General features: G+C 71.0%; 96 protein-coding genes and 3 pseudogenes (2 of these 99 cut by a window edge). 47 read left to right on the forward strand and 52 right to left on the reverse strand.

What is annotated here, in order from left to right; all coding sequences use genetic code 11:
* Nucleotides 1-935: the 5' portion of an SCO0930 family lipoprotein gene (locus AB0D59_RS03190; RefSeq protein ID WP_362560079.1), read on the reverse strand. Its footprint begins 34 nt before the window's first position; 935 of the gene's 969 nt are visible here — the first part of the coding sequence; its start codon is at nucleotides 933-935; the stop codon falls past the left edge of the window.
* 269 nt (nucleotides 936-1204) lie between these two features.
* On the opposite strand from AB0D59_RS03190, the gene AB0D59_RS03195 reads away from it, so the two are divergent.
* The 3 genes from AB0D59_RS03195 (at nucleotide 1205) to AB0D59_RS03205 (ending at nucleotide 3628) form a co-directional block, all read left to right on the forward strand.
* Nucleotides 1205-1813 carry a hypothetical protein gene (locus tag AB0D59_RS03195; protein ID WP_362560082.1) on the forward strand — a complete coding sequence of 203 codons (609 nt, stop codon included), beginning with the start codon at nucleotides 1205-1207 and terminating at the stop codon, nucleotides 1811-1813.
* 31 nt (nucleotides 1814-1844) lie between these two features.
* Complete coding sequence (locus AB0D59_RS03200) at nucleotides 1845-2609, forward strand: DUF4239 domain-containing protein (protein WP_362560084.1); 765 nt, start codon at nucleotides 1845-1847, stop codon at nucleotides 2607-2609.
* A gap of 230 nt (nucleotides 2610-2839) precedes the next feature.
* Nucleotides 2840-3628 (forward strand): hypothetical protein, encoded by a 789-nt coding sequence (locus tag AB0D59_RS03205; RefSeq protein WP_362560087.1) that lies wholly within the window; start codon nucleotides 2840-2842, stop codon nucleotides 3626-3628.
* Nucleotides 3629-3708: 80 nt separating this feature from the next.
* On the opposite strand, the gene AB0D59_RS03210 is transcribed toward AB0D59_RS03205, so the two are convergent.
* On the reverse strand, nucleotides 3709-4653 hold the full coding sequence (locus AB0D59_RS03210; protein WP_362560090.1) for a hypothetical protein: 945 nt from the start codon (nucleotides 4651-4653) through the stop codon (nucleotides 3709-3711).
* Between the two features lie 335 nt (nucleotides 4654-4988).
* Here AB0D59_RS03210 and AB0D59_RS03215 point away from each other — a divergent pair, with 335 nt between their 5' ends.
* Nucleotides 4989-5663, forward strand: coding sequence for a class F sortase (locus AB0D59_RS03215; RefSeq protein ID WP_362560093.1), 675 nt, complete (start codon nucleotides 4989-4991; stop codon nucleotides 5661-5663).
* 55 nt (nucleotides 5664-5718) lie between these two features.
* Here the strand turns inward: AB0D59_RS03215 and AB0D59_RS03220 are convergent, their stop codons facing one another.
* Together AB0D59_RS03220 and lysX are read right to left on the reverse strand one after the other, a co-directional pair.
* Nucleotides 5719-6552 carry a polysaccharide deacetylase family protein gene (locus AB0D59_RS03220; protein ID WP_362560095.1) on the reverse strand — a complete coding sequence of 278 codons (834 nt, stop codon included), beginning with the start codon at nucleotides 6550-6552 and terminating at the stop codon, nucleotides 5719-5721.
* Nucleotides 6553-6711: 159 nt separating this feature from the next.
* Nucleotides 6712-9984, reverse strand: coding sequence for a bifunctional lysylphosphatidylglycerol synthetase/lysine--tRNA ligase LysX (gene lysX / locus AB0D59_RS03225; protein WP_362560098.1), 3273 nt, complete (start codon nucleotides 9982-9984; stop codon nucleotides 6712-6714).
* 124 nt (nucleotides 9985-10108) lie between these two features.
* Between lysX and AB0D59_RS03230 the strand changes: the two genes are divergently transcribed.
* Nucleotides 10109-10564 carry a universal stress protein gene (locus AB0D59_RS03230; RefSeq protein ID WP_362560101.1) on the forward strand — a complete coding sequence of 152 codons (456 nt, stop codon included), beginning with the start codon at nucleotides 10109-10111 and terminating at the stop codon, nucleotides 10562-10564.
* On the opposite strand, the gene AB0D59_RS03235 is transcribed toward AB0D59_RS03230, so the two are convergent.
* Entirely contained in the window at nucleotides 10500-11756 is a 1257-nt protein-coding gene (locus AB0D59_RS03235) for an MFS transporter (protein ID WP_362560104.1), read from the reverse strand. The genes AB0D59_RS03230 and AB0D59_RS03235 overlap by 65 nt on opposite strands.
* Before the next feature lie 102 nt (nucleotides 11757-11858).
* Between AB0D59_RS03235 and AB0D59_RS03240 the strand changes: the two genes are divergently transcribed.
* Together AB0D59_RS03240 and AB0D59_RS03245 are read left to right on the forward strand one after the other, a co-directional pair.
* Nucleotides 11859-12809 (forward strand): LysR family transcriptional regulator, encoded by a 951-nt coding sequence (locus AB0D59_RS03240; RefSeq protein WP_362560106.1) that lies wholly within the window; start codon nucleotides 11859-11861, stop codon nucleotides 12807-12809.
* Between the two features lie 60 nt (nucleotides 12810-12869).
* On the forward strand, nucleotides 12870-14282 hold the full coding sequence (locus AB0D59_RS03245; RefSeq protein ID WP_362560108.1) for an amino acid permease: 1413 nt from the start codon (nucleotides 12870-12872) through the stop codon (nucleotides 14280-14282).
* On the opposite strand, the gene AB0D59_RS03250 is transcribed toward AB0D59_RS03245, so the two are convergent.
* Entirely contained in the window at nucleotides 14279-15094 is an 816-nt protein-coding gene (locus tag AB0D59_RS03250; RefSeq protein ID WP_362560111.1) for an alpha/beta hydrolase, read from the reverse strand. The genes AB0D59_RS03245 and AB0D59_RS03250 overlap by 4 nt on opposite strands.
* 98 nt (nucleotides 15095-15192) lie before the next feature.
* On the opposite strand from AB0D59_RS03250, the gene AB0D59_RS03255 reads away from it, so the two are divergent.
* Nucleotides 15193-15666 (forward strand): MarR family transcriptional regulator, encoded by a 474-nt coding sequence (locus tag AB0D59_RS03255; protein WP_362560114.1) that lies wholly within the window; start codon nucleotides 15193-15195, stop codon nucleotides 15664-15666.
* Between the two features lie 6 nt (nucleotides 15667-15672).
* Here AB0D59_RS03255 and AB0D59_RS03260 read toward each other — a convergent pair whose 3' ends face one another.
* Nucleotides 15673-16836, reverse strand: coding sequence for a CapA family protein (locus tag AB0D59_RS03260; RefSeq protein ID WP_362560117.1), 1164 nt, complete (start codon nucleotides 16834-16836; stop codon nucleotides 15673-15675).
* 221 nt (nucleotides 16837-17057) lie between these two features.
* On the opposite strand from AB0D59_RS03260, the gene AB0D59_RS03265 reads away from it, so the two are divergent.
* The 3 genes from AB0D59_RS03265 to AB0D59_RS03275 all read left to right on the forward strand — a co-directional run bounded on the left by AB0D59_RS03265 (nucleotide 17058) and on the right by AB0D59_RS03275 (nucleotide 19071).
* The gene (locus tag AB0D59_RS03265) at nucleotides 17058-17606 is read left to right on the forward strand and encodes a sigma-70 family RNA polymerase sigma factor (protein WP_351703654.1); all 549 of its coding nucleotides are present in this window, start codon (nucleotides 17058-17060) and stop codon (nucleotides 17604-17606) included.
* Nucleotides 17607-17750: 144 nt separating this feature from the next.
* Complete coding sequence (locus tag AB0D59_RS03270; protein WP_362560120.1) at nucleotides 17751-18266, forward strand: hypothetical protein; 516 nt, start codon at nucleotides 17751-17753, stop codon at nucleotides 18264-18266.
* 148 nt (nucleotides 18267-18414) lie between these two features.
* On the forward strand, nucleotides 18415-19071 hold the full coding sequence (locus tag AB0D59_RS03275; protein WP_362560122.1) for a zf-HC2 domain-containing protein: 657 nt from the start codon (nucleotides 18415-18417) through the stop codon (nucleotides 19069-19071).
* A gap of 7 nt (nucleotides 19072-19078) precedes the next feature.
* On the opposite strand, the gene AB0D59_RS03280 is transcribed toward AB0D59_RS03275, so the two are convergent.
* Both AB0D59_RS03280 and AB0D59_RS03285 read right to left on the reverse strand, forming a co-directional pair.
* Nucleotides 19079-19942: a DNA-formamidopyrimidine glycosylase family protein gene (locus AB0D59_RS03280; protein WP_362560124.1), complete on the reverse strand. Its 864-nt coding sequence runs from the start codon at nucleotides 19940-19942 to the stop codon at nucleotides 19079-19081.
* A 31-nt stretch (nucleotides 19943-19973) separates the two neighbouring features.
* Nucleotides 19974-22064, reverse strand: a complete 2091-nt coding sequence (locus AB0D59_RS03285) for a SpoIIE family protein phosphatase (RefSeq protein ID WP_362560127.1) — start codon at nucleotides 22062-22064, stop codon at nucleotides 19974-19976.
* 158 nt (nucleotides 22065-22222) lie between these two features.
* On the opposite strand from AB0D59_RS03285, the gene AB0D59_RS03290 reads away from it, so the two are divergent.
* Complete coding sequence (locus tag AB0D59_RS03290) at nucleotides 22223-23644, forward strand: lipase maturation factor family protein (protein ID WP_362560130.1); 1422 nt, start codon at nucleotides 22223-22225, stop codon at nucleotides 23642-23644.
* A gap of 57 nt (nucleotides 23645-23701) precedes the next feature.
* On the opposite strand, the gene AB0D59_RS03295 is transcribed toward AB0D59_RS03290, so the two are convergent.
* The 8 genes from AB0D59_RS03295 to AB0D59_RS03330 are packed head-to-tail and all read right to left on the reverse strand — an operon-like array spanning nucleotide 23702 to nucleotide 31616.
* Entirely contained in the window at nucleotides 23702-24532 is an 831-nt protein-coding gene (locus tag AB0D59_RS03295) for an amidohydrolase family protein (RefSeq protein ID WP_362560133.1), read from the reverse strand.
* The gene (locus AB0D59_RS03300; protein ID WP_362560136.1) at nucleotides 24529-24843 is read right to left on the reverse strand and encodes an L-rhamnose mutarotase; all 315 of its coding nucleotides are present in this window, start codon (nucleotides 24841-24843) and stop codon (nucleotides 24529-24531) included. Before AB0D59_RS03300 ends, AB0D59_RS03295 begins: the two co-directional genes overlap by 4 nt.
* On the reverse strand, nucleotides 24840-25826 hold the full coding sequence (locus AB0D59_RS03305; protein ID WP_362560139.1) for an aldo/keto reductase: 987 nt from the start codon (nucleotides 25824-25826) through the stop codon (nucleotides 24840-24842). The genes AB0D59_RS03300 and AB0D59_RS03305 overlap by 4 nt, the downstream gene beginning before the upstream one ends.
* Entirely contained in the window at nucleotides 25823-26578 is a 756-nt protein-coding gene (locus tag AB0D59_RS03310) for an SDR family oxidoreductase (protein ID WP_362560142.1), read from the reverse strand. The genes AB0D59_RS03305 and AB0D59_RS03310 overlap by 4 nt, the downstream gene beginning before the upstream one ends.
* Nucleotides 26575-27948: an L-fuconate dehydratase gene (locus tag AB0D59_RS03315; RefSeq protein WP_362560145.1), complete on the reverse strand. Its 1374-nt coding sequence runs from the start codon at nucleotides 27946-27948 to the stop codon at nucleotides 26575-26577. The genes AB0D59_RS03310 and AB0D59_RS03315 overlap by 4 nt, the downstream gene beginning before the upstream one ends.
* 41 nt (nucleotides 27949-27989) lie before the next feature.
* Nucleotides 27990-29024: an ABC transporter permease gene (locus AB0D59_RS03320; protein ID WP_362560148.1), complete on the reverse strand. Its 1035-nt coding sequence runs from the start codon at nucleotides 29022-29024 to the stop codon at nucleotides 27990-27992.
* Nucleotides 29017-30549 carry a sugar ABC transporter ATP-binding protein gene (locus tag AB0D59_RS03325; RefSeq protein WP_362560150.1) on the reverse strand — a complete coding sequence of 511 codons (1533 nt, stop codon included), beginning with the start codon at nucleotides 30547-30549 and terminating at the stop codon, nucleotides 29017-29019. Before AB0D59_RS03325 ends, AB0D59_RS03320 begins: the two co-directional genes overlap by 8 nt.
* Nucleotides 30546-31616, reverse strand: coding sequence for a sugar ABC transporter substrate-binding protein (locus AB0D59_RS03330; protein WP_362560153.1), 1071 nt, complete (start codon nucleotides 31614-31616; stop codon nucleotides 30546-30548). Before AB0D59_RS03330 ends, AB0D59_RS03325 begins: the two co-directional genes overlap by 4 nt.
* A gap of 178 nt (nucleotides 31617-31794) precedes the next feature.
* On the opposite strand from AB0D59_RS03330, the gene AB0D59_RS03335 reads away from it, so the two are divergent.
* A complete protein-coding gene (locus AB0D59_RS03335; protein ID WP_362560854.1) occupies nucleotides 31795-32496 on the forward strand; it encodes a FadR/GntR family transcriptional regulator in 702 nt (233 codons plus the stop codon).
* A gap of 99 nt (nucleotides 32497-32595) precedes the next feature.
* Here the strand turns inward: AB0D59_RS03335 and AB0D59_RS03340 are convergent, their stop codons facing one another.
* The 6 genes and pseudogenes from AB0D59_RS03340 to AB0D59_RS03365 all read right to left on the reverse strand — a co-directional run bounded on the left by AB0D59_RS03340 (nucleotide 32596) and on the right by AB0D59_RS03365 (nucleotide 40327).
* Nucleotides 32596-35613 (reverse strand): glycoside hydrolase family 38 C-terminal domain-containing protein, encoded by a 3018-nt coding sequence (locus tag AB0D59_RS03340; protein ID WP_362560156.1) that lies wholly within the window; start codon nucleotides 35611-35613, stop codon nucleotides 32596-32598.
* Nucleotides 35614-35641: 28 nt separating this feature from the next.
* Nucleotides 35642-35872, reverse strand: a pseudogene (locus AB0D59_RS03345) (endo-beta-N-acetylglucosaminidase); the annotation flags it as partial.
* A gap of 128 nt (nucleotides 35873-36000) precedes the next feature.
* Entirely contained in the window at nucleotides 36001-37248 is a 1248-nt protein-coding gene (locus AB0D59_RS03350; protein WP_362560158.1) for a glycosyl hydrolase, read from the reverse strand.
* Between the two features lie 25 nt (nucleotides 37249-37273).
* Nucleotides 37274-38140, reverse strand: a complete 867-nt coding sequence (locus AB0D59_RS03355; RefSeq protein ID WP_362560161.1) for a carbohydrate ABC transporter permease — start codon at nucleotides 38138-38140, stop codon at nucleotides 37274-37276.
* On the reverse strand, nucleotides 38137-39024 hold the full coding sequence (locus AB0D59_RS03360) for a sugar ABC transporter permease (RefSeq protein WP_362560163.1): 888 nt from the start codon (nucleotides 39022-39024) through the stop codon (nucleotides 38137-38139). The genes AB0D59_RS03355 and AB0D59_RS03360 overlap by 4 nt, the downstream gene beginning before the upstream one ends.
* Nucleotides 39025-39034: 10 nt before the next feature.
* Nucleotides 39035-40327: a sugar ABC transporter substrate-binding protein gene (locus tag AB0D59_RS03365; RefSeq protein ID WP_362560166.1), complete on the reverse strand. Its 1293-nt coding sequence runs from the start codon at nucleotides 40325-40327 to the stop codon at nucleotides 39035-39037.
* Nucleotides 40328-40590: 263 nt separating this feature from the next.
* Here AB0D59_RS03365 and AB0D59_RS03370 point away from each other — a divergent pair, with 263 nt between their 5' ends.
* Entirely contained in the window at nucleotides 40591-41601 is a 1011-nt protein-coding gene (locus AB0D59_RS03370; protein ID WP_362560855.1) for a LacI family DNA-binding transcriptional regulator, read from the forward strand.
* A gap of 81 nt (nucleotides 41602-41682) precedes the next feature.
* On the opposite strand, the gene AB0D59_RS03375 is transcribed toward AB0D59_RS03370, so the two are convergent.
* Nucleotides 41683-44058, reverse strand: coding sequence for an alpha-L-fucosidase (locus AB0D59_RS03375; protein WP_362560857.1), 2376 nt, complete (start codon nucleotides 44056-44058; stop codon nucleotides 41683-41685).
* A 253-nt stretch (nucleotides 44059-44311) separates the two neighbouring features.
* Between AB0D59_RS03375 and AB0D59_RS03380 the strand changes: the two genes are divergently transcribed.
* Nucleotides 44312-45685, forward strand: coding sequence for an amidase family protein (locus AB0D59_RS03380; protein WP_362560168.1), 1374 nt, complete (start codon nucleotides 44312-44314; stop codon nucleotides 45683-45685).
* A 158-nt stretch (nucleotides 45686-45843) separates the two neighbouring features.
* On the opposite strand, the gene AB0D59_RS03385 is transcribed toward AB0D59_RS03380, so the two are convergent.
* On the reverse strand, nucleotides 45844-46434 hold the full coding sequence (locus tag AB0D59_RS03385; protein ID WP_362560171.1) for a TetR family transcriptional regulator: 591 nt from the start codon (nucleotides 46432-46434) through the stop codon (nucleotides 45844-45846).
* Nucleotides 46435-46538: 104 nt separating this feature from the next.
* On the opposite strand from AB0D59_RS03385, the gene AB0D59_RS03390 reads away from it, so the two are divergent.
* The 3 genes from AB0D59_RS03390 to AB0D59_RS03400 all read left to right on the forward strand — a co-directional run bounded on the left by AB0D59_RS03390 (nucleotide 46539) and on the right by AB0D59_RS03400 (nucleotide 49487).
* Nucleotides 46539-47522 (forward strand): aldo/keto reductase, encoded by a 984-nt coding sequence (locus AB0D59_RS03390; RefSeq protein ID WP_362560174.1) that lies wholly within the window; start codon nucleotides 46539-46541, stop codon nucleotides 47520-47522.
* A gap of 57 nt (nucleotides 47523-47579) precedes the next feature.
* A complete protein-coding gene (locus AB0D59_RS03395) occupies nucleotides 47580-48467 on the forward strand; it encodes an MBL fold metallo-hydrolase (RefSeq protein WP_362560177.1) in 888 nt (295 codons plus the stop codon).
* A gap of 63 nt (nucleotides 48468-48530) precedes the next feature.
* The gene (locus AB0D59_RS03400) at nucleotides 48531-49487 is read left to right on the forward strand and encodes an SDR family NAD(P)-dependent oxidoreductase (protein ID WP_362560180.1); all 957 of its coding nucleotides are present in this window, start codon (nucleotides 48531-48533) and stop codon (nucleotides 49485-49487) included.
* Nucleotides 49488-49493: 6 nt separating this feature from the next.
* Here the strand turns inward: AB0D59_RS03400 and AB0D59_RS03405 are convergent, their stop codons facing one another.
* Nucleotides 49494-49976: a GNAT family N-acetyltransferase gene (locus AB0D59_RS03405; protein ID WP_362560183.1), complete on the reverse strand. Its 483-nt coding sequence runs from the start codon at nucleotides 49974-49976 to the stop codon at nucleotides 49494-49496.
* Between the two features lie 54 nt (nucleotides 49977-50030).
* Entirely contained in the window at nucleotides 50031-50204 is a 174-nt protein-coding gene (locus tag AB0D59_RS03410; RefSeq protein WP_351703577.1) for a hypothetical protein, read from the reverse strand.
* A gap of 486 nt (nucleotides 50205-50690) precedes the next feature.
* On the opposite strand from AB0D59_RS03410, the gene AB0D59_RS03415 reads away from it, so the two are divergent.
* Nucleotides 50691-51068 carry a hypothetical protein gene (locus AB0D59_RS03415; protein WP_362560186.1) on the forward strand — a complete coding sequence of 126 codons (378 nt, stop codon included), beginning with the start codon at nucleotides 50691-50693 and terminating at the stop codon, nucleotides 51066-51068.
* Nucleotides 51069-51093: 25 nt separating this feature from the next.
* Nucleotides 51094-51852, forward strand: coding sequence for an SDR family oxidoreductase (locus AB0D59_RS03420; RefSeq protein WP_362560189.1), 759 nt, complete (start codon nucleotides 51094-51096; stop codon nucleotides 51850-51852).
* A 257-nt stretch (nucleotides 51853-52109) separates the two neighbouring features.
* Here the strand turns inward: AB0D59_RS03420 and AB0D59_RS03425 are convergent, their stop codons facing one another.
* The 6 genes from AB0D59_RS03425 to AB0D59_RS03450 form a co-directional block, all read right to left on the reverse strand.
* The gene (locus AB0D59_RS03425; RefSeq protein WP_362560192.1) at nucleotides 52110-53603 is read right to left on the reverse strand and encodes an SDR family NAD(P)-dependent oxidoreductase; all 1494 of its coding nucleotides are present in this window, start codon (nucleotides 53601-53603) and stop codon (nucleotides 52110-52112) included.
* 104 nt (nucleotides 53604-53707) lie between these two features.
* A complete protein-coding gene (locus AB0D59_RS03430) occupies nucleotides 53708-55033 on the reverse strand; it encodes a wax ester/triacylglycerol synthase family O-acyltransferase (protein ID WP_362560859.1) in 1326 nt (441 codons plus the stop codon).
* 164 nt (nucleotides 55034-55197) lie between these two features.
* Nucleotides 55198-57519 carry a GH92 family glycosyl hydrolase gene (locus AB0D59_RS03435; protein WP_362560195.1) on the reverse strand — a complete coding sequence of 774 codons (2322 nt, stop codon included), beginning with the start codon at nucleotides 57517-57519 and terminating at the stop codon, nucleotides 55198-55200.
* 182 nt (nucleotides 57520-57701) lie between these two features.
* Complete coding sequence (gene glgC, locus AB0D59_RS03440; protein ID WP_362560198.1) at nucleotides 57702-58922, reverse strand: glucose-1-phosphate adenylyltransferase; 1221 nt, start codon at nucleotides 58920-58922, stop codon at nucleotides 57702-57704.
* A 92-nt stretch (nucleotides 58923-59014) separates the two neighbouring features.
* Nucleotides 59015-60166, reverse strand: coding sequence for a glycogen synthase (glgA, locus tag AB0D59_RS03445; protein WP_362560861.1), 1152 nt, complete (start codon nucleotides 60164-60166; stop codon nucleotides 59015-59017).
* 38 nt (nucleotides 60167-60204) lie between these two features.
* Nucleotides 60205-60972 carry a (2Fe-2S)-binding protein gene (locus AB0D59_RS03450; protein ID WP_362560201.1) on the reverse strand — a complete coding sequence of 256 codons (768 nt, stop codon included), beginning with the start codon at nucleotides 60970-60972 and terminating at the stop codon, nucleotides 60205-60207.
* A gap of 231 nt (nucleotides 60973-61203) precedes the next feature.
* Between AB0D59_RS03450 and AB0D59_RS03455 the strand changes: the two genes are divergently transcribed.
* Complete coding sequence (locus AB0D59_RS03455; protein ID WP_362560204.1) at nucleotides 61204-62604, forward strand: DMT family transporter; 1401 nt, start codon at nucleotides 61204-61206, stop codon at nucleotides 62602-62604.
* On the opposite strand, the gene AB0D59_RS03460 is transcribed toward AB0D59_RS03455, so the two are convergent.
* On the reverse strand, nucleotides 62594-63814 hold the full coding sequence (locus tag AB0D59_RS03460) for a transglycosylase family protein (RefSeq protein WP_362560207.1): 1221 nt from the start codon (nucleotides 63812-63814) through the stop codon (nucleotides 62594-62596). The two genes, AB0D59_RS03455 and AB0D59_RS03460, sit on opposite strands and share 11 nt — an antisense overlap.
* Nucleotides 63815-64167: 353 nt before the next feature.
* Between AB0D59_RS03460 and gndA the strand changes: the two genes are divergently transcribed.
* Nucleotides 64168-65607 carry an NADP-dependent phosphogluconate dehydrogenase gene (gene gndA, locus AB0D59_RS03465; RefSeq protein ID WP_362560210.1) on the forward strand — a complete coding sequence of 480 codons (1440 nt, stop codon included), beginning with the start codon at nucleotides 64168-64170 and terminating at the stop codon, nucleotides 65605-65607.
* Nucleotides 65608-66187: 580 nt separating this feature from the next.
* Here the strand turns inward: gndA and AB0D59_RS03470 are convergent.
* The 4 genes from AB0D59_RS03470 to AB0D59_RS03485 all read right to left on the reverse strand — a co-directional run bounded on the left by AB0D59_RS03470 (nucleotide 66188) and on the right by AB0D59_RS03485 (nucleotide 68777).
* Complete coding sequence (locus tag AB0D59_RS03470; RefSeq protein ID WP_362560213.1) at nucleotides 66188-66820, reverse strand: aspartate/glutamate racemase family protein; 633 nt, start codon at nucleotides 66818-66820, stop codon at nucleotides 66188-66190.
* Nucleotides 66821-66830: 10 nt separating this feature from the next.
* Nucleotides 66831-67175, reverse strand: coding sequence for a GNAT family N-acetyltransferase (locus AB0D59_RS03475; RefSeq protein WP_351744313.1), 345 nt, complete (start codon nucleotides 67173-67175; stop codon nucleotides 66831-66833).
* Nucleotides 67176-67196: 21 nt separating this feature from the next.
* The gene (gene panD, locus AB0D59_RS03480; RefSeq protein ID WP_351489859.1) at nucleotides 67197-67616 is read right to left on the reverse strand and encodes an aspartate 1-decarboxylase; all 420 of its coding nucleotides are present in this window, start codon (nucleotides 67614-67616) and stop codon (nucleotides 67197-67199) included.
* A 591-nt stretch (nucleotides 67617-68207) separates the two neighbouring features.
* A complete protein-coding gene (locus tag AB0D59_RS03485) occupies nucleotides 68208-68777 on the reverse strand; it encodes a TetR family transcriptional regulator (RefSeq protein ID WP_362560217.1) in 570 nt (189 codons plus the stop codon).
* A gap of 292 nt (nucleotides 68778-69069) precedes the next feature.
* Here AB0D59_RS03485 and AB0D59_RS03490 point away from each other — a divergent pair, with 292 nt between their 5' ends.
* The 3 genes from AB0D59_RS03490 to AB0D59_RS03500 all read left to right on the forward strand — a co-directional run bounded on the left by AB0D59_RS03490 (nucleotide 69070) and on the right by AB0D59_RS03500 (nucleotide 72887).
* Nucleotides 69070-70440: a carboxypeptidase regulatory-like domain-containing protein gene (locus tag AB0D59_RS03490; protein WP_362560220.1), complete on the forward strand. Its 1371-nt coding sequence runs from the start codon at nucleotides 69070-69072 to the stop codon at nucleotides 70438-70440.
* Between the two features lie 267 nt (nucleotides 70441-70707).
* Nucleotides 70708-72216: a CoA-acylating methylmalonate-semialdehyde dehydrogenase gene (locus tag AB0D59_RS03495; protein ID WP_362560223.1), complete on the forward strand. Its 1509-nt coding sequence runs from the start codon at nucleotides 70708-70710 to the stop codon at nucleotides 72214-72216.
* Between the two features lie 71 nt (nucleotides 72217-72287).
* Nucleotides 72288-72887, forward strand: a complete 600-nt coding sequence (locus AB0D59_RS03500) for an ABC transporter substrate-binding protein (protein WP_362560226.1) — start codon at nucleotides 72288-72290, stop codon at nucleotides 72885-72887.
* A 236-nt stretch (nucleotides 72888-73123) separates the two neighbouring features.
* Here the strand turns inward: AB0D59_RS03500 and AB0D59_RS03505 are convergent, their stop codons facing one another.
* Nucleotides 73124-73492: a MarR family winged helix-turn-helix transcriptional regulator gene (locus tag AB0D59_RS03505; RefSeq protein WP_362560229.1), complete on the reverse strand. Its 369-nt coding sequence runs from the start codon at nucleotides 73490-73492 to the stop codon at nucleotides 73124-73126.
* Between the two features lie 381 nt (nucleotides 73493-73873).
* Between AB0D59_RS03505 and AB0D59_RS03510 the strand changes: the two genes are divergently transcribed.
* The 4 genes from AB0D59_RS03510 to AB0D59_RS03525 all read left to right on the forward strand — a co-directional run bounded on the left by AB0D59_RS03510 (nucleotide 73874) and on the right by AB0D59_RS03525 (nucleotide 77404).
* Nucleotides 73874-76678 (forward strand): multifunctional oxoglutarate decarboxylase/oxoglutarate dehydrogenase thiamine pyrophosphate-binding subunit/dihydrolipoyllysine-residue succinyltransferase subunit, encoded by a 2805-nt coding sequence (locus AB0D59_RS03510; protein ID WP_362560232.1) that lies wholly within the window; start codon nucleotides 73874-73876, stop codon nucleotides 76676-76678.
* Between the two features lie 79 nt (nucleotides 76679-76757).
* Nucleotides 76758-76913, forward strand: a complete 156-nt coding sequence (locus AB0D59_RS03515) for a hypothetical protein (protein ID WP_362560235.1) — start codon at nucleotides 76758-76760, stop codon at nucleotides 76911-76913.
* A complete protein-coding gene (locus AB0D59_RS03520; protein WP_362560238.1) occupies nucleotides 76904-76999 on the forward strand; it encodes a 1-deoxy-D-xylulose-5-phosphate synthase N-terminal domain-containing protein in 96 nt (31 codons plus the stop codon). The genes AB0D59_RS03515 and AB0D59_RS03520 overlap by 10 nt, the downstream gene beginning before the upstream one ends.
* A gap of 225 nt (nucleotides 77000-77224) precedes the next feature.
* Nucleotides 77225-77404, forward strand: coding sequence for a hypothetical protein (locus AB0D59_RS03525; RefSeq protein ID WP_362560241.1), 180 nt, complete (start codon nucleotides 77225-77227; stop codon nucleotides 77402-77404).
* 36 nt (nucleotides 77405-77440) lie between these two features.
* Here AB0D59_RS03525 and AB0D59_RS03530 read toward each other — a convergent pair whose 3' ends face one another.
* Nucleotides 77441-78520 carry a TDT family transporter gene (locus tag AB0D59_RS03530; protein ID WP_362560244.1) on the reverse strand — a complete coding sequence of 360 codons (1080 nt, stop codon included), beginning with the start codon at nucleotides 78518-78520 and terminating at the stop codon, nucleotides 77441-77443.
* 539 nt (nucleotides 78521-79059) lie between these two features.
* Here AB0D59_RS03530 and AB0D59_RS03535 point away from each other — a divergent pair.
* On the forward strand, nucleotides 79060-80064 hold the full coding sequence (locus AB0D59_RS03535) for a DJ-1/PfpI family protein (RefSeq protein ID WP_362560246.1): 1005 nt from the start codon (nucleotides 79060-79062) through the stop codon (nucleotides 80062-80064).
* Between the two features lie 72 nt (nucleotides 80065-80136).
* On the opposite strand, the gene AB0D59_RS03540 is transcribed toward AB0D59_RS03535, so the two are convergent.
* Nucleotides 80137-80541: a nuclear transport factor 2 family protein gene (locus AB0D59_RS03540; protein ID WP_362560248.1), complete on the reverse strand. Its 405-nt coding sequence runs from the start codon at nucleotides 80539-80541 to the stop codon at nucleotides 80137-80139.
* A gap of 127 nt (nucleotides 80542-80668) precedes the next feature.
* Between AB0D59_RS03540 and AB0D59_RS03545 the strand changes: the two genes are divergently transcribed.
* The 6 genes and pseudogenes from AB0D59_RS03545 (at nucleotide 80669) to AB0D59_RS03570 (ending at nucleotide 86164) form a co-directional block, all read left to right on the forward strand.
* Nucleotides 80669-80971 (forward strand): hypothetical protein, encoded by a 303-nt coding sequence (locus tag AB0D59_RS03545; RefSeq protein WP_362560250.1) that lies wholly within the window; start codon nucleotides 80669-80671, stop codon nucleotides 80969-80971.
* Nucleotides 80972-81058: 87 nt separating this feature from the next.
* A complete protein-coding gene (locus tag AB0D59_RS03550) occupies nucleotides 81059-81529 on the forward strand; it encodes a hypothetical protein (RefSeq protein ID WP_362560253.1) in 471 nt (156 codons plus the stop codon).
* Nucleotides 81483-82211: a DNA-3-methyladenine glycosylase gene (locus AB0D59_RS03555; protein ID WP_362560256.1), complete on the forward strand. Its 729-nt coding sequence runs from the start codon at nucleotides 81483-81485 to the stop codon at nucleotides 82209-82211. Before AB0D59_RS03550 ends, AB0D59_RS03555 begins: the two co-directional genes overlap by 47 nt.
* Before the next feature lie 317 nt (nucleotides 82212-82528).
* Nucleotides 82529-83564 (forward strand): annotated as a pseudogene (locus AB0D59_RS03560) (site-specific integrase).
* On the forward strand, nucleotides 83561-83899 hold the full coding sequence (locus tag AB0D59_RS03565) for a helix-turn-helix transcriptional regulator (RefSeq protein WP_362560258.1): 339 nt from the start codon (nucleotides 83561-83563) through the stop codon (nucleotides 83897-83899). Before AB0D59_RS03560 ends, AB0D59_RS03565 begins: the two are co-directional and overlap by 4 nt.
* A 255-nt stretch (nucleotides 83900-84154) precedes the next feature.
* A complete protein-coding gene (locus AB0D59_RS03570; RefSeq protein ID WP_362560261.1) occupies nucleotides 84155-86164 on the forward strand; it encodes a hypothetical protein in 2010 nt (669 codons plus the stop codon).
* 346 nt (nucleotides 86165-86510) lie between these two features.
* Here AB0D59_RS03570 and AB0D59_RS03575 read toward each other — a convergent pair whose 3' ends face one another.
* Nucleotides 86511-87368, reverse strand: coding sequence for a helix-turn-helix transcriptional regulator (locus AB0D59_RS03575; RefSeq protein WP_362560264.1), 858 nt, complete (start codon nucleotides 87366-87368; stop codon nucleotides 86511-86513).
* A gap of 165 nt (nucleotides 87369-87533) precedes the next feature.
* On the opposite strand from AB0D59_RS03575, the gene AB0D59_RS03580 reads away from it, so the two are divergent.
* From AB0D59_RS03580 to AB0D59_RS03595, 4 genes and pseudogenes are all read left to right on the forward strand, one after another.
* The gene (locus AB0D59_RS03580; RefSeq protein WP_362560267.1) at nucleotides 87534-88553 is read left to right on the forward strand and encodes an aldo/keto reductase; all 1020 of its coding nucleotides are present in this window, start codon (nucleotides 87534-87536) and stop codon (nucleotides 88551-88553) included.
* Between the two features lie 20 nt (nucleotides 88554-88573).
* A pseudogene (locus AB0D59_RS03585) lies at nucleotides 88574-89298 on the forward strand (IS3 family transposase); the annotation flags it as partial.
* Nucleotides 89299-89396: 98 nt separating this feature from the next.
* Complete coding sequence (locus tag AB0D59_RS03590) at nucleotides 89397-89825, forward strand: DUF6884 domain-containing protein (RefSeq protein ID WP_362560862.1); 429 nt, start codon at nucleotides 89397-89399, stop codon at nucleotides 89823-89825.
* Between the two features lie 862 nt (nucleotides 89826-90687).
* Complete coding sequence (locus AB0D59_RS03595; protein ID WP_362560270.1) at nucleotides 90688-91908, forward strand: metallophosphoesterase; 1221 nt, start codon at nucleotides 90688-90690, stop codon at nucleotides 91906-91908.
* A gap of 63 nt (nucleotides 91909-91971) precedes the next feature.
* On the opposite strand, the gene AB0D59_RS03600 is transcribed toward AB0D59_RS03595, so the two are convergent.
* On the reverse strand, nucleotides 91972-92406 hold the full coding sequence (locus AB0D59_RS03600; RefSeq protein WP_362560273.1) for a VOC family protein: 435 nt from the start codon (nucleotides 92404-92406) through the stop codon (nucleotides 91972-91974).
* A gap of 472 nt (nucleotides 92407-92878) precedes the next feature.
* Between AB0D59_RS03600 and AB0D59_RS03605 the strand changes: the two genes are divergently transcribed.
* On the forward strand, nucleotides 92879-93391 hold the full coding sequence (locus AB0D59_RS03605) for a MarR family transcriptional regulator (protein ID WP_362560275.1): 513 nt from the start codon (nucleotides 92879-92881) through the stop codon (nucleotides 93389-93391).
* Between the two features lie 485 nt (nucleotides 93392-93876).
* Here AB0D59_RS03605 and AB0D59_RS03610 read toward each other — a convergent pair whose 3' ends face one another.
* On the reverse strand, nucleotides 93877-95052 hold the full coding sequence (locus tag AB0D59_RS03610; protein ID WP_362560278.1) for a PP2C family protein-serine/threonine phosphatase: 1176 nt from the start codon (nucleotides 95050-95052) through the stop codon (nucleotides 93877-93879).
* Nucleotides 95053-95254: 202 nt separating this feature from the next.
* Between AB0D59_RS03610 and AB0D59_RS03615 the strand changes: the two genes are divergently transcribed.
* Nucleotides 95255-95689: a MarR family transcriptional regulator gene (locus AB0D59_RS03615; RefSeq protein WP_362560281.1), complete on the forward strand. Its 435-nt coding sequence runs from the start codon at nucleotides 95255-95257 to the stop codon at nucleotides 95687-95689.
* Between the two features lie 335 nt (nucleotides 95690-96024).
* Nucleotides 96025-96384, forward strand: coding sequence for an STAS domain-containing protein (locus tag AB0D59_RS03620; protein WP_362560284.1), 360 nt, complete (start codon nucleotides 96025-96027; stop codon nucleotides 96382-96384).
* A gap of 42 nt (nucleotides 96385-96426) precedes the next feature.
* Here the strand turns inward: AB0D59_RS03620 and AB0D59_RS03625 are convergent, their stop codons facing one another.
* From AB0D59_RS03625 to AB0D59_RS03645, 5 genes are all read right to left on the reverse strand, one after another.
* Nucleotides 96427-96600 (reverse strand): hypothetical protein, encoded by a 174-nt coding sequence (locus tag AB0D59_RS03625; protein WP_362560287.1) that lies wholly within the window; start codon nucleotides 96598-96600, stop codon nucleotides 96427-96429.
* A 39-nt stretch (nucleotides 96601-96639) separates the two neighbouring features.
* The gene (locus tag AB0D59_RS03630) at nucleotides 96640-96996 is read right to left on the reverse strand and encodes a PRC-barrel domain-containing protein (RefSeq protein WP_362560290.1); all 357 of its coding nucleotides are present in this window, start codon (nucleotides 96994-96996) and stop codon (nucleotides 96640-96642) included.
* 168 nt (nucleotides 96997-97164) lie between these two features.
* Nucleotides 97165-99681 carry a SpoIIE family protein phosphatase gene (locus tag AB0D59_RS03635; protein ID WP_362560293.1) on the reverse strand — a complete coding sequence of 839 codons (2517 nt, stop codon included), beginning with the start codon at nucleotides 99679-99681 and terminating at the stop codon, nucleotides 97165-97167.
* A 77-nt stretch (nucleotides 99682-99758) separates the two neighbouring features.
* Complete coding sequence (locus tag AB0D59_RS03640; RefSeq protein WP_362560296.1) at nucleotides 99759-104033, reverse strand: HAMP domain-containing protein; 4275 nt, start codon at nucleotides 104031-104033, stop codon at nucleotides 99759-99761.
* A gap of 607 nt (nucleotides 104034-104640) precedes the next feature.
* Entirely contained in the window at nucleotides 104641-105006 is a 366-nt protein-coding gene (locus tag AB0D59_RS03645; protein ID WP_362560299.1) for an STAS domain-containing protein, read from the reverse strand.
* Nucleotides 105007-105152: 146 nt separating this feature from the next.
* On the opposite strand from AB0D59_RS03645, the gene AB0D59_RS03650 reads away from it, so the two are divergent.
* The 4 genes from AB0D59_RS03650 (at nucleotide 105153) to AB0D59_RS03665 (ending at nucleotide 109346) form a co-directional block, all read left to right on the forward strand.
* Nucleotides 105153-105623 carry an ATP-binding protein gene (locus tag AB0D59_RS03650; protein ID WP_362560302.1) on the forward strand — a complete coding sequence of 157 codons (471 nt, stop codon included), beginning with the start codon at nucleotides 105153-105155 and terminating at the stop codon, nucleotides 105621-105623.
* 186 nt (nucleotides 105624-105809) lie between these two features.
* Entirely contained in the window at nucleotides 105810-107000 is a 1191-nt protein-coding gene (locus AB0D59_RS03655) for a glycoside hydrolase family 3 N-terminal domain-containing protein (RefSeq protein ID WP_362560305.1), read from the forward strand.
* Between the two features lie 85 nt (nucleotides 107001-107085).
* On the forward strand, nucleotides 107086-107562 hold the full coding sequence (locus tag AB0D59_RS03660) for a MarR family transcriptional regulator (RefSeq protein ID WP_362560307.1): 477 nt from the start codon (nucleotides 107086-107088) through the stop codon (nucleotides 107560-107562).
* 23 nt (nucleotides 107563-107585) lie between these two features.
* Nucleotides 107586-109346 (forward strand): MFS transporter, encoded by a 1761-nt coding sequence (locus AB0D59_RS03665; RefSeq protein ID WP_362560865.1) that lies wholly within the window; start codon nucleotides 107586-107588, stop codon nucleotides 109344-109346.
* 62 nt (nucleotides 109347-109408) lie between these two features.
* Here the strand turns inward: AB0D59_RS03665 and AB0D59_RS03670 are convergent, their stop codons facing one another.
* The 3 genes from AB0D59_RS03670 to AB0D59_RS03680 all read right to left on the reverse strand — a co-directional run.
* Nucleotides 109409-111595 carry an RICIN domain-containing protein gene (locus AB0D59_RS03670; protein ID WP_362560310.1) on the reverse strand — a complete coding sequence of 729 codons (2187 nt, stop codon included), beginning with the start codon at nucleotides 111593-111595 and terminating at the stop codon, nucleotides 109409-109411.
* A 20-nt stretch (nucleotides 111596-111615) separates the two neighbouring features.
* Nucleotides 111616-112986, reverse strand: a complete 1371-nt coding sequence (locus AB0D59_RS03675; protein ID WP_362560312.1) for a lectin — start codon at nucleotides 112984-112986, stop codon at nucleotides 111616-111618.
* A gap of 194 nt (nucleotides 112987-113180) precedes the next feature.
* Nucleotides 113181-114547: the 3' portion of an ABC transporter ATP-binding protein gene (locus AB0D59_RS03680; RefSeq protein WP_362560867.1), read on the reverse strand. 499 nt of this gene lie beyond the right edge of the window; the window shows 1367 of its 1866 coding nt (coding positions 500-1866); its start codon lies off the right edge, out of view; the stop codon is at nucleotides 113181-113183.

A 114547-nucleotide genomic window follows, 5' to 3' on the forward strand; every position in this document is an offset into this window, starting at 1 on the left:
GAGACGGCGTACCAAGTGCCGCCGACGCCCTGACCGTTGGTGTCCCCGGCCTTCGAGTCGCCGGAGAACGTGTAGATCGGCCAGCAGTTGACCGTCATCTGCTTCTGGCCGTTGTCGGGCCGGGTGAAGCCCATCAGGCCCTTCTTCTGGATGCCCTTGGTGTCGTTGGTGGCGACCTCGGCGACGGCCGGCCACTTCGCCAGGCAGTCACCGGTGCAGTTCGAGACGGACTTGGGCCATGCCTTGTCCTTGATGAAGCGGTAGACCGTCCTGCCGTTCTTGTCGACGACGATGTCACCGAGCTTGGCGTCCTTGCGGACGGACAGGCCGGGCAGGTCGGCCAGGGTGGCCTTCTTGCCGTCGGGGGCCAGCGCGAACCACTTACCGCCCACGCCCTGGCCGTTCACGTCACCGGCGTTGACGTCCTTGGCATAGCGGTACACCGGCCAGCCGCCGACGGTCAGCTGCTTGGTGCCGTCGGAGCGGGTGACCTCGCCGAGCAGCGCCTTGTCGATGCCCTCGCCGGCCGAGGCGTCGTCGGCGGGCACCGGAGGCCAGGTGGTGGCGCAGTCGCCGTCACAGTTCGACTTGGGAGGGTTGGCGGTGTCCGCGTCGAAACGGTAAAGAGTGAGGCCGCTGCCGTCGGTCAGCACATTGCCCAGATCGGGGTTGCTGGCGACGGTCAGTTTGCCCGCGGGCTGGACCGTGGCCGGGGAACTGGATGCCTGACTGCCGTCCGCGCCGTAACCGTTGCCGGCACCGGTGGAGGGGCTGGTCACACTGCCCACGCTGCCGACACCGGCCGGGGCCGTGGCACCGACGTTCTGGGCCGCCGAGGACGGAGTGGTCACATTGTCCTGACCGCATCCCGTCGTCAAGACAAGCACGCCTGCGGCCGTGGCCACCAGAGAGGCGCTCCTCCAGGAGGTCTTCATCTTCAACTCCCCATACATCGCCTGGATATTGCAGCGCCTGTGCGCCGCCGCACGACACCAGGTACGGACGCCGGGGGCCGAAGTGTTCAACGGCCGCACAAATTTCTTTCCGGACACCGTGCCCCCGGGGCCCCTCCCGCACGGACGTACGCTTCGAGCCAACCGACGGGCCGTGTGATTCAAACCGGTTTACGCCACCTGTCCCCCGTTCGGGCCAATCCCTCCGCACTCCGGCGTACGACGGCACTCGACGCCTCATGATCTCGGTCGTGCATGCACCCGAAGCGACCCGACTCGCGCCCGTCCCGAGGGTGTTGGCTCTGCTGACACTCACCTGGACCCTGGTGGGCTGCCCGGTCGGCACGGCGTCGGCCGACGCCTGCGCCTACGCCTCGACGGGCCCCGACGGCACTCACGCGGTGGCCGTCGCCGGCGGCTCCTGGCCCACTCCGCCCTGCCCGCCTCCCACACCGCCGCCCTGCCCCACGCCGACACCCACGCCCACCCCCACCCCGACGCCCACACCGCCCCCGAAACCGACTCCCGCACCCAAGCCCACCCCCACGCCGAAACCCACCCCGAAGCCGCCGCGCCCCACCCCGCCGGCCCCGGCGCCACCGCCGCCGCCCCGGCGGGCGCCGGCCCCGAAGCCCGCGCCCACCCCGCCACCGGCTCCCCAGCCCAAGCCGAGGCCGACGCCCACTCCGACCCCGTCGCCGAAGCCCACCCCGCGGCCCTCACCGACCCCGGTGACCTATCCGCCGTACCGCATCCAGTCCACCGGGACGACGGCCCCGAACCGTACCTCTCCGGTCACCTACGTCCTGCTCATCGCCGTACCCGCCATCGTCGCCATCGCCGCGTTCCGCGCGCGCTGACGGCCGGCCCGCTGATTTCTGGAGGCTTCCGTTGCCGGATTGGCTTGTTCTCGTCCTCGCGATGCTCGCGGCCTGTGCCGTGGTGGTCATCATCACCCTCGTACGGCACAAGAGGGCGGCGGAGGACGAGGATCCCTCCGAGACGCCGGACGTCATCGAGTACATGACCATGTGGATCGGCGTCATCTACGCCATCGTCCTCGGTCTGGCGGTGGCCGGGGTGTGGGAAGCCCGCAGCGCCGCCCAGGACCATGTGCAGGCGGAGGCGCAGGCGCTGCACGAGATCTATGAACGGGTACGGGTCTATCCGCCCGACGCCCGCGACCGGATCCGCGCGGACGCCGAGGCCTACGCCCAGCAGGTCGTCGGCAAGGAGTGGAAGGAGATGGCCGACCACGGCCGTCTCACCCCGCGCGGTGCGGATCTGCTCGCGAAGATCCGTCAGGACGTCACCGACTACCAGCCGAAGACCGACTTCCAGGCGCAGGCCTACCAGCCGCTGGTGGACCAGGTGGCCGCTCTCGACCAGTCGCGCAGCGCCCGGGCCGACTCGACCGGGGCGACCATGCCGAACGTGGTGTGGTTCGGGCTGCTGACCGGGGCCGCGGTCACCATCGGCATGGTCTTCGCGCTGCAGATCAGGCGCACCCCACGCGAACTGATCCTGGCCGGGCTGTTCTCCGCGACCATCGCCTTCATGCTGTTCCTGATCTGGGACTTCGACGAACCGTACAGTCGCGGCATCACAGCGACGGCCCAGCCCTTCCTGAACCTCTTCCCGCACATCAGGGGTTAGGGGTCCCGGACCGCCGGGGGCCATCCGTGGGGACATCCCGCCGCGCCACGCCGCGGGTGTCCCCCGGGTGCCGTATCCGCATCCCCCGGTCGGCCCAGCCGCGTCCCCCGTTCGCACTACTGCGTTCGCGCGCGTGTGCGGATGTTCCTAGCGTTCCGATCATCGAGGCGCATTTCCGGCACGAGCGGAACAGGTCCGCGGACAGCTCCTCGGGGACCGGAGGAACGACCATGCACGCGATACGCCTCGCTTCGGCCGCACTGCTCGGCATCGGCGCCCTCGTCCTCGGCGCTCCGGCCGCCCTCACGGACGACCAGGCCGACGGGGGCCGTGACAGCGGCGAGCGTGCCTCCTTCGGCGTCCACGTCACGCCGTCCACCGTCTCGGCCGGCGGCCGGATCACCCTGCGACTGAACCGCGACGACGGCTGCCGGGGTGCCGCGACGGTCAGCTCGGACGTGTTCGACACGGTCCGGATCCCGGAGGGACGGGACTCGGTGGCGGCGACGGTCCACCGGGACGCGAGTTCACAGGCCTCGTACCGGGTGACGTTCGACTGTGACGGGGCCAAGGGGTCGACCGAACTCAGCATCGCGGGCAGCCAGTCGGAAGAGAGTCGCGCGGCCGGCCGGTCCGAGGGGCGCGCCGACGGCCAGACCGAGGGCCGCACCGACGGCCGGGCCGACGGCCAGACCGAGGGCCGCACCGACGGACGCACCGACGAGCACGCCGATGACCAGTTCGACGACCGCACCGACCAGCGCGCGGACGGCCGTACCGATGGCGGTGTCGACGGCGGTGTCGACGGGCAGTCGGACAGCCCTACCGGCGGCCGTGAGGAACTCGACCCGCAGCCGGTCCCGCCCGATCGCGGTGTGCGGGCCGGTGCGGGCGGCAGCGTCGGCGGGTTCGATCCGAAGGAGATCGGTCTCGGCGCCGCGCTCGTCCTGGGCTCGGTCGGCACGGCGTACGGCATCGCGCGCCGGCGGTCCGGCGAGGGCGGCGAGGGCGGTGCCTGACCACCTCCCGCCCGCCGTCCGACCGTGCGGCTCTTCGCCCCGGTCCTGCGCGGGGCCGGGGCGAAGACGGCCCGCACGGGTCAGAGCCGCTTCTCGTGCCGACGGCGCAGCCAGAACCCGCAGCCTGCGAGCACGGCCGCGCCCACCAGCCCACCGCCGATCGCCATGTCGGCCGGGGTGGCCCCGCTGGAGACGCTGCCGCCGAGGCCGCCCCTGACCCCGCCGAGCACGAAGAACGCGGACGGCCGGGTCAGGGTCCGCCCGTCGCAGCGGACCGTCAGGTCGTACGGGCCGGGGCGGGCGTCCCGCTCGATGGTGGCGACACCGCGCGCCATGTCGCCGCCGAACGGGAACAGCGAGGTCGTCCGGAAGGCGCGGGAGCTCATGGAGCCCCTGCGGCAGCCGTTGACGGTGACGGTGAGGCGGGCGCCGCTCGTGAGCGCCCTGGGCTGGGCGAGGATGTTGCGCACCCCGAAGCCCCGGCCGCCGAATCCGTCGCCGAACCCGTCACCGCCAATGCCGCCGCCGAATCCGTCGTCACCGTTCCCGCCGCCGAACCCGTCGTCACCACGCCCACCGCCGAACCCGTCGTCACCGCGCCCACCGCCGAACCCGTCGTCACCGCGGCCGCCGAAGCCGTCCCCACCCCGCCCGCCGAAGCCGTCCCCGCCTCGACCGCCGAAGCCGTCCCCACCCCGGCCGTCTCCGCCCCTGCCGTCCCCGCCCCTGCCGTCCCGGCCCCGGCCGAAGCCGCCTACGCCGAACCCGCCGACGCCGTATCCGGGAACGGCGACCCCGGGTACCGCCGCGATGCCGGGGGCGACCCCGACGCCGGGCGCGACACCGACACCGGTTCCGGGGGCGACACCGGTTCCGGGGGCGACGCCCACCCCACCGACGACCGGGGCTTGGGTGTTGGCCGGGCCGCCGCCGTTGCCCATGCCGTCCGCGACGGCCATGGGGGCGGCGGCTCCGAGCACGGCGACCACCGTGCACGCTGCCGCGAGGGCACGTGAGTTTCGCATCTCTTCCTCCGCGGAAGGCGCCCCGGGAACCGTCCCCGGTAGATCGGCGAGAAAGCACCTCCCGAATAGACCCTCAGATGCCTTGAACACGCCCGCATTTCGAGAATGGTCCGTCCTGGTGAGGGGACACGCCGAGCGAAAAGCACACAATCGGATATTGCCGCAGGTCACGGACCGTCAGAAAAATCCTGGTAACGGCAACTCGGATGGCGCACCGGAATGGGCGCGGGCCACCCGTTCGCCCGTTGCCCCGTCGCCGCTCGCGCGCGCGGGACTTAGCGTTTTCCCATGCGCGATACGGACATCGCGGCGGCCGCGTCGAGAGGGGATGGCGAATGTCTGCGTCCGAACTTTCCGAGCTGGCCGAAGAGGAGGAGCGGCGACGGAAGCGTGCCCCCTGGGGCGTGATAGCGCTGGTTCTGCTGACCGGTCTGGCCCTCATCCGCAATGGTTCGGGGGAGTTCGACGTCGGTCCGCCGCAGCCGGCCTCGGCCGCCGCCCCGGACAGCCGTAGCACGGTCCCGGACACCTTCGCCACCGCGCCCGCCTCGCTGCCGTACTCGGCGGCGGACCGGATCAGGATCCCCGCGATCCGGGTCGACGCGCGTGTGATGCCGGTGGGTCTGGACGCGGACGGCTGGGTCGCGGCACCGCCGCCGGACGACCCGAATCTGGCCGGCTGGTTCACCGGGGGCGTCTCGCCCGGCGAAAAGGGCACGTCCGTGATCGTCGGCCATGTCGACAACACGAAGGGCCCGGCGGTGTTCTACGGTCTCGGTTCCCTGAAGAAGGGAAACCGGATCGAGATCGAGCGCACCGACGGAAGGACCGCGGTGTTCGACATCTACGGCATCGAGGTCTTCGCGAAGGCTGATTTCCCCGGCGACCGGGTCTACGGTTCCAAGGGCACGCCGGAGTTGCGGGTCATCACCTGCGGCGGCGGCTTCTCGAAGCAGAACGGTTACGACGGCAACGTGGTGGTCTTCGCCCGCCTGGTCCAGGCCCGCTGAGGCGGACCCGGCCGGGCGGGCCAAGGCCGGTTCACGACAGCGGGCCGGAGCCGGTTCAGGTCCGGCGGCGCGGCACGGTCAGGTGGTAGCCGTTGTCCAGGAGATTGGGCAGGTACTCGCGCAGGGCCTTGACGCTCTGCGAGCGGTCGCCCCCGGCGTCGTGGGAGAGGACCACGACGCCGGGGGCGGCGCCCTTCTCGATCGTGTCGACGATGGTGCGGGTGCCCGGGGTCGTCCAGTCGGTGCTGTCGACGGTCCAGGCCATGGGCTCCATGCCCATCTCGGCGCCGAGTTGGAAGGCCGCGCGGTTCCACGCGCCGTAGGGGGCGCGGAACCACTGGGGGCGTTCGCCGTAGGTGTCCTCGATGGCGTCACTGGTGCTCTCCATCTCGTCGCGGATCTCACGGCGCTTCATGGTGGTCAGCAGCGGATGCGTCCAGGTGTGGTTGCCCACCACATGGCCCTCGGCTGCCATGCGCGCCACCAGCTCCCGGTTCTCCACGATGCACTCCCCGCACAGGAAGAACATCGCGCGCACGTCGTACTTGGCGAGGGTGTCCAGGATGTGCGGGGTGTAGGCCGGGTTGGGTCCGTCGTCGAAGGTGAGCATCATGCGCCGGCCGCTGCCGGAGATCCGCATGATGGGTTGCTTGCGGACCTTGAGCTTGCGCGGCTCGGTGGGCGGCGGCCCGTATCCGGTGAGCGGCTGGAGCCGGAAGGCGGAGGACTTGGGCGCCTGACGGACCGGCGGTCCGGCGGCCGGGGCGACGGTGCCCGCGGCCTCCTCGCCGTCGCTCGCCAGCACGATGCCCGCGGTGCCCGTGGCGCCCAGAGCGGCGGCGCCGGCGAGCAGCAGCCGGCGTCGGGTGAACAACTGATCCTTCTGCATGACTCATCAGTCGCCCGGCCGGGCTGGGGCGCACCACTTAGACACCGGTGCGGCGGCGCGAAAACACCCGCACGGACCAGCGCGGGAAGGTTTCGGAAAGAAATGGTCAAGTACCCCGGACCGGCGGCGTGTCCGGGAGCCGGGGAGGCCTCGGCGGCCTCAGCGGCGACGGACCAGCGGGAAGGGCAGCGTCTCGCGGATCGTCAGGCCGGTGAGGAACATGACCAGCCGGTCGACGCCGATGCCGAGTCCGCCGGTGGGCGGCATCGCGTATTCGAGGGCGTCCAGGAAGTCCTCGTCGAGCTCCATCGCCTCGGGGTCCCCGCCGGCGGCGAGCAGCGACTGGGCGGTCAGCCGGCGGCGCTGTTCGACGGGGTCGGTCAGTTCGGAGTAGGCGGTGCCGAGTTCGGTGCCGAAGGCGACCAGGTCCCAGCGTTCGGCAAGACGCGGGTCGGTGCGGTGCCGCCGGGTGAGCGGGGAGACCTCGGTCGGGAAGTCCTTGTAGAAGGTGGGCAGCTGGGTCCGGCCCTCCACCAGCCGCTCGTACATCTCCAGGACGACGTCCGCGGGCCCGTCGTCGGCGGTGTACGGCACCCCGGTCCGGTCGCAGTGCCGGTGCAGCCGCAGCAGTTCGGTGCCGGGGCCGATCTCCTCCCCGAGCGCCTCGGAGATCGCCCCGTACACGGACCTGACCGGCCAGGCGCCCGAGATGTCGTACTCCCGCCCGTCCTTGCGGGCCACCGGGGAGCCGAAGGCGGCCGTCGCGGTGCCCTGGATCAGTTCACGGGCGAGGTCGAGCATCACGTCGTAGTCGGCGTACGCCTGGTAGGCCTCCAGCATGGTGAACTCGGGGTTGTGCTTGTAGGAGACGCCCTCGTTGCGGAAGGTGCGGCCGAGTTCGAAGACCTTCTCCATCCCGCCGACGCACAGCCGTTTCAGATACAGCTCCGGGGCGATGCGCAGGGACAGGTCGAGGTCGTAGGCGTTGATGTGGGTGGTGAAGGGGCGGGCGTTGGCGCCGCCGTGGGTCTGCTGGAGCATCGGGGTCTCGACCTCCAGGTAGCCGCGGTCGAGGAGGCCTTGGCGCAGCGCCTGTACGGCGATGGAGCGTTCGCGCACGACGGCGCGGGCGGCGGGGCTGGTGGCGAGGTCGAGGTAGCGGCGGCGGACCTTGGCCTCGGGGTCGGCCAGGCCCCGGTACTTGTCGGGCAGGGGCCGCAGGCACTTGGCGGTGAGCTGCCAGTCGGTGACGAAGACGGTGGGCTCGCCCGTGTCGCTGAGGCCGGCCCGGCCGGTGGCGGTGATCTGGTCGCCGATGTCGGTGTCGGCGGTGAAGCGGGCCAGGGCGGGTCCCGACCCGTCCCGGGTGAGGGCGAGTTGGCGATCACCGGACCAGTCGCGCAGCGTCACGAAGACGATGCCGCCGAAGTCCCGGACCAGCATGATCCGCCCGGCCACGGTGACCGTCTCGCCCTCGCGGATGTCGGCGAGGGCACGGGTGGGCCGTACGGTCGCCACCGGGTAGGGGTCGACGCCCGCCGCGCGCAGCCGGTCCAGCTTGCCGCGCCGGACGCGGAACTGGTCCGGCAGGCCTGGCTCGGGGGCGCCGGACCCGGCCTCGTCCCCTCCGTCGAGACCGGGCACCGGCGAAGACCGCTGCGCCTCGACGGGTCGCGGTCCGGTCTTCGGGTGCCCCTTTCCCCAGAGTTTGCGCAAGGAAGGTACGGAGACGAAGCCTTCGGCGATTCCGGAGGCGAGGCCGATACGGGCGAGGGAGCCGGCCTCGCCGTAGCACAGGAAGCGCGGGTACCACTCGGGGCGGTACTTGGCGTTGGAGCGGTACAGGGCTTCCAACTGCCACCAGCGGGAGAAGAACAGCAGCAGCCGGCGCCACAGCCGCAGCACCGGTCCGGCGCCGATGCGGGCGCCCTCCTCGAAGACCGAGCGGAAGACGGCGAAGTTCAACGAGACTCGACGGACGCCCAGTTTGGGGGCGGCCGCGCACAGGTCGGCGACCATGAACTCCATGACCCCGTTGGGGGCGGCGCGGTCACGGCGCATCAGGTCGAGGGAGACGCCGTCGCCGCCCCAGGGCACGAAGGAGAGCAGGGCGAGCAGCCGGCCGTCCTCGGCGAGGGCCTCGACGAGCAGGCAGTCGCCGTCGGCGGGGTCGCCGAGCCGGTCCAGGGCCATGGAGAAGCCGCGCTCGGTCTCGGTGTCGCGCCAGGCGTCGGCCTTGTCGACGACCTCCTCCATCTCCGCCTCGGTGAGGGTGGCGTGCCGCCGGACGCGGGTGGTGGCGCCGGAGCGCCGGACCCGGTTGACGGCCTGCCGGGCGACCCGCATCTCGCGGCCGCCGAGGTCGAAGCCGGCGACGTGCAGGATCGCCTCGTCGCCGAGTTGCAGGGCGCCGAGGCCGGCGCGGACGTAGGCCTTGGCGCCGCCCTCGGAGGCGCCCATCACCGCGGGCACCCAGGCGTGCCGGCGGGCCACGTCCAGCCAGGCGGCGACGGCGTGCGGCCAGGCCTCCGGGTCGCCGACGGGGTCGCCGCTGGCCAGGCAGACGCCGGCCTCGACGCGGTAGGTGACGGCGGCCTTGCCGCTGGGCGAGAAGACCACGGCCTTGTCGCGCCGGGTGGCGAAGTAGCCGAGGGAGTCCCGGTCGCCGTAGGCCTTGAGGAGGGCGCGGATGCGGGTCTCCTCGTCGCCGTGCAGGGCGGCTTCCAGGCGCTGTGAACGGAACAGGGTGGCGGCGGCGTTGAGCAGGGCGAGGGCGCCGAGGAGGCCGAGCAGGAAGGCGACGAAGCGGGGCGGGTGGCCGCCGTAGCTGCCGCCGTCGACCAGGCCGCCGCAGACCCGGTCGGCCGCCCAGGCCAGGTGCTGGCCGTGCGGGAGCGAGCCGGGGAAGAGCGAGACCAGGCCCCAGCCGGCCAGGATCGCCACGAGCAGGCCGACGAGGAGGACGGCGAGGGCGCGGCGTACGGCGGCGCGGCGGGAGGCGGCGTAGAACTCCCGCCTCGCCACGATCAGCAGGGCCAGGGCGAGTCCGCACACCAGCAGTGAGCTGAAGGAGTACCAGTCGAAGCCGAAGGCGACCGTCAGGATGTCCGCCAGCACCAGGAGGCCGAGGTAGATCACCACCAGCCACCAGGCGACCTTCTTGCGGGCGGCGGTGGCGCCACCGAGCAGGAACAGGAAGACGGCGTAGGCCAGGTTGGGGCTGACGGGCACCACGACGGCGTTGAGGAAGTGCACGACCGGGCGGAGCAGTGCGCGCAGCGGGGCGATGAAGGAGAGCAGGGCGCACACCAGGGCGAGGGCGCCGAAGAAGGTCCCGAAGGCCTCGGGCACCCAGGTGAGCCGCCCGCCGCCGCGCGGACGCGGGGGCCCCGCGGTCTCCTTCCCCGGGGCGGGCTGTACGGCGGCGCTCATGCTCCGACTGTAGGAAGGGCCCGCCCGCCTCGCCCGTCGAACGGCGTGCGGCCAACTGGGCATCGCTTGCCCCGTGAGGGGGCCCGGCAGCCATGGGACCTGCGATTTCCGATAGCCTCGGGGCGTGGCGGAACAACACCAGTTCGAGCGGGGCACGGACGGCCCCAAGGTCATCGTGGTCGGTGTGGACGGCTCGGACTCCTCGTGGCGCGCGGCCTCCTACGCCGGTGGTCTGGCCCGGCGGCAGCACGCGCTGCTCGCCGTCGTGTACGTGCAGCCGATCCTGGCGGCCGGGGCGGCGCTCGGGGCGCCGGTGGCGGAGACGACCGACGAGATCGCGGAGGACCTGGTCGCCCAGGTCAGGGACGCGGCCGAGCGGCTCAAGGGGATATTCGAGGTGCGCTGGGAGTTCCACACCTTCCGCGGCGACGCCTACAGCGGACTGGTGAAGGCGGCGGACGAACTGAAGGCGGACGCGGTCGTGGTGGGCGCCTCCGAGCAGGCGGGCCACCGGTTCATCGGCTCGGTGGCGATCCGTCTGGTGAAGGCGGGACGGTGGCCGGTGACGGTGGTGCCGTAGCCGCCTTCCGAGGCTCCCTGAGGAGCAGGACCGGGGTCGCGAGGAGCAGCACCCCGGCCACGGCGATCGCGGTGCGGGGGCCGGTGAGGCTCGCCAGCAGGCCCCAGAGCGCGGTGAGCGCCGCGGTGGTGGCCTTGCCGGTGATCGACCAGGCGGACAGGGTGCGGGCGACCCGGTCGTTCGGGGTGCATTCCAGGCGGCGGGTGGCGTACACCGGGCTGTAGACGGCCGAGCAGGTGATCACCCCGAACTCCAGGACCATCACCAGCAGCAGACCGGGCAGCCCGGGCCGGACGAAGGCCAGCCCGAGGGGCCAGAGGGTGCGCAGGGTGGCCGCGCCGCGCAGCACCCGCCATTGCCCGTGCCGGGCGGCCAGCGGGCGGGCCAGCCGGGAACCGAGGAGACCGCCCAGGCAGGGCGCGGCGAAGGCGAGGCCGTACTGCCAGGGGGCGAAGCCGAGTGGGCCGAGCATGAGGACGGCCAGCGGGGGTGCGGCGACCATGATCAGGGCGTTGGCCGCGAGGTTGTTGAAGAACAGTGGACGCAGCTCCGGACTGCCGAGGATGTGCCGCCACCCGTCGAGGAGGTCGGTGGCGCGCAGGCGGTCCGTGCCGGTGCGCCCGGGCCTGGGCTCGCCGCCGCCGACGGCCCGGATGCCGAGCGCCGACAGCAGAAAGCTGACGGCGTTCGCCACGACCGTGGTCACCGGGCCGAACACGCCGATCGCGGCACCGCCGAGCGGCGGTCCGAGGACCAGGGCGGTCCAGTTCGAGGACTCGAACCGGGCGTTCGCGGTGAGCAGCCGGTCGGCGGGGACGAGGCTCTTCAGGAAGGCGCCGGAGGCCGCGTTGAAGGTGATGTCGGCCGCCGCGACGAGCACCGACACCAGCAGCAGCTGGCCGAGGCCGAGCCCGCCGAGCGCGTAGGCGGCGGGAATGGTCAGCAGCGCGGCGCACCGGACCAGGTCCATCGCCATCATCACCGGCCGCTTGCGCCGGAACTCCACCCACGGCCCGAGCGGCACGGCCGCCACCGCGCCCACGGCGGGCCCGGTCGCGGCGAGCAGCGCCACCTGGGCGGAGTCGGCGTGCAGCGCGATGACCGCGATCACCGAGAACGCGTCGAAGGCGAGATAGGTGCCGACCGCACTCACCGAGTACGCGGCCCACAGCCACCCGAACCGCCGCCCCATGCACAACCTCCCGTTGACCCGGGACATGAAAACGTGCAGGTGACCGCCGAATCAAACAACTCACGGAAGGTCTGCCACAACCAGCGGTTGTACGGTGCCGGTGTGGATCTCAGAGCCGTACGCACCTTCGTCGCCGTCGCCGACTCGGGGCAGTTCCAGGAGGCCGCCGCCATGCTGGCGGTCACCCAGCAGGCCGTCTCCAAACGGATCGCGGCGCTGGAGAAGGAGCTGGGGGTGCGGCTGTTCAGCCGTACCCCCCGGGGCGCCGACCTGACCGTGGACGGCCGGACCTTCCTGCCGCACGCCCGCGAGCTGCTGCTCGCCGAGGAGCGGGCGACCGCCTCCGTACGGTCCGGGCGGCGTCCTCTGCGGGTCGACGTGGTCGGCGCGCGGCTCGCCCCGGCGGCGCTGCTGCGCGGCTTCCACGAGGCGCACCCGGAGACCGCCCTGGACGTCGTCACGCTCTTCGACGTGGACTCGGCGCTCACCGCCCTGCGCTCCGGTGCGATCGACGCGTCCTTCCGGGCCGTCGCGATGCCCGGCCGCCCGCTGCCCAGGGGCGTCGAGGCGGCCCGGGTGTACGACGAGCCGGTCCAGCTGCTCACCGGACCGGGGCACGCCCTGGCCGGCCGTCGCGCGGTCTCGCCCGGGGAGCTGGCCGGGCACCGGATCTGGATGCCGGGCATCGTGGAAGGCACCGAGTGGGCCGCCTACTACGCCTCCCTCGCCGCCGAGTTCGGCCTCACCATCGACTCCTCGGGCCCCAACTTCAGCGGGGCGGTGCAGGACGCGGTGGCCGCCTCCGACACCCTGGCGACGCTGGTCAGCGAGGGGACCCGGCTGGTCTGGCCGGAAGGCCACGATCTGCGTCGTGTCCCGCTGCTCGACCCGACCCCCGTCTACCCGCACTCCCTGGTGTGGACGGCCGCCAACCCGCACCCGGCGCTGGCCACCCTGCGCGCCCATCTCGCCGGCACCCGGCCGCCCCGCCCCGCGACCCGGAGCTGGGTGCCCGGCTGGGCCGAGAGCGTGCGTGGCGTCTTCCGTCCGTGACGCCCCTGAGCCATCATGATCCGCCGTCAGCCGTTCGCGATCGGCGAAGAGGTGAGGCACATGGCCAAGCTCCGTATGGGTGAAGGAATTCTCCGTCGCAAACCCATCGAACACATCGAGGAGACGGAGGTCGGCGAGGGGCCCCAGCTCGACAGATCGCTCGGGCTGTGGCAGCTGACCGCGATCGGGGTGGGCGGCATCATCGGCGCGGGCATCTTCACCCTCGCCGGCACGGTCGCCAACGGCACGGCCGGTCCCGCCGTGCTGGTCTCCTTCCTCATCGCCGGGCTGGCGAGCGCCTGTGCCGCGCTGTCGTACGCCGAGTTCGCCGGGCTGATCCCGAAGGCGGGTTCGGCGTACACGTACGGCTATGCGGTGCTCGGCGAGTTCGCGGGCTGGTTCATCGGCTGGGACCTGCTCCTCGAGTACACGGCGATCGTGGCGGTGGTCGCGATCGGCATCTCCGGATACTTCGGCTTCCTGGTGGAGGAGATGGGCGCGGAGCTGCCGCGGTGGATGCTGGGCGCGCCCGGCACCGGGGCCGGCCACCGGGTCGACCTGTTCGCCGCCGTGCTCTGTCTGCTGATCGCCTACCTGCTCAACCTCGGCATCCGCAGCGCGGCCCGGTTCGAGACGGTCGTGGTGGTCCTCAAGGTGCTGGTGGTGCTGCTGGTGATCGGCGTCGGCGTGTTCCACATCAACTCGGCGAACTACCACCCCTTCTTCCCGTTCGGCGTCAGCGGGGCGTTCACGGGTGCGGCCACGGTGTTCTTCGCGGTCTTCGGGTACGACGCGATGTCCACGGCGGCCGAGGAGTCGAAGGACGCGCAGCGGCACATGCCGAAGGCGATCATCTACTCGCTGGCGATCTCCATGGTGCTGTACGTGGCGGCCTGTCTGGTCCTCACCGGCATGCAGAACTACAAGGACATCGACCCGGAGAGCGGCTTCTCGACGGCGTTCAAGTCGGTGGGGCTGAGCGGGCTCGCGGACGTGATCGCGGTGGGCGCGATCATCGGCATCCTCACCGTGATGTTCACCTTCATGCTGGGCGTGACCCGAGTGTGGTTCAGCATGTCCCGGGACGGGCTGCTGCCCTCCTGGTTCGCGAAGACGCACCCGACGCGGCACGTGCCGACCCGGGTGACCTGGATCGTCGGGGCTGCCTCGGCCCTGCTCGCCGGGTTCGTGCCGATCGGCGAGGCGGCCGAACTCACCAACATCGGCATCCTGCTGGCGTTCGTGGTGGTGTGCGTGGCGGTGATCGTGCTGCGCTACCGGCAGCCGGATCTGCCGCGCGCCTTCCGCACCCCGTGGATGCCGTTCGTGCCGGCGCTGGGTGTCGTCTTCTCGGTCTGGCTGATCACGTTCCTGGCCTGGGAGACCTGGGTTCGGTTCGCGGTCTGGTTCGTGATCGGGTGCCTGATCTACTTCACCTACTCGTACAAGAGGTCCCGGCTGGCCGGGCGTTAGAGCGCGCGCAGGAAGCCGAGCAGGAGGTCGTCGAAGACGTCCGGGCGCTCCAGGTTCGGGTAGTGGTCGGCGCCTTCGACGATCTCGGCGCGGCCGTCGGGGACCTCGCGGGCGAGGCGTTCGGCGGCGGCGAGCAGATCGGCGGGTTCCAGGTCGCCGTTGACCGTGAGAACCGGGACGTCGATCTTCGGGACCCGGGGCCACGAGTCGGTCACCCGCACATGCCAGTCCGTCTCGCCGGGCGTGTGCTTGGAGAGGGTGTGGCGGGCCATCTCCCGGAGCCGGCGCGGGATCTCCGGGTCGAGGGCGTCGAGGTCGCGGTGTGCGCCCGCGGCGACCCGCAGGAAGGCGTCGAGCCAGCCCTCGATGTCGCCGGCGCCCAGGGTGCGGGCGTACTCGGCCTGGAGTTCCCGGTGCCAGGGATCCGTGTACCGGAAGTCGCCGGTGACGGCGCCGCAGGTGACCACCGCGCGGACCAGCTCTGGGTGTTCCAGCACGGTGTCGGTGGCGATCACCCCGCCCATGGACACGCCCACGAGCACGGCGGGCCCGGCGTCGAGGTGGCGCAGCAGTTCGGCGAGGTCGTCGGCCCAGCGGAACGGCCTGCTCGCGTTGGCGGAGGCACCGTGACCGCGGACGTCGGGGGCGATCACCCGGTACTCGGCGGCGAGGGCCGGGATCTGGTCCGACCAGAAGCGGTGGTCGGTGTATCCGGCGTGGAGCAGGACCACCGGGTCGCCAGAGCCGGTGTCGAGGTAGGCGAGGTCGTCGTCGGAGGACGGGAAGAAGCGGACGTCCGCAGCACCATTCATGACAACCAAGGTGTCATCATCGGGGAGTTTTGACAACTGGGTTGTCATGATGACTTTGACACCCGAGGTGTCACCACGGCCAGGTGCATGATGGCCGGGTGAACGACATCGACAAGCCCCTCGCCCCCGACGAGCTGGGTGAGCGCATCACCGAGGTGTACGACCTCATCGGCCCGCTCTACCGGCGCGCCTTCCGCAAGATCGAGCTGGGCGAGCAGATCGAGGGAGCCTCCGTCGGCGTGCGCTCCGTGCTGGACCTGCTGCTCCGGTTCGGGCCGATGACAGTGCCCCAGATGGGCCGGATCATGGCGCTGAGCCGGCAGTTCGTGCAGCGCACGGTGAACGACGCGGTGGCACACGGCTGGGCCGAGGTCACCCCCAACCCGGCGCACCAGCGCTCCTCCCTGATCCGGCTCACGGACGAGGGCCGGGCCACGATCACCGCGATCCTCGCCCGCGAGCACGCGGTGAACCGGCAGGTCGGCGGCGGTCTGACCGACGCCGAGATCACGGCGTGCGTGCGGGTGCTGAAGGAGCTGCTGCGGACGTTCGACCACGTCGACGTGGAGTGACCGCCGCTACTCCCCCATCACCAGCCCGTCCTTGGCGGCCCCGCGGCCGAGCACGACGTCCCGGATGCTGTCGCGCACGGAGGTGAAGTCGGCGCCCTGGTCGATCGCCGCGTTGAGGTCGACGACCCGGCCGGCGTCGAGGTCGTACAGCTGGGGGATGAACTCGGCCTTGGCCACCTCCCAGCGGCCGCCTGGGTGGGTGGGCGGGGTGAAGGTGAAGCGGGCGAGGGTGGACTGGTTGCCGCGCGGGTCCTGGTGGCCCTGGCGGTTGTACAGCTCGCCGGCGAGCTGGTCGCCGAGGCTGTAGACGACCCAGGTGCCGTTGACCTTCTCGTACGCCTGCGGGATGTGGGCGTGGGTGCCGAGGATCAGGTCGATGTCGGGGCGGCCGCCGGTCCGGGCGGCGGTGAGTTGCTTGGCGAGGGTGAGCTGCTGCTGATCGGGGGCGTCCTGGCCGTCGGTGCCCCAGTGCACGGAGAGGACGACCACGTCGGCACCGGCCTGCCGGGCGGCGCGGGCGTCGGCGAGGATGCGGTTCGCGTCGAGGAGGTTGACCGCCCAGGGCTGTCCCGGCGGCAGGGTGTTCCCGTTGACGTCGAAGGTGTAGGAGAGGTGCGCGACTCTGGTGCGGCCCGCGTTGAGCAGGGTGACGGCGGCCGCCTCGGCCTGGGTGCGGGCGGTGCCGGCGTGCCGCAGGCCCGTCCGGTCCAGGTCGGTGAGGGTGCGCTGGATCCCGTCGGCGCCGCCGTCCAGGGCCCGGTCGGAGGCGGTGGAGCAGCTGTCGTAACCGACGGCGGCGAGGCCCTCGGCGAGCTGCGGCGGGGAGGTGACACCGGCGGAGCCGGACTCCGCGCCCTCCGCGTCGGTCACGGTCGCCAGGTGACAGAGCGCCAGATCGGCGTGGGAGACCACGGGTTCGACGCCGGCGAGCATCGGGCGGAAGTCGTGGCCGTTGCCGCCCGCGTCGAAGTTCGCGTGGTCGATCGCGGACTTCTGCGGCATGACGTCGCCGGAGGCGACGAGGGTGAAGCCGCCGCCGGGGGCGGGCACCGCGGGTGCCGGCTGGCCGGGCGGGGCGGCGTTCTCCTGCCGTACGTGGTTCTGGCACGCGGCTGCGGTGGCGAGGAGGGCGGTCAGGGCCAGGGCCACCTGGCGTCTGCGATTGATCATCAGGAGCACCCCAGAGTCGCAAGCCTTGTCCGATTTACAGATCAATGGGTACGAAGCCGAGCCGGGTCGCAAACAACTCAGGCGCCCCGATTGACCCATCCGGGTCGGGTAAGGGGTGTGACGGACCGTTCGTCGCACCGTTCGCCGACGCGATCGACCGTCCGCCGCAGACCCCTGTGCGCCCCCTGTCCCCCGGCCCGGCCCTGCGATGCCATACGGCCATGACGGCCGGAACCACCCTTCCCGACGGGACGACGACCGCCGAGCACGAGCTCGCCGCACTCCAGCGCGAGCACGGCCGCCCGCTCTTCGCGCTGCTGCTGCGGCTAAGCGACGGGGACCGGCAACGGGCCGAGGACCTCGTACAGGAGACCCTCGTACGCGCCTGGCAGCACCCCGAGGCACTGCGCGCCGACGACTTCGACTCCGTCCTGCCCTGGCTGCTGACGGTCGGCCGGCGGCTCGCCATCGACGCGCGCCGGGCCCGGCAGGCACGGCCGCCCGAGGTGCACGACGCCGTCCTGGAGAACACCCGGGCCATCGGCGACCATGCCGAACGCGCCGCCGCGGCGCTGGACGTGCGGGAGGCTGTGAAGACTCTCACCCCGGAACACCGTGAAGTCCTGGTGCTGGTGTATTTCCAAGGGGCGAGTGTTGCGGAAGCCGCGGAGACCCTCGGCATTCCACCCGGTACCGTGAAGTCGCGGGCGTACTACGCGCTGCGCGCCCTACGCCGGGTTCTGCCCGGTTATGCACCCGACCTGCGATGAAACCGTAAGCCAGGTCAAACCTCGGTAAAGCGCCTTGCTGAGGACCATGTTTGAGCAATCAGCTGTCTTCATCCGTGTTCCGCACCGGGAGAGGGACGGACCCGGGGTCGGGGCCACGCGCGCACCGGAGGAAGGCAGGACGGGATGCTGCACAGAGGTCAAGAGAGCACGGACGGGGCCGGGAGCGGGGAACTGGCGGTCCCGATGGCCTGGTTGTATGCCGAGTACATCGCCGACGAGCTGCTGCGCACCGGCGATCTCATGCCACCGACGTCCTTCGAGTTCCGGGCCGGCCGGGACGCACTGGCGCTGACCATCTACCTCTCCGACACGGACGGCGAACTGTCGGGCATCCGGGTCGTGTCCCAGTTGGAGAACTGGCTTTCGCTCACGGCGTACGACCAGCCGTGGCAGGCCTGGGTAGGGGAACGTATGTCCAGGCTGGCCGCCGAGGCGGTCGAGTCGGGCGGGCCGTCACCGGACCTGGATCTGGCCACGGACGCCTGGCGCTGGCTGGAGGAGACCGAACTGCTCGCGCCCGACCTGGACGCGGTACCGGGCGGCGGCTCGGTGTTCGGTGAGGACGACGGACCGAAGGTGTGGACCGCCGCCTGGCAGCTCGGTCTGCCCCTGGGACATCTCGCCATCCATCTTTTCTGAATCGGCACCAATCCGCGGGCCCGGCCGCTCCGAATCCGTTGATTACGATTCTGTACGTGCCTTGAGTGAAACAGCGGCCGACTGCGTACGGGTGGGAGCAAGGAGCAATGAGTAACCCCCACCCGCACTCACGGCACGAGGATTCGGCATGAGGTCCCTGGAAAGGCATCGCGACGTCGGCGCGTACGCGCTCGGCGTGCTGGACGAGGCGGAGGCCTTCCGCTTCGAGGACCATCTCATGGAGTGCCCGAGCTGCTCGGCACACGTGACCGAGTTCGGCCCGGCGGCACGGCAGTTGATGCTGTACCGCAGGGCCACGCCGCGCTTCGTGCACCCCATGGCCCAGCCCGGCCCCCGGCTGCTCGACCGGCTGCTCGCCGAGGTCGCGACCCGGCACCGGGCCAAGCGCCGCAGGCTGCTGTACGGGCTCGCCGCCTCGGTGGTGTTCGCGGTCGTCGGCCCCGGCATCGTGACGTACGCCGGCCATGACGCCCCGCCGGCCGTACAGGTCACCGCGGCCACCGACGCGCAGTCGGGCGTGTGGGCGCAGGTGAAGTCGGCGGACACGGACTCGGGCAGCATGATCGAGCTGCAGGTGAAGGACGCCGACGGGCCGCGCTCCTGTCGGCTGGTCGCGGTCGGCCGGGACGGCTCCGAGCAGATCGTGACCACCTGGGCCGAGCGGGACCACGACGACCGGGTGTCCACCATGACGGGCGGCTCCTCGATGCACCCCGACGAGATCGAGCGCTACGAGGTGCGCAACGCCGACGGGCAGCGCCTGGTCACCCTGGACCCCAGGTGACCGCCGGCTACTTGAGCAGCCGGGACATCCGGCGGTCCGCGAGCGGCTTGCCGCCCGTCTGGCAGGTCGGGCAGTACTGCAGCGAGGAGTCGCTGAAGGAGACCTCGCGGATGGTGTCGCCGCAGACCGGGCAGGGCTCGCCGGTCCGGCCGTGGACGCGCAGCCCGCTCTTCTTCTCCGACTTCAGCCGGCCCGCCGCCAGGCCGTGGGAGCGCTCCACCGCCTCGCTGAGGGTGGTGCGCAGCGCCTCGTACAGCCCGTGGACCTCCTCGGGCGTCAGGGACGCGGCCAGCTTGAACGGGGACATCCTCGCCGCGTGCAGGATCTCGTCACTGTAGGCGTTGCCCACCCCGGCGATCAGGCTCTGGTCGCGCAGGGCGCCCTTGAGCTGCCGCCGCTCGTCTCCCAGCAGGGCCGCGAGCCGGGCCTCGTCGAAGTCGGCGGCGAGCGGGTCCGGGCCGAGCCGCGCGATACCGGGCACCTCCCGCGGGTCACGGACGATGTACACGGCGAGCTTCTTCTGGGTGCCGGCCTCGGTGAGGTCGAAGCCCGCGCCGGTCTCCAGGGCCACGCGCAGGGCTAGCGGGCCCTTCCCGGGGTGGGGCGGACCGTCCGGCAGCCGGTCCTTCCAGTGGAGCCAGCCCGCCCGGGCCAGATGGGTGATGAAGCGCAGGCCGCTGTCGCCCTCGATGTCCAGGAACTTGCCGTGCCGGTGCACGGCGACGACCTCGCTGCCCTCGAAGGCGCCGACGGGCGGGTCGTACGTCTTCAGGACGCTGATGGCGACCGGCAGGACGCGCACGACCTCGTGGCCGACCAGGTTCTCGGTCAGGAAGTCCTTGAGTGCTTCGACCTCGGGCAGTTCGGGCATGCGTCCAGGGTGCCACCCGCGGCCCCCGGGGTCAGGTGGGCTCCGGCATCCGGAACTCGCACCAGACCGCCTTGCCGCCGCCGCGTGCCTCCACGCCCCACACGTCGGCGATCTCGTCGACCAGCAGCAGGCCCCGCCCGGACACCCCGTCCTCCCCCGCCTCGCGCCGGCGCGGCAGCGCGCTGGAGGAGTCCTCGACCTCGACGCGGAGCCGGCGGTCGCCGCCGCCGAGCACCCGGAGGGTGACGATCGCGGAGCCTTCGGTGTGCATCAGCGCGTTGGTGATCAGTTCGTCGGCGACCAGCTCGATCTCGTCGGCGCGGTCCCCGGCGCCCCAGGCCCGGACGGCGGCACGGATCATGTGCCTGGCCAGGGTGAGCGCCTCGGGGTCGCCGGAGGCCACATGCTGCTGGAGGCGGCCGACGGCCTGCGCGGCGTCCGGGCCGCGGCGGCGCAGCAGGAGCAGGGCCACGTCGTCGTCGCCGCCTCGCTTCTCGGCGATCTCGATCAGCCGGTCGGCGAGCCCCCGCACGTCCTCCGGCCCCTCGGTGACCTGCTGGATCAGGGACCGCATCCCGTCCCCCAGGTCGGTGCCCGGCTGCTCGACCAGCCCGTCGGTGCACAGCAGCAGCGTCTCGCCGGAGTCGAGCTCCAGGGTGGACACCGGGTATTCGAGGCTCCTGAACTCGGCGGACAGACCGAGCGGCAGCCCGCCCTCCACGGGGACCCGCCGGCAGCTTCCGTCGGCACCGCGGATCAGCGGGTCGATGTGCCCGGCGCGGACCACCTGGACGACGCCGGTGGACAGGTCGGCCTCGGCGTACAGGCAGGTGGCGAAGCGGTCGGTGTCGAGTTCGTCCAGGAAGACGGAGGCGCGGGCCATCACGGTGGCCGGGGCGTGGCCCTCGGCGGCGTAGGCGCGCAGCACGATCCGCAGCTGGCCCATGACGGCCGCCGCGTGCGTGTCGTGCCCCTGGACGTCCCCGATGACCGCGCCGACCCGGCCGCCGGGCAGCGGGATCAGGTCGTACCAGTCACCGCCGATGTCCCGGCCCAGAGTGCCGCCGGCGATCGGGGAGCGGTAGCGGACGGCGATGTCGGCGCCGCGCACGCTGGGGATGGTGCGCGGCAGCATCGCCTGCTGGAGTCCCTGGGCGAGGTCCTTCTCCTGCTCGTAGAGCATGGCCCGCTGCAGGCTCTGCGCGATGCTGCTGCCGAGGGCGACCAGGACGGCGCGTTCCTCGGTGGAGAAGCCGAGCCGGTCGTTGTAGAGCAGGCCCATGGCACCGATCGGGCGGGCCTGGGCGATCAGCGGGAGGTAGGCGGCCGAGGTGATGTGCAGCTCGGTGATGTGCGGCCACAGTACCGGGTACCCCTGGGCGAACTCCTCCGGTGACTCGATGAAGCACGGGCTGAGGGTCCGCACCACCTCGCCCATCGGATAGGGCTCCTCTATCCGGGTGATCCGGGTACCGGGCACGAAGCTGCCCGCCGGTCCCTCCGCGACCAGCCGGATCCGGCCGGCCTCGACCAGGCCCATCACCAGGCTGGTCGCGCCCAGGTTGGGGATGCCCTGGGTGTCCTTGAGGGCGTCGATGACGTCCTGGACGCTGCGGGCGTGCGCGAGGGCCGCGGTGACCACCTGGACGACGCCGGTCTGCTGGCGCAGCGCCTGGTCCTGGGCGGCCCGCAGGCTGCGCGCCTCGCTGTCCTCCAGCTCCTGGGTGGCGTCCCGGACCACGCCGACGACCCGGCGCGGGCGTCCGGTCTCGTCACGCCGGATGTAGCCCTGGGTGTGGGTCCAGCGCGGGGTGCCGTCGCGGCGGCGGATGCGGAAGTACGCCCCGTAGTTCTCGCTGCCGTCCTTGATGGCCTGGGCCACCACCGCGTCCAGCCGGCTCCCCTCCGCCAGGGGTACCCGGATGGCGAGGCTCTCGGGGTGCCCGTCGTACTCCTCGGGGGTCAGGTCGAACACCTCGTACGCCTGGGCGTCCATGTGGAACAGACCGGCGTCCAGGTCCCAGTCGAAGGTGCCCAAGCGGTTGAGCGCCAGGATCGGGTGGTCCGGGTGGGCGGGCCAGTCGTCCGGGAGAGGCGGAGCGCTCGCTCCCCGATCAGCCATGGGGCCACCTTGCCAGGGGAACCCGAACCGGGCAATTTCTCCCGTATTGCCCACTTCACCCGCTCGGGTTACGCGACCGGACGAACGCGGTACACAGGGTGACAGGCCCTTTCCCGTCACCGGGGCCGCAGGCCGGAGAGAGGCAGGAGCGCACGGCCGTGGACTGGTTCACCGCACACGAGTACTGGTGGAGCCGGCTGGTCTTCCAGCGGGCGCTGGCCGGTGTGTATCTCGTCGCGTTCCTGGTGGCGGCGCTCCAGTTCCGGGCCCTGCTGGGCGAGCGCGGGATGCTGCCGATCCCGAGGTTCGTCGACCGGGTGCCCTTCCGGCGGGCGCCGAGCCTCTTCCACCTGCACTACTCGGACCGCTTCTTCGCGGCCTGCGCCTGGGCGGGCTGTGCGGTGTCGGTGGCGCTGCTGGCCGGGCTGGACTCCCGGCTCCCGCTGTGGGCCGCGATGGTGCTGTGGCTGGTCCCCTGGGCCCTGTATCTCTCGATCGTCAACGTCGGCCAGACCTGGTACGCGTTCGGCTGGGAGTCGCTGCTCCTGGAGGTCGGTTTCCTCGCCGTCTTCCTCGGCAACGACGAGGTGGCCCCGCCGGTCGTCGTCCTGTTCCTGCTGCGCTGGATCCTGTTCCGGGTGGAGTTCGGGGCGGGTCTGATCAAGATGCGTGGGGACGCCTGCTGGCGCAAGCTGACCTGCCTCTACTACCACCACGAGACCCAGCCGATGCCGGGTCCGCTGAGCTGGTTCTTCCACCACCTCCCGAAGCCGGTGCACCGGGCGGAGGTGGCCGCTAACCATGTCACCCAGCTCGTGGTCCCCGTCCTGCTGTTCACTCCCCAGCCGATCGCGACGGCGGCCGCGTCCCTGATGATCCTCACCCAGCTGTGGCTGGTGGTCTCCGGCAACTTCTCCTGGCTGAACTGGATCACCATCGTGCTGGCCCTGTCGGCGCTGCGGCTGCCGGGCGGCCGCACCTCCGCGCCCGGCACCCCGCTCTGGTACGAGATCGTCGTCCTCGCCGTGGCCGCGCTGCTGCTCTTCCTGAGCTACCGCCCGGTGGTGAACATGGTCTCGCGCCGCCAGGTCATGAACCGCTCCTTCGACCCGCTGCACCTGGTCAACACCTACGGCGCGTTCGGCAGCGTCAGCCGGGTGCGGTACGAGGTGGTGGTCGAGGGCACGCTGGACGACGCGCCGCGCGAGGACTCGGACTGGCGGGAGTACGAGTTCAAGGGCAAGCCCGGCGATCCACGGTACTGGCCTCGCCAGTTCGCGCCCTACCACCTGCGCCTGGACTGGCTGATGTGGTTCGCCGCCCTCTCCCCCGCGTACGCCGGCGACTGGTTCGGCGGCCTGGTGGAGCGCCTCCTGGAGAACGACCGGGACACGCTACGGCTGCTGCGCCGCTCCCCCTTCCCGCCCGACCGGCCCCCGCGCTTCGTCCGCGCCCGCCTCTTCCGCTACCGCTACACCACTTGGCAGGAGCTGCGGGAGACGGGCGCGTGCTGGGAGCGGACGTATGTGCGGGAGTTCATGCCGCCGACGCGGTTGGCGGGGACCGTTCTGAGGCCGTAGCCGCGGATTGACGGCGACGGGCTCAGAGGCCGTGGACGCGAGCGGCGGGGACGGGGCTCAGAGGCCGTAGACGCGGGTGGCGGTGGTCTCGAAGACCCGGGTGCGTTCGTCGGGGCCGATCAACTGCGTTGCCGCGTCGAAGACTTCGGCGTACGTCCCGGCCAGGACGCACACCGGCCAGTCCGAGCCGAACATCAGGCGGTCCGGGCCGAAGGCGTCCAGGACCGTCTCGGCGTACGGACGGAGGTCGTCGACCGTCCAGGCGGCCGGGTCGGCCTCCGTGACCATGCCGGAGAGTTTGCACACGGTGTTGGGCAGGGCGGCGAGCGCGCGTACCGCGGTGGCCCAGGGGTCCAGGTCCCCGGAGGCGATCGGCGGCTTGCCCAGGTGGTCGAGTACGAAGGTGAGTTGGGGGTGGGAGTCGGCCGCCTTGACGGCGGCCGGAAGCTGGTGGGCCTGGACGACCAGGTCGTAGACGAGGCCCGCGTCGGCGATCGCGGCCAGGCCCCGGTGGACGTCCGGGCGCAGCAGCCACTCCGGGTCCGGTTCGCCCTGGACCTGGTGGCGGATGCCCTTCAGGTAGGCACCGCCGGGGAGTTCGCCGAGGCGGGCGAGTTCGTCGGCGATCGCCGGGTCGGTCAGGTCGGTCCAGCCGACGACTCCGGCGACCAGGTCGTGGGTGTCGGCGAGGGCCAGGAACTCGGGGGTCTCCTCCGGGACGGTGACCGTCTGGACGAGGACCGTGCGGGTGACACCGGCCGCCCGTGCCTCGGGTTCGAGATCCTCGACGGTGAAGTTCCTTCTGAGCGGCTGGAGTTCCGGTCCCGCGATCCAGTCCTGGTCCCGTACCGAGAGGTCCCAGAGGTGGTGGTGGGCGTCGACGGTCATGGCAGCTCCCATACGACGGGCAGGCCGGCGTCCGTGCCGGCCTCGGAGTAGTCGTGGACGACGTCGAGCAGCTCGGCCATCCGGGCCTGCCAGGCGATGTTGACCGGCAGCTTCTCCAGCTCGGCGAGGAGCGCGTCGTAGTCCGCGCAGTCCAGCACATGGAAGAGATGGGTACCGCTGCGCCAGATCGTCCAGGAGGTGGCGCCGGCCGCCCGGATGGCGTCGGTGAGTCCGACGGGGACCTGGCGGTGGGCGGCCTCGTACTCGGCGACACGGTCCGGGCGGACCCTGGTGTGCAGGGCGACTCTCATGACGGCTCCTCCGTCGGGAGCGGGGTGTCCGCGCGCAGGAGTCCGCTGTCGCGCAGTTCCTTCCAGAAGGCGGTGGGGACCGGGGTGGCGAACTGCTGTGCCCCGTCCTCGATCTCCGCCGCCGAGCGGGCACCGACCAGCACGCTCGCCACGGCCGGATGGGCACCGCAGAAGGCGAGGGCGGCCGCGCGGAGCGTGCTGCCGTGGTGCTCGGCGAGTGCCTTGAGGCGCAGGGCGCGGGCGAGCAACTCGTCGGAGACCTGAGCGTAGTTGTAGGTGGCGGCCGGCTTGGGGTCGGCCAGCAGGCCGGAGTTGAAGGCCCCGCCGATCACCACCGACGTACCGCGTTCCTCGGCGGCCGGGAGCAGATCGGCCAGGGCGCTCTGGTCGAGGAGGGTGTAGCGGCCGGCGCACAGCACCACGTCGATGTCGGTGTCGCGGACGAACCGGGTGAGCATGGCCGTCTGGTTCATGCCGGCGCCGATCGCACCGACGACCCCCTCGGAGCGGAGCTTCTCCAGGGCCGGGTAGCCCTCGTGGAAGGCCTGTTCGGCGTGGTCGTCGGGGTCGTGGAGGTAGACCACGTCGACCCGGTCGAGGCCGAGCCGCTCCAGGCTCGCCTCCAGGCTGCGGCGGATGCCGTCGGCGCTGAAGTCCCAGACCCGGCGGTAGGTGTTCGGCACGGCGAAGCCGTGGGCGAGGTCGTCGCCGTCTCCGGGTCCCGGCTCCAGGCGGCGGCCGACCTTGGTGGAGAGGGTGTAGGTGTCCCGGTCGTACCCCCGCAGCGCTTCGCCGAGCCGCCGTTCGGACAGGCCGAGGCCGTAGTGGGGTGCGGTGTCGAAGTAGCGGATGCCCTGCTGCCAGGCGGTGGTGACCGTGTCGTGGGCCTGCTGGTCGGGGACTTCGGTGTAGAGGTTGCCGATCACGGCGGCGCCGAGGCCCAGGGGGCCGACCCGGACGCCGCTTCGGCCGAGGGTGCTCACCGGCCCTCCGGGCGCAGCCTGAGGCCCTGCATGCCGCCGTCGACGGCGAGGGACGTGCCGGTGGTGGCGCCGGAGAGCGGGCTCGCCAAGTAGGCGATGGCGCCCGCGACCTCGGCGGCGGAGACCAGGCGACCGGAGGGCTGGCGGGCCGCCAGGGCGACCCGTTCGGCGGCCGGGTCGGGGGCCTTGTCGAGGAGGCGGCCGATCCACGGGGTGTCCGCCGTACCGGGGTTGACGCAGTTGACGCGGACGCCCTCGCGAAGGTGGTCGGCGGCCATGGCCAGGGTGAGCGAGTACACGGCGCCCTTGGTGGCGCTGTACAGGGCACGTTGCGGCAGTCCCGCGGTGGCGGCGATGGAGCAGGTGTTGACGATCGCCGCATGGTCCGAGCGGCGCAGGTGCGGAAGGGCCGCGCGGGCGGTGCGGACCATGCCGAGCACGTTGACGTCGAAGACGCGGCGCCATTCGTCGTCGTCGTTGTCCTCGACCGTGCCCTGGGCGCCGATGCCGGCGTTGTTGACCAGGACGTCGAGGCCGCCGAGGGAGTCCACCGCGCTCGCCACGGCCGCACGCACGGAGGCGTCGTCGGTGACGTCGGCCCGGAAGCCGAGCAGCGGCTTCTCGACGGCGGACGGGTCGAGGTCGAGGACGGCGACCTGGGCGCCGCGCTCGGCGAGGAGTTCGGCGGTGGCCCGGCCGATCCCGGAGGCCCCGCCGGTGACCAGTGCTTTCAGGCCCTCGAAGTCGGTCATGCCGCCTGTCCCTTCTGCGTCTGCGTGTGCGTCTGTGTCTGCGTCTGTGCGTCGGCGGCCCAGAAGGTGCCGCCCGGATAGGTGTACTCCGCGATGGACTCCGGTCGCATGGCGGCGGAGAAGCCCGGTGCGGTGGGTGCCGTGTAGTGACCCTCCCGGATCACCACCGGGTCGCGGAAGTGGTCGTGCAGATGATCGACGTATTCGATGACCCGGTCGTCGGTGGTCCCGGCGACCGCGAGGTAGTCGAACATCGAGAGGTGCTGGACGAGTTCGCACAGTCCGACGCCGCCCGCGTGCGGGCAGACGGGGACGCCGAACTTGGCGGCGAGCAGCAGGATGGCGAGGTTCTCGTTGACGCCGGCGACCCGGGCCGCGTCGATCTGGACGATGTCGAGGGCGCCGGCCTGGAGCAGCTGCTTGAAGACGATCCGGTTCTGCACGTGTTCGCCGGTGGCGACCTTGACCGGGGTCACCGCCCGGCGGACGGCGGCATGGCCGAGGATGTCGTCGGGGCTGGTGGGCTCCTCGATCCAGTAGGGGTCGAACTCGGCGAGGGCCTTGGTCCAGCGGATCGCCTCGTCGACGTTCCAGCGCTGGTTGGCGTCGATGGCCATGCGGATGTCGGGGCCGACGACCGAGCGGGCGACCCGGCAGCGCCGGATGTCGTCCTCCAGGTCGGCGCCGACCTTCAGCTTGATCTGCCGGAAGCCGTCGGCGACCGCCTGGGCGGCGAGCCGGGTGAGCTTCTCGTCGTCGTAACCGAGCCAGCCGGCGGAGGTGGTGTAGGCGGGGAAGCCGCGCTCCAGCAGCCGGGCCCGGCGCTCGTCGGCGCCTTCGCGGGCGCGCCGGAGGATACCGAGGGCCTCCTCGGGGGTGAGGGCGTCGGTGAGGTAGCGGAAGTCGATCTGCCGGACGATCCACTCGGGTTCGGCGTCGGCGAGCAACTGCCACAGCGGCTTGCCGGCCCGGCGCGCGGCCAGGTCCCACACGGCGTTGACCACCGCCCCGATCGCCATGTGCATCACGCCCTTCTCGGGGCCGAGCCAGCGCAGCTGGCTGTCGCCGATCAGGTCCTGGTAGAGGGTTGCGGGGTCGTCGCAGATCTCGTCGACCGGGCGGCCGAGCACATGGTTCCGCAGCGCGTCGATCGCGGCGACCTGGACGTCGTTGCCCCGCCCGATGGTGAACGTGAACCCGTGTCCCTCGTGCCCGTCGGCCGCGTCGGTGCGCAGCACGACATAGGCCGCCGAGTAGTCGGGGTCCGGGTTCATCGCGTCGGAGCCGTCCAGCTCGCGCGAGGTGGGGAAGCGGATGTCGTAGGTGTCGACCGCGGTGACGCGAGCGCAGGGGCCGGGGCTCGGGGACACGGATTGCCTTTCCGTCAGGGGGAGTTCGGGACGCGGGTCGATCAGTCCTGGGCCCGTCCCGTGGTGACACGGGCGATCATGAGGGCGACGAGGATGATGCCGCCGTAGATGGCCTGGATCCAGAACGAGGGGACCTGCGCCAGGGTGAGCAGGTTCTGGACGACACCCAGGAGGAGTACGCCGGTCAGGGCGCCGAACATGGTGCCCTTGCCGCCGTCCAGGCTGATGCCCCCGATCACCGCCGCCGCCATCACCGTGAAGATCATGTTGTTGCCCTGGTTGGCGCTGATGGCGCCGACATAGCCGGTCTGCATGATCCCGCCGACGGAGGCGAGGACTCCCGCGACGACGGAGACGCCCAGCACCACCCGGTCGACGCGGATACCGGCCGCGCGGGCCGCCTCCGCGTTGCCGCCGATCGCGTACAGGGCGCGGCCGACCCGGTGGTACTTGAGGATCAGTCCGGCCACGCCGAAGGCGACCGCGGCCAGCCACACCGACAGCGGGACCCGCAGGAAGGTGGAGGTGGCCAGGGAGAAGAACGCGTCGGGCATGCCGAACAGCGTCTTGCCCTTGGTGGCGCCGACGAGCAGCCCGCGCAGGACGATCAGCATCGCGAGGGTGACGATGAAGGCGTTGAGCTTGAACTTCACCACCAGGACGCCGTTGAAGGCGCCGATGACCCCGCCGACGACGAGGACGGCGACCAGGGCGAGCCCGGCCGGCCACCCGGTGCCCCAGCCGGACTCCGCGGTGGGCAGCACCAGCAGGGCGCCGACGGCGGGGGCGATGCCGACCACCGACTCCAGGGAGAGGTCGATCTTGCCGGTGATCAGGATCAGCGACTCGGCGAGGACCACCATCGCCAGGGCCGCCGAGGCGCCCAGGATGGAGATCAGGTTCCGTTCGGTGAGGAACGAGTCGTTGACGATCGCACCGAGCACCAGCAGCACCAACAGCGCGGGTACGAGGGCGAGTTCACGGACCCTGCGGAGCAGCACGGTCTTGGCGGCACGGGCGTCGGGGACGCGCACGGGGCCGGCGGTCGAGGCCGACGGGGCCTTCGTGTCAGCCATGGTCCACTCCTTCGGCCGGGGAGCCAGCTCCTGGGGGCATGGAGTCCACTCCTTCTATGGAGGCGATCAGCTCATGGTCGCGCCAGCCCGCCGGGTGCTCGGCGACGACGCGGCCGTGGAAGAGGACGAGGACGCGGTCACAGCGGCGCAGGTCGTCGAGTTCGTCGGAGACGACCAGTACGGCGGTGCCGTCCTCGCGGGCGTTGTCCATGCGGGCGAGCAGCGACTCCTTGGACTTCACGTCGACGCCCGCGGTGGGGTTGATCAGGACGAGCAGCCGGGGTTCGGAGGCCAGGGCGCGGGCCATGACGACCTTCTGCGCATTGCCGCCGGACAGGTCGGAGACGGGCTGCTCGGGTCCCTCGGCGTGGATGTCGAGGCGCTCGATCAGCTCGTCGGCGAAGCGGCGCCTGCGATCGCCGGCGATGAAACCGAAGCGGCCGAGCCGGTCGAGGACGCTCATGGTGGCGTTGTCGCCGATGCTCATGCCGAAGACCAGTCCCTGGCCGTGCCGGTCGCGCGGCACGCAGCCGACGCCGGCTTTGAGGGCGGCCTGCACATCGCCGAACGGCAGCCGCCGGCCGTCGAGTCGGGCGGCTCCCCCGGTCGGGGTGTACAGCCCGGCGAAGGTCTCCGCCAGCTCGATCTTGCCGCTGCCGCTGGATCCGGCGACCCCGACGACCTCGCCCCGGCGCACGGTGAGGTCGATGTCCTGGTACGACGGTGAGGTCAGCCCCCGCGCGTCCAGCACGACGGGGGACTCGTCCGCCACCGCCTCGCGGCTGTGGTCCTGCTCGGCGATCGACTCCCCCGCCATGGCCTCCACCAGGGCCCGGCGCGGGAGTTCGGCGACGGACGCGGTGGTGATCCAGCGGGCGTCACGGAGCACCGTGACGGTCTGGCAGACCTCGTACACCTCCTGGAGGTGGTGCGAGATGAACAGGAAGGTCACGCCCGAGTCCTGGAGCGCCCGCATCCGGCTGAACAGCCGCTCGATCTCGCGGTTGTCGAGCTGGGCGGTCGGCTCGTCGAGCACGATGAACCGCGCGCCGAAGCTCAACGCCCGGGCGATCTCCACCATTTGACGGTCCTCGACCTTGAGGTCGGCGGTGCGCGCCTCGGGGTCGATATGGACGTCCCAGGTGTCGAGCAGGGCGGCCGCCTCGCTCCGCAGCCGCCGCCAGCTGATCAGACCCCGGTGCAGCGGCTGCCGGTTGATGAACAGGTTCTCGGCGACCGTCAGCTCCGGTACGACCGTGGGCTTCTGGTAGACGCAGGCGACCTTGCTCCGCCAGGCGTCCCGGTCGGCGAGCGGGGGCGCGGGCTCGCCGTCGAAGCGGACCGTGCCCTCGTCCGGGGCCTGGAGGCCGGTGAGGACGCTGACCAGAGTGGACTTGCCGGCGCCGTTGCGGCCGACGAGGGCGTGGGACTCGCCGGGCAGCACGGTGAGTTGGCCGTCGGCGAGGGCGACGGTGGGGCCGTACCGCTTGGCGATGTCCCGGGCCTCAACAAGTGGCGTGCTCATTTGACCGTGTTGCCCCACAGCTTCGGGTCGTCGACGTTGTCCTTGGTGACGAGCGGCGCGGGCAGCTGGTCCTCCAGGATGCCGCTGGGCAGCTTGACGATCGTGGAGTCGTGGTCGGTCGGACCGGGCTTGAACGTCTTCCCCTCCATCGCCGCCTTGATGTAGTACATGCCGTACTTGGCGTAGGCGTCGGCGGGCTGGGAGACGGTGGCGTCGATCTCGCCCTTGCGGATGGCGTCGAACTCCTGCGGGATGCCGTCGTTGGAGACGATCGCTATGTGCCCGCTCTGCCCGGCCGTCTTGAGCATGCCCTTGGACTTCAGGGTCTGCAGGGTCGGGGCGAGATAGACACCGCCGGCCTGCATGTAGATGCCCTTGATGTCGGGGTTGGCGTTGAGGAGCGTGTCCAGCTTGGACGCGGCCGTGTCGGACTCCCACTTGGCGGGGATCTCCAGCACCTTGAGCTTCGGGTACTTCTTCTTCACGCAGTCCCGGAACGCCTCGGAGCGGTCCCGGCCGTTGACCGAGGCCAGGTCGCCCATGATCTGCACGACCTTGCCGCTGGTGACGTGCCGGCCGAGGTAGTCGCAGGCCTTGGTGCCGTAGGCGACGTTGTCGGCGCGCACCACCATGGCGACCTTGCCCTTGTCGGGCGCCACGTCCACGGCGACCACCGGCACGCCCTTGCGCTCGGCCTGGTCGAGACCCGCCTCGATGGCAGCACTGTCCAGCGGGGCGACGACCAGCCCCTTCACACCCTGGTTCAACTCGTTGTTGATGTCGGTGATCTGCTGGGAGGGGTCGCTGTTGGAGTTGACCGTCTTCAGCGCCTCGACACCCTCGGACTTCGCCATCTTGGGTACGTAGTCGTTGTACGACTGCCAGAACGGCGAGGTCAGCAGGGGCAGGATCACCCCGACCTTGCCGGTGCCGCCGCCTCCGGCGCTGCCGCTGCCGGTGTCCTTCGTACTGCCGCATGCGGCGAGCGCGAGCGAGGCGCCGACGGCCACGGCCGTCGCGCCGATGATCCGGTACCTGTTCCGCTTCCCCAGTGTTCTGCCGGGCATCTGGCAGCTCCTCATCGAGCGTGTTCGAGCAGATGTCCGCATACTTATCAGACCACTCGGTGCCGTCAACACCCTGCGGACGCGTTTTTTCGGCGAAACGAGCCGTAGTGGTCGGACCACATCGCTGGTTAGACTGCGGCGCACCGGCGAACGGAGGAGCGGTGTGGACGAGAGCGGTGTGGACGGGCCAGCCCCGCAGAAGGGCACGGTGACGCAACGCGCCATCGAGCGGATCAAGGCGATGATCGGGGAGGGCCGCCTGGAGCCGGGCCAGCGGCTGCCGACAGAACGGGATCTCGCCGCGCAACTGGGCATGTCCCGCAGCTCCATGCGCGAGGCGATCCGCGCGCTGACGGTCCTGGGCGTCCTGGAGGCCCGGCACGGCTCCGGCATCTACGTCACCCAGCTGGAGGCGGGTGACCTGCTGGAGACGTTCGGGGTGGTCGCCGATCTGTCCCGCGGGCCGCAGCTGGTGGAGTTGCTGGAGGTGCGGCGGGTCCTGGAGTCGACGGCGACGGCGCTGGCCGCCGCGCGGATCACGGCCGATCAACTGGCCGAGGTCGAGAAGCACTTGACGGCGATGAACGCCACGGACGACCCGGAGGAGATCCTCGCCCACGACCTCGCGTTCCACCGGGTGATCGCCGGCGCCGCCGGGAACGACACGATGGCCGCGATCCTGGAGGGACTGTCGTCGCGGACGTTCCGGGCCCGGGTGTGGAGGGGGTTCCAGGAGGAGGGGGCGTTCGCGCGGACACGCCGGGAGCACGCGGCGATCCACCGGGCCCTCGTCGCCCGGGATCCGGAGGCGGCGAGGGCTGCGGCGGCTTCGCATGTGGGTGAGGTGGAGGAGTGGCTGCGGGCGCAGCTGCGGGGGTGAGCCGAGGGTTTTCGGCTGCGGGTGCGCCGTGTCTGTTCGCACCCACGCGGCGGTAGCCGCATAGCGGTACAGCCCCGCGCCCCTTTCGGGCGCTCCGGCTCAGGTCCTTTTGAAGCGCAAGGTCATCAGCTCGAATGGGCGCAGTCGTACCGTCAGGCCGTCACCGTCCCGATCTGGAATCGGCGAGTCCAAAGGCCGCTCCAGCAAGTCCGCAACCTCGACCCCCGCGACCTCGAATCCCGTCGTCAGCCTCGCGCGGGCCCGGCCCCCCTGCGCCTCGTGGAACCGCACCACCACGTCCCCGCTGCCGTCGTCCGCCAGCTTCACCGCCGTGACGACGACCGCGTCGTTGTCGACCGTGACCAGCGGAGCCACCTCCCGCGCACCCGTCACCCGGCGCTCCGGCAGGTTGATCCGCCACCCCTCCCGCACCGCGTCCGCGATCCCCGCGCCCGGTACCAGCGCGTGCCGGAAGCGGTGGATGCCCTGGTCGGTCTCGGGGTCCGGGAAACGCGGAGCGCGCAGCAGGGAGACCCGGACCGTGGTCGTCGTGCCCCGGTCGCCGTCCGTGCGGACCGCGCGGGTCACGTCGTGGCCGTACGTCGAGTCGTTGACGATCGCCACGCCCCAACCCGGCTCGTCCAGATGGATGAAGCGGTGGTTGCAGGCCTCGAACTTCGCCGCCTCCCACGAGGTGTTGGTGTGGGTCGGACGGTGGAAGTGGCCGAACTGGGTCTCCGACGCATAGCGTTCGGCGTGCAGGTCCAACGGGAAGGCCAGCTTCAGGAACTTCTCCGTCTCGTGCCAGTCCACCTCCGTGTCGATCAGCAGCCGACGCTCGCCCGGCGGCAGCGACAGCACCTGGGTGACGCGGGAGGACCCGAAGGACCGTGCGATCCGGACCGAACGGCCGTCCTCGCCGACCGTCAGCCCGTCGGTGTCGGTGAGGTCCGTGACCGCGTTGCGGTAGAAGGCGTCGACGTCCCAGGCGTCCCACATGTTGGGGAAGTCCGGGTGGAGTTGGAGCAGGTTGGCGGCCGCACCGGGGGCGATGGTCTCCCGGTCGGCGGCGAGGTCGTACGCGGACACGACCAGGCCCCGGGCGTCGATCTCGATCCGCAGCAGGCCGTTGGAGAGGATCCGGCCGCCCTCGGGCCGCTCCGACACCGTCACCTCCTCGAGCCGTTCCTCCTCGCCCGCGCCCCCGGCGGGGATGCCATGGCGACTGTGCGGCGCCGCGTTGAACAGGAGGGGCCGGTCGCCCTCCCCCACCAGGGCCCGCTGGGCCGCTTCGATGATCCCGTCGAGTTCGGCGGCGATCCGCTGATAGGTCGCCCGGGCCTCGCGGTGCACCCAGGCGATCGACGAACCGGGCAGGATGTCGTGGAACTGGTGGAGCAGGACCGTCTTCCAGACCCGGTCCAACTCCTCGTAGGGGTACGGGAATCCGGTCCGTACGGCGGCCGTCGTCGCCCACAGCTCGGCCTCCCTCAGGAGGTGTTCGCTGCGCCGGTTGCCCTGTTTGGTCCTGGCCTGGCTGGTGAGGGTGGCGCGGTGGAGTTCGAGATACAGCTCGCCCACCCAGACGGGCGGGTCCGGGTACTCGGCCTCCGCCTTCTTGAAGAACTCCGCCGGTGTCTCCCAGACGACCGCCGGCGAGCCCTCCAGGTCCCGTACCCGGGCCGCCTTCGCCACCATCTCCCGGGTCGTGCCCCCGCCGCCGTCACCCCAGCCGGTCGGCGCGAGGGAGTGCCGGGCCCGGCCCTTGTCCTTGAAGTTGCGGGTGGCGTGGGCGAGTTCGCTGCCCTTCATGGAGCAGTTGTAGGTGTCGACAGGCGGGAAATGGGTGAAGATCCGGGTGCCGTCGATGCCCTCCCACTGGAAGGTGTGGTGCGGGAACCTGTTCGTCTGGGACCAGGAGATCTTCTGGGTGAGGAGGCGGGTGGAGCCCGCCGCCCTGATGATCTGCGGAAGCCCGGCGGCGAAGCCGAAGGTGTCCGGCAGCCACGCCTCGTCGTTCTCGATCCCGAACTCGTCGAGGAAGAACCGCTTCCCGTGCACGAACTGACGGGCCATCGCCTCCGACCCCGGCATGTTGGTGTCCGACTCCACCCACATCCCGCCGGCCGGCACGAACCTGCCGTCCGCGACCGCCTTCTTCACCCGCGCCCACACCTCGGGCCGGTGCTCCTTGACCCACGCCCACTGCTGGGCCTGGGACATGGCGAACACGAAGTCGGGTTCGTCCTCGATGAGGGCGGTCATGTTGGCGGTCGTACGGGCCACCTTGCGGACCGTCTCGCGCAACGGCCACAGCCACGCCGAGTCGATGTGCGCGTGTCCGACGGCGCTGATCCGGTGTGCGGAGGGGACGGCGGGGACGGACAGCACCTCGGTGAGCCGTGCACGCGCCTGCTCCGCCGTGCCGTTGACGTCCTGGAGGTCGATCGCGTCCAGGGCCCGCTCGACCGCGCGCAGGATCTCCCAGCGGCGTTGCGCGTCCGCCGGCAGCTCGGCCATCAGCTCGCCGAGCACCTCCAGGTCGAGCACCAGCTGCCACACGGTCTCGTCGAAGACGGCGAGGTCCATCCGGGCGAGCGTGTACTGCGGCTCCTGCCCGGCGGTGTCCTTGTCGCCCAGCCGGGTGGGCCGGAAGGGGTGGTAGTCGAGGATGACGGGGTTGGAGGCGGCCTCGACGTGCAGTCGTACCTGCTCGCCACCCGCCACCGGGGCGCCGATCCGGACCCACTGGTTGCGCGGGTTGAGGCCCTTCACGGGGGTGCCGTCGGGCCGGTAGACCAGGCCCTCGCACTGGAAGCCGGGCATGTTCTCGTCGAATCCGAGGTCGAGCAGGGCCTCCACGGTCCGCCCGGCCCACTCCTCGGGGACGGTTCCGGTCACCCGGAACCAGCTGGTGCCCCACGGAGCACCCCACCGGGCGCCCACCTCGATCGGCCCGGGCTCGGCGGCGAGCCCTTCGGCGACGGGCACGGGCTCGCCGGGCGCGTGCCAGACGGCAACGTCGAGCGGCACGGACTCGGGGTACACGGCGGGGCGGATGCGCTCGTCGAGGACGCGCCTGAGGCGGGCTTCCACCAAGCTGCGGTCGTCATGCATGTGGGGTGCTCCGTTTGTTCGTTACCGGTTACCAGGTGTGCGTGACGGTCACGGGATCCGACGAGGTGTACAGCTCCCCTACGGCGCGCACTTCGAACCGTGCCGCCGCCTCGCCCTGCTCCGGCTGGAGCCCGGTCAGGTAACAGGCCCGCTGTCCGGTGGCGCCGAGGAAGCGCCGGGTGCCGTCGGGGAGCAGCCGGTGCAGGGTGTGGTGCCGTACGCCCCCGGGCGCCGTGCTCCAGGCGAAGCGGAGGGAACCGGAGTCCGGGTCCCAGTAGGAGGCGTACGGCGGGGTGACGGCCGCCGCCTCGGTCGCTGCCGTCGCCGGCAGTGAGCGGGCCAGGGCCGCCGCGGTGGCGGCGATCAGGACGGTATGTCTGCTCGGGTTCACGAGCGGGTGCCTCCTGGTGGGGTGGGGAGTACCTGACCGGGAGTGACGACCTCGGTGATGCCGCGCGCGGCCAGATGGTCCTGGTCGTCCGCGCGGGTGTCGAGGACGGTGGTGGGACGGACGCCGTCGGAGACGAGCCGGAACCAGGCGTCGAAGACGGGCCCGCCGGGAGCGCACCGGGAGCGCCGGGCCGGGTCGGAGGGCACGACGAGCGCCGTGTCGCGTGCCCTCGCCACCCGGGGCTCGGCCGCCGCGAGCACATGCGCGAGGTCCTTGGGCTTGCGGTCGTTGGTGAACAGGCCGAGCCCGTATTCGAGTTCGGGGAAGTCGGCGAGGCTCCGGCTGACGTCGTGCGAGCACCACCAGGTGACGCCCCACAGATCGGGGCAGTCCAGCACGGCGGTGAGGGTCGCCTCGGTGAACGCGGCCGCGTGCTCGGCGGGGATCAGCGGCGCGGGCGCGCCCACTTCCTGGAGCCATACGGGCCGGTGCGGATCCTCGGCCCAGGCCTTGCTCAGTTCCACCAGGTACGCGGCGTGCTGCTCGGTCTGCGGGGCGGTGCGGCCGTGGCGCTGGGCGGTGCCGTTGAACACCCAGGAGTGCACGGCGGTGAGGTCGCCGAGGCGGGCCGAGTGGGCGGGGGTGAAGGGCTGGTCGTCCTGGTACCAGGCGGCGTCGTAGGAGGCGTGCAGATGGAGCCTGCCGGGGGCGCCCTCGGCACAGGCGGCAAGGAGGCGTGCCAGCCAGCGCTCCGCCTCCTCCTCGGTGGCCCGGTCCGGATCCGGATGCGGGCCGGCGGCGAACTGGTTGACCTCGTTGCCGATCGTCATCCCGATGAAGTTGGGCCGGTCCGCGAGCGCCGCGGCCAGGGTGCGGAGATAGGCGGCCTCCCCCGCCACGACCTCCGGGTCGGTGAAGAGGTTGCGCCGGTGCCAGGTCCGGGTCCAGGCCGGCAGGAAGTCGAAGCTGCTCAGGTGGCCCTGCAGACCGTCCACGTTGACGTCGAGACCGCGTTCGGCGGCCGCGTCGGCGAGGGCGACGAGCTGCTCGACCGCGCGGGGCCGGATCAGGGTGCGGTCGGGCTGGAAATAGGGCCACAGCGGAAAGACCCGGATGTGGTCGAGCCCCAGAGCGGCGATCGAGTCGAGGTCGGCGCGTACGGAGTCCAGGTCGAAGTCGAGCCAGTGGTGGAACCACCCTTCGCTGGGGGTGTAGTTGACGCCGAAGCGCACGGCCGGAGGCATGCGGTCTCCTTGCGGGAACGGGGGTTCAGCCTTTGACGGCGCCTTCGCCGACCCCGCGGAAGAAGTACCGCTGGAGGCAGGCGAACAGGGCGATGAGCGGGGCCACGGCGATCACGGTGCCGGCGGCGACGAGGCGTTCGTCGTTGGCGAAGGTGCCGTGCAGGTAGTTGAGGCCGATGGTGAGCGTGAACCTGGACGGGTCGCTGAGCACGATCAGCGGCCAGAGGAAGTCGTCCCAGGCGCCCATGAAGGCGAAGATCGCGACGACGGCGACGGTGCCCTTGACCGACGGCAGGGCGATCCGCAGGAACCGCTGCCAGACGTCGGCGCCGTCGACGTAGGCCGCCTCCTCGATCTCGTAGGGCAGGTTGAGGAAGGCGTTGCGCATCAGCAGCACGTTCATGGCGCCGATGGAGCCGGGCAGCACGACGCCGATCAGGGTGTTGTTGAGGCCGAGTTCCCGCATGGTGGTGAACTGGGCGATGATGATCCCCTCCACCGGCACGAGCATCGCGAGGATGAAGACGAGGGTGGCGATCCGGCGCCCTCGGTAGCGCAGCCGGGCGAGGGCGTATCCGGCGAGCGCCGAGCCGACGCAGTTGGTGACCACGCTCGCGCCTGCCACCTTCAGCGAGTTGAGGGCGTAGTCCCAGACGGGGATGGTGTCGGCGACCCGCTGGTAGTTGTGCAGGGTGGGATGCTCGGGCAGGAAGCTCGGGGGCGAGCTGAAGATGTCCTCGGTCGGCCCCTTGAGCGAGGTGGACAGCTGCCACAGGAACGGTCCGACGGTGACCGCCAGCACGAGCAGCAGCAGGGCGTAGCGCAGGACCAGCTCGCCGATCCGGATGCGGCGCCCGTGCTCGTCGGTGAAGCGTGCCCGGGGGGCGCTCATGGGCGGTCCCTCCGGTCGGCGCGCAGCACCAGGAGCATCAGCGCGACGGTGACGACGAAGACCACGACGGAGAGCGCCGAGGCGTAGCCGACGCGGCCGGTCAGTCCGGTGCCGGTGCGCTGGACGAGCATCACGAGGGTGGTGTCCTCGCCGGCCGGGCCGCCCCTCGGGCCCGCCATCAGGTACACCTCGGAGAACACCTTGAAGGCGGCGACCGAGGAGAGCGCGGCCACCAGCACCATCGTGGAGCGTACGGCGGGCACGGTGACGGAGAGGAAGCGGCGCACCGCCCCCGCGCCGTCCACGGCGGCGGCCTCGTGCAGCTCGCGCGGGACGTTGGCGAGCGCCGCCAGATAGATGATCATGTAGTAGCCGAGGCCCTTCCAGACCGTGACCGCCATCGCGCTCAGCAGGAGCAGCCACTGGTCGCTGAGAAAGCCGATCCGGCCGATCCCGACCGTCTCCAGCAGGGAGTTGACCAGGCCGCGTTCGTCGAGCAGCCAGACCCAGATGAGCCCGACCACGACGATGGAGGCGACGACCGGGGTGTAGAAGGCGGACCGGAAGAAGGTGATACCCGGGATGTTCTTCTGCACCAACAGCGCGAGCAGCAGCGGCAGGACGACGAGGGCGGGTACGACCACGACGATGTACAGGGTGCTGTTGCGCAGACCGGTCCAGAACATGTCGTCGTGGATCAGCTCACGGAAGTTGGCGAGACCCACGAACCGGCCGGGGATCAGGGTGCGGCGGTCGGTGAAGGAGTTGACCACCGTCGAGACGAACGGATAGAGCACGAAGGCGCCGATGACCAGCAGCCCGGGAGCGGCGAACAGCCACGGACTGGTGGGCAGTTGACGCCGCACACGGGACGCGCCGGCCATGCCTCGCCCCTCAGCCCTGCTGCTGGAGCAGCTGGTCGCAGGCCTTGACAGCGTTGTCCAGAGCCGCCTTGGGACTCTCCTTGCCCTGCAACGCCTTGGCGACCTCGTTGCCCAGCGCGGTCTTCATCTGGTCGCTGAACAGCACCGGCGTGTAATTGACCGCGTTCTTCAGCGACTTGGCGGCGGCGATCCGCACCCGGGTCTCGTCGGTGCCGTCCTCCTTGGTGAAGTACGGGTCGTCGAGGGAACCGGCGGTGCTCGGGAAGATGGCGACCTGCTTGGCGAAGGACATCTGGTTCTGCGCGTCGGTCACGAAGTGCGCGAAGGCGACGGCGGCCGGCGTGTGCTTGGTCTTCGAGTTGACCATCACACCCATCACGTACATGTTGACGTGCCCGGTGCTGGTGATCTGGTCGGTGATGCCGATGTTCCTGTACAGGTTCGGCGCCTGCTTCTTGAAGTTGGCGAGGTCGAGGGCGCTGCCGGGGTTCATGGCGACGGCCTCGGTGAGGAACTTCTTGCCGGACGACTCCGGGGTGGCGGTCAGCGCCTGCGGGTCCTGCGCCTTCGCGTCGTACAACTCCTTGTACTTGGTGAGCAGTTCGATCCCCTTGGCGTCGTTGAACGCGAACCCGGTGCCCGTCTTGTCCATCAGCTCGGCGCCGTAGCGACCGAAGTCCTCGATGGTGGGGACGTTGGCGAGGGTGGCCACCTTGCCGTTGCTCTGCTCGGCCATCTTCAGGGCGTCCGCGAAGAGTTCGTCGTACGTCTTCGGCGGCTGCGCGGGATCGAGTCCGGCCTCCTTGAACAGGGCCTTGTTGTAGAAGAGCGGCCCGGTGTTCAGGTACCAGGGGAAGGCGTACGTCCCGCTCATCCCCGGTATCCGATGGCTGGCCCAAGCCCCCGCCAGATACTCGGACTTGTACTTGCTCGCCGCCTTGTCGAGGTCGAGGGCGAGGCCCGCCTTGGCGAGCGGGGCGGCGAGGTCCGGGGAGACGTTGACGACGTCGGGCAGGGTGCCTCCGGCCGCGTCCGCGCTGATCTTGTCGGCGTAGCCCTCGGCGGGCTGGTCGATCCACTTCACGTGGGTGTCCGGGTACTTCTTCTCGAAGTCCGCGATCAGGCCCTCGAAGTACGGCTTGAAGTTCGCGCGCAGGTTCCAGGTCTGGAAGGTGATGTCGCCCTCGACCTTGCCCGAGGCGTCGGTGGAACCACCGCCGTCGTCCCCGGAACCGCAGGCGCTCAGCGGCAGGGCGAGGACGGCGGCAGCGGCGAGGGCGAGGGCTCTGCGGGAGATACGCATGGTCCGTTGCTCCTTTGCAGCGGGGGTGGTCGAAGGTGCCGCGCCAGACCTTGCACGCCGATTCCGCGACGAGTCAATGGATTCGGCACAGCTAAAGTCATTAGTGGCTCGAAGCCCCTGCTCAGCAAGGCGTTACAAGCGTATTGCGGTCGATCACTAATACGCTTTAGGGTGTTCGAACTCAAGCGCATTAGCGGATCACGGTCCCGACCGAATGAGGAAGTGAGTTGGCGGAGAAACGCGTCCCCGCGCGCCGGCCGACGATGAAGGACATCGCGCGCCGCTCCGGAGTCTCCGAGAGCGCGGTCTCCTTCGCGCTCAACGGCCGCCCCGGGGTCTCCGAGACGACCAGGGCCCGGGTGCACCGGGTCGCCGAGCAGCTCGGCTGGCGGCCCAGCACGGCCGCCCGCGCCCTGTCCGGCGAGGGCGCGGCCACGGTCGGCTTCGTCCTCGCCCGTCCCGCGCACTCCCTGGGCGTGGACTCCTTCTTCCTCCAACTGGTCTCCGGCATCCAGGAGGTGCTCGCCGAACGCCATCTCGGCCTGCTCTTCCAGATGGCGGAGGACGTGGCCGACGAGTGCGCGGTGTACCGCCGCTGGTGGGCGGAACACCGCGTCGACGGCATCCTGATGGTGGACCCGCGCGCCGACGACCCCCGCCCCGGCCTCCTCGACGAGCTCGGCCTGCCCGCGGTGGTGATCGGCGGCGCCCCCGACGAACGCCACCCCGGGCTGTCGACGGTCTGGGCGGACGACGCGGCCGCGATGGCGTCGGTGGTCGACGAGCTGACGGCACTGGGTCACCGCAGGATCGTGCACATCGCGGGCCTGCCGGGCCTCGCCCACACCCAGCGCCGGATCCGCACCCTGCGCACGGAGGCGGACGGCCGGGGGCTCTCCGAGGTCCGCTCGGTCACCACCGACTACTCCGACGCCGAGGGCGCGGCCGTCACCCGCCGCGTCCTGCGTGCGACCCCGCCCCCGACGGCCCTGATCTACGACAACGACGTGATGGCGGTGGCCGGGGTCGCGGCCGCCGCCGAACTCGGCTACTCGGTCCCGGACGACGTCTCCGTCGTCTCCTGGGAGGACTCGGCCCTGTGCCGCATGGTCAAGCCATGGCTGTCGGCGCTCTCCCGGGACAGCGCCGAGTTCGGCCGGGTGGCGGCCCACGAACTGACGGCCCTCCTGGACGGCGGCTCGGCCCGGGCCGTACGCGTGCCGGTGCCCCGACTGACGGTACGGGGCAGCACGGCACCCGCCGCCGACTACTAGGCGCGGGTGCCGTAGAGGCGCCGGTCTCGGTGGCGTGGGGCTGCCGTGACCCCGAGCAGCCGCGGCAGCCTCTTCCCTACCTCACCCGTGCCACTCCACCTTGAACACCCACGCGTGCCGGCCCGTCCGCCGGGCCGCCTCGGGCACGTCGATGACGAGCGACCCGTTGCTTACGGTCCAGGTCAGCGGCCGGTCGTGACCGAGCATGGTCACCTTGTCGCCGGCCCGGACCGGTACCGGTGCCTCGACGGTGAGCTTGGCGCCCGGCCGGGTCAGGGAGTGGATGTAGAAGGCCTCGTCCGGGCGGACGGTGAAGCGCAGGTCCTCGCCGAGCTGGGCCATGCGCGACCAGTAGGTGGTGCCGTAGACCGCCTCGCCGTTGACCGCGAGCCAGGCGCCCGTCTCCCGCAGCCGGGTCTGCATGATCTCCGGGATGGTGCCGTCGGCGCGGGGGCCGATGTCGAGCAGGAAGTTGCCGTTCTTGGAGACGATGTCGACCAGGCTGTGCACGACCTCCTCGGCGGTCATGTAGGCGTCGTCCGGGGTGGCCCGGTTGTAGCCGTAGCTGCGCGGGTCGAGGCCGCGGCTGGCCTCCCACTTGGCGACGACCGTGTCGGCGTACGTCGTGTACTCGGGCGTGGTGAAGTCGTGGAAGCCGATGCCGGAGCGGTCGTTGACGGTCACGTCGACGGGACGGGCCCGGTTCTTGGCGTGGTTGAAGTACTCGGCGAGGACGTGGACGCTGTCGTTCGCGCCGCCGATGTCGCACCAGATGATCTCCGGGTCGTAGCCGTGGATCAGCTCGAGCATCTGCGGGGCCTGGAAGTCCCTCACGTAGTCCTTGCCGGAGGTGTATCCGGTGTACGGCAGCGGGTCCAGTGTGTACGGGTTGCGCGGGGCGTGGCCCATCCAGGGGTCGTCGGGGTTGAACCACTCGGGCATGGAGAAGTAGAGGCCGCGGTGGAGTTCGGGCGCGTACCGACGGGACGCCTCGAACAGCTCCTTGACCAGGTCCCGTTTCGGGCCCATCTTGACGGCGTTGCGGTCGGAGACCTTGGTGTCCCACAGGGCGAAGCCCTCGTGGTGCTTGGAGGTCAGTACGTGGTACTGGGCACCGGCGTCCCGGAACAGCTCCACCCATGCCCGCGGGTCGAACTTCTCGGCGGTGAAGCGCGGGATGAAGTCGTCGTAGGCGAAGTCCTCGCCGTAGGTGTCCCGGTGGTAGGCGTAGGTCGGGTTGTTCGGGTCCTGCATCTGGTCCCAGTACCACTCGGCGTACTGCACCCCGACCGGCGCCCACGCGGGCACCGAGTAGACACCCCAGTGGATGAAGATGCCGAACTTGGCCTCGTTGAACCAGTAGGGCGCCTGATGACCGGCCAACGAGGTCTCGCTGGGCTGGTAGTCGGGTGTGCCGAGCGTCAACGTGCGTTTGGCGGCGGCGACCTGGGCTCCGTGTCCGCGCACGCTCACCGTGCCGTCGCGCTCGGTGCCCGGCGCGGTGCCGGTGCGGCTGCGGATACCGACGTGGACGCGCGCCTGTTCGCCGGGGTCGAGGCGGCGGATGCGGGCGGGCTCGACGGTACGGGCGCCGGGGACGTCGACGCGTACGGACACCGCGTCGCGGGCGAGGATCGCGACGGTGCCCGCGTTGACGACGGTGGCCTCCACGCTCTGGGCGCCGGTGGCGTCCAGCAGGGAACCGGTGGAGCGGGCGTCGCGCAGGGTCAGCGCCCGCCCCTGGGCGACGGGCTGGAGGGAGAGCGCGAAGACGTGCAGGGCGGTCTTGCCGGCCTCGGCCGGGTTGCCGACCGGGAGGGTGAGGGCGACGGCCTCGCGCTGCGGGTCGAACCACACCTCGGAGGTACCGATCCCGACGCTGTGCTGGTCCTTGCCGCCGTCCGGCTGGAGGCGGTACGGCGCCGCCAGCGGGCCGCCCACCGCGTACCAGTCGCCGCCGCTCAGGCCGGCGGTGGTGGTCGTGCCGTCGGTGTAGTGGACGGTGACCCGGCCGGAGGCGTTGCCGTAGCTGCCGGCGGTGAGGAAGACGGCGGACAGGTAATGGCCCTTGGGGAGGTCGACGCGCTGGCCGAGCGCGACAACGTTGTTCTTGGCGCCCGCCGTAGCGGCGGGGAAGTCGAAGGGGACACCGTCGACCTCGATACGGCCGGCCGGGAGTTCCTCGCCCGGGAACGTGTAGCCGGAGCCGTCGAAGTCACCGCCCCGGGCGTCGGCGGTGTCGATGCCGTCGTTGTCGTAGAGGGAGTCGAGCGGTACGGGGACCGGAGTGGGGACGGGGACCCATGACGACGCGGCACCCGCATCGGCCGACCCGGCGACGCCGGCCTCGGCAGGCTCGGCGGCCTGGGCCGGGGTCGTCGCGGCGAGCGGCAGGGCGGCCGCCGCGGCGACGCCTGCCGCGGCCCCCAGCACCTGGCGTCTTGGATAGGGAGACATGCTCATGCGCGGCTCCATTCATCGGATGTCTGATGATTGAGCGGGCCCAGAAGCCTGTCAATGGGGTGTGCACGTGCGAGAGTTGAGGAAGTGGTCGGATGACCTGTGGGGGCAGCGCAGACACCGACGGCCGGTCCTCGGCACACCCCACCCGCGTGACCGGCGGCGGATGCTCTCGACGCGAAGCCCGCGGCGAGGCAGAGTGCCCTTTCGTACCGACGAGTAAGCCTCTCTCGCACCCCCAGGAGCGCCCGTGACCAGCTGGGTCGGCCGGACCGCCGCCGAAATCGCCGCCGCCGTACGAGAGAAGCGGGTCACGCCCCGGGAGGTGGTGGCCGAGCATCTGGAGCGGATCGGGCGGCTGGACGGGCGGATCGGCGCGTTCCGGAAGGTCCGGGCCGAGGCGGCGCCGGCCGAGGCGGACGAGGTCGCGGCCCGCCCCGACCTCGCCGAACTCCCGCTGGCCGGTGTGCCGGTGGCCGTGAAGGACAACCTGGCGGTGCGCGACGAGGCGCATCTCGACGGTTCGGCCGCGACGCCGGACACGCCCGCCGACGCCGACCATGCCACCGTGGCCCGACTGCGGGCGGCGGGCGCGGTGGTCGTGGGGCTGACGAACGTGCCCGAACTGTGCGTCTTCGGCACGACCGACGGGGTCCACGGCATCACCCGCAACCCGTGGGACACGCTGCGCAGCGCGGGCGGCTCCTCTGGCGGCAGCGCGGCCGCGGTCGCCGCCGGGCTGGTGCCGATCGCCCTCGGCAACGACGGCATGGGCTCGCTGCGCATTCCGGCGGCCAACTGCGGTCTGGTCACCATCAAGCCGGGGTTCGGGGTGGTCCCGGCCGGGATCGGCAACGGCGACTGGTTCGGCATGTCGGAGAACGGGCCGCTGGCGACCAGCGTCGAGGACGCCCGGCTCATGCTCTCGGTCCTCGCGGACAAGAGGTTCGAGAACACCACGCAGGGCACTGCGCTGAAGATCGCCGTCTCGCGGCGCAGCCCGCTGATCGGGACCACCGTGAGCAGGCCGTATACGAACGCGCTGGCGCAGGCGGCCGGGCTGCTGGCGGGCGCCGGGCACCAGGTGCGGCGCGCGGAGCCGCCGTACCCGATGTCGATCGGTGTCACCGCGCTCCGGCACTGGACGGCGGGGACGGCCGTGGACGCGGCCGATCTGGACCCGGCGCTGCTGACCCGGCGGACCCGGGTGCACGCGGCGATCGGCCGCCGTTTCCTGAGCGGGGTCCGGACGAGCGACTCCCGTGAGCGGCTGCGCGCCCGGCTCACCCCGTTCTTCGCGGAGTACGACGTGCTGCTCACCCCGGCGCTGGCGCGGCGCGCCCCGGAGGCGGCCTCCTGGCACGAGCGCGGCTGGGTGCGCAACGCGCTGGCCGGCTCCCACTACTCGCCGTTGACACCGGCCTGGAATCTCACCGGCTGGCCGGCGATGTCGGTGCCGTTCGGCACACTGCCCTCGGGCGCCCCGTGCGCCGTACAGCTGGTGGGACGGCCGGGCTCGGAGGCGGTCCTGCTGGCGGTGGCCCAGACGCTGGAGACCCTGCGACCGTGGCAGCGGACGGCCCCCGTCGACCAGGGCCTGTCGTCTGGATCAGGCCGGCGGTGAGGTGCGGCGCCTTTCGACCGGCCCCGGTGGTGTCCGGGGCGTGCAGCCGCGAGGCGGAGGAGGCGTAGACGATCAGCCGCTGCCGCGGCGGGCGACGCGGCGGGGGCACATCCGGCCGAAGGCCGGGGGACGTCGGCGACCGACGACAACGCTCGCGATCAACGCGCCCAGGGCTTCTTGGGCTCGGTCATCCGGCGGGCCGCCTCGACGACCGCCTCGCGGTGCAGGGCCAGCCGCTCCTGCGGCCAGGACTCGCTGACCTCCTTGGGGTCGACGCCCTCGGCGGCCCAGAACCAGGCCTGGGCCGCCGCGAGCACCATGGTCAGAAGGTCGTCGGGCGCCATGTCCCCATCGAGGTCGCCGCGTCGCTGGGCCTCGGCCACGAGTGCCGCCTTGTCGCGGAACGCGTCCTGTTCGAGTCCGGTGGCGGAGGGGCGCTCCAGCAGCTTCCACAGCCGCAGGCGCATCAGGTCCGGCCGTGCCACCAGGTGGTCGAAGATCGCGCCCGCGTATCCGGGCAGGTCCTCGACGTCGAAGGGCACGGACTCGGCGCCCGCCGTCATCGCCCGCTGCAGCACCTCGTCGAAGAGCTGCTCCTTGTTGCCGAAGTAGACGTAGATCAACCGCTTGTTCGCCCCCGCGGTCTCGGCTATCCGGTCCACCCGGGCACCGGCGATGCCGTAGGCGGCGAATTCGCTGAAGGCCGCGTCGAGCAGCCGGGCCTTGGTGGCACTGGAATCGCGTGACATGCCCACCACCCTAGCAGTAACTATCTAGTTATTGACATAGTCGGCGGGCGGGTCTAGGGTCTTGGTATCTATCCAGTTAGTTATGGAATCGAGGGAACCTCATCATGGAACAGCGCGCACTCGGCGGCCAGGGCCTGACCGTCGGTGCCCAGGGCCTCGGCCTCATGGGCATGAGCGTCTTCTACGGCGCCATCGACGAGACCGAGTCCCTGGCCACCATCGACCGGGCGCTGGAGCTGGGCGTCACCCTGCTGGACACCGCCGAGAGCTACGGCCCCTTCGTCAACGAGCAGCTGCTCGGCAAGGCTCTGGCGGGGCGCCGCGAGGCCGCCGTGGTCGCGACCAAGACCGGCGTGGAGATCACCGACGACGGCCAGGTGGTCGGCCTCAACGGCAGGCCGGAATACGTGCGGCACGCGCTGGAGCGCTCGCTGCGGCACCTGGGCACCGATCGCGTCGACCTCTACTACCTGCACCGGATCGACCCCCAGGTGCCCATCGAGGAGACCGTCGGCGCCATGGCGGAGCTGGTGGCCGAGGGCAAGATCGGGCACATCGGCCTGTCCGAGGCCTCCGCGGGGACCATCCGGCGGGCCCACGCCGTCCACCCGGTCACCGCCCTCCAGATCGAGTACTCGCTCTTCGAGCGCGGCATCGAGCACGACGGTGTCCTGGACACCCTCAAGGAGCTGGGCATCGGCCTGGTCGCCTACTCCCCGCTCGGCCGCGGCTTCCTGTCCGGCGCGATCACCAGCCCGGACGACTTCACCGAGGACGACTGGCGCCGTACCGACCCGCGCTTCCAGGGCGAGAACTTCGACCGCAACCTCGACGTCGTCCGCGAGGTCCGCCGGATCGCGGCCGAGAAGAACATCACTCCCGGTCAGCTCGCCCTCGCCTGGGTCCAGCACCAGGGCGCGGTCGCCATCCCCGGCACCAAGCGCCGCCGCTACCTGGAGGAGAACGTCGCCGCGACCGAGGTGACGCTCACCGACGCCGACCTCGCCGCCATCGAGGCGGTCGCCCCGCACGGCGCGGTCACCGGCGACCGCTACGCGCCCGAGCACATGGGCACCCTCAACGGCTGAGCGCCCTCCGTCCCAGACCCGCAGCGATCCAGAGCTTCCAGAAGGAACTTCACCACCATGCCCCAACCCGCCAAGCGGTCCCGGATCTCCGTCGGCGACACGACGATCACCTATCTTCCCGACGGTTTCGGCGCCCACAACCCCGACACCCTCTTCCCCGGCGTGGACTGGACGACGCGCCCCGGCGACCTCACCGACGGGCAGTTCGTCCTCACCTTCGGGTCGTTCCTCGTCCAGGCCGGGGGCCAGCGCATCCTCGTGGATCTGGCCGCCGGGAAGATCGATGTGGACGTACCCGGTGTCGCCCACCTCAAGGGAGGGGCGCTGCTGCGGAACCTCGCCGCCGAGGGACTGTCCGCCGCCGACATCGACACGGTCGTCTACACGCATCTGCACCTCGACCACGTCGGCTGGACCAGCGATGTCGCCCCGCTTCCCGGCACACCGGCCGCGCACGCGCCCAGCGGTCTCACCTTCGCCCGGGCCCGCCACCTCATGTCGCAGGCCGAGTGGCAGTACTGGACGACGCGCGACGCCGACCTGGGCGGACCGGACGCCGAGGCGGTGCTCAAGCCGCTCACCGGTGTCGTCGAGTTCGTCGCAAGCGGCGACACGATCGCGCCCGGAGTGACCGTCGAGGCCACGCCGGGTCACACCCCCGGCCATCTGGCGGTCGTCGTGCGGGACCCGGCGGGCGCCGGTACCGAGGAGGTGTGGATCGTCGGGGACATCGTGCACTCCACCGCCCAGATAGCAGACCCCGCCCTGACCTTCGCCTCCGACGTCGCTCCCGACCAGGCCCGGCAGGTGCGCGACCGGGTGCTCGGGCGGCCGGACACGGTGATCGCCGCCGGGCACTTCACGGACCAGGTGTTCGGCCGTGTCACCCAGGCGGGCGACGCGCGCACCTGGACTCCCGCCGGCGCCCCGTCCACTTCCCGGTGAACCGGCCGGGCGCGACCCGGTCACACCCCCCCACACCCCTCACACTTACAGGAGACACACCTCATGTCCGTACCGCAGACCCCCAGCACCTTCGGGGCCACCACCATCGCCGCCGAGATCGTCGACGGCGTCGACCTGCACGGCCGCAGGGCCGTGGTGACCGGAGCCAGTTCCGGGATCGGGGTGGAGACGGCCCGCGCCCTCGCCTCGGCCGGCGCCGACGTCACCCTGGCCGTGCGCAACATCGAGGCGGGCGACCGCGTGGCGACCCGCCTGACGGCGGATCTGCCGCCGGAGTCGGGCAAGCTGACCGTGGCCCGGCTCGACCTGGCCGACCGGTCGACGGTCGCCGCCTTCGTGGCCGACTGGCAGGGCCCGCTGCACATCCTGGTCAACAACGCCGGAGTGATGGCGCCGTCGGAGGTCACCCGCACACCGGACGGCCGGGAGCAGCAGTTCGGCGTCAACCACCTCGGTCACTTCGCCCTCACCACCGGCCTGCACCCGGCGCTCGCGGCGGCGAACGGCGCACGGATCGTCTCGGTCAGCTCCACCGGTCACCTCTTCTCCCCCGTCGTCTTCGACGACCTGGACTACCGGTTCCGCCCCTACGACCCGTGGACCTCCTACGGGCAGTCGAAGACCGCCAACATCCTGTTCGCCGTGGCCGCCGCCGAGCGCTGGGCCGACGACGGGATCACGGCGAACGCCCTGATGCCGGGCAACATCGCCGACACCAACCTGGCCCGGCACATGGACATGCAGCAGGTCGCCGCGTTCATCGCCTCGGGCGAACTCACCCTGCCGCCGCAGAAGACGGTGGAGCAGGGCGCGGCGACCTCGGTGCTGCTGGCCGCCTCGCCGACCGTGGCGGGTGTCACCGGCCGCTACTTCGAGGACTGCGCGGAGGCCGAGCCGGTCACCGAGCGAGCCGGTTCGGTCGGCGGTGTCGCGCCGTACGCCCTGGACCGGGACAACGCGGCCCGGCTGTGGGCCGTGTCCGAGGCGCTCGTCGGGTAACCGTGCTCAGAGGGCGCGGTACATGACGTGCAGGCCGACCAGCCCGTGCTTCGGATGGTCGAAGGCGGACGGGATCGTGCCGACGATCGTGAAACCGAGGGAGGCCCACAGGGCCACGGCGGGATTGGTCTCGACGACCGCGTTGAAGACCATCGCCCGGTAGCCGTGGCTCCTGGCCTCCGCCAGGATGTGCTCGGCGAGCGCCCGCCCGATGCCCCGGCCGCCCCGGTCGGGGTCGACCATGAAGCCGGCATTGGCGACGCCCGCGGCGGGGCCCCCGTAGTTGGGGGTGAGATAGGCGGAGCCCACGACGGCTCCGGTGGGGTCCTCGGCGACGTAGACACGTTTCGCCGGGCTCATCCACAGGGCGCGGGCCGTCTCCTGCGAGGTGTCGGGGTCCCATCCGTACGTCTCGGCGGCGGCGACGATCCGGTGCCAGAAGGGCCAGATCTGCGGCCAGTCGGCCGCGGTGGCTTCTCTGATCAGCATGGGCGTGAGTCTCGCACGCCCATGCGTCGGCGATCGCGGATGATCGACCGGCGGTCAGTCCACGCTCGGCAGGATGTGGGGCTCGGCGAGATCCTCCTCGTAACCCGCGAGGCGGATCGGGGCGGACCGGGCCCACACGTCGAGGCTGCCGAGCTGTCCGGGCCGGCTGCCCGAGCGCTCCGTGCGTTCCTTGGGGCGCTGCTCGCGATTCGTCTTCTCCGGTGTCACCGCGCACTCCTTATGTGTCGGTCACCCTCGGGGCGTACCGGACAGTCTGCGTTCCGGTGCCTGAGCGCCCGGTCGGGTCTGGATGGAAGGCCGGTTCGGACGCGGTGGCGCCGGAAACTCACAAGAGAGCAGGCCGTTGTCGACCGGCTTGTCCCGGGACGGACCGTGGGTGTGGGTGGGACCCCTTACTGCTGTCCGTCCCCTACAGATTAACCAAATGAGCGCGGGTCCGCTCGATAGGGAGTGCAAACAAGGTGTAACTATCGCGAGTCGTTACGCAGTTTCGACGCCCGCAAATGCACCCGTTCGTAACATGATGCCCCGTTTACGCTGCACCCGCCCGGCCTAAGCAAGCGAACACATTTTCGAAAGGACGGGTCTCCGCTCCCTTCACAGGCTGTGCAGTTCAGGTTGCGTTGGCCGGGTCGAAAACTCGACATGATCCGATGGCACAGGACAACGGCTGTCTCGCGGAAGGACTGACGCATGGAGTTGCGCAGCGTCGAGGAGCTGATGGATCTGCTGTACGCCTGCCGGCACCAGCGCGCCCTGCGCACCGCGGCTCTGCTGCGCCGCAGCCGCCCCGCCGACAAGGAGCTCCAGGTCGCGGGCCTGGTGCACGGCATCGAGGAACTGCTGGGCCCGGCCGACGGCCCCGCGCACGCGGTACGGTATCTGCTCGGGGAGCGGGTCTACCACCTGGTACGGGGAGACGGCGCCCCCGCCGACGAGGACGTGCTGCGGCTGCGGCAGGCCGCCGAGGAGAGCCGCACCGCGGGGCTCGACGCGGGCGTCCTGGAGGACTGGCGGACCGTCCTGGAACTGGTCGCGTCCCGCAACTCCCGCCTCGGGGCTGTCGACTGACGGACCGCCATGAGACGGTACGGCGATGACGTCGTCGTACGGGCTCAGGGGCAGGGCGGCCGTCGTCACCGGCGGCACGCGCGGGATCGGGCGCGCGGTGGCCGGGGCGCTCGCGGCGGCCGGGGCGCTGGTGTGCGTGAGCGCGCGGGACGCGGACGAGGTCCGGCACACCGCCGCGGAGCTGGGCGGGACCGGCCTGGCCGGCAGCGTCGCCGAGCCGGAGCACGCCCGGGAGCTGACCCGGCTGGCGCTCGGCGCGTTCGGGCGGCTCGACATCCTCGTCAACAACGCGGCCACCAACCGCCCGTACGGGCCCCTCATGGATGCCGATCCCAGGGCGTGGCGGGACGCGTTCACGGTGAACGTCGAGGCACCGCTGCGGCTGACGCAGTGCGCGTGGCGGGGCTGGATGCGGGAGCACGGCGGCTCGGTGGTCAACATCTGCACGGAGGGCGCGACGCATGTCGGCCCCGACGTGGGCGCCTACGGCACCAGCAAGGCGGCACTGCTGCACCTGACCCAGCAGCTGGCGGGGGAACTGGCACCCCGGGTGCGGGTCAATTCGGTGTCCCCGGGGCTGGTGCGCACGGAGATGGCCCGCTTCATGTGGGAGCCGCGGGAGGAGGAGATCGCCGCCGGGCTGCCGCTGGGGAGGATCGGGGAGCCGGAGGACGTGGCGGGGGCGGTGCTGTGGCTGTGCTCGGATGCCGCGGCGTGGGTGACCGGGGCAGACCTGGTGGTCGACGGCGGCACCAGGGTACGAGCGGCACGCACCCCCACCTGAAGGGGCGCGGAACGGTCCCGACGTGCGACTGCCGCCGCGCGGGCGCGATCAGCCCCACGACCCGCGGCCTGCCACCGGCCGGGCGTGCCCGAGATCAGTTCGGCGACGCGGCTGCTGCCCCCACTGGGCGACGGGCCCCTGGGTGGACCCGTATGGAATCGAACCACGAAGAACGCGTGACCTGCGCACCGGGCACACCGGCGCCTTCCCGAACAGTAGGGCGCCGGTGCCGGTGACCGCCAACGATTAAGCGGGGCCTACCACTTGCCCGGCTCGTAGTCCTTCAGGAAGACCCCGTACACGTCCTCCCCCTGCTCACCGCGGACGACCGGGTCGTAGACGCGGGCCGCGCCGTCGATCAGGTCGAGCGGGGCGTGGAAGCCGGCCTCGGCGAGGCGCAGCTTGTCGTAGTGCGGGCGCTCGTCGGTGATCCAGCCGGTGTCCACGGAGGTCATGAGGATGCCGTCGGTCTCGAACATCTCCACCGCGCTGGTCCGCGTGACCATGTTCATGGCCGCCTTCGCCGCGTTGGTGTTCGGGTGCCCGGCGCCCTTGTAGCCGCGGCCGAAGACGCCCTCCATCGCGGAGACGTTGACCACGTACGACCGTCCGCGCGCCGCCTGCTTCGCGGCCGCGGCCATGGCCGGCCGGAGCGCGCTGATCAGGATGAACGGCGAGGTGTAGTTGCAGAGTTGGGTCTCCAGGAGCTCGACCGGGGAGATCTGGTCGATGGTCTGCACCCAGGTGTTGCTGTCGACGACGTCGGGGACGAGGCCGCCCGCGTCGATGGCGGTGCCGTCGAGGTGCCGGGCGACGCTGGCGTTGCCCGCGACCAGTGCCAGGTCGGCGACCTGCTGGGCGTCGAGGCCGCTGCTGCCGAGGGGCAGCGCGGCGAGACCGTCCACGGCACCCGAGTTGAAGGCGCCGATGACCTGGTGGGCGGGGAGTTCACCGGCGGGCAGCGGGGCGCTCTCGCCCTCGACCAGGGCCGCGTAGGCCGAGGGCAGCCGGCGTACGGTCTGGGTCGCGTTGTTGATCAGGATGTCGAGCGGGCCCGCCGCGGCGACCTGCTCCGCCAGGGCGACGGCCTGGGCCGGGTCGCGCAGGTCGATGCCGACGACCTCCAGGCGGTGCAGCCAGTCCGCGGAGTCCTCCATCGCCTTGAAGCGCCGGATGGCGTCCTTCGGGAAGCGCGTGGTGATCGTGGTGTGCGCGCCGTCCCGCAGCAGCCGCAGCGCGATGTACATGCCGATCTTGGCCCGGCCGCCGGTGAGCAGGGCGCGCTTGCCGGTGAGGTCGGCGCGGGCGTCCCGCTTGGCGCGGTTCAGGTGCGCGCAGTCCGGACAGAGCTGGTGGTAGAAGTAGTCGACCTCGACGAAGCGGGTCTTGCAGGTGTAGCAGGAGCGCGGGCGCTGGAGTATCCCGGCGATCCTGCCCTCCTCGGTCCGCGAGGACGGCAGCAGGCCCTCGGTCTCGTCGTCGATGCGTTCGGCGGAGCCGGTCGCGGTGGCCTCGGTGACCGCCTTGTCGTGCGCGGTCTTGGCGGCCCGGCGCTCCTGGCGGCGGCGCTGCTTGACCGTCCGGTAGACGCCGGCCGTGGCCCGGCGCACCGCGATGGCGTCCGGGTGGTCGACCTCCAGCTTGTCCAGCTCGCCGAGCACGCTGAGGCAGACGGCGAGCCGCTCCGGGTCGATGCCCTGGCCGTAGACCACCTGGTCCTCGGCCGTCGGGCCGTCCTGTGTCACCGTCATCGTGCCGCCGCTTCCCTGATCTCACCAGCGGCGCTCCGACTCGCGCCCGCTTTCGAACAGGGAATTTTACGGAGCGCCGGGCAATACCTCCAAACCCGACCGGATCATGGCTCGCAGACCGAGATCAGCGAGTCCACCTCGTCGGTCACCGCGCGGGCCAGCACATCGAGGTCCGGGACCGCGGCCGCGTCGGCGACGAGGCCGTAGTGGACCTGGTTGCGGTAGGTGGAGATGGCGACGGCGAGGGACTGGCCGGGCGCCAGCGGGGCCAGCGGGTAGACGGCCGTGAGCGGCTGACCGCCCAGGCGCAGGCCGAGGCCGGGCAGCGGGACGCTGGTGACCAGGATGTCGAACCAGAGCCGGGCGGCCTGGCCGACGAGCGGTCCGCCGAGCCGGTGCCCGAGGGCGGGCACATGGTCGGCGAGCAGCGCGACGGCACCGGCGCCCCGGTTGGGGCCGGCGTCCTTGTTGCGGACCATCGCCGTGCGGACGCGGTCGAGACGGGCGAGCGGGTCGGGGTTGTCGACCGGAAGCCGTATCAGATAGCCGGAGAGCCGGTTGCCCTGTGGGGTGGCGGTGCGCGGGCGGCGCTTGGAGACGGGGATCAGGGCGCGCGGGGCGACACCCTCGGTACCGTCGCCGCGCTCCTCCAGCCAGCGGCGCAGCGCGCCGGCGACGACGGCGATGAGGACGTCGTTGACGGTGCCGCCGACGGCCTTGCGGACCCGGTGCACATCGTCGATGTCAAGGTCGACGCCGGCGATGCTGCGGGTGCCGGTGGGCTCTGATTTCAGCGCGGCGGAGGAGCTCACCCCGAGGGCGGACAGGGCGACGGAGGCGCCGATGTCCAGGGCCCGGCCCACGTCCGAGAGTGCGCCGCGCACCAGCTCGGGCATCCTGCGCACGTCCGGCAGCGCCGGGAGCCGGCGCGCCGCCTCGATCGGGCGGGGGGTGCGCTCGGGCAGGTCGAGCGGGTCCATGACCCCGGCGGCCAGCTTGAGGGCGCGCAGCCCGTCGGCGAGGGCGTGGTGGAACTTGAACAGCACCGCGAAGGACACCCCGTCCTCGCCGGGCAGCACATGCGCCTCCCAAGGCGGCCGGCCGCGCTCCAGCGGGCGTTGCATCAACCGGCCGGCGGCGGCCTGGAAGTCGGCGGTCGGGGCGTGCAGCCGGACGTGGTCGAGGGGATCGAAGTCCGGGTCGGCCTCGCGGGCGGCACCGCCGAACCCGAGCGGCTGCCAGACGTCGCGGATCCGCATGCGCAGTCCGGGCACGGCGGCGGCGCGGGCCGCGAGCAGGTCCGCCGCGTGGGCGCCGGCGGTCGGCGAGTGCGCCGAGAAGACGCCCAGCGCGCCCAGGTGCATCGGGTGCCGGTCGGACTCGATGTTCCAGAACGCCAGATCGAGAGGGGCGAGCAGATCAGCAGTCACAGTCATGAAAGAGGGTGCCTCGCGTCGACGGAGGGGGATCAGCAGTCAACCGCAGTCAAACGCCGACACCCGATTACGGTCAAGTACGATCACGCTACGCTCAGTTAACAGCAGATTAAGCCCCGCCCCCTCCGAAAGAGGCGGGACTCAAGGGACACCTGAGGTCACCTCAGCGCCGGTGGCGCCGCCTCGGGTGACGTACCCCACTCTGACGGGCGCGGGCCGACCGTGAACGCCAGCGAGCGCAGGGTGCGCAGCGAACCGTTCGTCAGATAGGTCCGGCCGTAGTCCGATCCGTCGACCCGTGCCGTCTGGACGTACCGGTCGGCGGCCGAGGTGCCGGGCGCGGTCACCGTGAAGCCGCCGCTCGGCCAGTAGCGGCGGTCGAGGCGGACGTCGACCCGGTCGAAGGCGGGCGTGGACAGGCCCCATGTGCTGTAGCCCGGCTGGACGGGGAAGAGGCCGATGGACGACAGCACGTTCCAGGCGGACATGGTGCCGAGGTCGTCGTTGCCGGTCATCCCGGACGGGCCGTCCGTGAAGAGGGTGAGCGCCGCGTGCACCACGTCGGTGGTCTTCCAGGGCTGGCCGGTGGAGAGGTAGGTGTACGGGGCGATGAGATCGGGCTCGTTCATCGGGTTGTAGACGGCCGCGTTGTAGTAGGCGTAGGCGTTGCCGTGCACCCACACCTCGCGCGCGGTCCTCTCGGGGTCGGCGAGCAGCCTGTCGTAGGCGAAGAAGGAGTCGAGCCGCCGGTTGGTGGCGTGCTCGCCACCGATCAGGGAGATCACGCCGGGCAGGTCCTGCGGGACCAGCCACTGGTACTGCCAGGCGGTGCCCTCGTGGAAGCCGATGCCCCGGGCCGGGTCGGGGTCGCCGGTGAAGGCACCGGAGGCGTCCCGGGCGCGGAAGAAGCCGGTGGAGGGGTCGAACACGTTGCGGTAGTTCTGGGCCCGGGTGGCATAGCGGGCCGCGTCCGCACCATGTCCGAGGTCCCGGGCCATCTGGGCGAGCATCGCGTCGGACAGCGCGTACTCCAGGGTGACGGAGGCGCCGTGGTCGTAGTCGGAGTCGCCGACCTTGGTGTGCGGGCGGCCCTTGGCGTAGGGCGCGAAGCCGTCGGCGAGGTACTCGGCGTTGGCCTCGCGGCCGACGCCCTGGTTGGCGGCCGGCGGCACGCCGTCGGCGTTCTTCCGCAGCACCCGGTACGCCCGCTCCTCGTGCCCCTTGAGCAGGCCCATCTGGTAGGCGGTGGTCAGGAACGGGGTGACCGGGTCGCCGGTCATGATGTTCGTCTCGACCGTGCCGTAGCCCCACTTGGGCAGCCAGCCGCCGTCCTCGTCGACCTTCAGCACCGACAGCGCCATGTCCCTGGCCTCGCGCGGGGCGAGCAGGGCGAGCAGCTGGGCCTGGGTGCGGTAGGTGTCCCAGAGCGACCAGTTCTGGTAGTAGGTGAACCCGGCGGAGCGGTGGATCCGCCGGTCCCAGCCGGTGTAGCGGCCGTCCGCGTCGTCGCCGACGTTGGGTGCCAGGAAGGCGCGGTACAGGGACGAATAGAAGGTACGGCGGAGGGTCGCGCCGCCGCCCTGGACGCGCACCCCGCCGAGCCGCCGCTCCCAGGCGTCCCGGGCCTGCCCTCGTACCGCGTCGAACGAACGGCCGCCCTCGGCACGCAGGTTGACCTCGGCGCCGCGCGCGTCGACGTACGACAGGGCGGTGGTCGCCTCGACGGTACGGTCCCGGGTGGTGTCGAAGCGGACATAGGCGCCGTCGGCTCCGGTACGGGCGCCAGGGGTGATCGCGGCGCCGTTCCAGGTGCCGTAGGCGGTGAAGGGACGGCTGAAACGGGTCACCGTGTACACGGTGTAGGGGGCGGTCTCCCGGCAGAAGCCATGGCCGGTGATCTTCGTACGGACGGTGTGGTCGTCGAGGATCTCGACCTCGCTGCTCACCGGTTTGTGCAGCGCCTGGGCCGCGTTGAGCAGGACGTTGGCCTTGTCGGTGGCCGGGAAGGTGTAGCGCTGGACGCCGGTGCGGGCGGTCGCGGTCAGCTCGGCGCGGACGCCGGAGTCGAGGCCGACGCGGTAGTAGCCGGGGCTCGCCTCCTCGTCGGCGTGGTCGAACCCGGCCGCGTACCGGGCGTAGTCCGTCTGCGTGACGTCCCCGGTGGTGGGCAGGACGGGCAGGTCGCCGCCGATGCGGCAGCCGACGCCCGAGAGATGGACCAGGGAGAAGCCGCGGATCCGGTGCTGGGCGTAGTCGTAGCCGGTGCTGTGCCCGGTGTCCGGGGAGAGTTGCACCATGCCGAAGGGCACGGCCGCGCCGGGGAAGGTGTTGCCCTCGTCCTGGGTCCCGATGAAGGGGTTCACCAGGTCGGTGAGGTGGCCGTCGGTCGGTTCGGCGGCCCCTGCGGCGGGGGCGGTGAGCAGCGCGGACGCTGTCAGCACGCCGGCCAGGCACAGCCGTGTGCGCCGGGTCCCTCTCATGTCGGATGACCTCCGAAGGTTCGACATCGTTGTCTGCATCGTGAGGGGGAAAGACCGCAAAGCCCGGCACCTGGGTGGTTTCGTGTGCAGCGCGTCGCACGACGGGCGCACCACGGCATGGGACGCGCAACGGGTCGGGCCCGGCGCGGAAACGGCGCCGGGCCCGGGGTACGCGGAGGGAGCTACGAGACCAGCCGGCCCTTTCCGAGGGCGATGACCCCGCCCTTGGAGACGGTGTACAGCTCCGCGTCCCGGTCCGGGTTGACGCCGATGGTGGCGCCGGGCGGCACCTCGACGTTCTTGTCCAGGACCGCGCCGCGCACCACCGCGCCGCGGCCCACGACCACGTTGTCGTGCAGGATCGACCCCTGGACCACCGCCCCCGGGTCGACGCGCACGCCCGGTGACAGCACGGACCGGGTGACCTGGCCCCGGATCAGGCAGCCGGCGCTGATGATGGACTCGCTCGCCATACCGCCGGCGTTGAAGCGGGCCGGGGAGAGCTGGTAGGAGTGCGTGTAGATGGGCCAGCTGCGGTTGAAGAGGTTGAAGGCGGGCCGTTCGGCGATCAGGTCCATATGGGCGTCGTAGTAGGCGTCGAGGGTGCCGACGTCCCGCCAGTAGCCGCGGTCGCGGCTGGTCTCGCCGGGGATGTGGTTGGTGCCGAAGTCGTAGAGCTGAGCCTCGCCGCGGCCGGTGAGCTGGGGCAGTATCGAGCCGCCCATGTCGTGCACGGAGTCGTCGTCCTCGGCGTCCCGGTGCAGGGACTCTACGAGGGCCTTGGTGGTGAAGATGTAGTTGCCCATGGAGGCGAAGACGGTGTCGGGGGCGTCCGGCAGCCCCGGCGGGTCGGCGGGCTTCTCCAGGAAGGTCTCTATCGTCTGCCCGTCCGAGCCCGGGGTGATCACACCGAACGCCGAGGAGTCAACGCGCGGGACGCGGATGCCCGCGACCGTGACCCCGGCGCCGCCCTCGATGTGCTGCTGGAGCATCTGCCGGGGGTCCATACGGTAGACGTGGTCGGCGCCGAACACCGCGACGTAGTCGGGCTGTTCGTCATGGACGAGGTTGAGCGACTGCAGGATGGCGTCGGCGCTGCCCAGGTACCAGCGCGGGCCGAGCCGCTGCTGGGCCGGGACCGGGGTGACGTAGTTGCCGAGCAGGCTGGACATCCGCCAGGTGGTGGTGATGTGCCGGTCCAGCGAGTGCGACTTGTACTGGGTCAGCACGCAGATGCGCAGCACGTCCGCGTTGACGAGGTTGGACAGGACGAAGTCGACCAGACGGTACGTCCCGCCGAACGTGACAGCTGGTTTGGCTCGGTCGGCGGTCAGGGGCATCAGGCGCTTGCCTTCCCCGCCCGCGAGCACGATCCCGAGTACCGAAGGCCCACCACGACGCATGGCCGCTCCCCTCACCCTGGTGCTCCATGCCTGCCCTCGAAGCACTCCCGCTAAGCCTGTACCCGGATCGCGTCGAACAGGCGGCCTGCCAGTTACGACTGCTTGAGGATCTCCTCATAGAGCCGGACCGTGCGCCGGGCCACCGCGTCCCAGCCGAACTCGCCCACGGCACGCACCCGTCCGGCCTCGCCCATCCGCCGGGCCGTCTCCCGGTCGCCGACGACCGCGTCCAGCGCCCGGGCCAGGCCCGCCTCGAAGTCGTCGTCGAGGTCGACCAGCAGCCCCGTCTTGCCGTCCTCGACGACCTCCGGGATGCCGCCGACCCGGGACGCCACCACGGGCGTGCCGCAGGCCATCGCCTCCAGGTTGACGATGCCGAGCGGTTCGTACACCGAGGGGCAGGCGAACACGGCCGCGTGGGTGAGGAGTTGGATGACGTCCGCGCGCGGCAGCATCTGCGGGATCCAGTGCACGCCCTCGCGGACCCGGCGCAGTTCCTCGAAGAGCTCACGGAACTCCCGGTCGATCTCGGGGGTGTCGGGCGCCCCGGCACACAGCACTACCTGCGCCCCCGGGTCGATGTCCCGTACGGCGCGCAGCAGATGCGGCACGCCCTTCTGGCGGGTGATGCGGCCGACGAACAGCACATAGGGGCGGCCCGGGTCGACGCCGATCCGGGCGAGGACGTCGGTGGAGCGGTCCGGCCGGTAGAGGGCGGTGTCGATGCCGTTGTGCACGACGTGGACCTTCGCCGGGTCCAGTGCGGGGTAGCAGCCGAGGATGTCCGCGCGCATGGCTCCGGAGACCGCGATCACCGCGTCGGCGGCCTCGATCGCGCTGCGCTCGGCCCAGCTCGACAGGGCGTATCCGCCGCCGAGTTGCTCGGCCTTCCAGGGGCGCAGCGGCTCCAGCGAGTGCGCGGTCACCACGTGCGGGACGCCGTAGAGCAGCTTGGCCACATGGCCGGCGAGATTGGCGTACCAGGTGTGGGAGTGCACGAGTTCGCGGCCTTCGAGGCCGGCGGCCATGGCGAGGTCCACGGAGAAGGTGCGCAGCGCGTCGTTGGCGGTGTCCAGCGCGGACCAGGGGCGGTGCCGGACGACGCCGACCCCACGGCCCTCGCCCCAGCAGTGCACCTCCAGGTCGACCAGGGGCCGCAACTCCTTGGCGAGGAACTCCACATGAACACCCGCACCGCCGTAGACGTCCGGAGGGTACTCCCGGGTCAGCAGTCCCACTCGCACCCGCAACCCCCTGATCTCCACGGCCGGTTGTTCCATGGTCACCCAGATGCGGCGCGCGGGGAAGAGCGCGGTGGTTGTGTGAAACAACAGTCACCGCAGACCCCGCCACCCGGTACCCGGTAGTAGAGACAGCAGCTGCGCCGCCGGAAGCCCGGGCCGGTGCGGATGCCGGTGGCGCTCAGCAGGGGGTGCGCGAAGAGCGCGTCGACGAGGGTGCGGGTCCGGTCCGCGACCTCGGTACGGCCGTCGGCACGGGCCCACCGTTCCAGCTCGCGGGCGGCAGCGGCCAGCGCGGAGCCCGCGTTGCCCCACAGCAGGCCGGCGGCGACGCCGTAGCGGGCCCGCAGGGCCTCCGCGAGGGGTTCGAGATGGCCGTGTACGACGGCGTCCGCGAGCATGGCCGGTCCGGCGCCCCCAGGCAGCGGGCGGACCTCGGTGAGCCAGAGGTCGTCGGGGGCGGTGGCGCCGGCGTCCCAGCGAAGCAGACGGGGGTCCAGGTCCGGGAGGCGGCCGTAGCGGGCGGCGCAGCCGAGGGCGACGGACCAGAGCCGGGCGGCGAGCCCCTGGTGGGCGATGGAGGCGGCGACCCGGAGCTCGGGGGTGCGGAGACGGGCCGCCACCACCCCAACACGGAAAGTTAGGATATTTTCGTAAACATCCGATGTGCCTTTTTTATAAGCTTTTGCAAGGCTTGGTAGTTTGGTGATCCGCACCGCCTCCGGGTCTCCGGCCGCCGATCGGAGCGTCCGCAGCACGAAGAAGCCGCCGAGCGGCCGGAGCGCGGCGAGATCGGGGTCCTGGTCCACGAACAGCAGTAGTACCAGGCTTCTTAGGATCCCGGGGCCCCGGCTCTCCACCCGCCGTCCCCCACCCTGGGGATGATCAGAGACCTCCCCTACTCCATCGGTAGTACGAGGCATTGGGTGCTCAGGTACGACGACGGGAAGCGATCGGGCGGGCACAGTGTTGCTCATGGAAGCCGACCGTTCACCGTGCGGGACCGCCCTGCGGAGCCGCCTGACGCTGAGGAGCCCTGCATGAGTTCCCTCGCGTTGTCCGTGTTGCTCTCCTTCGTGTCCGCCGTCGCCTACGCCGGCGGAGCGATCGTGCAGGAGCAGGTCGCGGTCACCTCCCCCGACGAGCAGTACGCGCCGCTGCGCCGCCCGAGCTGGTGGGGGGCGATGGCGCTGAACGGCCTTGGTGGCCTGCTGCACGTCGTGGCGCTGGCCTACGGCCCGCTCAGCCTGGTCCAGCCGCTGGGCGCGCTCACCATCGTGTTCGCGCTGCCCATGGCGGCCCTGTTCGTCGGCCGCAAGGCCGGCTCCACCGCCTGGCGGGGGGCGATCATGGCCACCGTGGGTCTGGCCGGCCTGCTCTCCCTGGTGGGCTCCTCCGACTCCCGCACCCTGGACTCCGCCGGGCGGACCGGGGTCGCGCTGGTCACCGGCGCAGCGATCGTCACGCTGATGGTCGCGGGCCGGGCCGCGCACCGGCACCCGGCGGTGCGCAGCGTGCTGCTCGCCGTCGCGTCCGGCATAGCCTTCGGCATGTCCTCGGTGTTCACCAAGGTCGTGGCGATCGACTGGGACGGCGGGATCGCCGTGTCCGACGCGCTCTGGCTGGCCGTGATCGGCGTCTACGCCGTCGCCGGCGTCATGATCTCGCAGGCCGCGTACCGCGGCGGCGGCCTCGCCGCGCCGCTGGCCACGCTGACGGTGGTCAACCCGGTGCTGGCCGCCGCGGTCGGCATCACGATGTTCGACGAGACGTTCCGCTACGGCACGACGGGCACGGTGCTGGCGCTGGCCTGCGGTGTGGTGGCGACGGGCGGCCTGATCCTGCTGACGACCGAGCGCATCGAGCACACACCGCACCCCGTGGACACCGCACCGGAGCCCGGGACATCACCCGAGCCGCTGGTCGAGGCCCTCGTGGAACTGGCAGAGACAGGCCTGACGAAGACCGGCCAGCCGGAGACGGACCTGACGACGACGGCCGACCTGGCCGAGGCGGGCCTGGCGGAGGCCGGTATGGCGGACGCGGGCCTCGCGAAGACCGGCATGGCAGAGGCGGCGAGCCTGGCGACGGACGGCATGGCGGAGGCGGGCCTGACGGTTGCCGGTCTGGCGCAAACGGGCCTCCCGACAGCCGGTCTCGCGGAGGCGGACCTGACGGTTGCCGGTCCGGCGGAGGCCGACCTGGCCGAGGCGGGCCTGGCGGAGGCCGGTATGGCGGACGCGGGTCTGGTGCGAGGGCGGTCGGCGGGGAGCGGAGTTTTTGCCGGGTCGTTGGCGGACGGCGAGGACCGACCTGCGCGGGTCGAAATGCCCCAGCAGCGCACCGCGTCCGTGACAGACGTGGCTGACGTCCTGCTCCCCGCCGCCGCCTATGTGCCGGCCCCGGTACTCGACCGCCCCCGGACGCGGGTCAAATCCTGACGCCGCCGGCCCGGAGATAGGCGACCGGGTCGATGTCCGTGCCGAAACCGGGCCCCGTCCGCACCTCGAAGTGCAGATGCGGGCCCGTGGCGTTTCCGGTGGCACCCGAGCGGCCGATCCGCTGCCCCGTGGACACGCTCTGCCCGGCCCGCACGGAGATGGCCGAGAGATGGGCGTACTGGGAGTAGCGGCCGTCGGCGTGCCGGATCACCACCTGGTAGCCGTACGAACCGCCCCAGCCGGCCGTGACGACCTGCCCGGCCTCGACCGCCTTGACGGAGGTGCCGGTGGGCGCGAGGAAGTCGACACCGGTGTGGTAGCCCTTCGACCAGTGCGAGCCGGACGCGTGGTACGCCGTGCCGATCGGGGCGTCGACGGGGGCGACGAGGGAGTGGTCGCTGTGGGAGGAGGCCTTCTTGGTCCCGGCCTCCGGCTTGGCCTTGGTCTTCGTGCTGGCCGGCTTGGACGTCTTGGTCGGCTTGGACGTTTTGGTCGGCTTGGACGTTTTGGTCGGCTTGGACGCCGTCTTCTTCGCCGACGATTCGGTCTTGACGGCCTCGGCCGCGTGGCCCGTCAGGCTCAGCCGCTGGCCGGGCAGGATCAGGTCCGGATCTAAGCCGACCGTCGCGCGGTTGTCCGAGTACAACCGGTGCCAGCCGCCGGCGACGTCGTGTTCCTCGGCGATCCCGGAGAGCGTGTCGCCGTGCACCACGGTGTACATCTCGGCCTTGCCGGCCCGGGACTGCGGTGTGGTCTGCGGCTGTACGTCCCGTACCGAACTCCTGGCGGGGCGGGTGGTGGCGCTCTCGGTGTGCACCTCGGGCGTGCCCCCGCCGCGGGTGAGCCCGGCCTGGGCCGAGCAGACGGGCCAGGCGCCCGGCCCCTGTCCGCCCAGGACCTTCTCGGCCACGGCTATCTGCTGGTCCTTGGTGGCGAGGTCGGCACGCGGCGCGTACCGGGTGCCGCCGTAGGCCTCCCAGGTGGACTGGGTGAACTGGAGCCCGCCGTAGTAGCCGTTGCCGGTGTTGATGCCCCAGTCGCCGCTGGACTCACAGGCGGCGACCTTGTCCCAGGTGGACACGGAGGCCGCGTCGGCGCTCCCGGCGGCGGCCAGCGGCAGCGCCAGCCCGGCGCCGCCCGCCGTGACGGTGAGCGAGGCACGGTTGATCCTGTTCGGCTGGTACCGGCGGTGCCGGCCGCGTTCGGCCATGTCTGAGAGCCCCCTCGCCACGCGCGTCAGGAAGGCCAAAAGTAAGTGCCCCGAACAGGCCATGACAAGACAGCAATCAGCCGCCTCTGGCACCTGGGGGCACGGCCGTCACGCCGTGAAGCGGCGCGGGGCGAAGCCGAGTTGATCCGCCGTCAGCCCGGCGGAGCGCACGGCACCCCTGCGAAGTGTCTCCCGAGGCTGCTGAGGCGTCGGCGCCTGCGGTCCGTATCTGCAAGTGCGGCCGGTCGAACGGCGAGTCAGGATGGCCTTTGGGCAATACTGGCGGGCATGAGGGGCGGCAGCATCCCTTGCACGTTCTACGGGATCGACTTGATCTTTGAGGAGCAGGCGGTATGAGCACTTCGGCGCAGATCGGCGTCACGGGTCTCGCGGTCATGGGCCGCAACCTCGCCCGGAACTTCGCACGCAACGGCTACACGGTGGCGTTGCACAACCGCACGGTGTCGAAGACACACGAGCTGGTGGAGAACTTCGGGGACGAGGGCGACTTCATCGCGGCCGAGACCGCCAAGGAGTTCGTGGCGGCGCTGGAACGGCCCCGCCGGCTGGTCATCATGGTCAAGGCCGGTGACCCGACGGACGCGGTGATCGAGGAGTTCGCACCGCTCCTGGAGCCTGGCGACATGATCATCGACGGCGGTAACGCGCACTTCGCGGACACCCGGCGCCGCGAGAAGGCGCTGCGCGAGCAGGGCATCCACTTCGTCGGCATGGGCGTCTCCGGCGGCGAGGAGGGCGCGCTGCACGGGCCGAGCATCATGCCGGGCGGGCCGAAGGAGTCGTACGACTCGCTCGGCCCCATGCTGGAGAAGATCTCGGCGAAGGCGGCAGACGGCGCGCCGTGTGTGACGCACATCGGACCCGACGGCGCCGGGCACTTCGTGAAGATGGTGCACAACGGCATCGAGTACGCCGACATGCAGCTGATCGGTGAGGCGTACCAGCTGCTGCGCGATGTAGCCGGGTACTCCCCCGCGCAGATCGCGGACGTCTTCCGCACCTGGAACACGGGCCGGCTCGACTCGTACCTCATCGAGATCACGGCGGAAGTGCTGGCGCACGTGGACGCGGCGACCGGCAAGCCGTTCGTGGACGTGGTGGTGGACCAGGCGGAGCAGAAGGGCACCGGCCGCTGGACCGTCCAGATCGCGCTCGACCTGGGCGTGCCGGTGTCCGGGATCGCCGAGGCCGTCTTCGCCCGGTCGCTGTCGGGCCACGCGGATCTGCGGGCGGCCTCGCGCGGGCTGGCGGGGCCGAAGCCGACGGCGCTGTCCGAGGCGGAGGCGGGGGCCTTCGCGGACCGGGTGGAGCAGGCGCTGTACGCCTCGAAGATCGTGTCGTACACGCAGGGCTTCCACGAGATCCAGGCGGGCAGCGACGAGTACGACTGGGACATCGACCTCGGTGCGGTGTCCTCGATCTGGCGAGGCGGGTGCATCATCCGGGCGGCGTTCCTGGACCGGATCCGGGCTGCGTACGACGCGCGGGCGGATCTGCCGAGCCTGCTGTCCGACGAGACGTTCGCCCGGGAGATCGCCGGCGCGCAGGACGACTGGCGTGAGGTGATCATCGCGGCGACCCGGGAGGGGGTCGCGGTGCCCGGGTTCTCGGCGGCGCTGGCGTACTACGACGCACTGCGGGCGGAGCGGTTGCCTGCGGCGCTCACGCAGGGGCAGCGGGACTTCTTCGGGGCGCACACCTACCGGAGGGTGGACCGGGAGGGGGCGTTCCACACGCTGTGGGGCGGGGACCGTAGCGAGGTCACCGCGTAGCCGGGCCTGGTCGCCGGAGACGGGTGCGGGTGAGCTGCGGGTTCGCGCAGTTCCCCGCGCCCCCCGGGGGGTGAGGGCCGAGCCTGTCGGGCGAGTGCGGGTCCGCCGTGTGCGCAGTTCCCCGCGCCCCCGGGGGGTGAGGGCCGAGCCCGTCGGGCGAGTGCGGGTCCGCCGTGGGTTGTGCGCAGTTCCCCGCGACCCCGGGGGGGTGAGGGCCGAGCCCGTCGGGCGGGTGCGGGTCCGCCGTGGGTTGTGCGGTTCCCCGCGCCCCCTTGGGGTGCCTTCGGTGGGGCGCGTCAGGGGGTGTTCGGGTTCTCAGGTGAGGGGTGGGCCCGGCTCCGGGGTGGGGTCCGGGTTCGGGGGGATGGGAGGCGGGGTGGGGGTCGGCGAGGGTGGTGTGGGGACGGGGCCCGGGGCCGGGGGTGGTTCGGGGGTGGGGACCGGGCTCGGGTAGGGGTCCGGAGGCTGGGGGTCAGGGGGTACCGGGGTGGGGTGCGGGTTCGTCATGGTGTCCTCCGGCCAGTGGCTCGACTTCACCTCTGGGGTCTACTCCCCGCGTACCCGAAACGGGTTCGTACACTCACCCTGCCGCGTGTGCTGCCGCGGCGAGCCCAGGGCGTGGGCTGGAGAGGATCGGCACGGTCGTGGTCGTCAGGCGCTGGGCCGGGGCCATCGAGGCCTGGGCAAGGACGATCACGTCGGCGTCGGTCACTGTGTCCGCGGCGGCTGCCACCAGGCGCGCGCATTCCTCGAGGTCGCCGGCCTCGAAGCGGGTCCAGGCGTCCGCCACGACCTGAACGCGGGCACGGATCGGGCGGTCCGCGCGACGGGCCTCGTCCTCGAGCAGGGCCAGAGTCGGGGCCAGGGTGCTCTCGACCGTCGCCAGGACGGCGATGCGGGGGCCCGCTGTCACCGCCGCCGTGGCCATCGGACGGTCGCCTCGGACGATCGGGACCCCGACACTGTCGGCGGCCCGCTCCGCCACCTCGCCGATGGTCGAGCAGGTGCAGAGCAGGGCCCGTACGCCGTCCGCTGCCGCCCGCTCCAGCGCCGCCGTGACCTCCGGCGCGACCGCCTCGGGGCCCTCCCGGCGGGCCCGGGCCAGGAGTTCCGGTGCCACGACGTGCCGTAGCTCCAGGCCCGGGTGGTCCTCGTCGCGCAGGGCGTCGAAGACGGGGATGTGGAGGGGGGACGTGTGGAGCAGGGCGAGCATGTGCGGCTCCTCAGAAGCGGCCGGGGTGGGCGACCAGCCATTCCTTCGCCGCGCGCAGCAGCTCGGGGTCCGCTGCCGGCGCCACGTCGGGGTGCCGTTCGGCCCACCTGACGACGTACGGGCAGAGCGGGGCAACCGGGGTGGCCTCGCGCTCGGCGATCGCGTACAGCTCGCGGGCGAGGGAGCCCGCGATGCCCTTCCCCTCGTGCTCCGGCTCCACGATGGTGTGGACCGGCACCAGGGCCCGGGAGGGCGACTCCAGCACGAAGTACTCGACATGGCCGACGACTTCGTCGCCGGCGACCGCCTCCAGACGGCCCGCCGCCCGGTCGTCGCGGATCTCGATGTCGCTCATGTCGCCCTCCTGGTCCGCCGGTCAGGCCGATACGGCCTGCGGGCTGCGCTCCTGGTCCGAGCCCGGTACCGGCTCGGACGGGTCGGCGCCGAGCGCCACGACGCGGTTGTCGTGGTCGACGTGCACGACCCGCGGCCGAAGCGTACGCGCCTCGGCGTCGGTGACCTGAGCGTAGCTGATGATGATCACCAGGTCGCCGGGGTGGACGAGATGGGCGGCCGCCCCGTTGATCCCGACGACCCCGGAGCCCCGCTCGCCCTCGATGACGTACGTCTCCAGCCGGGCGCCGTTGGTGATGTCGACGATGTGGACCAGCTCGCCGGGGAGCAGGTCGGCGGCGTCGAGGAGGTCCGCGTCGATGGTCACCGATCCCACGTAGTGCAGGTCGGCCTGGGTGACGGTGGCTCGGTGGATCTTGGACTTGAACAGAGTACGCAGCACTTTGGACTCCCGGAATTCGCTCCCTGCCTGCTTTGTGCAGGTCAAGGGCTGTTCACTCAGCTTATAACGGGCCATTCTCCACCCGACGGCCGCCGCCAAGGGTGGACTTGCGCTGACCGCTTGCCGAGTTTTCTGACAGGTCGCCAGTCAGGATTTCGCAGACTTTTGGCAGTCAGGGTATGGACCGGAGCCGAGAATCCGCATCGAGACCCTGGTCACGTCGCGATGGGACAGAACTCACGACTCCTCGGCCCACTGCCACCTGGCCAGCGTCTTCGCCCTCAGCTTCCCATTGAGTCGAGCGTGGACGCCGCGCCTTGTCCGTATCGTCCGGGACGACACCGTGCCTCCCGGCCGCGAAGCCGACAACGGGCGTACGGCCGGTGCGTCGACCTTGACCAGGCCCCCCGGAGCCGGGCCGGCGGTGACCGTCGCACTCAGGGCCGTCGACGGTCGCCTCGACGTCTGCGCCCTCGAAGACGAGGTACGGCCGCATGCTCACTCGGCCCTTGATGCGATGCGCCGGAAACCCGGACCGGACACCGCCTTCGGGGTGAGTTCCGCGATCAGTGCCCGGACGGGGGCACAAGCTCAGTCGGCCACCGCGACCGCGTCCCTGATGAGGCGGCGAGCGGCCATGTCGGTACGGGCGACGTCATGGGTCACCAGGCGGTCCTGGCACAGACCGCGCAGGCCGGAGACGAGGAGCGTGGCCCCGGTTCGCGCCTGCTGCGGCGAGTGCCCCAGCCGGACGTACGCCGCGGCGATGGGGCCGGTCATGACCTCGACGGTCTCGGCCGCGATGCTGCCGTACTGCTCGGGATCGGTGGCGGCCAGGCTGAGCAGCTGCAGCAGCATGCGGATCGGCCCGGACTGCTCACCGACGGTCATCGCTTCCCACAGGGCATGGGCCGCCCTGCGCAGTCCCGCGGTGTCGCTGACGTCGTCGAACATCGCGTGGACGTCGGGGCGACTGGCGGCCAGGGCCTGGGCCAGCAAGTTCTCTCGGCTGCCGAAGTAGTACAGAAGCATGCGCTTGGTGGTGCCGATCGACTCGGCGAGCGGACTCAGCGACATCTGAGCGACGCCGTGGTGCTGGAGGTGGTGCACCACCTGTTCCAGCAGCTCGGCACGCTTTTCGGCATTGACGGGACGAGGCACGGCTTTGACTGTACCGATCGGTACGCGTATCGTCCAACCGGCGTAGATGTTCCGATCGGTACATCTATCGAAGGGCGCGCCATGGCGATGGTCGGGCGCGGGCGAAGGAGAGGAACGCCGTGAAACTGGTGGGACCGCGGGTGGTACAGGACCACCGGCACCGAAGAAGCGACCGTCGGATCGCCGGGCATCGGGCCGGCCGGGCGCTCAGCGACATGGCTCGCCCGGGCGCCCGGGAGGTGGTTCTGTGAAACATGTGAAGCACCGGACCGAGCGTCCCCGCGGTGTCACCTTGGTCAAAATCCTGGCCGAGACCCTGATGATCCCGGCCCTGCTCTTCCTCGGCCTGCTGTTCTCCTTCCCCATGGCCTTCCACCAGCCTCAGCCCGACCACGCGAAGCTCGTGATCGCCGGTGCCCCGGTGACGCGCAAGGTCGACACCGCTCTGCAGCGGCAGCATCCCGGCGCGTTCGACGTCACCGCCGTGACAGACGCCCGGGAAGCCCGCCGGGCGGTACTGGACCGGGACGCCGTGGCCGGCTTCGCCGCGCAGGGCAAACACGCCGTGCTCTACGTGGCCGGAGCCAACGGGGTGAGCCTCGAGCAGGCCCTGGCCAAGGGCTTCAGCCAGCTTGCGGCGCACAACCACCAGAAGCTGACGATCACGGACGTGGCGCCCACCGTGAGCAAGGACGGACTCGGCACGATCCCGGTGTACTTCGCGATCGCCTGGAACATACCCGGCTATATCCTCGCGACGTCCCTGCTGCGGGCGGTGACCCTGAACCGCCGCAAGAAACTGCTGACGGTCGCGTGCTCCGCCGCTGTCTTCAGCGCTGTGGGCTTCTTCGTGGGCGTGGGGCTGGGCTATCTGCCCGACTCCCCCGCCGCCCTGGCGATCGCCTTCCTGCTCACCACGGCGGTGGGCACGTTCTCCCTCGGCATGGCGCCTTTCGTCAAGCACTTCTTCCCGCTCGCGGGTCTGGGCCTGTACATCGTGCTGAGCGTTCCCTCCAGCGGCCTGGTCCCCGTCCAGCTGCTGCCGAGGTTCTTCCAGGGCCTGCACACCGTCATGCCGCTGGGCAACGCGGTCGACGGCCTGAGAGGGGTCCTGTACTTCGACAATGCGGGCGTGCTCCAGCCGGCCCTTGTGCTGTGCGCATGGATCGCGGCAGGTATGACGTTGCTGGCTCTTGACGCGTGGCGGCACCACCGCACGACCGCACGGCAGGGAGCCGAGGACGAGCAGGAGGACATTCCGGAACCGCCGGTGGAGGACCCCTCCATGGAGGCGCCGGTGCCCACGGCGCTTCCGGTCCGCCCCCATCACTTCGGCGAGCTGCTGCCGATGCTGGAGGGCACCGTCCACGACGGCGAACAGCAGCCCGTCCGCCATGCCGCAGTGACCGTCATGGACACCAGCGGCCGGCAGGTCGTGCGAACCGCGACGAACGCGCGGGGCGAGTACGCCGTGACCGGTCTGCCCGAGGGATACATCAACGTGGTGGTCTCGTACCCCGGCCGCAACCCGCTGGTGCACCAGAAGCTCCTGCAGTCCGGTGTGGCCGTCCGGGCCGACTTCAGCCTGCACGACCGGCGCGACGGAACGACTCGCGCGGCGGCTCCACCCCTCGATCTCGCACCCACGGGACGCGGATCCTGAAGAGCTGACCGACTGCCGCTCGGCATCTGGTGACCCGGGCCACCACAGCGCGGGACACGAGGGAGGCACTTCGCGCCCCGGCCCTCGGATCCACCGCAACACGGCACGCGGAGCCATAGATTCCATATCAGCAGCAGTCCCGCCCGCGTGGCCGCAGTGGCACGTGCCACTGACCGAGAACGCGGCCCGGTCCGGACACAGCCAAGGCCCCTGAGGTGCAGCGACACCTCGCGGCCCGGCGCCGTCATCCTCGAAGGAGTTCCGCCGATGAAGACCGTCACCCATTGGATCGCAGGCAAACCCTACGGAGACGTCTCGGGTGCCTCAGCCACCTGGGGCCCCGTGACCGACCCCGCGACCGGAGAGGTCACCACGCGGGTGGCCATGGCCGACGCCGACGAGGTCGACGCCGCGGTCGCCGCGGCGAAGGAGGCCTACGCCGGCTGGCGCACGTCCTCGCTCGCGCAGCGGATCGCGATCCTCTTCCGCTACCGCGAGCTGCTGAACGCGCGCCGCGACGACCTCGCCGCGCTGATCACCGCCGAGCAGGGCAAGACCCACGCGGACGCGCTGGGCGAGGTGGCCCGCGGCCTGGAGATCGTCGAACTGGCCTGCGGGCTCGGCATGGCACTCAAGGGCGACATGTCCACGGAAGTGTCGAGCCGGATCGACGTGGCGTCGGTCCGCCAGCCGCTCGGTGTCATCGTCGGCATCTCACCGTTCAACTTCCCCGCGATGATCAGCATGTGGATGTTCCCCATGGCGATCGCCTGCGGGAACACCTTCGTGCACAAGCCGAGCAGCAAGGCCCCGTCCGCGTCCATACTCCTCGCGGAGCTCGCGGCCGAGGCCGGCGTGCCTGACGGCGTGCTCAACATCGTGCAGGGCGACGAGGTCGCGGTGAACGCACTGCTCGACCACCCGGACGTGGCGGCCGTGTCGTTCGTGGGCTCCACGCCGGTCGCCCGCCACGTCTACACCAGGGCGTCCGCCGGCGGCAAGCGTGTCCAGGCCCTCGGCGAAGCGAAGAACCACATGCTGGTGCTGCCCGACGCCGACCTCGACGCGGCCGCCGAAGCCGCCGTGACCGCCGCCTACGGCTCCGCGGGCCAGCGCTGCATGGCGGTCTCCGTGGTGGTCGCGGTCGGCTCGGCGGGCGACGCGCTGGTGTCCCGGATCGCCGAGCGGGCCAAGAAGCTCAAGATCGGACCCGGCGACGACCCGTCATCCGAGATGGGCCCGCTCATCACCAAGGCGCACCGCGACCAGGTCGCGGACTACGTCGCGGGCGCGGCCGCCCAGGGAGCCGACGTGGTGCTCGACGGCAGAGGCTTCACCGTCGAGGGCCTGGAGAACGGGCACTGGATGGGTGTCTCGCTCCTCGACAAGGTCAGCACGGACTCGGACGTCTACCGGAACGAGATCTTCGGTCCGGTCCTGTGCGTGCTCCGCGCGGAGACCTACGAGGAGGCCATGACCATCATCAACGGCTCCCCGTACGGCAACGCCAGCTCGATCTTCACCCGTGACAGCGGCGCGGCCCGCCGCTTCCAGCTGGAGGTCGAGGCCGGCATGGTCGGCGTGAACGTGCCGATGCCGGTGCCGGTGGGCTACCACTCCTTCGGTGGCTGGAAGGATTCGGCCTTCGGCGACCACCGCATGTACGGCAGCGAAGCCGTGCACTTCTACACGCGCGGCAAGGTCATCACGAGTCGCTGGCCTGATGCTGCCGAGACGGCCTCCGGTCCGGACCTGGGCTTCCCCGCGTCCCGCTGACGCCCGCTCAAGCAGTTGCTCGGCCCCCCAGGTTGCCTGTGCGATCTCGTGGTACCAGGCGATCGAGAAGGGTGAGGTCGGCCGGCCGGCGGCTGGCCGTACACGCCCCGCACACTGCACCGGGATGCTTCACCAGGATCGTACTGCGCAAGGCAGGCCTCGACCCGGACCGTGACATCAAGACCCTCGTCCGCCCGCCCGGCGACTACGGCATGGACCTGCGCCGGCTGCGCGACGGCGAGATCGACGCCGCGCTGGTCGGCAGCACCATGGCACCGGAGGCCGTGGCCGCCGAACACGGCTGGAATGTACTGGCCTGGATCGGAGACCACTTCCAGATCCCCACCGTGGGCCTGGCCGTCGACCCCACCTACACCGACCCGGACGGCCCCGCCGTGCAGGCCGTCCTCCGCGCACACCGGCGCGCCCTGCAAGTGATCCACAACGACCCCGACACCACGGTCCGGCACATGCGGACGTTCCTGGGCGGGCAGACGGCGGACGAGGCGCGAGCCCACTACAGCACCTACATCGCACCGCATTTCACCCTCGACGGCCAAGCCGATCCGGCCGTCGGCGACAGGGCGATCACCGCGGTCGCCGCCGAACTCGGCGTCCCTGCCGGCGTCACCGCGGCCGAGTTCTACCGCACCGCAACCACCACGTCCTAGAGGCGGATTCACGAAACGGCGGCCATGAATCCGTGCCACGGACGCCGTTTCGCGGGTGCGGTCCTCCCTGTCCTTGAGACCGCCCGACATGGGCCGATGGCATCACCGGCGCAGACTCGTGTCCGGGGACGGCGTCCGCGCGGGAAGAGCCGGAGTGCGGGAGGGAGTGGAACCGCCGAGCCCTTGGGCGCCGGCGACGACCGGATGCCGGCTGACGACCGTTGGGGGTGGATCAGTCAGAGGACGACGTGCCGGCGCAGGCGCATGTGCGCGGTCCTCTCGGCGTCGGCGAACCTGGCACGTCCTGCCTCGGTCAGTGTGACCTCGACCGTTCTGCGGTCTCTGCATCGGCGGTTGCGCTCGATCAGTCCGGCGGCCTGCAGGTTCTTCAGGAGGTAGGACATCCGGGTCGCTGATTCCTTGAGGAAGGCCGTCAGGTGGGTCACGGGCACAGGCCGGCACTCGGCTCCGGCGAGGGCACCGAGAACGAGGTAGTCGTGGAGCGACAGACCGTGCCGTGCCCGCAGCTCGCCGTGCAGGAGGCCAAGGCTCCACAGGATCGGTCGAGACTGCCGTGCGGTGTCCGCCGGATCGAAGTCGGTCATGTTTGTTCCCCGGGTGGGTTTACCGGCCGCGGGCTCGCGGCCACATGGTCGCAACCAGGTTCCCCGCGTGGCCGATTGCGGGCCGGTGGGACGTGAAGCCCTCGGATCAGGACACCGCGTCGCCCGCGCCCGCTCCGCCATTCGGCGCCGGCACCCGCGGCCGGCCGTCTGGCCGATGTCCCGATATGAGGCTGATGTGGCCCGGAGGACCGTCCGTCCCCGTTCTCTCAGGGATCTACCGTCGTCAATGCGACGTGCTCGCAGAGGTTGGTCTGTGAAGCGGGATGCCGGATCCGGGGGTACGGAACACGCGGGGCAGACGGATGTCGGGGCTGCGTCGCGATCGTAGGGCTTCACACAGGGAAGAAGGCGTTCCACGCCATGGCCTCGCAATCAGACACCGCTCGAACCGTGCTTCACGGACTGGATTTCGGACTCAACGCATGGGTCGTGGAGGAGCAGCGGCAACGTTTCCTACGCGACCCGGGCTCGGTCGAGGAGACGTGGAGGGACTTCTTCGCGACCCCGGGAGTCCCGGCCGCCGCGGTGTCCTCGCCCGTTGCGGCTGCGCAGGACACATCGCCGACCCGGCCGGTGGGCGCCGTCTTCGCCCCGGACCATGAAGACACCGACGAGGCGGCGCTCAGGGCCGTCCGGGTCGCGGCGCTCATTCACGCCTATCGCGTGCGCGGACATTTGGCAGCCGGCACGGACCCGCTCGCGGCGCAGCCCGCCGCCCATCCGGAACTGGACCCCGCCGCGTTCGGACTGCACGGCGTGGACCCGGCACAGGACGTCGTCGTGGACGGGTTCGCCGGGCGTGCCGCGACGACGCTCGATGAAGTGCTGGGCGCTCTGCGGGAGTTCTACTGCGGCAGTGTCGGGTTCGAGTACATGCACATCCAGGACTCCCGCGAACGCCGCTGGATCCAGCAGCGCGTCGAGAGCCCGCAGCAGCGGCCGGACCGTGCCCGGCAGCTGCGGATCCTTTACCGGCTGGGGGCAGCGGAGGCCTTCGAGACGTTCCTGCAGACCAAGTACGTGGGCCACAAGCGGTACTCGCTGGAAGGGGGCGAGTCGGCCGTCGTGCTGCTGGACGCCCTGCTGCACAGTGCCATCGAGGACGGTGTCGCAGAGGCCGTCATCGGTATGGCGCACCGCGGCCGGCTGAACGTCCTGGCCAACATCATCGGCAAGTCCTACGCCCAGATCTTCAGCGAGTTCGAGGACGCGGTGGACCTCGAGTCCGTACAGGGCTCAGGGGATGTGAAGTACCACCTCGGCGCGGAGGGCACCTACCACGCTCTGCAGGGCGGAACGATCGCTGTCTCGGTCGTGGCGAACCCCTCCCATCTGGAGATCGTGGGGCCGGTCACGCAGGGAGTGGTGCGCGCCAAGCAGGATCTGGCGGCAGAACACAGCGGGGCCGCGGGCGTCCTGCCGGTCGTCGTCCATGGAGATGCGGCGTTCGCCGGCCAAGGGGTGGTCGCCGAGACGCTGAACATGTCGCAGCTGCCCGGCTATGGCACGGGCGGGACGGTTCACGTCGTGGTCAACAATCAGGTGGGCTTCACGACTTCGCCTGCCAGCGGCCGCTCCAGCACTTACGCCACCGATGTGGCACGGATGGTGGAGGCCCCGATCTTCCACGTCAACGGCGACGACCCGGAGGCCGTCGACCGCGTCGCGCGGCTGGCTTTCGAGTACCGCCAGACCTTCCACAAGGACGTCGTGGTCGATCTGGTCTGCTACCGGCGCCACGGTCACAGCGAGGTCGACGACCCGTCCATCACACAGCCGGTGATGTACGACCGCATCGATGCCAGGGCGTCGGTGCGCACCCTGTACGCCGAGGCCTTGGTGGCACGCGGCGACATCAGCGAGCGGCAGGTGGAGGGTGCCCGCCGCGACTACCAGGACCATCTTGAGAGGGCCTTCGCCGAGACTCGTATGCTGCCCGCTGCCCACCCCGCCCAGGATGTCCCCGGCTCCGGCACCGGTGCCGGACAGGGCACCGCGCCGCGCGCACCGCGCCGGGCGGTGACCGCGATCGACGAGGCGACGATGCGACAGGTGATCGCCTCGCAGGCCGACCTGCCGCAGGGCTTCGCCGTGCACCCACGCGTCCTGCCGCAGCTCCACCGGCGTACGCGGACACTCGACACCGGCGCGGTCGACTGGGCCACCGCGGAGATGCTGGCGATCGGTTCACTTCTGCTGGAGGGCGTCCCGGTGCGGCTGGCCGGGCAGGACTCCCGGCGCGGCACCTTCGGCCAGCGCCACGCCGTCCTGACCGACCGCCATACGGGCGCCGAGCACACGCCGTTGCACTCCCTCGGCCCGCGGGCCGCAGGTTTCGCGCCGTATGACTCGATGTTGTCCGAACTGGCGGCGCTGGCCTTCGAGTACGGCTACGCGTTGGCCCGCCCCGAAGCTCTCGTGCTGTGGGAGGCCCAGTTCGGGGACTTCGCCAACGGCGCGCAGACGGTCGTCGACGAGTACATCGCCTCGTCCGAGCAGAAGTGGGGCCAGCGCTCCGCAGTGACGCTGCTGCTGCCCCATGGTCTGGAGGGCCAGGGCCCGGACCACTCCTCCGCCCGGATCGAGCGCTTCCTTCAGCTGTGCGCGCAGGACAACATGACCGTGGTCATGCCCTCCCTGCCGGGCAACTACTTCCATCTGCTCCGGCAGCAGGCACTGGACGGCCGCAGGCCGCTGGTGGTCCTCACCCCGAAGTCGATGCTGCGGTCGAAGGCGGCCACCTCCGCCTCGGCCGAGTTCACCCAGGGCGGCTTCCGCCCGGTCCTGCCGGACGACACCGCGGACCCGGCCCGGGTCACGCGCGTGCTGCTGTGCTCGGGCAAGGTCTACTACGACCTCGACGCCCACCGGCACACCACGGGCTCGACCGACACCGCGATCGTGCGCGTGGAGCGTCTCTACCCGTTCCCCGACGAGGAGCTGGCGGCGGAACTGGCCCGCTTCCCTTCGGGGGCGGACGTGAGGTGGGTGCAGGAGGAGCCGGAGAACCAGGGTGCATGGTCGTTCGTCGCGGCGCGTCTGCACCGGCTGGCGCGGCGCGCTGTGGAGTGTGTGAGCCGACCCGAGGCGCCCGCGCCCGCGGTCGGCTCGGGCCGCCGGCACGGTGTGGAGCAGAAGGCCCTCGTGGCGTCGGCCTTCCAGTGACCAGCGGCTCGCGCGGTGGGTATCGGCCGCCCACCGCGTATCCGTCGATGCCACGGCAGCATCGAGGAGGAGCGGCGGCATGAGCCTGCTGGCACGCATCGACCAGCCCGCGGACCCGAGGGGTCCGAGTCGGCCGGAGCTGCTCCGGCCGGCCGGGGAGATCCGCGACTTCCTGATCCGCCATGTCGCGGCCGCGGGAGCCGTCTGGGGCCCAGCCTCGACGTCGTGGAACTGACCCTGGCACTGCACCGGGTCTTCGGCTCCCCTCGCGACCGGCTGCTGTGGGACGTCGGGCACCGGCCTACGTCCACGTGTTCGTGACGGGGCGGGCCGGTGAGCTCTCCGGCCCGCGACGGCGGACTCTCCAGGTACTCCAGCCGGTGTCCGACCGCACAGGCAATCGCGGACACCGTCGCCGAGACCCTGGCCCGGGCGCACGTCTCCCCGGTACCCGCCGGCCCTCACCCCGTCCCCGCACCCACCTTCCCGGTCCGTGTGTATGCGGTCACCACGCACGAAATGGGACGTGCGACCGCAACCTCGTGGATGACGAGCATGGGCCGCGGGGAGGTCTGGATCGCCGCAGTGCTCTGGGGTGTCGTGTCCGCCGCCCTGGTGGCGGCCAAGCTCCGGTCCCGCCCCACGACCGCGCACGGATCCGCCGGTGGGGAGCAAACGGCCCGCCCGCAGAGCACGGCCTCGACGGCGCCCGGGACGCTGCCGTAGACACGGATGCCGGTGCTGAGCAGCACAGGGGCCGTGTCACCGGCGGGCGCGCTCACGCTGTCGGAAAGCATGGCGCAGGGAGTGCCACGCGACTACTGCCCATGCGGCGACGAGCAGGGCATACAGGACGACAGCGATCCAGACGAACAGCCGCGAGCCGGTACGTGCGGCGAGCGCGCTGGTGCCGGTGACGCAGGCACCGAGAGGGAAGATGAAGGACCACCAGGTGGGTGCGAAGGGCAGCCCTCTGCGGATTTCCCGTACGGTCAGCGCCGTGGCCAGCACCAACCAGAGCAGGGCGAAGCCCCAGATCCCGAGCCCACCGAGGAGCGCTGCGACCGCACTCCCGCGCGCGTACGGGGCGGGCAGCGCGCTCGGCGCCGCCGTGGCCAGCGTCCCCAGCGCCGTCACCGCCTGATCCAGCGCCCCCACACCGATCCACACCGTGGGCACCACCGCACCGGCGGGCGCGTCGTGATGCACCAGGCGGCTGTAGACCATGGTCAGCACCAGCAGGACCGCGATCAGCCCGAGGCCGAGCATCGCGTAGCAGCCCAGCAGCAGGGCCAGCCGCACCTGCCCGGCCGGCGCCCGCGGGACGAGCAGCGCGCCCGTCGCGGCGGAGACCAGCGGCGGCACCACCGGCAGCAGCCAGCCGCCGAACGCCGCATCCGGCGTGAAACGGTGCCGCGTGATCATCAGATACGGAATCGTGCAGGCGGTGGCGAGACCCAGCACCGTACCGGCCGACCACAACACCCAGTCCACATCCACCGCCGCATGCTCCCCGATCAGCCGCCGGCCGAGCAGCAGCGTCCCGGCCCCGACGGTGAGCAGCGCCATCGGCGGCGCCCCGAAGAAGTGGGCCAGTACCGGATCGCCGGCATGCGCCCGCAGCGTCCGTTGCCCGACGTAGCTGACGGCGAGCACGGTCAGCAGCAGCGCGGTCCCCGCCCAGACCACCGTGGCGGCCGCGTCGAGCCCGGGGAAGCTGCGCGGCAGGGTGGCGGCCGCCGCGGCGACGATCCCGCTGCCCATGGCGGCCGCGAACCAGCCGGGACCGAGTCGGCCCCGCTCCCTGCCGGTCGCCTCGTCCGGCTGGTCGCGGACATGCACGGACGGTCTCGGGGGCGGGCCGACCTGGGACGGGACCGCTCGGCTGGTACTGGCGTGGGGTGTCACGGCGCGGAGTGCCTCTTCTTCTCGTGTCGGATTCGTCACCGCCCACGATCAGCGACGGTGACCGGCCGACCGGCCAGACCGCACCCGGCAGCTCACGGGACGCGGCCGAGACCGTCGGCCCGTTGGCGCCTTTGACGCTATGGCGAAGCACCGCTCCCGCCACAGAACAGCACGCGCCATGACACCCTCACACCAGGACATCGAGCACCGTGGAGGCCCGCTGCCGAGTGTCGGCCAGATGCCCCGATGTCCTTGTCGGAGCGTGTTGTGGCCGCATGTGCGGGCATGACGAGACGGCAGGCGACCGCTGACAAGGGGTGAGACGCCGAAACCCGACGCCTCGATCCACACAACGGAACGCAGCATCATCCCGCAGGGACGCGGACGACACTCGGCACGGGCGCGGGCGGGGCGTCGCCGGGCGGATGATGGTGCCTTACGTTGCAGGCCACATTCCGTCCGGGAGGCGCACGATGAAGGACACGCAGTCGGGCAGGAAGCCGCTCCTGGTGACCGTGCTGGTCTTCCCCGGCGTACGCCTGCTGGACGTCACGGGCCCGATCGAGGTGTTCGCGACGGCCAACGAATTCGGCGGCCGTTACCGCGTGCGCACGGTCTCCCCCGACGGCGCCGACGTGGTCACCGCAGCCAGCACCGGACTACGCGTCGACCTGGCTGCCGCGCAGGTGCAGGAGGCCAGCGACGTGGTCGTCATTCCCGGCGGCCCGGAGTGGCCCTCCCTCATCAAGGACGACGCCCTGCTGGACGCCATAGGGGCGCTCGACGCGCGCAGCTGTCGCACCGCGTCCATCTGCACCGGAGCCTTCCTCCTCGCCGCGGCCGGACTGCTCGACGGACGCAGGGCGACCACGCACTGGCGCTTCGCCGACCAGCTCGCTCTGCGCTACCCGCAGGTGACCGTGGAGGCGGACGCCCTGTTCGTGCGCGACGGTCACATCATGACCTCTGCGGGCGTCAGCTCGGGCATCGATCTCGCGCTCGCCCTGGTCGAGGAGCACCTCGGCGCCGATGCCGCCCGCGCCGTGGCCAAGGACATGGTCGTGTTCATGCAGCGGCCGGGAGGCCAGTCGCAGTTCAGTGTCCGTACCCACACCCCGCGCGCGAGACAGGAGATGCTGCGCCGGGTCCTGGACGCGGTCGCCGAGGACCCGTCCGCCGATCACACCCTCGCGGCCATGGCGCGCCGGGCGGGTGTGAGTGCCCGCCACATGACACGCCTGTTCCACGACGAGATGTCCACGACCCCGGCCCGCTACGTCGAGCAGGTCCGCATGGAAGCCGCCCAGGCGATGCTGGAAGGCAGCGACGACCCCACGGCCACGGTGGCCCGGCGCACCGGTTTCGGGTCACCCGAGTCGCTGCGCCGGGCCTTCACGCGCAACCTCGGGATCACGCCGGGGGCCTACCGGGCTCGCTTCCGTACCACGCACACGACAGGCGATGGCAAGCACGCCTGATGCCCTTGAAGTATCCGGCCGACACTGGCAATCGCCGAACTCCGACAGGCGGGCCGTGCCGGACGAGGCCAATCAGGCCTCCTCGATGGTCCGCCCCGGCATCGGCTCTGCGAGCGCGGCCCGCCACGCGGGCGTGCCGAAGGGACCGGCGAAGTACTGTGTCGCGTGCACGACCTGCTGGTCGGCGAACTCCATGACGCTCACCGAGTACGACGGCACACCGTCGTAGGTGATGACACATTCGCTCACCCACACATCCGCGTGGCCGGTGATGCGCAGGATGGTGAAGCGCCGGTCGGCCGGGTGCCCGCCGCGTTGCGCCGCGATCGTCTCACGGCCCCGGAAGCGTTCGCCCGACTGCGGATAGTCCAGCATCGCGTCCGCAGCGTAGATCGCATGCTCGGCCTCGAAGTCTCCTCGTTCCGAAGCCCGCCAATGCTCCTCGATCGCAGCCCTGATCTGGGACTCGGCGTCCATGGCACCGCCCCTTCCGTCGTGGTGACAGCCTAGATATCTCCGACCGCCGCCGCCCGGGCGCCTTTGCGGACCGCCTACCGATGCCGTTCACGGAACCGAGCGAGCTACCGGTCCCGAATTGATCTCGATGACACCAACGGCACGGGCCCGCGTGTCGAGGTCGCCGCGCCGGCCCGCCGGATCGATCGGCTGCCGCACCGAGTGCTGGCCTACCGGCCCGCACCGAGTGCTGGCCTACCGGGGCACGGACGGATTCCCCGTCATCCTCCCGGTGAAGATCACCGGGTACGACGACACCGGACTGCACCTGGACGCTCCCTGCCACCTGCTGCCGACCGGCGGCCGCAGAGCCGGGTTCCTCGCCCACGCCTTCGAGCCGCACGTCCGGCATGTAGATCATCTGGCTGGCGGGCGACTTCGAGATCCGTGAGGACGAGCAGGGCGCGGAGGAGCGAGGTCGCATGGGCGAAGCCGACGCTTCGCCTCCTTCGACGAACTGTCGCAGAACGACCAGCGGGTGCATCTGCCGTGCTTCCCGCAGGACGACCTGCGGGCCGACCTCGACTTCGCGGCCAAGGTCCGCGAAGTCGCCGACCGGATCGACGCCGCCCCTGCGCAGGTCACCCTCACCCGGTTCGTCGCCCAGGGCCCGCACGTCGTGGCCATCCCGGCCCCCGTCGGCGCCGCCCACGTCGTCGGGCTTGAGCAGGCGGGGACGGCCTCCCGTCGACCGGCGTCCGATGATGCCGGGCCGGTCTCGTCGAACCAGTGGATCTCACGCACGGGGCGTCCTCATCTGACGGTGCCGGCGGTGTCGGGCTCCGAGGTCCGTATCCGAGCGTCCTGTGGCAGCTTCTCGGGCCATGGGGCGACGCGAGGAGAGCGCTGGGGTGGTGGGGTGCCGCATCCGGCGTCCCGGAACCTCGACAGGAGACAGCGACTTGACAGAGAACTGGGCGGTCCCGGGCTCGGCCGGGGCCGATCATGAGCAGATGCGGGCGTTCGGTGAGCCGGAGGCGGCATCGGCAGCGCGGCCCGCCTTGCGCGAGCACTTCTTCGACCGGCCCGCCCTGGAGGTGGCCCCCGAACTCCTGGGTGCTCTGGTGGTCTCGCGCTTGGAGCGCGGCGTGACGGCGGTGCGTATCACCGAGGTGGAGGCGTACGAGGGGCCGGACGATCCGGCCTCGCACGCGTTCCTGGGCCCGAACCGGACCAATCGAGCGGAGTTCGGGGCCCCGGGAACCTTCTATGTGTACCGGACGCACGCGGTGCATCGGTGCCTGAACGCCGTCTGCGGACCAGGGCGGCGTCCCGCTTCGGTGCTGCTCCGGGCCGGCACCGTCGTGGCGGGAGCAGACGCGGCGCAAGAACGACGGGGGCCTGGGGTGCGGGCGCGCGACCTGGCGCGTGGCCCGGCCAACCTCGCCCGGGCGCTGGGCATCGCCGATCTGCGTCATGACGGGCAGTCAGCATGCGACGCGGCGGGGGAGTTGTTTCTCGCCGAGCCCGCCGGGGGCGTCTCGTCCGCGCGGGTCGGCCGAGGGCCTCGGACCGGGGTGGGCGGTCCTGCTGCCTCGTACCCCTGGCGCTTCTGGATGCTGGGCGAGTCGAGCGTCAGCCCCTATCGGGCGCACCCGGGGGACCGCCAACGGATGAGGGCGCAGGGCTGACTCCTCCGCCGTCCTGAAACCCGTCCGGGTGCCGGCACTAGTGGATGACGTGCAGGTTCCCCGAGGGCTTCTGAGAGCGGAGAAGGTGCTCGTCAGCAGGTCAGCGGGGTGCGTGACGCCTATTTCGTGATCTCCAGGAATTTGCGAGTAACTTGGAGAAGTTCGCTTAGACTGCAGTAATCTTTGCGCTTGTGTCAGATTCCGAAGGTCGCAGCCTCACTCTCGTGCCGCCGCCACGTACCGCGCAGGAGGGCTCAGGTCCGATCGAGACCGGTTTGGCAGATGTCGTCACCCTCCAGCGGCGCCGCCAGGCCCGGATGTCCGCCCAGGACGAGGAGAGCTTCTTCGTCGACGCGCTTACCGAGTACCAGTGGGCACGGCACTCGGCCGGACTGGCCCCGTCGACGATCGACCAGCTGATCAAGCCGGTCATCGAGGTCTGCGACTTCTACGGCACCGTGCCGTGGCACCTGACCCCGCGCGACGTTGACAAGTACTTCGCCGGCCCGGGGAAGCGCGCACACAACACCCACCGGCAGAAGCTCAACCACATCGACGCGTTCTTCGCCTTCCTCGAACAGCGCTATGCCCACGAGATCATGATGCGATTCGGGGCGACGGTGGAGTCACCGGTCGACCCGTTCAACAGGCCCGTCCACCGTGGGGACTTCGGGCTGCGGATCCCACCCTCGCAGACGGCGATGAAGGAGTTCTTCGCCCGCTGGCGGGAGCAGTTGCCGTACGCCCGGAAGTACGCCGTGGCCTGCCGCGACTACGTACGTCTCCGGTGTACGGGCTGCCGAGCTGTGCCCGATGACGATCGGTGACGTCCACTGGGAAGACGGCCAGTGGGGCCGGTTCGTCGTCCAGGGCAAGGGTGCTCGCGGCTCGGGGCCAAGGCCCCGTGAGGCGTACATGTTTCGCGAGGGACGCGAGCTGCTCTGGTGGTACATCGAGGAGGTCCGGGCGGAGTTCGGCGACGACGCCGATCACCCGTCGGCGCCCCTGTGGCCGTCCGAGCGGAAGCCCAAGGCGATAGCGGCGCTGAACCTGCCGATCGCGTCGGCGATCACACTGTCAACGTTCCGCCGCCAGCTCCACGCGGCGGCCGCGAGCTACCTGACCGGCCCGGTCACCGACCTCTTCCCGCACCTCCTCCGGCACGCCTGCGCGACCCACAATCACGAGCGAGGCATGACGCTGTGGGAGGTCCAGCGCGTTTTGGGCCACCACTGGGCTACCACGACTCTTCGATATATGGCGACTGCACAGGCCGACCCCGAGCATGCCAATGTTGCAGCGAGCTCGCGGGCGGCCCAGCGCCTGGTGATGGACAAGGGGAACCTTCGGTGAAGTGGAATCTGAGGATGGTGGCTGCTCAGCGGGACCTGTGGCGTCCCACCGAGTTGCTGGAGGCGTTCAAGACGGTCGGGTTCACGCCGTCGCTGAGCAAGGTCGCAGCGATGTGGAGCGGCACACCGGTCACGGTGCGGCTCGACGATCTGGACAAGATCTGTGCGGTGCTGAACTGCACCGTTGGCGATCTGCTCCAGGCCGAGCCCCTGGAGGCCGCCGCGGGAGAGACCGAAGCACTGCCCAAGGCGGTGGGCGCTGAAGGCTCCGGCGGGGGGCCTGTACGGCCGACGCCCCGTCAGCAGGGCAGCCGTCGCTCGCTGCCGCCGAACTGACGAATGGCGGCACGATCTCATCCTGCTCAGTGCCCGGACTGCAAGGGCTGGGGGGTTCTCGGGCTGGCCGCGTGCCAGGGGTGCATAGAGTGGCGGAAGAAGCATCCTGAGCAGGGCGTATGTCTGCGCTGCCGTCACAAGGGATACCTCAACTCCGACCGTCTGTGCCGGGCATGCCTGCACGCTGTCCGGCTCGACACCGACGCCGCGTGGGTCACCGATCCTGAAGGCGCCGGTCCTCGGAGCCGCCAGCTGATGTTCCTCTACTACGGCCTTGCCCCCACCCACGCCCAACCGCTGAGGAAGTACGGCAGCCGCACCGGCCGCACCGGCACCGATCAGCGCGAGCGGCTGCACTGGGTGGAACACCTGCGCGCGGCCGCGGCCCCGACCCGAGACGACCCTGCGGTCCTCCCACCCACCGTCCCGGGGCAGCTACCGCTCTTCCCAGTCCGCCGGATGCTGTCCATCGACGTCTGCCGGCGCATTCTGCAGAGGCCGCTCGCCGGCTACCGCGACGTCGTCGAGCACACCGCGGCGTTCGCGGCGGACACCGGCATCGGCAAACCCATGCAGCGCAAGCTGCACGAGATGCTGCGCCTCGCGCTCGCCGTGCGCGACGCGGATGGCGACGACCTCGTCGATGAGCTGGTCCTCGACGACATCCCCAACTACGGCCGGTCCGTCCGGGCGATCCTTCTGCGGGCGGAAATGCTCAGGCCCCTGCCAGAGCCGCGCGAACCCGACCGTCCCCAGCGGTCACGGACGTCACGGACCACGCGCCGGATATGGGCGCCCCGGGCGATGACACCGAGGTCCTGCCAACAGTGCGACTCCTGGTTCACAGCGAAGACGAAGGTCACCTGCGAGCCCTGCTCATCCTTCGCCGCCCGGAAGAGAGGAAAGAGCCCTGCATCCGCGGGAGCGTGCGACCGCTGCCGCCGTGTCGACCTGCCGCTCGCCGATGGATACTGCCGCGGATGCCGATGGCACGTAGCCAACTACGGCCCAGGGGACATCGCCCGGTTCGGAACGCAGTTGTGGCTCGGTTCACCGGTCCCGGCACCCACAAGCCTGCGTCACTCGGACGTGGCCCCGCCTACTCCGCGCTGTCTGCCGACGCTCACGGACTCGGCCGAGCGGCTGCTCGCCGACCTCGACAGCGTGATGAAGCAGGAGATGTGGTCCAAGGTCCCCGCCACCAAGACCCGAAACACGCTGACCGTCCTGGTGTCCTGGCTCGGCGCCGATGCCCCGCTGGTGGAGTCCGACATCCGGGCGCTCGTCGACAACCGTCCCCTGAAGTTCAGCGGGCGGCGGATCACACAGTTCCTTGAAACCCGAGGGCTGCTGATCCCGGATGTCGAGTTTCGCCGGGACGCACAGCAGAAGCGCTTGGAGGCCGAGCTCGCCGCACTGCCCGAGAGGATCGCACAGGAACTCTCGGTCTGGATCAAGGCCGTGCGCGGAGAGGGCAAGTGGGAGCACACCGGCCGCACCTACCGGAGCATCGCCCGCTACTGGCATGTACTGGACCCGATCCTCAAGGGATGGCTCGCGAACGGCATCAAGAGCCTCCGCGAGATCACCCAGGACGACGTCAAGCGGGCCATCGCCACCCGCAAGGGGACGCCGGCCCGCTCGGTCCACATCGTCCTGCGGAACGTCTTCCGGGCCCTTCGGCAGGAAGGCGTGATCTTCCGCGATCCCACCCGCGGCCTCGTCTTCGCCGGGATCAACAAGACCCCGCCTTCCGTGCCCTCGGACCGGCTGGCCGGCGTCCTCAGCCATGCGCAGAACGACTTCCAGCGCTTCGTGATGGTGCTGGTCTGCGTCCACGCACTCAGCGGCACCGACATGCGCCACCTGCTGCTCACCGACCTCGACCTGTCCCGTGAGCGCCTCATCGTCCGGCGCTCCGGCAAACGGCACATCATCTACCTGGACGAACTCACCTATCGCTGCGCCTCCGCGTGGCTCCGTGAACGTCACCGCCGCTGGCCGGTGACGACCAACCCGCATCTGCTGATCAACCGATGGACTGCGGTAGATACCACTCACTCGCCCATCGGCACCACGTTCACCGCCATCTTCCGGCCCACCGGACTCACGATGCCGACGCTGCGGCAGGACCGGATCCGTGACGAGGCGTTCGAGGTCGACGACCCGCTCCACCTGATGCGCCTGTTCGGCATCTCCTCTCAAACTGCAATGCGGTACATCACCGCGGCCCACCCCGAACGCACTGCGAAGCTCCCTCGATGAGGTGAGCAACGGTGCAGGGGGCTCGAAGGCATGGTTCTCCGGCATGAGCCACGCCGTCGAGCCCTCCCGCTTGGGGTGCTTGACTGTCGCCTCACCGTCGATCACGGCCGCGCCGTTGCCTGGGTTCCAGGTGGGGCCGCAGTGGTGAAGAGTCCAGGTCCCGGTTGCGGGCAGCGGCTGGGACCTGGAATTGCCCGCTGTATCGCCCTCGGCGTTCTGCGCCCGGCCGGGGTCCCTCCCGCCAGGACACTGGCCGAGCGGCTGTCCGGCCGGCCGCGATGACGAGGTTCTTCATGGTCTGATGAGGTTCTTCATGGTATGCGGCGGGTCGGGACTGCGCCTGCGATCATGTGTCCGTTCCGGCGCCCGTCAGCGCCTGGACGCCGACGACGTCCAGCAGCCGCAGCCGCTCGGCGGTCTCGCTGCCCTCCGCCGCGCTGAAGGCCATGATCCGCAGGTCGGTGCCGAGCGCCGCGAGGATGTCGCAGTCGAGGGTGAGCTCACCGACGCTCGCGTGCCGGACCGTCTTGGTCAGGGACTCGTGCACACCCACCACGCCGGAATCCCACAGCGCCGCGAAGTCACTGCTCCGGGTACGGAGCTCATCGATCAGTGCGGCCAGTCCGGCGTCCTTCGGATAGCGGGCCGACGCCGCTCGCAGGTCGGACACGAAGGCCGCGCGGTGACCCGTCTTCCGGCTCACCGCCTGGGGGTATCCGGCGGGCGGTGCGACGAAGGACCACCACACCGCATTCCTCCCGAAGCCGCGTGACGGTGGCGGGTCACCGAACAGCGCCGCCCACAACGGGTTCCACGTGATGAGGTTCCAGGCGGCGTCGTACACACTCAGCGGTGTGCCGGTCAGTCGATCCAGCAGGCGCTGGACGCCTGCCGGCACATGATCGGAAACCTGCCCGGCGCTCGGCACTGCCTGACCGGCGAGCACGAAAAGGTGCTCACGCTCCGCCGTCGCCAGCCGCAATGCCCGAGACAACGCGGACAGTACTTGCGGGGACGGATTAGTCGACCTGCCCTGTTCGAGCCGCACGATGTAGTCGACGGACAAGCCGGCGAGCAGGGCGAGCTCCTCACGCCGCAGGCCTGGCGCGCGCCGCCCTCCGTCGTCCGGCAGGCCGACCTCGGCCGGTTTCGTGCGATCCCGCCAGGCGTGCAACGCCCTACCGAGATCCGTGGTTCCGGTCATCTCCCGAGTATCGCCGATCGGCCGCGTCCCGTCGTGGTATTGCGGGTCCACCGGCTGCGGCGGGTACTGGTCGATGCCCGCGGATCCGTGGACGGTGGATGTACCGGCCGACGGCCGGTGGCCGGCGGGGGCCCACCCGCCGCTCTGCGCCGAAGGAGCACGTTCATGGAGTACCGCAACCTCGGGCGGACCGGGATCAAGGTCAGCCCCTACGGACTCGGCACGCTGATGTTCGCCAGCCAGATGGGCAACGACCCGGACGAGTCGGTCCGGATCATCCACAAGGCGATCGACGCCGGGATCAACCTCATCGACACCGCCGACCGCTACGCCGACTCGGAGGACATCGTCGGAAGAGCCCTGAAGGGCCGCCGCGACGAGGTGGTCCTGGCCACCAAGGTCGGCCTGCCCATGGGCGAGGGCCCCAACCAGAAGGGCGCCTCCCGCCGCTGGATCACCACCGCCGTCGAGAACTCCCTGCACCGGCTCGGCACCGACCACATCGACGTCTACCAGCTCCAACGGCCCGACCCGGACACCGACCTGGAGGAGACCCTTTCCGTCCTGACCGACCTCGTCAGGGCCGGCAAGGTGCGCGCCATCGGCTCGTCGACCACGCCCGCCTCGATGATCGTCCAGGCCCAGTGGGTCGCCGAACGCGCCGGGCTGCAGCGGTTCCGCACCGAGCAGCCGCCGTACTCGATCCTGAACCGTGGCATCGAACGCGAGGTCCTGCCGCTCGCGCAGGAGTACGGAATAGGCGTCATGGTGTGGGGCCCGTTCGGCCAGGGCCTGCTGACCGGCCGGGTGCGCAAGGGCGGTGACAACGACCTCAAGCGCGTCCAGTTCTCCCGTCACCTGTCCGACGAGCGCCGCATCGACGTCGTCGAACAGCTCGTCCCGCTCGCGAAGGAGGCCGGCCTGCCCATGACCCACCTGGCCATGGCCTTCACCATCGCCCACCCGGGCGTCAGCGCCGCGCTCCTCGGCCCGCGCACCATGGAACACCTCGACGACCTTCTGGCCGGGGCCGACGTCGAGCTGTCCGACGACCTCCTCGACCGGATCGACGAGATCGTCCCGCCGGGCATCGACGTCACCGCGCTCGACCAGGAATACCGGCCCCCGGCCTTGCTCGAGACCGCTCTCCGGCGTCGTCCCGCCGGGCTCCGGTCGGCGGCCTGAGCCCCAGAGGCCCGGCGGCAGTGTGCCCGGGGACGTGGTCCGGTCCCTGGCACACCGCGGGCAGGCGCACCCACGCCTACACCGACAAAACCGGCCCCGAGTTCAGGAAGGACGCCGTCGCGCTCTACCGCGCCGCGGCCGGGAAGCGGACGTGTGCGGCGGTTGCCGCGGGTCTCGGTATCACCGCGGAGTCGCTTCGGACCTGGGTGCGCAAGGACGAGGCCCAGGCCGCGCCCGAGGACCGCGATGGCAGCGTGAGCGCGGCGGAGGCGCTGGCCCGGCTGCGGGCGGAGAACGCCCGGCTGCTCAAGGCCGAGCAGGAGTGGCAGCTGGAGCGCGAGATCCTGCGCCGGGCAGCGGCCTATTTCGCCCGAGAGGTGAAGTGAGCCCCTGCCGCTGGGACTTCGTCTCCGAGAACCGCGCTGACTTCGGCGTGCAGCGGATCTGCTGGGTGCTCGGGGTGTCCCGTGCCGGCTACTACCGGCATCTGGCCACCGGGCAGGCCCGCGCCGAGCGCCGGGCCGAGGAGAAGCGGACCGTGAGCGAGATCCGCGCCATCCATGCCGAACGCCAGGGGGCGTATGGGGCTCCGCGCGTCCATGCTGAGCTGCATGCGAGGCGGCGGAGGATCAACCGCAAGCGCGTCACCCGGCTGATGCGGATCAACCACATCGTGGGCCGGCACCTGCGGAAGAAGAAGGGGACGACGATCGCGGACAGGACCGCGCCGCCCGCGCCGGACCTGGATGAGCACAGGTACCCCTCTGACCCCAGGCACGAAGGCTGAACTCGCACGACCGCCCCCTGATACAGGGAACTGGCGTCCGGGTTCGACGTACTTCCCTGCGGGATTCCGGGAACACGGGCGCTTCCCCGTGCGGCAGCCGCAAACTGGGCTCGCCAGCACGCGCGGCAGACATCTACGTCGGCTCCTACCACCGGGCATGCCGCAAGGCGGCCGACGCACTGCAACCCGACCGGCTGCTCATCCTCTCCGCACGCCACGGGCTCCTCGACCTCGACGACGTCATCGAGCCGTACGACACACCCCATGGCGCAGCCGACGCAGTAACGGGCCGAGTCCTTCTCGAGCAGGCAACCATGCGGGACATCGTGGGCCTCGACCCCGTGGTGGCCCTCGGCGGCGCACGACACATCAGCCTCGTGCGCTCCGTCTGGCCGCACATCCACACGCCGTTGGCCGGAACACGCGGCATGGGTGAGCAAATGGCCCGGCTTGCAGCAATACGCGAAGGACGGGACTACATCTGACATGACGCCACGTGCGGCGGCCGCTCGGGCGGCCGGCCTGGCAGCGGCCGTAGGGCCGCACGCCGCGGCACGGACTCCTGACACGGCCGGGGAGAGAGGAAAACCATGAGGCGTCGCTGGACTCGGCCGCGTTCACGCGAGGAGCGCGGGAACTGGGTCCAGAACACCTCGGTCTCGCTGTCGCCGACCGTCACCCCCCGCACCTCTCGTCCGCCGTCCTCGGTGATGCTCCCCCAGCGGCGATCACCACGGCCCGGGAGACCTCGGCCGGTAGTGCGGAGTAACCGGCGGCCGAGTCCCGGTCTCTGTCGAAATCGCCGCGGGGCGGACGCGCCTACGCCAGCGCCAGTCAGCACCTTCTCGGGGAAGGGTGCCATGGCGGATGGCACCGGTGTCTTTTTCTCCAAGCAGATCTGCGTGAGGCGCTCGCCGCTTACCAAGAGCATCCCGGAACCGAATCGTGTACGGGTGCGGGCAACTCGTCGACCTGGAGCAACCACACGCCGGACACCGTCCGCTCCCATGCTGACCTCTTGCTGACCCGGGCGCGGCGATCACGGCTCTGACCTGCGGAAACGCCCAAACGCTAGATCTTGGACTTGAACATGGTGCGCAGCATTCTGTGCTCCCAGAAGACGGCTCTCCGCCCACCTTCTACAGGTCGGAGGCACCCTTGACCGTACAGAGGCACGCCCTCGAATGGCGGCTCATGCCGAGAGAAGGGAGGTGTCGGCGGCGGAGTCCTGCCATCCCGCACGGAACCCTTCGTCCCACGGGGCCGCGCCCATGGACACCGGTCCGTCCGGCCCGAGGGCGACCGGATACAGTGCGCGAGACGGCAGCCCGGTCAGGGAGGGGAAGCGTGACCGACACCAGCAACACCCGGCCCGCCGAGGGTGAAGCACAAGCGCCGCGGCAGAGCCCACTGCACCGCCTGATGCGCTACATCCCACTGATCGCGCCCGTCCTGCTGTGGGCCGTGCCCTGCTGGGTGCTCCTGTACAGCGGCCAGCACTGGCCGCTGCCCGTCGCGCTGGTCGGCACCGCCCTGTTCGCCCTCGGCCTCGTAGGTATGCCGCTCGCGATGGTGCGCGGCCACGGCCGGCGCCAGCAGGACTGGGCGGCGATCATCGGTGACACCCTGCTGGGCAGCAGCTGGGTTCTGTTCACGTGGTCCGTTCTGCTCGGCGTCGTGTTGCGGCTCGCCCTGACCGTGGCCGGCGTCGGTGAGAGCCAGGACCGGGCCCGAATCGTCACTTACGCCGTCCTCGGCGTAACCGCCGTGCTGCTCGCCTGGGGGTACGCCGAGGCCCGCCGCGTGCCGCGCGTGCGCCGCCTCGACGTGCAACTCCCGCGGCTGGGTGCCGGGTTGGACGGCCTCCGCGTCGTCCTCATCACCGACACCCACTACGGCCCACTCGATCGCGCCCGCTGGTCGGAACGGGTCTGCGAGACGGTGAACGCTCTGGAGGCCGACCTGGTCTGCCACACCGGCGACATCGCGGACGGCACAGCCGAACGCCGCCGCGCCCAGGCCCTTCCACTCAGTACTGTGCGGGCCACCCGGGCCCGGGTCTACGTCACCGGCAACCACGAGTACTACAGCGAGGCCCAGGGCTGGGTCGACCTGATGGACGAGCTGGGCTGGGAGCCGCTGCGCAACCGCCATCTGCTGCTCGAGCGCGGCGGCGACACCCTGGTGGTCGCCGGCCTGGACGACGTGACCGCCGAGTCCTCCGGCCTGGCAGGCCACCGCGCCCATCTCGCCGGAGCCTTGCACGGCGCCGACCCCGACCTGCCCGTCCTGCTCCTGGCACACCAGCCCAAGTTCGTCGACCGGGCGGCGGCCGACGGCGTCGACCTCCAACTCTCCGGCCACACCCACGGCGGCCAGATCTGGCCCTTCCACCACCTGGTCCGCATCGACCAGCCCGCTCTCGCCGGCCTCAGCCACCACGGCGCCCGCACCCTCCTCTACACCAGCCGAGGCACCGGCTTCTGGGGCCCGCCGTTCCGCGTCTTCGCCCCCAGCGAGATAACCCTGCTCGTGCTCCGGTCCCCGCACCCGCCCACCTCGCCGTAGCACGCGAGACCACCAGAGAGGCCCGAAGGGCTCCATCCCCGGTCCAGCCGTCGCGGTGGATGCTCAGTCGAGACAGAACTCGTTGCCCTCGATGTCCTGCATCAGGATGCACGACTCGTTGTCGTCATCGGCAAGCAGTGTGCGCACGTGTACCGCGCCGAGCGCGACCAGTCGTGCGCATTCGGCCTCCAGCGTGGCGAGGCGCTCTTCACCCACGAGTCCGGTACCGACCCGCACGTCGAGATGCACGCGATTCTTGACGATCTTGCCTTCGGGAACGCGCTGGAAGAGCAGGCGCGGTCCCACGCCCGAGGGATCACTGCATGCGAAGTAGGTGACCTGCTCCTCAGGGGGCAGCGAGCGATGGTAGTCCTCCCACGTGGCGAACCCCTTCGGGACGGGCGGTACGACGTATCCCAACACCTCGCACCAGAAACCGGCGAGGCACGCAGGTTCGGCGCAGTCGAAGGTGACTTGGAACTGCTTGATCGATGACATCGGCGCACCATAGCAAGGGGACTCTGTCGCACATCTCCCGGCGTGGATCCGCACGTTGTCGGGAAATGGATCCAGCGGAATCGACGCCTCAAGCTCCAGGCCCGGAAGGTGTGTACACAGCTCGCGGTACGGCGCCGGCGCCTTGGCGGAGACACTCTTGCCGCGCTGCAGGCAGCCGGACCGCAATGCCTTCGCGGTGCGGCGGTTGGGCGGTGCCGACCGGTCCTCGTGCATCGTGCCGGCTGAAGACGCCGGACCCCCACCCCACGAGCGGCCGGGATCAGCGTACGCAACGGTGTTCGAAGGACGGTCCGGTGCCGGGCGGCATGGGCAGGCGTGCTCCATACCCGCACGGCGCGGGCGCGATGACCCGACCGGCCCGGCCGGGAGTGCTTGCCGGGCGGCTCTTCGGGTACGGCGTTTGCATAGGTGATACCTGCAATGGCCGCGGGATTCTGAAAGCGATGCCTCCGTGACTGGTCTGAGTGGCTCCAGGGACGAACGATCAGGTGGGCCGCGCGACGGCCCTGTCTCCCTCTCCTCGGCGCTGGTGGACGCCGTGGACCTTCTCACCCACCTGTGGTCGGACGCCGCACAGAGCGCGAACCTGCGCCTGTCGCCGCACCAGCTGCGTGCACTGCGGATTCTGGAGGATGAGCCGGGCCTCAACCTCACCGCCTTGGCGGTGGGCATGAGGATCGGGCTGCCGACCGCCAGCCGGCTGTGCGACCGGCTGGAGGCGGCCGGTCTGCTGGAGCGCGTGCTGCATCCGCACAAACGGCGCGAGGTACGACTCCTCCTGACCCGGCAGGGCCACCGGCTCCTGGACGAGGTGGCCGTGCGCAGAGCGCGCGCCCTGGCCATCGTGCTCGGCGCCATGGAGCCGGCGGAGCGGGAGGCTCTCGGGCAGGGGCTCCAGGGGTTTCTGGCCGCCCAGGCCGCCCAGGACCGCGGTGCGCGGGGGCGCCACGGCCCCGGTCCCTGACGGGGCCCGGCGCGTCGGCCCCGGCGGCCGTGCCGGTCGGGACAGGGAACGGTCGCGACGGAGGGCGGTCGGGACAGAGGACGGTCGGCACGGAAGACAGTCGGCGCGGAGGACAGTCGGGACGGAGGACGGCGGCCTCGGAGGACGGCGGCCTCGGACGTGAGGTCCGCGCTGCCCGGACGGTCGACGGGCAGGGCCGCACGCGGCCGGACTCCGCCTGACTCCGCCTGACTCCGCCTGACTCCGCCGGCGAAAACGCACCGGCACCTGTCGCGGTAGCGCCCTGTCGACGTGTCGTCATGGCGCTACCGCGAGGGGGCGGACCAAGGACCGGACCACATGGCCGCGGCCCGGGCGACCACGCGCCCGGCGCGACAGGCCCTCCGCCGCCGACAGGCCCTCCGCCGCCGACAGGTCCTCCGCCGCCGCCTGGCCCGGCCGGGCGTTCCCGCGGCAGGGCAGCGGACGGACATCCGCAGGGCGCGTCAGGACGGTTGGGGGCGCCCGCGCCAGTCCAGACAGACGGCCAGGGCGTCGTCCTCGGCCACGACGGCTTCACCCCGGTGACCCGCAAGTTCGCGCAGGATGGCACGGGGTACCTCGGCGGCGGGCAAGAGCCGGGTGGAGTGGATGGCCCGGGCGAGCGCCCGATCCCCGTAGGCCTCACCCTTCGGGGAGTGCACCGCGTGCACGCCGTCGCTGACGAAGACGAGCCGGTCTCCGGGCTCGACCTCGAACTCCTGCGCCACGTAGTCCGTCTCCTCGAACATGCCGAGGGGCAGTTGCGCCTCGAAGGGGACACGTTCGACGGTGCCGCCGCGCAGCCGCAGGAGCTGTGGGGAGCCCGCGTCCACGACGCTCACCCGCCCGGTGTCCAGGTCGAAGTCGAACATGAGGACGGACAGATAGCGGTGGCCCCGGTAATGGGCGTAGACGGCCTGGTCGGCCAGGGCCGCCTGGTCGGCGATGGAGATGCCGGCGCGGCGCGCGTTACGCAGGGCGTTGATGGCGAGGCTCGTCAGCAGAGCCGCCTCTATGCCCTCGCCCATGCCGTTCGTGACGTACAGCATCAGACGATCGGCGGTGGCGGACCAGTCGAAGTTGTCGCCGAAGACGGCGTAGGCGGGCTCCAGTTGGCCACCCAGGTCGTACTCGGGCCGGGTGCAGGAGCGACCGGGCAGCAACTGCCACTGCATCTCGGCCGCCAGGGTGAGCCGGTCCTTGCGCCGGGCCTGGAGATACAGGTCCGTGTCACGCTCGGCCACGAGCACCTCGTGCGCCAGCACATCGGCGATCTCGGCCAGTTCGGACACACACCCGCGTGCCGCTTCGCCGTCGGGCAGCGTCACGGACAGCACGCCGAGCCGGTCGCCGCGCACGCTGACCGGCAGGTGGACGCGCGTCCGCCGGTCCTGGCCCTCCTCGCAGTAGGGCTCCTGCGAACCGAAGGCCCGACCGGCAGGACTGCCGTGTACCGGCACCGGCACCAGGTTGTGCGGCCGTACCGACACCGGTTGCAGTGCTGTCAGGCCGTAGTCGGCCATGAAGAGCTCGACGGCCTCCGCGCCGTACAGCTCGGTCAGCACGACGCGGACGGCGTCGAGCAACTCGTGGGGAGCCGCTGTGCGCACAGCGCGCTCAGCGGTCTGGAATCTGTTCACGATGAGGAATGCACCATTCTTTCTCCCGGCAACGTGCGGGCCCGGCCGAGTGGGCGGGGCGTCGCGAAGAGCCGCGTCGGTCGTTCCGAGGGGGGTCCGTGTGGGCTGGGGCTCCTAGTAGGCTGAAAGGTGCCCCAGTGCCTGCGAGAGTGTGATCGTGACTGCCTTCCGCCGCCGCCCAGAGCCCGATGAGGTCGCACGCGTGACCACCAAGGCCGTCGAGCTGCTGGAAGTTGTGTGGGGCCGTGCCTCGACCGCGCCTACCTCTGCCTCCCAGTTGCGGGTGCTGCACATCCTGGAGCACCACGACGGCATCAACCTGCGCACTCTCGCCGAGTCCCTGGCCTCCACCCCTCCGTCCACGAGCCGACTGTGCGACCGGCTACAGGCCGCGGGATTCATCGAGCGCATGGTGGGCGCGGAGGACCGACGCGAGGTACGGCTGCATCTCAGCGGCCGGGGTCGCTCCTTCCTGGCCGATCTGCGTGCCCGCCGGGAGAGTGAGCTGCAGAAGGTGCTGGCGGACATGCCCGCCGCCAAGCGTGTCGCCCTCCTGGAGGGGCTCGAGGCGTTCTGCGCCACCGCGGCGACGCAGATACCCGACGCGGCCCCCGAATCCGACAGCCGGACCGCCTGAACAGCCCTTCACGGCACCGGTGCCACCACCGCTCCGTGACGGTGGCGACCGGCGCCAGGGGCGGTCCCTGTCCACCGGAACATTCCAGGTCCTTCCCCGTGTACGTCCGACTCGGTTACTCTGTTGCCTCATGGCTATTATTGTCAAACGACAACAGTCCTGAGTGCCGCTCTCACTCCGTCCGACTACCCCCGTATTGACGCGATCCGCGGTAACTGTGCGGCATGTCTCATAAATCCGGAGACTGGAAGTGATCTGGAACGTCCAAAGGGTGACCGGAGCGCGCGCACACACCGCACGGCCCATCAAAAGCCCGTGACACGAGGATGGCGCGCATGCCCGCGGCTCCCGAACTGAGAGTGCACATCGACCGCGGTGAGCAGACCTTCGTGATCACCGTGCGCGGCCAGGTCGACTACGCCGACGCCGAGGGCTTCGAACAGGCCTGGGAGGCGGCCGACCGTGCGGCGATGCCCGTGACAGCGGTCGATCTGACGCACGTCACCTTCGCCGACAGCATGCTCCTCAACGCCCTCGTCGAGGCCCGTCTCCGCCATCGGGCCACCGGACGCGACCTGGTGCTGATCGGCCCCCTGCGGCCGGCCGTCAGCCGGCTCCTGACGATCACCGGCGCCATCCGGCTGTTCACCATCACCGAGACCGGCCCCAGCGGCGACGGGGCGGCCGCCTCGTGAAGGGGCCGACAGCGGGTGGGACGAGCCTTCCCCGCGTGACGGTCAGCGGGCCACGCGGTGATGCCGTCCCCCGTGCCGGAGTCGGACCGCGGCGTAGGCGAGGTCGGCGAGAAGCACCACCCCACCGATGATCAGCAGGTAGAACAGTCCGTGAGCGGTGAACCCGATGATGCCCAGGACGAGGGCCACCAGGATCAGAAGCAGGAACAGGCTCATCGGCTCTCCTGTCGGCTGTCGGCTGTCGGCTTCGGTGGGTCAGCGGCGGGCGAGGCGGCGCTCACCGCCGGCGCCCGGGGTGTAGTCGAGTGCGTAGTGCGCGAACACCGCAGGCTCCTGCGAGGCCGGCAGCTCGCCGTCCGTGTCGATCGCGGGCGCCTTCTTGACGGTGTCCTTGTCGTAGGCGACCTTCAGATAGTCAGGACCGACGGTCGCGTCCGCGAGCGGAACGAACACCAGGCGACGACGGGTGGGCAGACCGACCGTCACGGTGGCGTAGAAGGGCTGGTCGGTCGCGGTGTCGACGTAGACCGATTCCAGTAGGCCGACCTTGTGCCCGGAGGCGTCGACCACGTCGTGACCGCGCCACTCTCGGATATCGCCTGCTTCGAACATCAGATACCTCCGTGGGAACGAGTACCCCTGATCGCACGCTTGACGCCGTCGACCGGCCGCACCGCCGCAGGGGCGCGCCCTGCGTCCACGGGGCGCCGCTCCCCCGTCGCCGGCAGTGCTCGCCGGCAGTGCTGAGGTCAGGCTCTGGGGGTGCGCGTCATCGGGGTGTCAGCAGGGCGCCACCCGGATGCCCACGAGGCAGGTGTCGTCGTCGGTGTCGGATCTGCTGTGGGTCAGCAGGCGGTCCAACTGCTGCTCCAGGGTCGACGGAACCGTGCGCGCGGTCGTCAGCATCTGCGCCAGGGACTCCTCCACGGACCGGTCACGGCGCTCGATCAGGCCGTCCGTGTACATCAGCAAGGTGTCGTCGACGGCGAGCTGCACCTCGTGCTCCTGGTACTCGGCCTCGGGCACGGCACCCAGCAGCAGCCCCTTGACCAGGGGCAGCGGCTCCGCCTCACCGCCGCGGACCAGCACGGGCGGCAGATGCCCGGCCCGCGCCCAGCGCAGGGTGTGACGGTCGGGGTCGTAGAGACCGCACACCGCGGTGGCGGTGACGGAACCGGTCAGGTGATGGGTCACCATGTTCAGCCAGGACAGCAGCTGCCCCGGTCCGGCACCGGTCACGGCGAGCCCACGCAGCGCGTTGCGCAGGACGACCATGCTGGTGGCCGCCTCGATGCCGTGTCCGGCGACATCGCCCACGCACACCAGCACCAGCCGGGACGGCAGCACGACCGCGTCGTACCAGTCGCCGCCGACCAGATGCTGGGTCTCCGCGGGCCGGTAGCGCACGGCCAGGTCCAGCCCGGGGACCTCCAGCGGGGCCTGCGCGGGCGGCATGATGGCGTGCTGGAGCTGGAGGGTGAGCCGGTTGCGTTCGCTGGCCTGCTGCTCGGAGTGGGCGAGCTGGACGCGGGTCGCGGCGAGCGCGACCTCGGTCCAGTGGTGCGCGGAGATGTCCTGGTAGGCGCCGCGTACGACATACAGCTGCCCGCCGGAGTCGAGGACGGGTTCGGCCGCCACCCGGATATGGCGGGTGACCCCGTCGGGGCGCTGCAGGCGAAAGGCCGTGGACGCGGGCCGGCGGTGGTGCAGCAGGGTGCGCAGGAAGCGGCCGATGGTGACGGCATCGTCGGGATGGGCATGGGCCGGCAGGTCCTCCAGCGGCACCGGAGCGCCGGAGGCGGGTTTGCCGTAGAGGTGGTACAGCTGGCCGTTCCAGGTGATCTCGCCGGTCAGGAGGTTCTCCTCGAAGCCGCCGATACGGCCCAGGCGCTGCGCGTGCTGGAGCAGGCTGGCCAGGCGGGCCGTCTCGTCCTCGATGCGCCAGATGAGCAGGACGCAGCCTCCGTGCCGGCTGACGTTGATGTCGGCGACCGCCGCCAGGGGGACCTCGTCGACCAGGGCGGTGAGCCGCATGCGGTGGGCGCGGTAGGGCTCACCGGTGGCGTAGACGCGCTCGATCCGCTCGAAGAGCTCGCTGTGGCCGGCGGCCATCGGATAGGTCTCCAGCAGCAGGGCGCCGTTGATGACGGCCCGGGGCCTGCCGCCGGGGTCCAGGAAGCGGCCGTTGACGTGGTGGATGCGGAAGTCGACGAAGTCACCGTCGGCGTCCAGATGCGGCATGAGCACCAGGGCGGGGTCGTGGAGTCCGTCGGCCAGGTCCATCAGCTCGGTGACGCCGGGCAGGACGGGCCGGCCGACGTCGCCGTGGGCCTGGTCCGGGGATCCGGTGTCCAGGGTGTGCGCGCAGAGTTCGGCCAGGGCCTCGATCTGCCGGACGACCGGCGCGGGAGGCGTGTCCAGCGGCGCGGGCCAGACGATCTCCAGTACGCCGTGAATGCGTCCGCCGGTGCCGGCCGCCACGGCGACCCGGCCGCCCTCGGAGTGGTGGTGCTGGCCGATGGAGGGCAGCCCGGTCTCGGCCAGGCTGCGGATCCAGTGCCCCGATCGCTCGGCGAGGCCGCGGCGGCCCACCGTCGCCACCCCCGGCGGCACATGGCGCCAGCGCCCGGCCTCGGCGGAGGAGAATCCGGCGTGGCCCGCCAGGGTGAGGGAGCCGTCGGCGCCCAGTGCCCAGATGGCGACCGCCTCCGCACCCAGGGGAGCCAGCGCGTGTTCCAGCAGGGACTCGGCCACGGCCTGGGTGTCCTGGGCGGCCAGCGCACCGCTCTCGGCGGCCCGCAGTCGTACGGCGGAGGACTGGCCGGCCGCCGCGTCGGCGGCCTCGGTACCGGCCGCGGTGGCCGCGAAGAAGGCTGCGGTCACCTCCGACATCCGGTCCCGTGCGGCCTGGTTGATGACGTCGACCGCGAACTCCAGGGGTGTCACCCCTGCCTGCTCGGCGAGCTCGGCCAGCTGCCGGGCCGCCTGCGCCGGGCCGCAGCCCAGCCGTTCGACCAGGATGCCCTTGGCCAGCTCGATCAGGGCACGCCCGTCGGCCTCGGCGTGCGCCGCCCGCACCTCGCGGCGCAGACGCTCCACGGTCGCCGCCAGCCTGCCGAGGGGGGACGACCGGCCGGGCCGGTCCGGTTCACCGGTGGCGGCTTCCCGTGTGCTGCCGACCGCACCGGGCGGCTCGACTCCCGCCGGGCCGACGCCTTCCGGCGTACACGGCCCGCCCGCCAGGTCGTCGGGCCCGGGCGGTTGGGGAGGTTCGGGAGATGGACGGAGATCACTCACGGTGGGCCTGTTTCTCGGCTGGGACACCCGGGGCGTTACGCGGCCGGCTTGGTGGACGCGGTGGCGGTGACGCGCTGTCAGACGGCGAGCCAGCGACGGACGCGGGCGATGAGGTCGTTCGTGTCGACGGGCTTGGTGATGTAGTCGTTGGCCCCCGAGGCGAGGCTCTTCTCCTGGTCGCCCGGCATGGCCTTCGCGGTGACGGCGATGATGGGCAGCTCCGCGTACCGGGGCATGGCGCGGATCTCCGCGGTGGCGGAGTAGCCGTCCATCTCCGGCATCATCACGTCCATCAGCACCAGGCAGATGTCCGGATGGGCGAGCAGCATCTCGATGCCCTTGCGGCCGTTGTCGGCGTGCAGGACCTGGAAACCGTGCAGTTCCAGCACGCCGCTGAGGGCGAAGAGGTTGCGTGCGTCGTCGTCGACCACCAGGACCGTCCGGCCGAGGAAGGAGTCGTCCACCACCTGCGCGGCCGGGCGGTGCGGCTCCTCGGCGCGCACCAGCGACAGCACGTCGCCGGGCTGTTCGGCGGACAGGTGCAGGGTGATGCGCTCGCGCAGCTCGTCCAGACTGGACAGGAAGTCCAGCGGCCGGCCGCCCGCGAGGGCACGCAGCGCCTGCTCCTGCGCCAGATCCACCCGATGTCCGGTGTGCACCAGGACGGGCACACTGGCCAGCGCGGAGTCGCCGCGCATGGCCTCCAGGAAGTCCGCGCCCTCTTTGCCGGGCATGCCCAGTTCCAGGACGACGCAGTGGCAGGGTTCGGCCGCCAGCGTGCTCGCCGCCTCCTGCGCCCCTACGGCGGTGATGAGGTCGATCGCACCGTGCGGATCGCCGGGGTCGTGCGCGAGGTCCGCCACCGCCCGCTCGGCGACCAGGGTGAGCAGACCGCGCGGACGCTCCTCGATCACCAGGAGACGGCGCCTGGGGTGTTCGGGGACCGGCACGGGCCCGGCCGGCAGCCGGGGCGCCGGTGCCGCCTCGGACATGGCGACGGCGCGGGGCTGCTCCACCGGCCGGCCGCCGGTCTCCAGCAGCTCCTCGAAGTCGGCGCGCGCGACGGGCAGGTACAGCGTGAACGTGCTGCCCTGGTCGGGGGTGCTGTCGACGGTGACGGCGCCGCCGAGCAGATGGGCGATCTCCCGGGTGATGGACAGGCCGAGACCGGTGCCGCCGTACTTGCGGCTGGTGGTCCCGTCGGCCTGCTGGAAGGCGCCGAAAATCGTCTCCAGCTGCTGATGGGGGATGCCGATGCCGGTGTCGACGACCCGGAAGGCCACCACCGGACCACCGCGGAGGACGACCGGCGGCACCTCCCGGTCGGCGGCCGGTTCGATCCGTAGCTGAACGCCGCCCTGTTCGGTGAACTTCACCGCGTTGGAGAGCAGGTTGCGCAGGATCTGACGCAGCCGGGAGTCGTCGGTGAGCAGATCGGCGGGTGTGCCGGGCGCGGTGGCCACCGTGAACTCGAGGCTCTTCTGCGTCGTCATCGGCCGGAAGGTCGCCTCGACGTACTCCAGGAGCTGACGCAGCGGGACCCGCTCGGGAGCCACGTCCATCTTGCCGGCCTCGACCTTGGAGAGGTCGAGGATGTCGTTGATCAGCTGCAGCAGGTCCGAGCCCGCCGAGTGGATGATGCCCGCGTACTCGACCTGCTTCGGGGTGAGGTTGCGCGAGGGGTTCTGCGCCAGCAACTGGGCCAGGATCAGCAGGCTGTTGAGCGGGGTGCGCAGCTCGTGGCTCATGTTGGCCAGGAACTCGGACTTGTACTTGGAGGCCAGCGCCAGCTGCTGCGCCCGGGTCTCCAGTTCCTGCCTCGCCTGCTCGATCTGGAGGTTCTTCGCCTCGATGTCGCGGTTCTGCGAGGCCAGCAGGGACGCCTTCTCCTCCAGTTCGGCGTTGGAGCGCTGCAGTTCGTCCTGCTGCACCTGCAACTCCTCGGACCTGGCCTGCAGTTCGGAGGTCAGCCGCTGGGACTCTCCCAGCAGCTCGTCGGTGCGCGCGTTGGCCACGATGGTGTTGAGGTTCACGCCGATGGTCGGCATCAGCTGGGTGAGGAAGTCCTGGTGGATCTGGGTGAAGCGGGTCAGCGAGGCCAGTTCGATCACGCCGAGGACCTGCTCCTCGACCACGATGGGCAGCACGACCAGGGCACTGGGCACGGCCTGCCCGAGTCCGGAGGAGATGGTGACATAGCCCTCCGGCAGCTCCTCGACGGTGATGACGCGCCGGTTGCGTGCGGCCTGCCCGACCAGGGAGCGCCCGACCGGGATACGGGTGGGCCGCTCCGCGTCGTCCGGATAGCCGTACGAGCCGACCAGGCGCAGTTCGTGGCCGCGCTCGGTGTCCTCCGCCAGGTAGAAGGCGCCGTACTGGGCCGCCGCCAGCGGGGTGAGCTCGTCCATGATCAGCTCGGCGACCACGGGCAGGTCGCGGTGGCCCTGCATCAGGCCGGAGATCCGGGCGAGGTTGGTCTTGAGCCAGTCCTGTTCCTGGTTGGCCCGGGTGGTCTCGCGCAGGGACTCCACCATGGAGTTGATGTTGTCCTTGAGGTCGGCGACCTCGCCCGACGCCACCACGGTGATGGAGCGGGTCAGATCGCCCTCCGCGACGGCACTCGTGACCTCGGCGATCGCCCGCACCTGCCGGGTGAGGTTCCCGGCCAGCTCGTTGACGTTCTCCGTCAGCCGCTTCCAGGTGCCCTCGACACCCTCCACCTCGGCCTGACCGCCGAGCCTGCCCTCGCTGCCGACCTCGCGGGCGACACGGGTGACCTCGGCGGCGAACGACGACAGCTGGTCGACCATCGTGTTGATGGTGGTCTTCAGCTCCAGGATCTCGCCCCGGGCGTCCACGTCGATCTTCTTCGACAGGTCGCCGCCCGCCACCGCGGTCGTCACCAGGGCGATGTTGCGGACCTGCCCGGTGAGGTTGTTGGCCATCGAGTTGACGTTGTCCGTCAGGTCCTTCCAGGTCCCGGCCACGTTCGGCACATGGGCCTGGCCGCCCAGGCGCCCCTCGGTGCCCACCTCGCGCGCCACCCGGGTGACCTCGTCGGCGAACGCCGACAGCGTGTCGACCATGGTGTTGATGACCTCCGCCAGCGCGGCGACCTCGCCCTTGGCCTCCACGGTGATCTTCTGCGAGAGGTCGCCGCGCGCGACCGCCGTGGCGACCTGGGCGATCGACCGGACCTGCCCGGTCAGGTTGGACGCCATCACGTTGACGTTGTCCGTGAGGTCCTTCCACGTCCCCGACACGCCCGGCACGATCGCCTGCCCGCCGAGGTTGCCCTCGGTGCCGACCTCGCGGGCGACGCGGGTGACCTCGTCGGCGAAGGCGGAGAGCTGGTCGACCATCGTGTTGATGGTGTTCTTGAGCTCCAGGATCTCACCGCGGGCATCGACGGTGATCTTCTGCGAGAGGTCGCCCTGCGCCACCGCGGTGGCCACCTGGGCGACATTGCGGACCTGGGAGGTGAGGTTCCCGGCCATGAAGTTCACGGAGTCCGTCAGGTCGCGCCAGGTGCCCTTGACCCCCTTGACGTCCGCCTGGCCGCCGAGACGGCCTTCGGTGCCCACTTCGCGGGCGACGCGGGTGACCTCGTCGGCGAAGGCGGAGAGCTGGTCGACCATCGTGTTGATGGTGTTCTTGAGCTCCAGGATCTCACCGCGGGCATCGACGGTGATCTTCTGCGAGAGGTCGCCCTGCGCCACCGCGGTCGTCACCTGCGCGACATTGCGGACCTGGGAGGTGAGGTTCCCGGCCATGAAGTTGACCGAATCGGTCAGGTCACGCCAGACACCGCCGACCCCGGGAACCTGCGCCTGGCCGCCCAGCCGTCCCTCGCTGCCTACTTCGCGGGCGACCCGGGTCACCTCGTCGGCGAAGGCGGAGAGCTGGTCGACCATCGTGTTGACGGTCTCCTTCAGCTGGAGGATCTCCCCGCGCGCGGGCACGTCGATCTTCTGGGACAGATCGCCTCTCGCCACCGCCGTGGCCACCTGGGCGATGTCACGGACCTGCGTGGTCAGATTGCCCGCCATGGCGTTGACCGAATCGGTCAGATCCGCCCAGGTGCCGGAGACCCCGGGGACCTGCGCCTGGCCGCCCAGCGTGCCCTCGGTGCCCACCTCGCGCGCCACCCGCGTCACTTCGGAGGTGAACAGGGACAACTGGTCGACCATGCCGTTGAAGACCGTGGCGATGTCGCCGAGCAGGCCCTGTCCGTCGGAGGGCAGCCGGGTGCCGAAGTCACCGTCCCGTACCGCGGTCAGGCCGGCCAGCAGCTGCCGCAACTCCTGCTCGCCCGGCCCCTGGACCTGGGCGTCCATCGACATGCCGCTCATGCACACCCTCGTTCCGCTCCCCAGAGTCCCCACCCCGAGGACCCGGAACCTCGCCGGAGCCGTAGGGCTCCGCCCACCAGCGGCGATTTCGCGTTCGGCAGCCTCGCCCGATGGGAAATCGGTCGCAGATTAACTCAGTTGTCGGCCGACAACCAAAGTCTGGCGCGAGTATGACAGCGCACCGAAATCAGGGGGCGGGTAGGGCGGAATGCCGAGGCCGGTTCGGGGTACCCGGCGAGATCGGCCGAAGGTGGACCCCTGGAGGGACGCCGTCGGTGGATCCTGCCGATGGCCGCCACCGAACCCACCCGGCTCGGCCCACCCGGCTCGGCCCGGCTCGGCCCGGCCCGGCTCGGCCACCCGGCCCACCCGGCTCGGCCCGGCTCGGCCCGGCTCGGGTCGGCCCGGCTCGGCTCGGCCACCCGGCCCACCCGGCTCGGCCCGGCTCGGCCCTCAGGAGCGGATCAGAGCCCGCCAGGACCGCCCCGGGCCCAGGACGCCATCCGCGGCACGCCGGCGCAGCCGGACCGACCGGCTCACGGCATCACAGCCCGACCGACCGGCTCACGGCACCGGTGCCGCCGTCACGGCGCTTGCGTTGTCGGCGTCACGCCGCGATGGCGTCCCGCACGGTCGGGTGGCAGGAGGCGAGGGTGTCGAGTCCCACCAGCTGCACGGTGCGCAGAACGGAGTCCCGGACCCCCGCGAGACGCAGCCACCCCTGCGCGGCCCGAGTCGCCTGGTGGGCGGCGATCAGGGCGTTGATCCCGCTGGAATCCATGAACGTGACCCCGCTCAGGTCGACGACGACCCGGGAGCCGGCGGTGGGGTCCGCCGGAGGCATGGCCCGGGCCAGGGCGCCCACACTCTCGTAGTCGATCTCGCCGCGGAGGCCGAGCACGGTGATGCCGTCGACGTCGGTCCGGGTGACGGACAGCTCGCCGTGATCCATCGCTCTTTGTTCGTCTGCCACGTGCGTCCTCCGCACCCTCGGTCCGGGCTGCGTCACCTCTTCGCAGCCAACGTGCCCAGGGATGCGGAGCGCAATGCACGAGACGCGGCATCCGAATCGGGGCGGCGCGGGAGTAACACGGCGGATCGCCGGGTAGACGCGCGCCCATGAACGGGGTATCGCGGTTCGCCGGCAGGGAGTCCGTCCCACCCGAGGAGTGTTCCCGGACGGCGGAGGCCGCAGCCGCCGATGCCACCATCGCCCTGGACGGAGCGGACGGCTGTATCGCCGACGCGCGAAACCAGACAGCGCGGTTCCTGACGCGCGCCGAGTCCGAGCAGGGACTGCCGGTGCCGGCCCGCACCCTGGAGCTGGCGCAACTGGTGGTCAGCGAGCTCGTCACCAACGCACTGAAGTACGCGCCGGGACCGGTGCTGCTGCGCCTGGGTGTCGCCGACGGCGCGATGGAGATCGAGGTGTGGGACACCGATCCGACACTTCCGCTGGCCCGGGCGACCGACGCCGGACGGGTGGGCCAGCACGGCCTGGAGATCGTGCTGGCGGTGGTACAGGGCTTCGAGGCACGACGGGAGCCCGTGGGCAAGCGCGTCACGGCCCGGCTGGCGTTGTTCGGCTGACGGCCGCCGGCCGGTGCGATCGTCCCAGCGGTGGAGTCGTCGGCCATCGGCCCGGCCACAGCGCGCACCGCACCCGTTCGGCGTAACGTGAGCCGCCGGGGCGGCTTCGGCCACGCAGGGTGCCGATACCGTGCGTCGGCCCACCGGCCCCCGTGGCCTGCACCTCTCACGAGTCAGGAGCGCATCATGGCGACACCTGTCCGCCGGCCCGCGGGCCGCGGCCCCGCTGCCCGGCGCACCGCCGTCGGGCTCGCCACCACCTTGCTGGCCGTCGGCGCGTGCAGCGCCCCGGCCGCGGGGGAGGAAGCCCACCGCGTGTCCGCCACCACCTGCGCCGACAAGGTCTATACGGGAATGACCCAGGCGCAGCGGGTCGGCCAGCTGTTCATGGGCGGGGTCGCCGCCGCCCGCCCCAGCACCACGGACCTGCGCACCCTGCGTACCTACCATGTCGGGTCCGTCATGCTGACCGGGCGCAGCACCGCCGGCACCACGGCGACGAAGAAGGTCGTCGACGGGGTGCGCGCGCAGGCGGACACGGTCGCCGGGCACCGGGTCGGGCTGCTCGTGTCCACCGACCAGGAGGGCGGACAGGTCCAGGTGCTCAGCGGCCCCGGCTTCTCGGTCATGCCCAACGCCCTGACCCAGGGCACATGGAGCACGACGACGTTGCGCGCCCGCGCCGAGACCTGGGCCAAGCAGCTCAAGGCGGCGGGCCTCGACCTCAATCTCGCCCCGGTCGCCGACGTGGTGCCCGCGAGTCTTGGCACCCGCAACGCACCCATCGGCCGCTACTACCGCGAGTACGGCCACACCCCCGCCGTCGTGACCTCGCGCACCGGTGCCTTCGCCGCGGGCTTCCGCACGGCCGGGGTCATGACCACCTTCAAGCACTTCCCCGGGCTGGGCCAGGTCATCGGGAACACCGACACCACCGCGAACGTCGTCGACTCGGTGACCACCGCCTCCAGCGCGAGCCTCCAGCCGTTCCGCAGCGGCATCGCGGCCGGCACGCCGTTCGTGATGGTCTCCTCGGCGAAGTACACCAAGATCGACTCGAAGCACCTGGCCGTGTTCTCCCCGACCGTCATCAACTCGCTGCTGCGCACCAAGTTCGGCTTCAAGGGAGTCGTCATCACCGACGACATCGGCCAGGCGGTCGCGGTCCGCGCCTACACCCCGGCGCAGCGGGCGGTGGACTTCCTGACCGCCGGCGGCGACATGATCCTCACGGTCAAGGCGTCGACCGTGCCGGCGATGGTGCAGGGAGTGCAGGCCCGGATGGCGACGGACGCCTCCTTCCGCGCCAAGGTCACCGCCGCCGTCCACCGCATCCTCACGGCCAAGGCCAACGCGGGCCGGCTCACCTGCGGCTGAGACCCGCTCCCGACCCGGCCGGCCGGTCCGTATTTACTTACGGCTGGTTGAGCAGTCCAGACTGATAAACCTAGTATTAGTACATGTGAAGACAGACATAGCCTCCGATGCCTCCGATTCCGGCGGTACACGCGATCTGAGCGACGCCTCCCTGCTCGCCGCCGAGCTCCGGCTCGCGGTGGGCCGCATGACGCGGCGGCTGCGGCAGGCCCACGCGGTGGGGGACGTATCGCTCTCGGGCGTGTCCGTGCTCGCCCGGCTGGCCGCCGACGGGCCCGACTCCCCCACCTCGCTCGCCGAGATGGAGCGGGTGCGGCCACAGGCCATGGCGACCACCCTCGCCCAGCTCGAACAGCGCGGCCTGGTCCGCCGAACCCCCGATGCCGCGGACGGGCGGCGGAGCATCGCGGCCGTCACCGAGGACGGGCGGGCCATGCTCGCCGAGCGGCGCTCCGAATCGGTCCAGCGGCTCGCGCACGTCCTTGACACGTTCACCGCCGAGGAGCGCGCGACCCTCGGGGCGGCCGTGCCGCTCCTCGCCCGGCTGGCGGAACAGCTGTGAGCGCGCGCGGCTGGGCCGGCTCCCTGCGCTCGGCCCGCCACAAGGACACCCCGCCCGGTCCGGGCTACAAGTGGGTCGCGCTCTCGAACACCACCCTCGGTGTGCTGATCGCCACGATGGATGCGTCGATCGTGATCATCTCGCTGCCGGCGATCTTCCGCGGCATCGGCCTCGACCCGCTCGCACCGGGCAACATCGGTTATCTGCTCTGGATGATCCTGGGGTACCTGCTGGTCTCCGCGGTCCTCGTGGTCGTGCTCGGGCGGCTCGGCGACATGTTCGGACGGGTGAAGATCTACAACCTCGGGTTTCTGATCTTCGCCTGTGCGTCGGTCGCGCTGTCGCTCGATCCGTTCCGTGCGGGGGCGGGCGCGATGTGGCTGATCCTCTGGCGGATCGTGCAGGCCTTCGGCGGGTCCATGCTCACCGCCAACTCGGCCGCCATCCTCACCGACGCCTTCCCCACCCGTCAGCGCGGCATGGCGCTCGGCATCAACCAGATCACCGCGCTGGCGGGCCAGTTCCTCGGGCTGCTGGCGGGCGGTCTGCTCGCCGTCGTCGACTGGCGTGCCGTGTTCTGGGTGAGCGTCCCGGTCAGCATCACCGGCACGATCTGGTCGTACCTGAGCCTGCGGGAGACCTCGACGGGCCGGCCCGGCCGGATCGACTGGCTCGGCAACATCACCTTCGCGGCGGGCGCCGGAATCCTGCTGGCCGGGATCACGTACGGGATCCAGCCCTACGGCGACAGCGCCACCGGCTGGGGGAACCCGTGGGTACTGACCGGCCTGATCGGTGGTGCCGGTCTGCTGCTGGCCTTCTGCGTCATCGAGACGCGGGTCGCCGAGCCCATGTTCAACCTGGCGCTCTTCAAGAACAGGGCGTTCGCGGCGGGCAACGTGGCCGCCCTGCTGACCTCGATCGCGCGCGGCGGCCTGCAGTTCATGCTCATCATCTGGCTGCAGGGCATCTGGCTGCCGCTGCACGGCTACGACTTCGAGGACACCCCGCTGTGGGCCGGCATCTTCATGCTCCCGCTCACGCTCGGGTTCCTCGTCGCGGGCCCGGTCTCCGGCTATCTGTCGGACCGGTTCGGCGCCCGGTTCTTCTCCACCGCCGGGCTGGTCGTCGTCATGCTGTCGTTCCTGGGGCTGCTCGCGCTGCCCGTCGACTTCGACTACGGGCTGTTCGCGGCGCTGCTGCTGCTCAACGGGCTCGGCCAGGGCATGTTCTCGGCGCCCAACACGTCCTCGATCATGGGCAGCGTCCCGGCCGAGTACCGGGGTGTCGCCTCGGGCATGCGCTCGACCTTCCAGAACTCCGGTACGGCGCTGTCCATCGGTGTCTTCTTCTCGCTGATGGTCTCCGGCCTCGCCTCCTCCCTCCCGGGCACGCTGAAGAGCGGGCTCATGGCGCACGGCGTGCCAGCCGCCTCCGCCGCGCACGCCGCCTCACTGCCGCCGGTGAGCACGCTGTTCGCGACGTTCCTCGGCAACAACCCGATCGAGCACCTGCTCTCCTCCGAGGGCGTCCTGGACCATGTGACCAGCGCCCAGCGGTCCGTCCTGACCGGCCACACCTTCTTCCCGCAGCTGGTATCCGGTCCGTTCCACCACGGCCTGGCCATCGTGTTCGGCGTGGCCGCGGGCATGGCCCTGGTCTCGGCCGTGGCCTCGGCCCTGCGCGGCAGCCACCGGCCCGACCAGGACCGCCAGGACCCTCAGGAGCCGAAGGACCAGCCGCCGGCGCGGACGGCACAGCCCCGGCACAACGCTCCGTCCTGAAAGACGCGGGTGCCCCGGCGGAGGTCCGCCGGGGCACCCGTGTTCCGCTCAGGGAGCGACGGTCACGGGTACGAGGCGAGGTTCGCCACATTGGTCGAGGAGTTCGACGGGCCTCCCGTGTTGTTGATGACGTGGCTGATGGTGCCGGTGCCGCCGAGGGAGACCGTCACCATGCTGGTGAAGCGGACGCCCGAGTTGTTCGGTGCCTCGACGGCGTGCGCCGCGACCACGCTGGGGTTGACGTTGAAGTAGCAGTAGCTGCCGAGGCCGTACACCTGGTGGCTGGTGACCGAGTCGGCGACCTTGTAGGCCGCGTAGCCCTGGGTCGAGCCGTTCATCCAGGCCGCCTGGTTGGGCGGGTCGTACGGCATCTCGTTCTGGTAGAAGTACGTCCGGCCGCCGTTGCCGTTCCAGAGGGTCTGGTACTTCTGGAAGTGCTCGACGAACAGGCCGTACATCGTCACGTTGTCGCCGTTGACGACCAGGCCGGTGTCGGCGGTGTTGCTGGTCCAGCCGACTCCGCTGCCGTGGTCGGCGCGCCAGATCCACATGTGGTCGCCGATGACGTTGTCGCTGTTGACGACCAGGCTCGTGGTGGCCTTGCCGACGCCCGCGCCGCCGACCCGGAAGTACACGTCGTGCAGGGAGGTCGGGTCGGCCGCGTGCGAGGCCGAGGAGTTGCTCGGGCCGACCTCCACCAGCGTGGACGAGTTGGTGGTGCCGGCGTCGAAGAGCAGGCCCGCGATCTGAACGCCGTCGACGTCCGCGACCTTCATGGCGGTGACGCCGTTGTCCGGGACGAAGGTGGCGAGGCCGAGGCCCAGCACAACGGTGTCGGCGCGGTTGATCTGCAGCGTCTGGTCGAGGTGGTAGACACCCGGGGTGACCAGGAGGTTCTTGCCCGCCGTGAGAGCCGCGTTGATCTGCGAGGCGGTGGCCCCCGGCTTCACGATGTAGAAGCTGTCCAGCGAGAGCGACGACCCGGCGGCGGAACCCGAACTCCAGCTGGTTCCACTGGTGTTGGACCGTGCGGACGGTACGAACACCTGGTAGTTGCCGGAGCCGTCGACGTACAGGAACGGCTTCTCACGGGTCACCGGGCTCTGCGCGACCGCGGTGTCCGGCGGGCTCGGGAAGGTGGTGGACGGCACGCCCGTGCTGCCCACGAAGACCATGTTCCAGTTGGAGCCGGTCCAGCTGCCGAGCTGCGAGTTGCGGGTCAGCCACTGCTGCTGGCTGCCGGAGTTGACCTGCCCGTTGATCTGGCTGTCGGCGATCAGGCCGCCGCTGGACCAGCCGCCGTCGTCCAGGGCGAGGTTGCCGCGCAGATGCACCCGGCGGTAGGCGGACGCCTGCGAGACCGCCCAACGGTCGCTGCCGCTCGTCGGGTTGACGGAGAGGTTCTCCGCGCCGCGCCAGAAGTTCTGGGTGGCGTTGCCCTGGAACCAGTCGGCCTCGGCGTGCACCGCGCCGTTGATCGAGACCGCGTCCGGGGACAGACCCAGGCCGAGGACCTGGGTGTAGAAGCCGACGTTGACGTCCGCGCTGTAGGCGCCCGGCTTGAACATCACGGCGTAGCGCTGGGAGCCGAACTGGTTGGTCTGCTGCTGTTGGAAGATCGAGTCCAGCTTGCTCTGGATGGTCGCGGCGGACATCGACGGGTCGAAGATCACCACGTTGGAACCCAGGTCAGGGTTGCTCGTCTGAGCCACGGGCACGACCTGGAAACGCTGGGCGGCGGTGCCGTTGCAGGTGTACTGCACGAACTGCACGCTGTCGGCGGTGGAAGCACTGGGGTCGTCCAGGCACTTGCCGCTGTTGCGGTTGACGAAGTGGTAGGCGCCGCCGCCGTCGTCCACCGGCAGCCACTGCTGGTTGTTGCCGCCGCCGTAGGTCCACAGCTGCACGGCCGCGCTGTCGGCCGTGGAGACGCCGGTGACGTCCAGGACCTCGTTGGTGTTGTTGGCGTTGTTGATGCGGACGTAGCCGTCGCTGGTGGTGGTGAAACTCCACTGCTGGGCGGTGGAGTTGTTGCAGGCGTACTGCTGGACGACGGTGCCGTCGGCGGTGGCGGCCGCCTTGGCGTCCACGCACTTGCCGCTCGCCGCGTTGAGCAGGGTGACGTTGCCGGTGGGCAGCGTGGCGGCGGACGCGGGCGCGGCTGCGCCGGCCGCGGTCAGCAGGGAGGCGGCGACAACGGCCACCGCTGCGGCGGCCGTTGCTCTGCGACGCCGGGGAAGGCTGGGCACGAGTTCTCCTGTTCGGGGGTTCAGCCGGTGTAGCCGGCGAAGACGCGCGTGTAGTCCCAGTTGGACTGGCTCACGCCGGAGCAGCTGTCGGCGGAGCCGCCGGTGCAGGGCCGGTCACGGTTGGCGGACCAGAAGGTGAGCCGGGCCAGGTGGTGCTGCTGGGCGTAGGCGAGGATGGTCCGGAAGTCGGCGACCGTCACGGTCTCGCTGTTGTCGGTGATGCCGTTCATGGACGAGATGCCCATGTCCCGGTAGGCCGTGTCGTCGCTGTAGCCGTACGCGTTCTTCAGCGCGTTCTTGAGACCCTCGGCCGCCTGGGTGGTGAGGTTGCCCATGTTCTGGCCGGCGCCGCCGAAGTCGAACGGCATGATGGCCCAGGCGTCGACGGTCAGCCCGGCGGACGCGGCCCGGTTGATCAGGCTGGTGTCGGGGCCGCTCTGGCCGGTGCCGATGGTGATGTACACCTTCAGGCCGGCGTTGTTGGCCTTCACCGTCTTCAGCGCGTCCACGACCCGCTGCTGCACGGTCCCGTTGCTGTAGGCGTCGGCCTCCAGGTCGATGTCGATGGCCTTGAGACCGCCGTAGGCGTTGATGACCTTCTGGTAGGCCGCCGCCAGCTCGCTCGCGCTGGAGCAGGAGCTCTCCAGCTTGTTGCCGCTGTAGCCGCCGAAGGACGGGATGATGTCACCGCCGTTGGCGCGCACGGTGTTGACGGTCTGCTGGTCGACACCGCCGGTCAGCGCCCGGCTGCCGTCCCACTGCGGGTTGCAGTAGCCGTTGCTGAGGACGAACGCGAGCGTGTAGTACTTCACGCCGGTCGCGTTGGTGATCGTGGTCGGGCTCGGCGGGTCGCCCCAGCCGTTGTACAGGTACGGCGCCACGGCCATCGGCGAGGACGGCGTGGTGCCGCCGTCGGCCGCGGGCGCGGTCCACTTCTGGTTGGCGGTGCCCGCGCAGGTCCAGATCTGTATCCGGGTGCCGTTGGCGGAGGTGTTGCCGGTGACGTCCATGCACTTGTTCGCCTGCGGATTGACGATGTCGTTCGCGGACGAGACGGTCCACTGCTGGTTGGCGCCGCCACTACAGGTCCACAGTTGCAGCTTGGCGCCGTCGGCGGTCGAATTGCCGGTCACGTCGAGACACTTGCCGAGGGCGCGGAGGGTGCCGTCGCTGCCGCGGGTCCACTGCTGGGCAGAGGTCCCGTTGCAGTCGTAGAGCTGGACGGCCGTGCCGTCGGCGGAGCTGGCGCCGGCGACGTCGAGGCACTTGCCGGCGAGGCCGGTGATGGTGCCGGTCGCGGCCTGCGCCGGAGCGGCGGTGAGCAGGCCTGCGGAGAGGGTCAGCGCGGCTATGGAGGCAGCCGTGACAGCCGTGGGCAGAGGTCTGGCCATATGCGGGGGGTGGCCTTTCACGCGGGGGGTGGCAGCACGGTGTGGCCCAACACCCGTTGGTCAGGTGGGTGTTGGCTACACACGTGAGGCTTTGTTTAAGGCGTGAAACTAAAGGTCCGGACCACGGTCGTCAAGGAGGGGAGCGCTCCCCTCCTCGACTCACAGGAAAACGTGACGGTGATGTGAACGCTCCGTCAGGGTGTGGTCACTTCCGCGAACTGAGTGCGGTGCAGTTCGGCGTACCGCCCGTCCGCCCGCAGGAGTTCCTCATGGGTGCCGCGCTCCACGATCCGGCCGGCCTCGACCACCAGGATCTGGTCGGCGGCCCGGATCGTGGACAGCCGGTGGGCGATGACCACGGCCGTGCGCCCCTCCAGCGCCTCGGTGAGGGCCTCCTGGACGGCCGCCTCCGAGGTGTTGTCCAGGTGGGCGGTGGCCTCGTCGAGGATGACCACGCGCTGGCGGGCCAGCAGCAGGCGGGCGATGGTCATGCGCTGCCGCTCGCCGCCGGAGAGCCGGTAGCCGCGCTCGCCGACCACCGTGTCCAGGCCGTCCGGCAGGGACCGTACGACCTCGTCGAGGCGGGCCCGGCCGAGGGCGTCCCACAACTCCTCGTCGGTGGCCCCCGGCCGGGCGAGCAGCAGGTTGGCGCGGACGCTGTCGTGGAAGAGGTGGCCGTCCTGGGTGACCATGCCGAGGGTGGCCCGCAGGGAGCCGGCGGTCAGGTCGCGGACGTCGACGCCGCCGATGCGCACGGCGCCCTCGTCGACGTCGTACAGGCGCGGCAGCAGCTGGGCGATGGTGGACTTGCCGGCGCCGGAGGAGCCGACCAGGGCGACGGTCCGGCCGGGTTCGGCGCGGAAGGAGATGCCGTGCAGGACCTCGGCGCCGCCGCGGCCGTCCAGGGTCGCGACCTCCTCGAGTGACGCGAGGGAGACCTGGTCGGCGGCCGGGTAGGCGAAGCGGACGTCCTCGAACTCGACGGCCACCGGCCCCTCGGGGACCTCGCGGGCGTCCGGCTTCTCCTCGATCAGGGGCTTCAGGTCGAGCACTTCGAAGACCCGCTCGAAGCTGACCAGCGCGCTCATCACCTCGACACGGGCGCCGGCCAGGGAGGTGAGCGGGGCGTACAGCCGGGTCAGGAGAAGGGCGAGGGAGACGACGGCGCCCGGCTCCAGGGTGCCGCGCAGCGCGAACCAGCCGCCGAGGCCGTAGACCAGGGCGAGCGCCAGCGAGGAGACCAGGGTGAGCGCGGTCATGAACACCGACTGGGCGGTGGCGGTGCGCACCCCGATGTCCCGGACCCGGACGGCGCGGGCCGAGAACTCCGCCGACTCCTCCTCGGGGCGGCCGAAGAGCTTGATCAGGGTGGCGCCCGGTGCGGAGAAGCGCTCCGTCATGCGGGTGCCCATGGCCGCGTTGAGCGCGGCGGCCTCGCGCTGCATCCGGGCCATCCGGCCGCCCATCCGGCGGGCGGGCACCACGAACACCGGCAGCAGCACCAGCGCGAGCAGGGTGATCTGCCAGGACAGGGTCAGCATGACCACGAGGGTGAGCAGCA

It is taken from the genome of Streptomyces sp. NPDC048417, from assembly GCF_040651615.1.
GTDB lineage: Bacteria > Actinomycetota > Actinomycetes > Streptomycetales > Streptomycetaceae > Streptomyces.

Excerpts from the sequence above, each read along its gene's own strand:
- AB0D59_RS03580 (WP_362560267.1), top strand. The coding sequence starts at position 87,534 with ATGGAGTACCGCAACCTCGGGCGGACCGGGATCAAGGTCAGCCCCTAC.
- AB0D59_RS03365 (WP_362560166.1), bottom strand. The coding sequence starts at position 40,327 with ATGCGTATCTCCCGCAGAGCCCTCGCCCTCGCCGCTGCCGCCGTCCTC.
- AB0D59_RS03300 (WP_362560136.1), bottom strand. The coding sequence starts at position 24,843 with ATGAGAGTCGCCCTGCACACCAGGGTCCGCCCGGACCGTGTCGCCGAG.
- AB0D59_RS03525 (WP_362560241.1), top strand. The coding sequence starts at position 77,225 with ATGACGAGCATGGGCCGCGGGGAGGTCTGGATCGCCGCAGTGCTCTGG.
- AB0D59_RS03400 (WP_362560180.1), top strand. The coding sequence starts at position 48,531 with ATGTCCGTACCGCAGACCCCCAGCACCTTCGGGGCCACCACCATCGCC.
- AB0D59_RS03675 (WP_362560312.1), bottom strand. The coding sequence starts at position 112,986 with ATGGCCAGACCTCTGCCCACGGCTGTCACGGCTGCCTCCATAGCCGCG.
- AB0D59_RS03540 (WP_362560248.1), bottom strand. The coding sequence starts at position 80,541 with ATGGACGCCGAGTCCCAGATCAGGGCTGCGATCGAGGAGCATTGGCGG.
- AB0D59_RS03265 (WP_351703654.1), top strand. The coding sequence starts at position 17,058 with ATGACGGCCGGAACCACCCTTCCCGACGGGACGACGACCGCCGAGCAC.
- AB0D59_RS03310 (WP_362560142.1), bottom strand. The coding sequence starts at position 26,578 with ATGACCGACTTCGAGGGCCTGAAAGCACTGGTCACCGGCGGGGCCTCC.
- glgC (WP_362560198.1), bottom strand. The coding sequence starts at position 58,922 with ATGCGTCGTGGTGGGCCTTCGGTACTCGGGATCGTGCTCGCGGGCGGG.
- AB0D59_RS03475 (WP_351744313.1), bottom strand. The coding sequence starts at position 67,175 with ATGAGCGACATCGAGATCCGCGACGACCGGGCGGCGGGCCGTCTGGAG.
- AB0D59_RS03330 (WP_362560153.1), bottom strand. The coding sequence starts at position 31,616 with ATGCCCGGCAGAACACTGGGGAAGCGGAACAGGTACCGGATCATCGGC.
- AB0D59_RS03600 (WP_362560273.1), bottom strand. The coding sequence starts at position 92,406 with ATGTCATCGATCAAGCAGTTCCAAGTCACCTTCGACTGCGCCGAACCT.
- AB0D59_RS03250 (WP_362560111.1), bottom strand. The coding sequence starts at position 15,094 with ATGAATGGTGCTGCGGACGTCCGCTTCTTCCCGTCCTCCGACGACGAC.
- AB0D59_RS03215 (WP_362560093.1), top strand. The coding sequence starts at position 4,989 with ATGTCTGCGTCCGAACTTTCCGAGCTGGCCGAAGAGGAGGAGCGGCGA.
- AB0D59_RS03350 (WP_362560158.1), bottom strand. The coding sequence starts at position 37,248 with ATGCCTCCGGCCGTGCGCTTCGGCGTCAACTACACCCCCAGCGAAGGG.
- AB0D59_RS03405 (WP_362560183.1), bottom strand. The coding sequence starts at position 49,976 with ATGCTGATCAGAGAAGCCACCGCGGCCGACTGGCCGCAGATCTGGCCC.
- AB0D59_RS03205 (WP_362560087.1), top strand. The coding sequence starts at position 2,840 with ATGCACGCGATACGCCTCGCTTCGGCCGCACTGCTCGGCATCGGCGCC.
- AB0D59_RS03515 (WP_362560235.1), top strand. The coding sequence starts at position 76,758 with ATGAGCCTGCTGGCACGCATCGACCAGCCCGCGGACCCGAGGGGTCCG.
- AB0D59_RS03620 (WP_362560284.1), top strand. The coding sequence starts at position 96,025 with ATGCCCGCGGCTCCCGAACTGAGAGTGCACATCGACCGCGGTGAGCAG.
- AB0D59_RS03395 (WP_362560177.1), top strand. The coding sequence starts at position 47,580 with ATGCCCCAACCCGCCAAGCGGTCCCGGATCTCCGTCGGCGACACGACG.
- AB0D59_RS03360 (WP_362560163.1), bottom strand. The coding sequence starts at position 39,024 with ATGGCCGGCGCGTCCCGTGTGCGGCGTCAACTGCCCACCAGTCCGTGG.
- AB0D59_RS03630 (WP_362560290.1), bottom strand. The coding sequence starts at position 96,996 with ATGTTCGAAGCAGGCGATATCCGAGAGTGGCGCGGTCACGACGTGGTC.
- AB0D59_RS03245 (WP_362560108.1), top strand. The coding sequence starts at position 12,870 with ATGGCCAAGCTCCGTATGGGTGAAGGAATTCTCCGTCGCAAACCCATC.
- AB0D59_RS03625 (WP_362560287.1), bottom strand. The coding sequence starts at position 96,600 with ATGAGCCTGTTCCTGCTTCTGATCCTGGTGGCCCTCGTCCTGGGCATC.
- AB0D59_RS03575 (WP_362560264.1), bottom strand. The coding sequence starts at position 87,368 with ATGACCGGAACCACGGATCTCGGTAGGGCGTTGCACGCCTGGCGGGAT.
- AB0D59_RS03570 (WP_362560261.1), top strand. The coding sequence starts at position 84,155 with ATGTTCCTCTACTACGGCCTTGCCCCCACCCACGCCCAACCGCTGAGG.
- AB0D59_RS03650 (WP_362560302.1), top strand. The coding sequence starts at position 105,153 with ATGAACGGGGTATCGCGGTTCGCCGGCAGGGAGTCCGTCCCACCCGAG.
- AB0D59_RS03470 (WP_362560213.1), bottom strand. The coding sequence starts at position 66,820 with ATGCTCGCCCTGCTCCACACGTCCCCCCTCCACATCCCCGTCTTCGAC.
- AB0D59_RS03260 (WP_362560117.1), bottom strand. The coding sequence starts at position 16,836 with ATGATCAATCGCAGACGCCAGGTGGCCCTGGCCCTGACCGCCCTCCTC.
- AB0D59_RS03415 (WP_362560186.1), top strand. The coding sequence starts at position 50,691 with ATGGAGTTGCGCAGCGTCGAGGAGCTGATGGATCTGCTGTACGCCTGC.
- AB0D59_RS03655 (WP_362560305.1), top strand. The coding sequence starts at position 105,810 with ATGGCGACACCTGTCCGCCGGCCCGCGGGCCGCGGCCCCGCTGCCCGG.
- lysX (WP_362560098.1), bottom strand. The coding sequence starts at position 9,984 with ATGAGCGCCGCCGTACAGCCCGCCCCGGGGAAGGAGACCGCGGGGCCC.
- AB0D59_RS03295 (WP_362560133.1), bottom strand. The coding sequence starts at position 24,532 with ATGACCGTCGACGCCCACCACCACCTCTGGGACCTCTCGGTACGGGAC.
- AB0D59_RS03495 (WP_362560223.1), top strand. The coding sequence starts at position 70,708 with ATGAAGACCGTCACCCATTGGATCGCAGGCAAACCCTACGGAGACGTC.
- AB0D59_RS03210 (WP_362560090.1), bottom strand. The coding sequence starts at position 4,653 with ATGCGAAACTCACGTGCCCTCGCGGCAGCGTGCACGGTGGTCGCCGTG.
- AB0D59_RS03370 (WP_362560855.1), top strand. The coding sequence starts at position 40,591 with ATGAAGGACATCGCGCGCCGCTCCGGAGTCTCCGAGAGCGCGGTCTCC.
- AB0D59_RS03545 (WP_362560250.1), top strand. The coding sequence starts at position 80,669 with ATGACACCAACGGCACGGGCCCGCGTGTCGAGGTCGCCGCGCCGGCCC.
- AB0D59_RS03325 (WP_362560150.1), bottom strand. The coding sequence starts at position 30,549 with ATGAGCACGCCACTTGTTGAGGCCCGGGACATCGCCAAGCGGTACGGC.
- gndA (WP_362560210.1), top strand. The coding sequence starts at position 64,168 with ATGAGCACTTCGGCGCAGATCGGCGTCACGGGTCTCGCGGTCATGGGC.
- AB0D59_RS03435 (WP_362560195.1), bottom strand. The coding sequence starts at position 57,519 with ATGAGAGGGACCCGGCGCACACGGCTGTGCCTGGCCGGCGTGCTGACA.
- AB0D59_RS03510 (WP_362560232.1), top strand. The coding sequence starts at position 73,874 with ATGGCCTCGCAATCAGACACCGCTCGAACCGTGCTTCACGGACTGGAT.
- AB0D59_RS03505 (WP_362560229.1), bottom strand. The coding sequence starts at position 73,492 with ATGACCGACTTCGATCCGGCGGACACCGCACGGCAGTCTCGACCGATC.
- AB0D59_RS03455 (WP_362560204.1), top strand. The coding sequence starts at position 61,204 with ATGAGTTCCCTCGCGTTGTCCGTGTTGCTCTCCTTCGTGTCCGCCGTC.
- AB0D59_RS03390 (WP_362560174.1), top strand. The coding sequence starts at position 46,539 with ATGGAACAGCGCGCACTCGGCGGCCAGGGCCTGACCGTCGGTGCCCAG.
- AB0D59_RS03270 (WP_362560120.1), top strand. The coding sequence starts at position 17,751 with ATGCTGCACAGAGGTCAAGAGAGCACGGACGGGGCCGGGAGCGGGGAA.
- AB0D59_RS03285 (WP_362560127.1), bottom strand. The coding sequence starts at position 22,064 with ATGGCTGATCGGGGAGCGAGCGCTCCGCCTCTCCCGGACGACTGGCCC.
- AB0D59_RS03220 (WP_362560095.1), bottom strand. The coding sequence starts at position 6,552 with ATGCAGAAGGATCAGTTGTTCACCCGACGCCGGCTGCTGCTCGCCGGC.
- AB0D59_RS03460 (WP_362560207.1), bottom strand. The coding sequence starts at position 63,814 with ATGGCCGAACGCGGCCGGCACCGCCGGTACCAGCCGAACAGGATCAAC.
- AB0D59_RS03640 (WP_362560296.1), bottom strand. The coding sequence starts at position 104,033 with ATGAGCGGCATGTCGATGGACGCCCAGGTCCAGGGGCCGGGCGAGCAG.
- AB0D59_RS03385 (WP_362560171.1), bottom strand. The coding sequence starts at position 46,434 with ATGTCACGCGATTCCAGTGCCACCAAGGCCCGGCTGCTCGACGCGGCC.
- AB0D59_RS03280 (WP_362560124.1), bottom strand. The coding sequence starts at position 19,942 with ATGCCCGAACTGCCCGAGGTCGAAGCACTCAAGGACTTCCTGACCGAG.
- AB0D59_RS03535 (WP_362560246.1), top strand. The coding sequence starts at position 79,060 with ATGAAGGACACGCAGTCGGGCAGGAAGCCGCTCCTGGTGACCGTGCTG.
- AB0D59_RS03375 (WP_362560857.1), bottom strand. The coding sequence starts at position 44,058 with ATGTCTCCCTATCCAAGACGCCAGGTGCTGGGGGCCGCGGCAGGCGTC.
- AB0D59_RS03340 (WP_362560156.1), bottom strand. The coding sequence starts at position 35,613 with ATGCATGACGACCGCAGCTTGGTGGAAGCCCGCCTCAGGCGCGTCCTC.
- AB0D59_RS03275 (WP_362560122.1), top strand. The coding sequence starts at position 18,415 with ATGAGGTCCCTGGAAAGGCATCGCGACGTCGGCGCGTACGCGCTCGGC.
- AB0D59_RS03425 (WP_362560192.1), bottom strand. The coding sequence starts at position 53,603 with ATGACGGTGACACAGGACGGCCCGACGGCCGAGGACCAGGTGGTCTAC.
- AB0D59_RS03235 (WP_362560104.1), bottom strand. The coding sequence starts at position 11,756 with ATGGGGCGGCGGTTCGGGTGGCTGTGGGCCGCGTACTCGGTGAGTGCG.
- AB0D59_RS03355 (WP_362560161.1), bottom strand. The coding sequence starts at position 38,140 with ATGAGCGCCCCCCGGGCACGCTTCACCGACGAGCACGGGCGCCGCATC.
- AB0D59_RS03320 (WP_362560148.1), bottom strand. The coding sequence starts at position 29,024 with ATGGCTGACACGAAGGCCCCGTCGGCCTCGACCGCCGGCCCCGTGCGC.
- AB0D59_RS03420 (WP_362560189.1), top strand. The coding sequence starts at position 51,094 with ATGACGTCGTCGTACGGGCTCAGGGGCAGGGCGGCCGTCGTCACCGGC.